Source organism: Nostoc sp., assembly GCF_036917535.1.
In the GTDB taxonomy this organism is placed as follows: Bacteria; Cyanobacteriota; Cyanobacteriia; order Cyanobacteriales; family Nostocaceae; genus Nostoc.
Window position 1 is genome coordinate 1 of sequence record NZ_JBALDA010000052.1, and the last position, 115,343, is coordinate 115,343.

The following is a 115,343-nucleotide window of genomic DNA, read 5'->3' on the forward strand; positions in this document are numbered from 1 at the left end:
CCAAAAGCGTATGCTTTTGCATCAGCATCTGCAAAAGCTAATCCACCTTGAACATTCTCATTTTCAAGAACGGTTTCTACATGAGATAGATCGTTAATAATCATGATTTTTCTTTCCTAAGAATTAGCCGGCAGCAGAACTAGATGAACCGTAGCTAGCAGATAAGCTGTATTTCTTGGAGACAGCAATGGTGCTAACGACAATGCTGGTGGCAGTGATGTTTTTACCAAAAGCGTATGCTTTTGCATCAGCATCTGCAAAAGCTAATCCACCTTGAACATTCTCATTTTCAAGAACGGTTTCTACATGAGATAGATCGTTGATAATCATGATTTTTCTTTCCTAAGAATTAGTAAGGTCAACTTGTTTGTTGTTGTGCCACTACAACTTGTTTTTTAGTGACATACAAACAATAGCACTATTAAAATTCTATGAATAGTAGTTTTACGTAAATTTTTTGTAAATAAAGAAAAAACATTATGTTATCAAGTTACTTACATTATTTAGTATTTACAGATTATTTAAAAATCACATTGCTATGTATTATCAAGTTACTTCCAAAAATCTAGTATTTAGAGGTTGTTTTAAAAGTATTTCAATATGAGTTTAGGCATTTTTAATCTCCCTAACCTCCAAGGCTGTTTCACTCAATTTATTAAGGATATTGTCAACAACATAGGCGGAAGTTAGTAATCAAAAAATTACTATCTCCAAGAGTCAATTTCAGTGCGTCGGTGAAACCTTGCTGGAGGTATCACCATTTTCTTGTGCAATCAGATTTTTTATTCACCTAATTTTTTTGCTTGAAACGCTTGTAAATCAGAACCTTTTAGGCAATGAAACAGCCTTGCCCTAAACCGTCAGGGCTGTTTTATAGCCTTCATTGGTATCAGTCAACTTAAGCTAACTAAAACTCCTTTAAAATCTCATTGCCTGTGGGAAATTGGAAATGCTGCCTCCCATTAGGCATTCCCAGCCTCCGACAGAGAGCAAGATAATCAGCTAAAAGCTTTTTCTAGACTGGCTTTAACCTGAAGTTGACACCAATGCAAGTCCTTGCACCCCTACAAATCTAGAAATAATTTGGAATAATTTATTTTTCGCAAGTCCCTAAAAAAGAAAGATAGTAAGACTCAAAGCCTCTTTTCTTTTAAGAGAGATATTGTAAATATTTCTAAAGATAGATTGACAATATATTTGTTCGTTGAATGTATCCTGTCTTCATAGCAAACTGGTTATAATTATTTTCCATCTCCTTCGGAAATGAAATTCTCATTTACACATTATTTATATGGGACGTGTTCGTTCTAAAGCTGACCTACCTACAAAAATCTGTCCGGTATGTCAACGTCCTTTCACATGGCGTAAAAAGTGGCAAGATTGTTGGGACGATGTGAAATATTGCTCAGAACGTTGTCGTCGTCACCGTTCTCAAGCTCAAAATGAAACCAACCGCAATACAGACGCAAATAGCGCAAGAGATTAATGGAGTTACAGGTGCAACCAAAATTAATTATTCATGGAGGGGCTGGTAGTTCTCTCCACGGTAAAGGCGGATTAGAGGCGGTGCGCCGATCGCTCCATAAAGTAATAGAAGAAGTCTATTCTCTGCTATTGTCAGGAGCAACTGCCTCAGAGGCTGTGGTGCAGGGTTGCCTAATGCTCGAAGATAACCCCCGCTTTAATGCTGGTACTGGTTCAGTACTGCAATCTGATGGACAAATTCGTATGAGTGCTTCCTTGATGGATGGTGCATCAGGGCGGTTTAGTGGTGTGATTAATATCTCGCGGGTGAAAAATCCTATTGATTTAGCGCAATTTTTACAAAGCTCGCCAGACCGAGTGCTATCAGATTTTGGTTCAGCTGAGTTGGCGCGGGAAATGCAAATTCCCAGCTATAACGCTTTAACTGATTTGCGGTTACAAGAGTGGATACAAGAGCGCCAGGATAATTTTAAAAGCACAATGGCTGGCGTGGTAGCAGAACCCGAACTGTTAGAAACCAGCAATGCCGGACGTGGCACCATCGGTGTAGTAGCTTTAGATGTATCTGGTAAGTTAGCTGCTGGCACTTCTACTGGTGGGAAAGGCTTTGAGCGGATTGGCAGGGTAAGTGATTCGGCGATGCCAGCAGGTAATTATGCTACTAGTAATGCTGGTGTTAGCTGTACTGGCATTGGCGAAGATATCATCGATGAGTGTTTAGCAGCACGGATTGTAGTGCGTGTCACTGATGGGATGTCACTCAAGGAAGCCATGCAGCGATCTTTTGGAGAAGCCCACGAGAACAAACGCGATTTAGGAGCGATCGCCTTAGATGCTAGTGGAGCGATCGCCTGGGGAAAAACTAGCGAAATCTTACTCGCTGCCTACCACAACGGCGAAAAAAGTGGCGACACCTTGGAATGGACTGGCAATGAACTGATCGGCTATTGTTGAATCAGTTTCAGCGCTTCCGCTAAAGTTTGTTGCTGGTCAACTATTGTAGCTAATTCTTGGGCTTCATAACGCCCCTCAAAAGCTTCTAGCGCCGCTCGTTTCAGTGCCACTTGATATCCTTGTTCCAGAATATCCATTAATTCTGCCTGATTCAAGTAAAAACCACCGGATTTGCGGCGCTTATTTATTTTGTTGATTTCACGTACTGTATTTTCTATCGAAACATCCCAAGAGCGAGTAGAACGTTTTTCGACCTTTTGTTTAATTAACCGTCTGAAAATATCTTTAATTTTGAATTTTGAATTTTGAATTGTTAATGGCTCTTCTTGCGCCAAGCAGGTTTCACCACCTGACGACTACGGGCAATTACCAGAGAATCATCAGGTACATCTTCTGTCACAGTAGAACCAGCTGCGATATAGACATCATCTCCCAAAGTGAGTGGAGCCACTAAAACGCTATTGGCTCCAGTTTTTGTCCGATCGCCTATTTTGGTACGATGTTTCTTCACGCCGTCATAATTGGCAGTAATTGTACCAGCACCAATATTCACTTGATTGCCGACAACAGTATCGCCTATATATGACAAATGTGCTGCATTGGTGCGATCGCCTAATTGGGTATTCTTCAATTCCACAAAATTCCCCACACGGCAACCAGCACCCACCTGTACCTGACCGCGCAAATGAGTATAAGGGCCAATTCGGCTTCCGGCCTCCACGGTGCTATTTATGACTACTGAATATTGCACTGTCACATTTTCACTTAACTGACTATTTTCAATTAAACTCCCTGGTCCGATGTGACTTCCGGTTTGAATTACCGTATTTCCCCGCAGGTGAGTTTGTGGTTCAATAATTACATCCGGCTGTAATTCCACTGTTTCATCAATGGTGATGCTTGTGGGGTCGATCAGGGTGACACCCGCCAGCATCCATTTTTCCTTGACTCGTTTTTGCAAAATTTCGGATGCTGTTGCTAGTTGCAGGCGATCGTTGATGCCGAGAATTTCTTGGTAATCTTCTACATCCACTGCCATTACTTGGCCCACCTGAGTCACAGCATCAGTAAGATAGTATTCTTTTTGGACGTTGTTTGCCTGGAGGTGGGGAAGCACCTTTGCCAAATCTAGCCAGCGAAAGCAATAAACTCCAGCATTAATCCGCTGATTTTGTCTTTGAGCAGCTGTACAATCCTTGTGTTCGACCATTTGCTGCACAATATTTTCGTCGTTACAAAAAACGCGCCCGTAGCCTGTGGGGTCGGGTAGATGCGAGGTGAGAATAGTGGCAGAGTTTTGATTTTTGATGTGAGTTTGTAACATCTGCTTAAGAGTTTCGCTGCGTATTAACGGTAAATCGCCGTTAAGTACCAGCAAATCTCCAGTGTAATTTTCCAAGTGCGGAAGTAATTGCTGGATAGCATGACCTGTCCCCAATTGCACAGTCTGTTCGACAAACTCCAAACTGCAAATTGAATGCATGGCGGTTTGCACTTCCTCGGATTGATATCCCACAATCACGATTCGTCGTGAGGGCGAAAGTGGTTCTACACTTTCGAGAACTCTCTCTATTAGCGATCGCCCACCCAAAGAATGTAAAACTTTGGGTAAGCGTGATTTCATCCGTGTGCCGCGTCCTGCCGCTAGAATTGCTACAACTACCATAATTAGCTATCAGCTATTAGTAAAATTGTGATTAATGCTGTTGGTACTTTAAAATCTCGGCTCAAATCATACCAGCTAATCATAGAAGACTGAAAATATTAAAGGAGTCAGAATTCAGGAGTTGGTATAACTTCACTCATAAAAAGTAGAGATTATAATAATGCAAATTAGCGTTCATTATTACAGCAGCTACAAATTATTACTTCTTACTGCCCACTCCTCCCATTTTTCTGACAAGAGTAAATAAACTCTGCAAATTGCTGCATTAGTTTCGGATTACGCCAACCGCAATCAGTTTCTTCTTGCATCACTAAAAGGGCTTCTGCTGAAGTAAAAGCTCTTTTGTAAGGTCGTTCACTAGTTAGGGCATCGTAAATATCAATTAGCTGAAACACTTGCGCCAGGTAGGGAATATCATCCCCCTTGAGTTGATCTGGGTAGCCTGAGCCATCCCAACGTTCGTGGTGATGACGAATAATCGGAATTACACCGCGCATACTCCGTAGTGGTTGGCAGATTTTTTCTCCAATCAAAACGTGCTGCTGCATAATTTGCCAATCTTCGGGGGTGAGTTTGCCTTTTTTTAGCAGCACAGCATCGGGAATACCCACCTTACCAATATCGTGGAGATAACCACCCCACATCAAATCTCGAATTTGATAGCGTGAGAGGTTAAGGTATTCACCAAAAACTTGTCCTAGTTTTACTAGACGTTCGCAATGGTTGCCTGTATTGGGATCGCGGCTTTCAATGGACATGGCAATAGAAAACAGTACTTGTTCGGCATGGTCTAAATCTTCGTTCAGACGCTTCTGCCGCACCAAGGACTTTACACGCGCCGCTAGTTCCACCCGATCAAAGGGTTTGGTGAGAAAATCATCTGCCCCAACTTCAATTCCCCGAATGCGTGATCGCCTGTCATTTAACGCTGTAATAAAAATTACTGGGATTAACCTAGTCTGCTCATCCTGTTTGAGCAATTGGCATACTTCAAATCCATCCATTCCTGGCATCATTACATCCAGCAAAATCAAATCTGGTTGTTTTTGAGTTACCAATCCGACAACAATAGAACCACTATCCGCCTCAATTACTTCGTATCCTTCCATCCCCAAGAGGGCAACAGCAGTCATCCGACTGGCGGCATGATCGTCAACTACTAAAACCTTCGGCGGATCTAAATCAAACCCATTCACTTTAAAACCTTTGGCTTGTAGTGTTTTAGAGACCAATGAATCATCACCACAATTAACATCAGATTTTATCCAAGAAGACATTGCTTGCCTATCTTCAAGCATAAGGTCTCCTTGAGATAAGCCTAAAGAATAACCTTCCGCATTTTGCGATTCCACGGCATGATTTGAACCAATACTCTTCACTGTGCTAATGGGGTTTGACCCATTAACAATTTTTTCTGTAAAGCTTGTATGGTTGGATTTCCATTGAATCACAAAGGCACTCCAAGTTTTTGCACAAGTTAGTTAACAGTGTCAGATTTTAAAAACAAATTTAAGATTCGACAGTATCTGAGTCAGAGTTTCGATATGGATTATGCATGATGTCAAGCTGCCGATCTGAATTTTTCACAGCATGTATTTTTTTATGTTACGAAGGTGGATTTTGTTGTCAAATTTTTTGCTTCTAATTCCAGTATGATAAATTATCACAAATGTTAAATCAGGTTTTTTACGGAGATTTTTTAGCCTTTTGGCGTCAGAAAGCGTTATAATTGACTCCTTTATATTGAGATATCGGATTTTGAGTTTCAAGTCTTTATAGTAATCATTAGATATATATGTTTTTACTCAGTTATAGCAATACTTCAGTACTGTTCAACAGTATGTAATATTGAATACTAACATATAGATAAGCTATTCGGCTCGTAAAAACTCGTTGAATTAGGCTTGCAGTCCATAGGCGTAGCATATTGTATGATATTGCAATCAAACTACAAACTAGTTCCTATAAAATCCCTACCTTGCGTTCCTAATAGCCACCTTTTTCGCCAATGGGAGGCAGGTTCCAGGCAAGAGGTTTGTTGCTCTTGTTGTCGCCGCCTGACTATGACTTCGGTTGGATCGCTCAATTGAGGATCGCGATAGGGAATAGCAGCACGAGTTAGCAAGTGTTCTTTTTCAACTTCTGAGAGGGTGGTGAGTGGGGAGCGTTCTTTAGACTCGGCATTTTTAGAATGTGTTGCCACGGTACCAGGCGATCGCCTTCCTACGGGTGGGGTAGAAGATATCACCAAGCCAGCAGACAAAAGTGCTGTGCGTACAGCAGCAGCACAAGAATAGGTGGTTAATAAACCATCTGGATGTAAGCACAATGATAGCTGTTTAAGAAATTCAACAGTCCATAATTGAGGACACTGTGGTGGTGAAAAGGGATCGAGGAAAATTGCATCTGCCGAGAAACCCAACTGACGTACTAGCATTATCGTAGTTCTAGCATCGCCAATTAGTAGCTTCGCTTTCAAGCAAGGTGTTTGTACTTGATGCTCAAAAGCTAGCTTTTTCAAAATTTCAATATAGTTACAGTTCCAATTGTCGAACAAATTATGAGCGATCGCCGCTTGTGGCACCGCTGGATTCAGTTCTAAACCGATTACTTCAACACAACAACTAGGATTCACTCCCCAAACTGTTTGCAAAGCAGCAGCCGTGTTATATCCTAGACCATAACAAACATCTAATAGTCGCAAGATCGGTTTTTGCGCTGCTGTAGCCAGTTGAGTAGGTTCCACAAACTTGCAAAAACTCTCCTGCTGCGCTCCATAATGGCTGTGAAACGATTCACCAAACTCTTGAGAGACAAAGGTGAAAGAACCATCAGCTGTTAACTTAAGTGTAAAATTTTCTAAGTCTGACATCTTCCAAAAAACTAAATAATGACCAATGCCCTTCAGTAGTGCTGAGTAGCAAATATAACTTATTTACTCAGCAGTTGGAACAGAAGACTGTTTTACCCTATGCCCTATGCCCAATCCCCAATTTATTGTTTCACCAGCTTGGCTGTTTGAACATCTGAAAGATCCGCAAGTCGTTATTGTGGATTGTCGCTTTTCTTTAGCCGATCCACAACTAGGACAACAACATTACCAGACAAGTCATATAGAAGGATCGTATTACCTAGATTTGAATCGGGATCTTTCCAGTCCAGTGGGAAAGCATGGCGGGAGACATCCTTTACCTAACCCTAATGATATAGCTAACAAATTGGCGACGATTGGGGTAAATTACCAAAAAAGTTTAGTTGTCGCTTATGATGATTCGCGCTTTGCTTTTGCGGCTCGTCTATGGTGGCTGTTACGCTATCTAGGACATGAGCAAGTAGTAGTATTAGATGGCGGGTTTGCTGGATGGCAAAAAGCTGGGTATTCTGTTACAGATGTTATTCCTCCTCCCCGAATGGGCACATTTGTCGCTCAAGTACAAACAGAAAAGGTAGTAGATATTACAGCGGTAAAAAGCCGGAAAGATAACCAGAAGATAACATTGGTAGATTCAAGAGACAGTGATCGCTACCGAGGCGAAGGAGAGTCTATCGATCGAATTGCCGGACATATTCCCGGTGCAGTCAACTATCCCTGGCAAGAAGTTACAGACTCTTCTGGCTACCTGCTTCCTCAAGAAGAACAACGCCGTCGGTGGGAAAAGCTAGAAACAGCCGAAGAAATATTGGTATATTGCGGTTCTGGCGTTACTGCTTGTGTGAATTTACTTTCTTTAGAATTAGCTGGTTTTAGCAAGGGTAAACTTTATGCTGGTAGCTGGAGTGATTGGATTTCTTATTTATAGTCATTGGGCATTGGTTTTTGACAAAGCGCAAAGTCTGAGCGCCGGCTTCCGGCGATCAGAACTTTGTAAGACAGGACAAATTTCAAAACCTACCTAATTGGAAACTGTAATTAATAGTGAAGAACCAGCCATCAAAATCAATGTTTTCGGCGGTTGAACTACCTAAACTTACTCCAGCCTCCATATTCATATTAATGGTGTCAGATATTTGGTAATTTAAGTGTCCGAATAGCCGATAAAATTCGTCTTCTCGATCGCGCTGTGTAAAGTCTGATAAACTCATTTGGTAGTCAATACCAACCTGGAGAGGCTTTTGCAAGTAGTAGTTCAGAGACACCCAAAAGGAATTGATTATCCGATTACGACTTTGGGGGTCAGCAAAATTTACACTCAATTGGTAGAAGCTATCTAGGGTTAATCTTGAAGTTAAGGGATCTCGGCGTCCTAAAGACAGTTGTAGGGAATTTTCATTTAAAAAGCGATCGCCTGCTTTGAAGCTATCGAAGCGATCGCTGCTGTTGGCATAAAATAACTGTTGATTGCTCCAACTGATTTCTCCATACATTCGTTGGGATAGCTGCTGGTAAATATTGAGATTGAATCTCACCTGGTTGTAATGGTATTGTGACTGATTTATATAACGAATCAGATTGCCATCAATTGAGCCATTTACAAAAGTCTTAGATCCCAAAGGAAAATATGTAGAGGCTAGTGTCAGTCCAGAAATAATTAAACCATCTTCTATGGGATTATCATTTGAGGAAAAAATGTTACTCGTTTGGAAGTAGCCGACACGTCCTTGCAGATAGCCGATAGGTTTAAATTTAGGTACGGGTTGTTCTGTTGGTGGTAGTGGCTGCTGTTCTAAGGGTCGTAACCGCACCCGTAACCCCAATTCGCGATCGCTATCAGATTCAAACGGTTGTTTTGGCGATCGTAGCAGTTCTATCAACCTCTCTCGCCTTTGGGAATACTCTAGCTCAGGTAAATTTAATAGTTGCTCTTTTGAGTCTGAAGGAGATATGGGCACATTATTTGGCTGCGATTCTAGCTGTGGCGGGTCATTTTGCTTTTGAGTATCTGTAGGTTCTTCGGTTTTATCTGGGATTTGAGTAGTTTCTGGTGTTTGCTGTGCCAGATTTAACGGCATCCGAGAATCTAAAGGATGTGACTTACTTGACAGCTTGCATAAAGAGTTAATTGCCTTTTGCTCCAACTCATGACATAACTGCTCATGAGTTACCTGTGTAGTTACTAAATTATTAGGATGCCAAACATCTGTAATTGCAGATTCTGCCGCATTTACTCTAATGCAACACCAGGTTCCACCACTGGAGGTTAACAAAATACAAAAAAACAAATTCTTCCAGTTCTTGAGTCGCATCTGGTTAGATCGCATTGATTGCGTTTGGCAAATGTAGACCCACAAGCTGTATCGGAAGTTCCGACTACAAAGATACAGTTGATTGCATCTATTTTAGCTTTGTAGGTATATACTGAAACTACAAACTAAAATTGCTGCTTTTCGGATTTTTCCCAGATTTTTTAGTAAAACTCAGAAGCTCCGATAAAATTGCTGCTTAAATTTTAGTGAAATACAGCCAGTGGGTAATTTCACAACAAATCCTTAACAAGTTATTGTCCCCCATAATTAATGATCCTCTGACTGAACTGATTATAAAAGATTATATGTAAGTACTTCTAATTTAATTGTTTATATCAAATACTAAGTTTTAAATCTACTACAGACTTGATTGCATACAATTTAAGTTTCATAAGGAAAACTTCAATCAACTAAATACATGTAGATAGTAATCCAATTTGATTCATGAACTTGCTTACGCAGATAAGGAACAGGTAGACATGAAAAAATTTAATAAATGTATCCTAAGTTTTTTCAAAATCAAATATGATTCATTCGTTTCACTTGTTATCGATTTTTATTAAATCTAAATTAAAATTTAAACTAATTTCTTGAAAACAACTCTTAAATTAATTAGTATTAGCTTAAACTTTAATTTTTATGATATTAGTTGAAGGTCACAATTTTTCAAACTATGTTTTATAAATCGTTTCCATTATTGGTGATTGGTTTATGGGGAGTTATAGTACTGCCTCTACCAAATCGGGTAAGTGCTACAACTCCTCTAACGCGAGCAGAGATTCAGAACCTCCGCAACATCGTACAACTGATACCCAAAGATAAATTAAAAAAACGTCCTGCACGCAAATTAGATGCAATGACCCCTGGGGACGGGTTGTCAACTGGTCGAGCTTCCCTAGCAGATTTGCGTTTTAATGATGGCTCTTTAGCACGAGTTGGAGAACAGGCGTTATTTCAATTTTTGCCGAAGACTCGTGACTTTCAACTGACAAACGGGACTGTGTTGTTGCTCATCCCACCAGGACAAGGGCGAACACGTATACAAACACCAAATGCAGCAGCAGCAATTCGTGGTTCAGCATTATTTGTACGCTACGACCAACAAACAGACACCACAATTGTGGGTGCGCTGACAAATAGTGGCATTGAAGTTTCAAACAAGAAAGCTTCTGAAACTCAGGTGTTGAAAGCAGGGCAAATGGTGATTATAGTTAAAGGCGAATTTCAGAGGTTATATGATTTTGATCTAAGAAATTTTTATGAAACGAGCCAAATGGTTCGGGAACTTGATTTGAACAGGCAGAGTCCTGTGCCTACACATGATCCTGCAATCACCAGTGTTCAAGCCGAAACTGCTGCGGCTTTGGAAGCACAGCCACCAATAAAAGGCGAGGAAATGCAGCTAACTCGTCCTAATAGCCCAACTGAGACAACATCGAACACCTCATCTGAGACAACATCGAACACCTCATCTGGGACAACATCGAACACCTCATCTGGGACAACATCGAACACCTCATCTGGGACAACATCCGTAACCCAAACTGATCCAACACCCGTAACACCAACAAATCCAACACCTGTAACCCAAACTGATCCAACACCCGTAACCCAAATTGATCCAACACCCGTAACACCAACAAATCCAACACCTGTAACACCAACAAATCCAACACCTGTAACACCAACAAATCCAACACCTGTAACACCAACAAATCCAACACCTATAACACCAACAAATCCAACACCTGTAACTCCGGTAACCCCAACTGATCCAACACCTGTAACTCCCGTAACTCCCGTAACACCTGTAACCCAAACTGATCCAACACCCGTAACTTCAACTGATCCAACACCCGTAACCCCAACTGATCCAACACCTGTAACACCAACACCCGTAACTTCAACTGATCCAACACCCGTAACCCCAACTGATCCAACACCCGTAACACCAACACCTGTAACTCCCGTAACACCAACACCTGTAACTCCCGTAACACCAACACCTGTAACTCCCGTAACACCAACACCTGTAACTCCCGTAACACCAACACCCGTAACTCCCGTAACACCAACACCCGTAACTCCCGTAACACCAACACCCGTAACTCCCGTAACACCAACACCTGTAACTCCCGTAACACCAACACCTGTAACTCCCGTAACACCAACACCTGTAACTCCCGTAACACCAACGGAATCTCCAAGTACATAAAGATTGCTAATGGCGTAAACAAATGCTCTGCGATCGCCGAAGGCAGTACGTTTTGTCATAATTTTGCGTAAGTCCTGTAGAACTTAGCTGCTCCAATGCAGTAGCAGTAGTACAGACTTATGCTCGACCAAGGGTAGAACTATAACAACTGTTAACTACTGCCTGTAAAGCCGCTAAAGCAAAAAGTGATTTTCCCTACGACCAGATAGCATCTGCTAACGCTAGATTAAATCAAGGACAGGACTTACACAGCGTTCACCGGATATCCTTATATAGTTCAATCACGTTTTGTGAAGTTCCCAGGAACTAACTTGTTGCGAAAGAGAACATAAACTTATGACTTTTGATTACGACCTGTTTGTAATTGGTGCGGGTTCTGGAGGTTTGGCGGCTTCCAAACGAGCGGCTAGCTACGGCGCAAAAGTGGCGATCGCTGAATATGATTTAGTTGGTGGCACTTGTGTGATTCGCGGTTGCGTTCCCAAAAAACTCATGGTCTATGGCTCTCACTTTCCCGAACTGTTCAGTGACGCTTCAGGCTATGGCTGGAAAGTGGATAATGTTGAGTTTGACTGGGAATATTTCATTACATCTATAGATAAGGAAGTTCGACGACTATCACAACTACACATCAGTTTCTTAGAAAAAGCCGGAGTAGAACTATTTTCCGGTCGCGCCACATTGGTAGACCCCCACACTGTAGAAGTTGATGGACGTAAAGTTACAGCAGACAAAATTTTAATTGCAGTTGGTGGGCGTCCCGTCAAGCCAGATTTACCAGGGATGGAACATGGCATTACCTCCGACGAAATCTTTCATTTAAAAGAACAACCAAAACATATCGTCATTATTGGTGCTGGTTATATCGGCACGGAATTTGCTTGTATTATGCGCGGTTTGGGTTCTGAGGTGACACAAATTACCAGAGGTGAAAAGATTTTGAATGGGTTTGATGAAGATGTTCGCATAGAAATTGAAGAGGGTATGATGAACCACGGAATTCGCTTGATTAAGAATAATGTGGTGAAAACAATTGAACGCGTCTCAGAAGGGTTGAAGCTAACTTTATCAGGAGACGACCAAGAACCACTAATTGCTGATGTGTTTTTAGTAGCGACCGGTCGAACCCCTAATGTAGATGGATTAGGTTTAAAAAACGCTGGGATTGATGTTGTTGCTAGTTCTATCGAAGGGCCTGGATACCCTACCACAAGTGCGATCGCAGTCAATGAATATAGTCAAACTAGTCAACCAAATATTTTTGCTGTTGGTGATGTCACAGACCGAATCAATTTAACTCCTGTAGCTATTGGCGAAGGTCGCGCTTTTGCCGATAGTGAATTTGGGGATAATCGCCGCGAATTCAGTCATGAAACTGTGCCCACAGCCATATTTTCTAACCCCGAAGCCGCGACAGTCGGCTGGACAGAAGCCGAAGCACGGGAAAAACTCGGTGATGCCGTCAAAATTTTTCGCACTCGCTTCCGCCCCATGTATCACAGTTTGACTGGTAAGCAAGAGAAGACAATGATGAAGTTGGTGGTTGATAGCAACACCGACAAAGTTCTAGGTGCTCACATGGTAGGTGAAGGTGCAGCTGAAATTATCCAAGGTGTGGCGATCGCACTCAAGATGGGCGCAACTAAAAAAGACTTTGATGCTACTGTGGGCATTCATCCCTCATCGGCAGAGGAATTTGTCACAATGCGCTAATAAAACTTAGGAGTGAGGAGTTGTGAGTTATGAATTATAAGTGAGTCACAAAAAATGATAAATAAAAATTTATCAGCACTCAATAATTTTTAACTCCAAACTATTTACAACTTTGGACTACATATATCTTCACGGTTTTGCTTCCAGCCCTAAATCTGCTAAAGCGCGGGATATAGGCGATCGCTTTATCCAAATTCAGACAAAGCTGAAAATTCCTGATCTCAATGCTGGCGATTTTTCCCAATTGACAATTACTCGTCAGCTTGCTCAAGTTAGCGCAGAATTCAGCAATGATTCTACACCAGTAACGCTCATTGGCTCAAGTTTGGGTGGTTTGACCGCTGCCCACTTGGGACAACAAAATTTACAAGTGCAACGCTTAGTTTTGTTAGCACCAGCTTTTGGGTTTTTATCCCATTGGTTGCCCAAATTAGGGGATGAAGAAGTACAGCATTGGCAGCAAGAAAAATATATTATGGTCTACCACTATGGAGAGCAGCGATCGCTTTCCTTAAGTTACAATTTCGTTACAGATGCTGCCCAATATCAAGAAAAGCTTTTGCAACGCTCTATCTCCACATTGATTTTGCATGGCAAAAAGGATGAAGTCATTCCGATCAAAGCTAGTCGTGACTTTGCGCGATCACGTCCTTGGGTGGAATTAATCGAACTCGACAGTGACCACGCCTTGGGTAATGTTATGGAAGAAATTTGGCAAGCAATTCGCCTCTTTTGCCAATTACCTTGAAGTTGTAAAATATTAGACTTACACATAACTAATGTCCTTAGTCATTTGTCCTTTGTTAGTTACTAATGACCAATGACTAATGACCAATGACTAATGACTAAAACTATGCTTCCCTTCATTCGGTCAGATTTAGCCCAATTCACCGCCTATAAACCTCATCCTAGCAGCGATACAGCCGATTCGGTCGCCACACAGTTCGATCGATTAGATACTAATGAAAGCCCCTACGATTTACCACCTGAGTTAAAAGAGAAGCTGGCATGGACGTATCAGCAAGTAATTGAAACAAATCGTTATCCCGATGGCGGACATGAAACACTTAAGGATGCGATCGCTGAGTACGTTAATCAGTCAGCCGCCCTCTCATCATCCTTATTTACTGCTGCTAATATTTCTGTTGGTAATGGTTCAGATGAAATTATCCGCTCTTTATTAATCGCCACCTGTCTAGGAGGAGAAGGGTCAATTTTAGTTGCCAATCCCACTTTCTCTATGTACGGAATTTTGGCGCAAACTTTAGGGATTCCTGTAGTGGCAGTGGGGAGAAATGAAACAAATTTTGAAATTGACATAAGCGCCGCACAGTCTGCGCTCGAACAAACTCAAAATCCTCCGATTCGTGTAGTTTTCGTAGTACATCCCAATTCGCCGACTGCCAACAGTTTAACTAAGGCAGAGTTGGCATGGTTAAGAAGTTTGCCAGAGCATATTTTGGTAGTAATTGATGAAGCTTACTTTGAATTCAGTCAAACTACTTTAGTAGGTGAATTAGCACAGCGTCCTAATTGGGTAATATTACGTACTTTTTCTAAAGCTTTCCGATTGGCATCTCTCCGTATTGGTTATTGCGTCGCTCATCCTAAAGCGATCGCTATCTTAGAAAAAGTTCGTTTACCTTACAATCTCCCTAGTTTTTCCATAGCAGCAGCATTAGTTGGTTTACAAAATCGTACATTGTTGCTGGAATCAATTCCCCAAACCCTGAGTGAACGAGCTAAACTTATCGAAATTTTATCTCAGCAACCAGAACTACAAATTACCCCAAGTACTGCCAACTTTATTTACCTACGTCTCAAACCAAATGGTTTTAATTCACAAGAAGTTGTTTTAAAAACTTTCCACCAGAAACTTAGAACACTGGGCACTCTTGTGCGGCACATTAGCGGGGGATTGCGAATTACTGTCGGAACAATAGAGGAAAACGCCCGCACCGTTAATCGAGTAAAAGCTGCTTTGGCAAATTTGTCATCTTAGCAATTTACTCAGTAATTAAACCTGCTATTCACCTCACTGCCCAAACGCCGTACTACTCCCACTGTTTGTGGCAGCACACCCACTAAAAGAGCAAAAGCAACATCCGGCAAAAGAGCCACTATTTCTGGTGGAAAGTATTGTTCAAATTGATCGAGAATTTTCTGGACTCGCTGCCCAGGAAGTGGGTTTTCTGTAATTTGTTTGATTAATCGAATCCACTGTCGCCTAATCAAGTAAGCCTTCTGGCGTTCTTCATTAGATTCAGGAGTTAATAAAGAAAGATTACCTATAGGCAGTGCCCTTTGGCAATCACAATCGTAATCCCCACCCACAGCAGCCCCAGGCCCAGCAAACTCTGCATGGTAGCGTTTAAAGAGTATTAATCCATTTCGCCTACGACTATTGACGATGAAAACTTCTCCACTGTGCAAACGTGTAAGGATATCCGAGCTTTGCGATTGCTCAGTTCCGTCTGACATGACAACAGAGTCAAGGAAAGTTGTTTCAGGGTAATAAGTTGATACCATAGAGGTCTGATAGCGTCGATGCTGTTCGCTATCCATGTTTTTTAAACTTTTAATGAATGTTGTTGTAGTATGCACTTTAAAACCGAATTAGCTGTTATACCAAATCAACTTTTTGAATTCTTTTATTATCAAGATTTTCCGGTCAATTCAACTAAAAATAGCAATAGAAAGGCGTTGTTTCAGTAATTGAGTGATTATATTTTAAGAGATATAACTAGATTTGTCTGTAAACTATACTAATGTTTTCTTAAAGTTTTTATAAAGATGAGTATATAAATTACAAAGTTATTATGAGGAAATAATGATTTCTTTCAATGCGATTTTGCGTATGTTCCCATTATAGTCGATTTTCATCTATATCGAATCCTGTAAAAAAATTATTAACTATAAATCCTAAAAAATAAATTTAACATTTTTTAATATTAAAAATATTTACTAAAATGATAGTTTGTTTATACGGACGAGGGAATTTTTCGTGAAAATTTTAAACCAAATATTCTTTTGAGAAAAAATTATCAAAAGATATTTACTTGTTTCGGAGATTAACAAACATGTTCTAGTCTTGATCTATAAAACTCTTATTTAATTGTGTAAAAAAACTCAGTATAACTAAAAGAGCCTTCTTTATCGTTAGCTCTTGCCTGCTAAACCAAGTAATTCCTTCAAATTAAAGCGGATTTATCTGGAGATTTAGCTAAGATTGGCTAGATTTATAATTAAACCTTGTCTATTTGAAAACCTGAAGTTCTTAAGAAAAGTATATTATTTAGTCCTGGCTTGAGTTTTGAGCTTTCTCTAAGTCAAAAGAACTATAATTCTCAAGGTAGAGATGGTTTAACTTAAGTTTGTGTTTAATACCGCTATAAGTTATAGATTTTACCGAATTAATTGGAATGGAACACAAAACTTGACAATTGCCAAAACAAAATTCAGATAATGGAATCAGCACTCAGGTGCTTGTGCAATAACATCTGGCTTGACCGTCTTAGAAGAAATGTATTCCAATTAGATTCGACTTTATGCACTCGATATCCCAGCTTGAAATAAAGCTGTCGTGCTTGATGGTTATTTTCTAAAACATGGAGATATAAGTCTTGAAATCCCCACTCGCGAGAGACTTTTTCACAACTGGTAAGCAATCCTGAAGCCACACCATGTCTACGGTATTTTGGGTGAACTGCTAAATTAGATAAGTAAGGAAAACCTACACTAACTTGGCTCCATGAATCACTACTATAACGTACACCTAGTTCCACACTTCCCACTAAGTTATTAGCCTCATCAGTAGTAGATTCAAGGGCAACTAAGCAAATATGACGGAGCGTAGGTGATGCCAGCCGATGCCTTAAGTCTTCGTAAATACCCAGACGTAGCAACGGGAAAGCCCATCCCCATATACCGTTGTGGGAGTGAAAGCTTTCAGTAATAATTTGGGCAACACCAATCAAATCAGCCGATGTAGCTGTACGAATTTGGAATTGGTAGGAAGCTGGATCAATTGGCTGTTGGTGGTATGGATAAAAAAACCGATATTTCAAGGCTAGTTTAGTATTGATTTTATTCAACAAAAATTTTCTCAAATATCCTAAAACAAAATTTAAACTCAATCAGAACTTTAGAGTTGCCCAGGAGATTTAACTGAACCAGTATTGTTAATTCACTTTTGCTTGTAGATGAAACAAACTTTTACACTTTAGTTTGAAGTTTTATAAGCTGCATTTTTGAAAAAGTATTAGAAGTTACAACTTCATAAATCTATAACTTTAAATTCAGTAGATTCATTGCATCCCTTGTGTTAGGTAGGCAGAATATCAAACTGATTGCCATAAAAACGTCTGTAAAGTGATAAAACTTTGAGCGACTGGGCAGAGAAATAGCATAACTTGTCCGTAAGCAGCATCTCCAAAATTGTTAAGTAAGTACACTATTGGCAAACTCTGGTTTCAAACCACCCTTGCTTGCAGTACTGAACTTGTTTTTGCAGTTGCCACTACACTGACACTACTTTGCTACCAAGTCATCCAAATAGGCTATACAGGTACTGGGACAAGAATCTGCAAGGTTCTCTAATCCCTAATCTCTAACTCCTCAACGACTACCACTTGTCTTAATGATAGTTCTGATTGCTAAATTAGAAAGAGGTATTTGTCTAATAGTATACTTTGACTTTAAATCTTAATTGTTCTAATTTGGCTGACTCTACCATGACTACCATAAATAAAATTTACCTGCAAGTGTTATTACAACAGCTGCAAAGGGAAAACTTAATATGCAGCTTTATTTGGATTTTTCAACTGGCTATGAGCGCTGTATGTATTATCAGACATTGTTCACAGGAGGTGAAAAAAGATTTGGCAAGCAAGCGTCGACTCTGTAAAACTAAAACTGACAATGAAAGCAATTACACTGCACCAACGCAAACGGTAATCGGTACAAGCAATTGAGACAAATTACTGTGAGTAAACGCTCCTACACTCAGCAGTCATGTAGCCAAACAGCCTTATTGGTCGAAATGCTCTGCTCTTACCTGACTCAGAAAAATCCTTACCTGATCAGATTATTCTTTATCCGACTGCCGTTGCAGCAGGAAAGCGGTGCATGAAATCCCAAGCAAACAGTAAGCCTAAAATTTTGGTTGTCGATGATGAACCAGACAACCTTGACTTGCTTTACCGCACTTTCTATCGTGATTATAAGGTGCTAAGGGCAACCTCTGGTCCTGCGGCCCTCGATCTGCTGGCTCAAGAGGGAGAGATCGCGGTGATCATCTCCGATCAGCGGATGCCGATGATGAGCGGTACAGAATTTTTGAGCCTGACAGCAACTCAATATCCAGATATTATCCGAATTATTTTAACTGGCTACACTGATGTCGAAGACCTGGTGGAAGCAATCAACGCTGGTAAGGTCTTTAAATATGTCACTAAACCGTGGGAAGCAGAAGAACTAAAAGCAGTCGTACGCCAAGCTTTGGATACCCACAATGTCCTCAAAGCTAGAACCCGCGAACTTACCCGCACACTGCGTCAAGAATCGCTGCTGAATACTGTTACCAATACGATTCGCAGTGCTTTAGACTACAGACAAATTTTGCAAGCAATTGTAGATACAGTGGGTCACATGTTGGAGGTGGATGTTTGTCTGCTACGTCCCTTCCAAGATGAGCAGTTGGCGGATAAAGGGTTTATTTATCAGAAGCCTCTTTCTGAAGAAGCAGAGATGCAGAAGAACGAAGGAGAACTAGCAGTAGGTCTTTCATCTGTACCCGCCTCCTCTGCTCCCCCTCTGTCTCTTTTGGCTCAGACGGTGTGGGAAACCCGCGAAGTTCAGGTGATTCACGATGCGATTGATGATGAGCGCATTCACGGTAACACTCCCGAACTGCGCGAGCGTGGGCAAGCTTTTGCTGCCGCTAACATTTGTTCTAGTTTAGTTGTGCCATTGATCTGCCAACAAGAACTGATGGCAGTGCTAGCATTGCACCAGTGTTCTCTGCCTCGCTTTTGGGGAGATGATGAGGTGCAGTTAGTGTTGATGGTAGCGGATCAGGCAGCCTTAGCTTTATCTCAAGCTTATGTTTACGAACAAGTACGTGCCCTTGCCAAGCGAGAGAGCTTGATTAATACGATTACAAGCGCAATTCGCTCTAGCTTAGATCCTCAAGATATTTTTGCGGCAATTACCCAGCAATTAGGACAAGCTTTACAAGTCGATGGCTGCGTCTTATCTTTATGGACAGAGGAAGATGAGTTTGTTGAGTGTGTGGGCTTGTATGACAGTTTTCAACATCTAGAAAATTTTAGCTCGCCAGCCCTAGAAAATAGATTAAGTAGCAATAATCACCTACCAACCCAGAGATTACCTTATTCTCAAGCTTCTATTCAGGAGAATCCCATCCTCCAACAAATGTTACAGACACATGAACCTGTGGTAATTGGTAATGTGAGCCATTCTCTTTCAGATGTGCAGGGTTTTGATTTGCCTTTAAAAATGCCAGCGCGATCGCTAATGTTTGTGCCATTATTGGCTGATGGTAAATGTATCGGTAGTATTACTTTACATGAAGGTAAAAAAGTTCGCCAATGGTTGCCATCTGATATTGAGTTAGCGAAAGCAGTCGCAGCACAAGCAGCGATCGCTGTGCAGCAGTCACATTTGTATCAAAAAACTCGCCAACAAGCTGAACGCCTACTGGAATTAGACAAACAAAAAACCGAATTTTTTCAAAATATTTCCCATGAGTTTCGCACACCGATTACCTTGATTCAAGGGCCCTTAGAATCGGCGGTGGCGGCTGGTGAGGGATTATCTTACTCCCAATGTGCGATCGCCCTACGTAACTCCCGCCGCCTGCTGCGACTGGTAAATCAACTTCTGGATTTACAACGCCTGAATGCCGGAAGAATGCAGCCTAGTTTCCATCCCTGCGATTTAGTCGAATTTGTCAGCCAAATAGTGGAATCTTTTCGTCCCTACTGCGAGAAAAAGAAACTGCATCTCATTACCCAGCTAGATGAATGTTCGACGGTGTACTTGGACATGGAAAAATTTGACAAGGTGGTTTATAATCTCTTGTCAAATGCCATGAAGTTTACTCCTGAAGGTGGCACGATCAGTATCAGACTAAAATCTGAGCGCGATCGTTGCATCTTGCAAGTACAAGATACTGGAATTGGCATTGTTAAAGAACAAATTCCTCATCTATTTGAGCGCTTTCGCCAAGCTGAAGGTTCAGCAAATCGCTCCTATGAAGGCAGTGGTCTGGGTTTAGCTTTAGTTAAAGAATTAGTAGAATTACATGGTGGTCAAGTCACTGTAGAATCAGTTTATGGTGAAGGTACTACCTTTAGTTTATCGCTGGTGACTGGAAATGCTCATTTACCTGCACAGCAAATACTAGAGACGCCTACCGAACTAAATACGAGCCGCGCTAGCGTAGAATTGGCTGATTTAGAACTAGTAGAGTCAACAACAAAAAATATTGAAGATATTACAATAAACCTCTCCGCCGATGTTGATATTAAAGACTCAGCACTCAAAACTCAGCACTCAATTTTAGTTGTAGATGACAACCCCGATTTGCGAACCTATGTATCTGAGATTTTCCGTCGTAATGGCTATCATGTAAAGACGGCTCGTAACGGTCATGAGGGGCACAGTAAAGCTAAGGAAATTATACCTAGCTTGATTGTGACTGACTTAATGATGCCCTTAGTGAGCGGACTTGAGATGATTCAGATGATCCGTAATGAGGAGACGTTGAAAGGAACACCAATCATTCTGCTGACAGCGAAAGTAGATGAAGAAACCCGCATCGAAGGTACAGAACATGGTGCGGACGCTTATTTAGCAAAACCATTTAACGATCGGGAACTTTTGGCGGAAGTTCGGAATCTTTTAGCGTTGAAAGAAAATGAACGGCGAATTGTGGAGTTAAATACTTATCTAACAGAATCGGTGCTAAAGCGCTTTTTGCCTGCTGTATTGGTGCAAAAAGCCGCAACCGGAGATTTAACGTTAGATTTGCGCCCAGAACCACGCTTAATTACAGTTTTGTTTAGCGATATTGTGGGTTTTACACAGCTAGCAAATACTCTCAGATCCCGACGAGTTGCAGAGTTGTTAAATGAGTATTTAGAAGCCATGACTAAAGTAGTCTTTAGCAATGGCGGTACTGTAGATAAATTTATGGGAGATGCTATCTTAGCTTTATATGGAGCGCCGGAAGAACTAACCCCTAACGAACAAGTGCGTCGTGCGATTAATACAGCAAGAGCAATGCACCGCTCACTGGCTGACTTAAATCAGCGCTGGCGAGAGCAAGGTGTATTCGATAGCGACAAACTTACTAGCGTACAGTTTCGGTGCGGTATTCACCAAGGTACTGCTGTTGTGGGGATGTTTGGTAGCGCTGAACGTGCCGATTATACCGCTATTGGCCCAAGTGTGAATATTGCTGCAAGGTTGCAAGCTGCCGCTGTTCCCGGTACAATCCTGGTTTCTGCTGCCGTAGCAGATTATTTACAGGAAGGAGAAATTACTAAAGGTAGGCCGCTAGAACTTAAAGGAGTAGATGAAACAGTTTTGACTTTCGCTGTTACACCAGAGGTAATGGTTAATCGCTAAAATTTAGACTGGTATTTTAAAGCATTACCAATGAGTAAAAGTGCATAATCATATCCAGTTTATATAATATGACACCATCGGTTGCAGACAAAACTCCAATTCCAGCCAAGGTCTGGAGACGACACACCGATTCACCAGGTTTGTGGATTTTTTTTGTTGTCAGTTCGGTCTCTCTGCACTTGCTGGTGTTCTGGCTGATGCGCTCATCTAATGCATTTAGTCTGTGGTTTCCCCAGCAAAATCAATCTGCTGTTCCCATTGAATTGATAGACATTGCTCCTAAAACAAAATCAATAATCAAATCAAAATCAACAGCCAAAATAGTTTCGTCAAAGCCACTATCCTCAACTCAAAAGTCTGTACCAACACGTTCATCACAAACAGCACGAACTACGCCTAAAAATGAAGATTTTGGCGCAATAAATTCCTCTGATAATCTCCAGAAAAAGAGCCGAATTTACGCTTCTCAACCTAATAGCAAACCCTCTAGACAACAGATAGTTTCCACACCAACATCGAAACCTACACCTAAAGCCACACCGAAACCTATAGCTAAAGCCACACCGAAACCTACACCTAAAGTTACATCGACACCTACAGTTCCAATCGGTAATTTACCTTGGAAGCGTCGTCAAGAAATTAAACTGGGAAAAGGAACGCAACTACCAACAGGTATTCCATCAAATCAACCAGTTTCAGAACCCGAAAATAGAGAAACTCCAGCAACTTCGACTAGGGAAACTCCAGCAACTCCGACTAAGGAAACTCCAGCAACTTCGACTAGGGAAACTCCAGCAACTTCGACTAAGGAAACTCCAACAACTTCGACTAGGGAAACTCCAGCAACTTCGACTAGGGAAACTCCAGCAACTTCAACTGGGGGAGCATCGGTAGCAATAGTAGCTCCCTTATCTAAAAATGAAGTGATTAGCTTGATACAATCAAGAGGATTCCGACAAGGTGTTTTACCCGACGTTATCGCTTTATACAGAGGAAGCAACACAAAACAATTAGACACAAGTTTTCTTGTCCACAATTCTGGACTTGAGCCTGCGCAACTCTTGGCTAGCTTAATAATCGATAACAATGGTAATTTTAAACAAGCTGTAGTTCTAGAAATAGAACCAGCAGCACTGCAAAGTGAAAAAAGCACATACGAGCAAGTCCTCAATGAAGTTTTCAAAACAGAAAACTTTATTGCTGCCTACAATAACGATGGCACAAAACCAGAATTGAGCAATCTATATGTCAGGATCAAAATCCAACCTACCAATTCCAACTAAATACTTGAATTTTGGCAAAAACTATGTTAAATTTATATGGTTGGAAATTTGCGGGCGTAGTTTAGTGGTAAAACTATAGCCTTCCAAGCTATTAATGCGGGTTCGATTCCCGCCGCCCGCTTAGAAAAAACTCTTAAATATACGAGTGCAAAAACTAAGTTTGAATCTTGGTAAAATAATTAGTTAAAAAGCAATTCCCAATTTTGCAGTATACAGAAATAGCTTGAAACTAAGAGTAGCCAAATTCAAGACAGCATGAGAAATCAGCAACACTTTCTTCAAGAACATCTGCACTCTGGCTACCTGTTTGTTGTTTGGTAGCTGACAGTACTCTAAAAACCGCCCAATATGTTTTGATTTTTTGGATTTTTGAATTGCTGCTAATTGAGATTTTCTAGGCGAATGCGTGGATCAGCTGCTTTGAGCATCAAATCGGCGATTAAATTGCCAACAATCAGCAGTACTGCGCCCATTACCAAGCTTGCCATTAATAAATATAAATCTTGAGCTTGTAAAGCCTGTAGAGTCAATCTCCCTAAACCTGGCCAGTTGAAGAAAAATTCGGCAATGAAGGCACCATTTAATAAGCCAGCTAATTCAAAACCTAATAAGGTGATTAAAGGATTTATGGCGTTGCGAAGTGCATGAACGTAGATGACGCGGTTTTCTGGCAAACCTTTGGCACGAGCCGTTTGGATGTAGTCTTGACGCAAAACATCCAATAATTCACCGCGAGTGATGCGTTGCAAACCAGCAAAACTAGTAATTGACAGTGCGATTGTGGGTAAAATCATGTGCCAGCCGATATCTAAGATTCTGCCAAACCACGACAGTTCTGAGTGATTGATGCTAGTCATGCTACCTACTGGGAACAACGGCGAGGTGATTTGGGCTAAAACCAGCAGCGCTAAGGCAGTGATGAAACTGGGAAAGCCTTGTCCGGCGTAACTAATCACCTGTAAAATCCGGTCTGCTGGCTTATTTTGTTTAACAGCGGCAAAGATCCCTAGAGGGATGGCGATCGCCCATGTGACAATTAAAGATGCGATCGCTAATAGCAAAGTCGCTGGTACTCGTTCCCATAACAGCGATGCCACTGAACGCTGATAAATAAAACTCGTGCCAAAATCCCCTTTGGTCAAGATTCGCCATAGCCACAGCCAAAATTGCTCTGGCCAAGACTTATCTAGACCAAACTGCCGTTTGATTTCCTCAATTCTTTCTGGGGATATCTTCGGATTTTGCCGCAGCGTATCTACATAATCACCGGGAGCAAGTTGAATGATGAAAAACGACAACGCTGACGCCAAGAACAAAGTTAGCAGTGCCTGCAATAGCCGCTTTGCCACATAAACAAAAGTTTCGCTTGTGACTAGCCCGATTAGCCAATCCCGACCTATCTCCAAGGAAATTTTCGTAGATGTCATTTATATTTCGTCCTTTGTCATTTGTTCTTTGTCCTTCGTCCTTTGTCCTTCGTCATTTGCCAGTTGTTTTGCTATTGACTAATGACCAATGACTAATGACTAATATTCAATTAAAGAGATGATCGGCACGTCTGGCAAATATGTACGCCCTTGTAAATCCCGTAGCTCGATAATAAACCCAAATCCTACTAGTTCGCAGCCAATTTTCTGCACCAACTTTGCTGTGGAACTTGCAGTTCCACCTGTGGCAATCAAATCGTCCACAATCAAAACTCGGCTACCTTGGTGTAAAGCGTCTTGATGCACTTCTAGGCAATCTGTACCATACTCTAGTTCATATTCAATTGAGTAAACGGCTGCTGGTAACTTCCCTTTTTTGCGGATGGGAATAAAACCAGCTCCTAATTTATAAGCCAGAGGTGAACCAAAAATGAATCCCCTCGACTCAATACCAATGACATAATCAGCTGTTATTCCAGCTTCATTGCATTTTTGTGTTAAAAAGTCAATAGTATAGCGCAGCCCCTCTGGGTCGCGCAGTAACGTAGTAATATCCCGAAATAAAATTCCGGGTTTCGGGAAATCTGGGATGTCACGAATGAGAGACTTTAAATCCATAAAATGGGGAATGGGGAGTAAGAAATGGGGAATGGGTTATGGGGAATGAAGTAAATAAATTAATAAGCAATGCTCAATGCCCAATGCCCAATGCCCAATGCCCAATTTCAGATACCTGAAAAATCGTACACTATAATGTCATACGCTGGGGGTCAAGGCTGAAGCTTCGCCCTTCATTGACGATAATTAGAATCTAAACCAAGCTAGAAAAGGTATTGCACTAATAAATAAGGTGAATTTAGTTATGTTTTAAAATTTTGATTTCAATATAGGGAAAACTTTGAGTAGAAAGAGTTAAGTAATGTATATCTCAAGTAGTCATGCTACTGCTACAAGTCTAACGCTCTTGTCTAGCTACAGATCTTAAATTTGTTTTATCTAGTCTGTTGGAACCGCACAAGGTATTTATAGAATGAATGTCTCAGCAAGTTTAACGCCGTTCAACAGTCCAACCCAAGACTCACTGCCGATGATTCTGGACACTTTACCAGATCCTGCGATCGCCTCCAAAACGTGTCCTCGGAGAACGAGGCTGCAAATTGACCTGATTTTACTGGCAATTGAAGCTTTAGAACTTGGTGGTTCGGAAGCAATCCTGGCTTTTGCTCAAGAGTTGGATCTTAAAGGAATTGTTAAAGACAGAGTGAATTTATGGCGGATGCGTAGCTCTAACCCGCTACGAAGAGCGCATATACGCCGTCCCTTAACTATTATGGAAGCAAAAGCTTTGGTGGTCATTGCTTGCTACATAGCACGGCGTTTAACTGTTGTCATCCGCCAGTTATTAATGATATGTCAACAAATGGAAGAAAAACAGATTCCATTAGAACAGAATTTGCGGCTATCTAATTACTTAGAGCGGTTTAGAGCACATTTTAAAAGCCGAATGAATGCTCGACGTTCTGGTGTACTGGCATTAACTTCTGATGCAAAATTAGATGCGCTAGCAATAAATTTGTTAGGACAATTACTATTTTGTACTGGTACTGCTGGAATGCAGCGGTTCTGGATTAGTCTTTTTGACGGTGAAGTGGAATGAATATTCAACGTAAGTACAGTCTACCTAATTGTACTCTTCTTTTAGAAGGGTTAAGTGATGTCACTAGGGCTGCACAGTTCCAGGAAATGCGCCCAGAATTATCAATATTGGTAAATGCAGAATGCTATTTGTCTGGTTACAATCAACCCCTAACGGGAGGGCGGGAATTTTTTGAAAGTTTGGTGAGGGCTGTTAGTGGTTACGCCCAAGAATTTTTGAGTACTGTACCCAATCCGCAAGCACACAACCAAGAATCGGAGCTAGTAGAGTTTCAAAAAATTGACGGCAACCTCCACAGGTTAATCATACATTCAGAAAGTGCTCCAGAGGGGTTCGAGTCTCACTCTAATAACTCTAAACGTCCGCCGATTGAAATAGATTTGAATACGGTGCAGTTGTTTGATTTGGTAGAAGCAGTGGATCAGTTTTTTGCTGATAGCCAGACTTTACCAGAATTATCCCTAGAACTACAACCAGTTACTAGACGCTACGGCGGTGCTAGTCAGGCTGTAATCAAGCAGGCTGTTCCTGCTGCTGTGGGAGTATCGAGTTTAGCAGTAGCAGCGATCGCATTTAACTTGATTCCACCTCCCCAAATGCGTATACCGCAGCCTAAGCCGGATGAGCAAACTAGCTCTACAACAAAGAGCCTTAATCCTCCAGCATCAGCGGCTGCAACACCAATCGCGGCGGTAACACCAACACCATCCACAGTCAATGAAAAGCCAGCAGTTAAAGATTTAGAAGCACTTTTAAATACAGTTCCAGAAATTACCGATCCATCCCAGCTGCGTGCATTGAATCGTCAAGTGTATAATCAAATCCATCCAGCTTGGACTAAACGCTCAGGATTGCAACAGGATTTGATCTATCGTTTGGGTGTAGCAGCGGATGGCGCGATCGTTGGTTATAAAGCGGTGAATAAAGAGGCTAATCAAGGAGTCGGGCAAACTCCTCTGCCTAACCTACTTTACAATCCTGCTAACCGCGCTCCCATTTCCAATGAACCAATTGCCCAATTCCGAATAGTGTTTACTACAAATGGTGTGCTGCAAGTTAGCCCTTGGCGAGGATATGCTAAGACACCAGAGGTAGTCGGTGCAAAAATTACTGACTCTAATATCACTAAAGGTTTAAATCAAAAGCTTTATAATACAGTTCGCCAAACCTGGAGTGGCACTCCCACCTTTACACGAGATTTGAAATATCGGGTAGCAGTCAACAGAGATGGTGTAATTGCTGACTATGAACCACTCAATCAAGTCGCCTTTGATTATTTCCGAGAAACACCTCTTCCTAAGATGTTTAACGCTATCTATGGTTCTAATGTAGCTCCTCCCAATGACAAAGAACCTCTAGCCCACTTCCAAGTAATATTCAAGCCTAACGGCAAGCTCGAAGTCACTCCTTGGAAGGGATATCAGTAATTGGGTATGGGGCATAGGGCATTGGGCATGGGGCATGGGGCAAGAGAATTAAGTTGCTATTCCCTATTTCCTATGGATTTTAGATAAGCATTGAGCTTGGGTAATAGTTCATCAAGAATTGGTTTAAATCTACTTACCTGTTCATTTGTCAATAACTGTCTGGCGTAGGCTAACCTTAACCAGCTGATAGTTTCATACAAAGACCCTCTCGCAATCTTGACAAAACGTCGATTGTCTTGGTCGTTATACCTACCTCTACCTTCTGCGATGTTTGCACAAATACTATCAGCAGAGCGAACAATTTGTTTGCCCAGTGTATCTTTAGTAAAATTGTCCCATCCTTTAGCAATACGCCAAATTTCATTAGCTAGCTTTTCAGAAAGTTGATAAACTTCTAAGTCCTCAAAATCAGGTCTTCTCACAAAAGTCCATTGATCATCATATTGATCAATAGTTCCTAATTCTCCATGCCCAATGCCCCATGCCCCATGCCCTATGCTCTATGCTCAATTACCGTGTAATTCTCCGCATATAATTTCCCCATAATTGAGCTGCTTGAGCACTGCTGCCAGATGTGGGGGAATTATTGTCGTTTCCCAGCCAAACGCCAGTTACAAGTCGCTGACTGGGGATAAAACCAATAAACCACAAGTCAACATTTTTATCAGTCGTACCAGTTTTTCCAGCTTCCCCTAGTCCAATGGCAGCACTACGACCAGTACCTCTTGCAATTACACCGCGCATCAAACCAGTCATTTCATCAGCGACATCATTTGTCAACACTCGTTTGTTTGCACCTGGATCTTGGTCGAAGGAGTAGATTACACGACAAGTTTTGATATCATTGCGATCGCGACAATCACCACTGTCTAAAATTCGGTTAATGGCATGAGGAGGATTCAATACACCGCGATTGCCAATAGCGCCAAAAGCACCAGTCATTTCCAAAACATTGACTACGCTTTGACCCAGTACTAAGCCAGGAACCGGATCGAGGTTTGATTTTATCCCCAAACGCTGCGCCATTGCTACTACTTTATCCAGCCCGACTTCTTTAGCAACTCGCAAGGCGATAGGATTTTCTGAAAGTGCCAGCCCGGTGGCAATATCGAAGCTCGTGTCAGCACCAGCACGACAGGGTTTATAAGTAAAGCCTTGCCAAGTTAAAGGGGCGCAGGAATAACTTTTTGATGGGGAAATTCCCTGTTGAATGGCGGCAGTGTAAGTAAAGATTTTGAAGGTGGAACCTGGTTGTCTATTGGCTTGAACAGCACGATTGAACTGACTTTTTTTATAATCAGTCCCACCTACCATTGCGAGGATACTGCCTGTACTAGAATCAAGAGTGACTAATGCCCCTTGAGAAAAATTAAAAGTTCTACCAGAGTTGTTGACCGAATTACTTAACGCTGCTTCTGCTTGTCTCTGTATGCCTAGATCGAGCTTGGTTTCAATGATATAGTTTCCCTCTCTTGCAGCTCCCTCCCCCAAAATTGATTCGAGTTCAGAGAAGACGTAACTGTAAAAATAAGGTGCGATCGTTTTAGCTTGCTGTTCGCAGACTTTAGGACTGATTTGGACAGTGGAGCGTCTAGCTCGGTTTGCATCCTCTGGTTTAATTTTGCCCATCTCCAGCAACCGCTTAATTACGCGATTTCGGTATTCAGCCGCTTCTAGCTTATTTGGCCCATCCCCACAAAAATCGAAAGCGTTGGGAGCTGGCAAAATTCCTACCAATGTTGCTGCTTCTGCCAAAGTTAATTCTTTAGCCGGCTTCTCAAAGTAATATCGGGCTGCATCCTCAAAGCCAGAGGTATCCCCTCCCAAAAAAACCCGATTTAAGTACATCAGCAAAATATCATCTTTGCTGTAAAATGTTTCGAGCTTTAGGGCGACAACTGCCTCCCGCAATTTGCGGCCAAGGGTATCTTGTCTACCTACATACTCGCGGAACAAACTGCGGGCAACTTGCTGGGTTACAGTGCTGGCTCCTTGTTGCACATCTCCGGTGCGGCTATTAATCAACACAGCTCGTAAAATCCCTAGAGGATCAACCCCAAAGTGCCAGTAATAACGACTATCTTCTGAAGCCACTACCGCAGCAGGCAAATAAGGGCCAAATTCCTCTAATCGCTTCATGTCAACATGAGAGATTGTCCGAGGTTCTCTCAAGGGAGTGGCTCCATCACGGGCGTAAACAACTACTGGGGCGCGTGTCGCTGTCGGTAGAGGTCTGACTGAAAATTTCAGCCATTCGACGCCAATCACTAATGTTAACAGGGCACTGACACCACCAACTCCATAAGCTGTCCAACTTGCAGCTTTGACATACCATGCTGGTGGATCGACATATTGCAACCGCACAGAAGCGGCGAGTTCTGGAGGACCCAGAGTCAGAATATCGCCGTGACGCAGTTCTAGGGAGCTAACACGACGCTTGCCCCGATAAATACCATTGGTGGAGTTTTCGTCTTTGATCGTGAAAACTGGTGTGCGCTGAGTAGAATTCCGCGATAGTGACAGGTGAATTTGGCTGACAACAGGGTTACGGATGACGATATCGCTGGATTTGGAGCTACGACCGAGAATATAGCGATCGCCCAACAGTGGATATACCTCTGCTTTATCCGCCCCCGCATCCTGCACCCAAAGTTCTGGTACTTTGGCATTAGGCTTGAGCGCCAATTTAGAAAAATCGACCCTAGCTTGAATCGTATGTACTGCTTGAGTCAGTTGACCTAGTAACGTTTGTGGCTTGTGAGGGGGTTGGGGAGAACTCATCGGCTATTCACATCACAGTTTTTAATGAAGAATCGGGCGAATCACAATTAATTTTAGATGTTAGTCTTTCATCATTTTACTCATAAGCCAAAGCAGAAATTAGCTCTGCGTGACTTTTTGATTTAATTTATACTTAAATTTATATTATAACTAGAATAAATTTGTGATTTTAATCACTTATTTCTATAAGGAAAGATTTTTTCTGTATTTTCAAAGGCTTACCTAAGCTGTACTAATCGTTCAATAACTACAAGTGTAATTTTCCCGCTTGTCTTTTTAAACACTAGTTGTCAGTAAATAACTGATTTAAATTTTACCAATTTTACATATTCATATATTTTGAAACGAACCTAAATATCTTCATTTAGGAAGATTTTCTAAATCTTAATTATCTGCTTTAATAGGGCGAGTGTTCCGTTGAGGTTAATTACAGTAATGATGGGAAAATCTCTGACCCTAATTGGTACAGCTTTATCTTTGGCATTTACCACTAATATTGCTGTAGCCCAATCCAGTAAATCCCCCATAGCCCAGTCTAGTAGCGACTCCACAAGCACACCAACGGAAATCAAGATGTCGCCAGAAGGTATGAAAATTCTGTGCGAGCATTTTCCGCTCAACTCCCGCTGTTCCGGCGGTACAGCAGCCACCCCTAGCGCTCCTGCACCTAGCGCTCCTGGTAGCACTACAGCACCAGCAGAAACAACAACGCCAGATAGCACCACCACTCCTGATAGTACAACTACACCAGGAACCACTACACCAGGAACCACGCCTCCAGAATCTGGCACTCCTGAAACCACTCCAGCGCCAGGAAGCACAACTCCAGCGGCACCTGATACACCTAGCAAGTTAACTCCACCATCAGGAAGCTCAACCACTCCTGAAGGCGCACCTAGCAACTTAACTCCACCAGGAAGCTCAACCACTCCTGAAGGCGCACCTAGCAACTTAACTCCACCATCAGGAAGCTCAACCACACCCGAACAACCTAACACTCCTGGCAGCACTACCGACCCAGGAAGCGCAACCCCACCAGACCAACCTGGCACTCCTGGCACTCCTGGCAGCAGTATCGAACCCGGTAGCTCTCCCAGTACTCCTGGCTCTAGTTCGCCAAAAACTCCTACCACAGGTAATTAAATTAAAAGCTGGGGCATAATCTAAATAATGGTTTGCCATCAGCGATCGTTAGTGCATCTTTCTTAAACTCTTGCACCAGTTATGTAAACTGGTGTCAGATCACAAATAAAAATTGATAAAACCTTATATGTAAAGTCTTCGCATATAAGACTAAGCAGGGGTTTCACTAATTCAATAGCCTGGGATTAATCATCCCAGGCTTAATAGTTCAATGGAATCTGCCAGTTGAAGTCGGTGTTTTTTGCAAGGAAGCAATTAACAGGCAAACAATACCGATACTAATAAATGAGTCTGCCACATTAAATACAGCAAAGTTTATCAGGCGAAAATCAAGAAAATCAACGACGTAGCCTAAAACAAAACGATCAATACCGTTGCCCATAGCTCCACCTAAAATTAAGCCATAGCCTAACTGATCCCACAAATTTAATGTTGGGCCGATTAACGCCAACGCTATCAAGACTAAACTCACTCCTAAAGATAGCCAGCGCAACCACTCTACTTTCCCACTTAACAGACTAAAAGCCGCCCCAGTGTTAGTAACATAGGTGAAGTGAAATATCCCAGGTAAGAGTGGTAGTGTCTGCCCCAAGCTAAAGCTTTGTACTACCCAATACTTTGTTATTTGGTCTAAGAAAAAAGCGATGAAGGCAGCGAGCCAGAAAAGACGATTTTTTAAACGCATGGCAAATTAGTCATTGGTCATTGGTCATTGGTCATTGGTCATTGGTCATTGGTCATTGGTCATTGGTCATTGGTCATTGGTCATGAGCTTTTGACAAAGCGCAAAGTTCAGCCATTGCGTTCCTGTCGCCCTGCGTCGGAAAGCAAGTGGCGTTGAGCGCCGGCTTTTGGCGTTGGCGCAGCCTGCCGTAGGCATCAGACGGCAGTTCTTTTAAGCGGGGGAACCCCGCCAACAGACTGCCTCAACTTTGTAAGAGAGGACAAAGAACAAATAACAATGAACTAATAAAACATTAAGTGACGCAATATATATGCTATTACAGTAACTGCACAGACCACAGTTAGTTGACCTGGTAGTGCAAACCAAGAGTATCTAAGGATTGCCTGCATCAAGGATAGATTTTCTGTGCCTTTCCACTGAAAAAGGTAGCTAATAATCAAATAAGTGATACCGCAGATGTGGAGAGTTAACAAGCCACAGACGCAACTAAAGGCAAGAGTTTCTAGTCGAGGTCTGGCTTTAAAGGCAACTAAGCCACAAATCCAAGCTCCAGGAATAAAGCCTAGTAAATAGCCAAACCAAGATAGCTTGACATAACCAATACCGCCGCCATCGGCAAATACTGGTAATAAGGTTAATCCCACAACTAAATAGGCAATTTGCGAAAGCGCACCCGCATTTTTGCCCCCTAAACAACCCACCAACAATACTGCGCCAATTTGAAAAGTGACACCTAAAGGAAAAGTCTGAATTCCGTGTTGACTCCAAGTCCAAGGTAAGGTGATGCCATAAACTTCTAAGAAGGTACCACCCATTGTCAGGAGTAAGCCAATCATAGACCATAGTAATTGATTGGAAGCAGCAAACATTTATTAGGCAACCAAGGAAAAGCAAAAGGGAAAACCAACAGCAACTAGTATATTCATTAATATTGAAATGAAATTTGTGCTTATATCTTAAGAACTAGCATATTTTCTTTTGCCTTTTTGCTATGTAATTGTTCAGTTCTATGAATTGCAACTAAGGCGTCTATTATCTGATTTTCTTAGCTGAGGTTTGCTGTGAATTCTGGTGTTTAACCTAAAACATGATAAAATTGACATTCATTATTTATATTAGTATTTATACTAATTTTGCAAAGCAGTGCCTAAATTTGGCTACAAAGTATTTAATGCTTAATCTTAATTAATATTAATCTATTTTTTTTATAACTTGACCAACGAAATTACACTAAAAATAAAGTTTTGTAAATGAGTACAACAAACTTAATGTAATCATATTTCTATCTTAGACCTAAAGTAAGAGTATAAAATTTATCAATCAAATCTAGAAACAAGGGTTTGCTCTTCATCAAAAAAACAAGCATCTTTATTGCTTTGTTAACCTTTCGTTAATCTCTATTATTGTTCTTTGGGAGTATCTTAGAAACGCTCACCTGAAAAGTTACTAAAAAATTGATAGCGATGCTCTCACGTCTTAGTGCAATAAAAACTCATCGCCTCACAGGTTCAATTTCAGTGTTAGCACTGACAATCAGCCTAGCAGCTTGTGGCGGACAGCAAACACCAGATAGTACAGCCACCAAAGATACGCCTTCTGGTACTGCTACAGATACTACTGCCTCTAGCCCAGCTAAATTAGACCTTGGCGGAACCGTAAAGTTAAGCGGGGCTGGTGCGTCTTTTCCGGCACCACTGTACGATACCTGGTTCACAGATTTAAACAAAAAATATCCTAATCTGCAAGTTGACTATGCATCAGTTGGTAGCGGTTCTGGAGTTGAACAATTTATCAAAGGCACTGTAGACTTTGGTGCCAGCGATGTCGCAATGAAGGATGAAGAAATCCAGAAAGTACCAGCAGATAGAGGTGTTATTTTACTGCCTGTGACTGCTGGTAGCATCGTGTTGGCTTACAACTTGCCTGATGTTCCAGAACTCAAGCTCCCACGAGCCATTTACGCCGATATTCTACTAGGCAAAATCACGTCTTGGGATGATGCCCAAATTGCCAAGGCTAACCCAAGTGCAAAGCTTCCAAAAGAATCAATCACAGTTGTTTATCGTTCCGATGGTAGCGGAACTACGGGCGTATTCACAAAACACCTCAGCGCTATCAGCCCTGAGTGGAAGAGTAAAGTTGGTGAAGGTAAAACTGTCAACTGGCCTAAGGGAGTAGGTGCTAAAGGTAACGAGGGTGTTACTGCCCAAATCCAACAAACTCAAGGTTCTATTGGTTATGTCGAGTATGGCTATGCCAAACAAAATAGTCTCAAGTTTGCTGCTTTGGAAAATAAAGGCGGTAAGTTTGTTGTAGCTAGTGAGGAGTCAGCTTCTAAAACTCTTGAATCAGTACCTCTTCCCGCAAATCTCCGCTCCTTCATTTCCGATCCCGACGGGGCTGATTCCTATCCCATCGTCACTTACACCTGGATTTTGGCTTACAAGAAATATCCTAATGCGGCAAAAGCCAAGGCGATTGAAGCTGCGATCGAATACGCTTTAACTGATGGACAGAAGCAGGCTAGTGCATTAGGATATGTTCCTTTACCGCCAAATGTGATCACAAAGGTGGCTGCTGCTGCTGACCAAATCAGCCCAGAATATAAAATTTCTGTCGCCAGTGGTAGTAGCGCTAGCAAGTAAGCAATCAAACACGCTTATTAAGTAGTAACTTTGAACATTGAGTTACCATTATATCAATTGAAACAGATGATGAGGCGGCAATTTTACTAATCTGGTTGCCTCCCATATTCTTCTCTGATTTAATCCTGAAAGTCGGTATTCATGACTACAAATTCTCAAAATCTGTCATCAGCGATGAAAAATCGCTCTGACGCCGAAAAATCCTTAGATTTGGGTTTTATTTGGCTGACTAAAATTTTCGCTTTTGGGGTTGCTGGAACTTTATTATGGATTGGGTCGCAGGTTGCAATTAACTCTTGGCCTGCCATCCAAAAGTTTGGTGCTGGCTTTTTAGTCAATACCACTTGGAACCCAGTTAATGATAGCTACGGAGTTTTACCTCAAATCTACGGAACTCTCTTAAGTTCTTTTATTGGTCTGCTGATAGCAGTACCAATTGGGATTGGTACTGCTATTGTACTAAGCGAGGATTTTTTGCCCGCTAAAGTGAAACTAGTACTGGTTTTCGCAGTAGAACTGCTCGCAGCTATTCCCAGCGTTGTCTACGGAGTTTGGGGTATTTTCGTTTTAGTGCCAATCTTAACCAGCTTAGGAAAATGGCTCAATGGTTATTTTGGCTGGCTGCCATTTTTTAGCACTTCTCCTACAGGGCCTGGAATGTTGCCGGCAGGAGTCATCTTAGCAATTATGACTTTGCCCATCATCACAGCCTTATCCCGCGATGCCTTGATTTCTGTACCCCCAAGTTTGCGCCAAGCTTCTATAGGGTTGGGAGCAACCCGCTGGGAAACGATTTTACAAGTTCTTATCCCAGCAGCCTTTTCAGGCATAGTGAGTGCTGTGATGCTCGCACTTGGGCGGGCAATGGGAGAAACAATGGCTGTAACAATGTTAATAGGAAACTCCAACAACATTAGTCTTTCTCTATTAGCACCAGCCAATACAATTTCTTCTCTACTGGCAAATCAATTTTCAGAAGCGAGTGGTTTGCAAGTTGCGGCTTTAATGTACGCGGCTTTAATTCTATTTTTTTTGACACTGGTAGTCAATATTCTGGCAGAGTTGATCGTTCTGAGAGTCAAGCGAATATAGCTTAGTTTTGGGTTAAATTATGACTTCTAATTTTCCAGAGCGCAGTTTAACTCGCTCCCCCACGTCTCAAAGGACACTGTTTAATACAGTAATGACTGTAGTCGCATTTATCTGCGGAGTATTAGCACTTTTACCTTTGCTAGCAGTGCTTTCTTACGTGATTATTAAAGGCTTTAGCAGTCTGAATCTGGCCGTGTTTGTGGAATTGCCACCCAAAGCTCTGCAAAAGGGAGGAGGCTTTGGTAATGCCATTTTAGGCACGCTGCTGATGGTAGGAATTGCTGCCTTGATTAGTATCCCCTTTGGAGTTTTAGGGGCGATTTACATTACAGAATTTAGTTCGGCGAAAGTAGCTAGATGGGTACGTTTTGCAGCTAACGTCCTTAGTGGAGTCCCCTCTATTATTGCTGGGGTATTTGCTTATGGGATTGTAGTTTTAACAATGGTAAAGTTGAACTTAGGATCGTATTCAGCTCTAGCTGGAGGGTTTGCGTTAGCAATTTTAATGTTGCCAATTATTCTGCGAACTACTGATGAAGCCTTGCAGTTAGTATCGCAAGATTTGCGACAAGCATCTGTAGGGTTGGGAGCGACTAACTTTCAAACGGTGAGTCAAGTAGTCTTACCAGCAGCTTTACCAGCTATTGTAACTGGGGCAACGCTAGCGATCGCCAGAGCATCTGGAGAAACCGCACCTTTGCTATTTACTGCTCTATTTTCTAACTTTTGGCCAGATGGTTTATTCCAACCAACAGCTTCCTTGGCTGTTTTAGTTTACAAATATGCCATTTCTCCGTTTAAAAATTGGCAATCTCTAGCTTGGGCAGCATCTTTAATTTTGGTATTGATGGTTTTAATCACAAGTATCATCGCTCGCTGGGCAACTCGCAAAAAAGCTTAGTAAACAACCATACACAGTGCAAATCCCCATCGCTTAAACTAACACTAGATTTAATTTATGGCTACCAATACCAGGACAGCGAATGACACTGAAACCGTTTTACGCACTGAAAATCTCAACATTTACTATGGCAAGTTTTTAGCCTTACAAAATATTTGGCTAGATATACCGAAAAATCAGGTGACTGCTTTTATCGGCCCTTCTGGTTGTGGTAAAAGTACGTTGTTGCGATGCTATAACCGTCTCAATGACCTGATTGAGTCATTTCGGGCAGAAGGTAAAATACTTTTTTACGATAAAAATTTATATGCAGCCGACATCGACCCTGTAGAAGTGCGTCGGAGGATTGGGATGGTATTTCAAAGACCTAACCCATTTCCTAAATCAATTTATGACAATATTACTTTTGGAGCCAAAATCAACGGCTATAAAGGTAATTTGGATGAATTGGTAGAAAACAGTCTCAGAAAAGCGGCTTTGTGGGATGAAGTCAAGGATAAACTACAGCAAAGTGGTTTGTCTTTATCTGGTGGACAACAACAACGGTTATGTATTGCTCGCGCGATCGCAGTACAACCTGAAATTATACTGATGGATGAACCTTGCTCCGCTCTTGACCCCATTTCTACCTTGCGTGTTGAAGAACTGATCCACGAACTTAAAGAGCAATATACTATTGTCATTGTCACCCATAACATGCAGCAAGCAGCACGTGTTTCTGATAAGACAGCCTTTTTTAATGTTCGGACTTCCGAAACAGGAACTCGTAATGGCTATATGGTAGAGTATGATGCAACAGAAGTAATTTTCAACAATCCTCAACAGAAAGATACTAGAGATTACGTTAGTGGCAAATTTGGATAAATAAACATTTTACATTGTTATCGATATTAAAGCAATGAGGGATATTCGGAAATTAAAGCTGTACGATATTCCTCTATGTTTTTTATTTTAAGGGCTTTTTCCTCCCCAACAAATCTCATCTCCATGCTGTCTGAAGTCTATTATTTGGTGCGTTCAAAAACTGACGGGAATTATCTTATAGCTCGTCCTGATGCTGAAACATCGGGTTATTTATTACTGTTTCAGGAAAACTTTGACGCTCTTAGTTATCTCAATGCCCATGCAGCAGAAGTGGCAAATCGCTTTGCTGTGGAATCTATTGCGCGTACACAGTTGGGAAATTTGCTCAAACGCTGGGGTTTTAGCGGTGTTGGTATTGTGACTGACCCGTTATTGCCCAAAGTGGAATTTTTACAGCACAATTAACTAATTCGTAATTCGTAATTTTTATTAATTAAATAGTTGTGCGATTGCACAAGTAAAATTAGGTAATATTGGTGAACTCAATTCATCAGCATTGAATAACGTAGCAACTAACTTTAAACTTGCTTGTTCGCGTCTATATATTTCCACTTGTTGCTTGCGCCAATCTACAATCCAATATTCTCTGACACCTCGTGATGAGTAGAGCTTAAGTTTTAGTTCTCTGTCTCGCTTTTCATTTTCACTACCAGCAGATAGTACTCGCGGAACCAGTGATGAAATTGATGAAATTGAATTGTTAGATTTAGCTGAGATATTGCTGAATAAGTTGGTAGATATTCGTAACTTATATTACTTATAATCAACTTGTTTATAGATATCAATAAAGACACATCTAACGAATCTAACAAATTAGCTAAATACTAAATTAACGTGAGTTCGACGGATTTTAGGGGCTACAAGCCTTGTAAATAAAAGATTATTTCAGCTAAGGCTGAAAGAAACTCTTATCCATTAGTTGAGAATAAAGTCAATAATTGACAGATTCCAGAGTTACTGATTTTATTCTCAATAAGCCCAAGCATTTTTAGTCACAGCTATTTTCCAGATAATAGGCTGGCTAACGGTTTCAGAGTTTAAAGTTCATCGAACTCACGTTAAATTAATAATCCAAAATCTAAAAAGAAATATTAGGTTTAACGATGCCTACGGTAGCAAGCTACGCCAAACCCAACCTCAAATAATCTAAAATCTCAGAACTAATTCGCTACCTCAGCCACCTCAATGACTCGCCCTTCATAGTCCTTAACTAAAAAGTTCAAGGGTTTGTGGTTACGAATTTTCAATTTCAAACCGCGCATTTCGACTCGCATTAAAATCATTTCCAAACAGTCATGGTCAAAACAAACGTGCCGTTGCTGATTTTTGCTACCTAAGCTCGCACCAGTAATGACGTGTAGCTGGGTGTTTTTCTTCAATTGATACCACAACCCATCGTTAGCATTATTCATCACTTTACTAGACAAGCTCGGCCCGGTAGACATATATAACGGATCGATGCCAGTTGCGCCTATCGTTTGTTCGTAGTTGTAGTAGTAGTGCAATGGCACCTCAGCTGCTGGCAAATCTAGCAGCCCTTCATACAATTGTCGGGCAATCTCCAAATCTGACACCATTACAGTGTGTACTTTTGGAGCACTGGTGAGAAACATCCACATAGCACCAGCGTAAGCTGCTAGCAGCATCACCATAATGCCTTGGGTGGAGAACAGGCTATCTAAGGGCAGGGAAGGCAGAAAGGAGCCTAAAGTAAGGGGGCTGAGCAGAAACGATACCACACTAATTTCTATAACCATGAACAAATAAGGATTCTTTAAGAGAGTTGATTTTATGATTGTCAATTAAGACTAAAATTAAGTCCTTGTTTTTAGTTTATCAATACTCAAGTAGTCTGAGTTTCATCTACAAACTGAGCAACACCAAGATATTATGCGATTAACTAGGGGAATGCAATTCCCAAAACTATTTTAACAACTATCAACTCCAAGACTTGTGCAAATTCCTCATTTTCCCGAAGCTAATCACCCGCTGGTGAAGTCGCTGTTCCATCACAGTGACCATGAATTACTGACTCTGTTTCAGCGCTATCCAGATGCTGGAAAGTACTTTACGGTGATTTTTTGTCGCTATAGCCCCATAGTCTACACCTTAATTCGGCATTCGGCGCGATCGCCTGTCCAGGCAGATTATCTGTTTGCCCTTACCTGGCGACATATTTATTACGAACTCGGTGGACTAAAGTTAACTGACTCTGAATCAGGTGAGGAAGCCTTGACCATGCAAAATTGGTTAATTAATATGACAGCTTTTTGTATAAATGAGATTAAACTACCACCCACAGAAGCAATTCATTATTCTCTGCAAGCGACTTCACCGCCGCTATGGTGCTATGTAGAACAAGCGTTAGACCAACTACCACCAGTTTTACGATTAATTGTGTTGATGGCTCAAACTTTCCACTGGAGCGAAACTAGAATCGCTGCTTATCTACAAGCTGAAGGAGAAGCGATCGCTCCTAACGAAGTAGCCAATTTTCTCCAAGAAGGCTATCGTATGCTAGAGGACAAATTGCCCACAGATATCCGCAACATATACTTTGGAGAAGATTTAGCTCAATCAAAAATTTAAGTACAAATGCGTATATTGATTGTCTTCAAATTAAAAACTAAAACTTCTTCTTAGACCTTCTACTTAAACCCGCAACTTTACGGGTAATTTTTATGAAACTACGGCTTGTATCTCCTTGGCAAAAGGTAGGCTTAATTTGTGTAGGTGCGATTTCTTGTCCCCAGGTACTTTTACACAGCTTTTTACTGTTAGCTTTTTTGCTGAGTCCGGTAGCGGGTGCGGTTGATATTACCGAACAACTCCACCGCCCTTTAAATAATTCCGTTGGGCGACAATCAAGAGATGAAGCAGACGGTTTGCTGCGTATTGCTGAACAAGATATACGCTTCAAGACATGCTGACAAAACAATCGCGTCTTGTTTGCGGGCATTAGAACTATATCATTCCATTGGCGAGCTGAAAGCACAAGGTCTGACGTACAATTTGCTTGCTAAGGCTTATGTGCAGCTTGGTAGTTCAAAAGAGGCGGAAGATGCTTTCAGAAGAGGATTAGCCATCGCTCGTGATACTAAAGACTTCCAATCCCAGATTTTTGTGCTGAATAATATCGGTACATATCTGCTGCAACAAGGCGAATCTGCTGCTGCTGCTAAAACAATTGAAGATGCACTCGCAATTGCTCACGGTGTCAAAAATATTGAAGGTGAAGGACTGTCTTTGAATAATTTGGGTTTGGTAAGTGCCACGTCGGGAGATTATAACAAGGCGATTAAACTGTACGAAAATGCTTTAATTTTCCGCCGTCAGACTGGCGATGCCATCGGTGAAGCAAATACCTTGAATAATTTAGGAGATGCTTATTTAGCATCTGGAGATTATCGAGATACCATTGCTACTTATGGTGAAGCAATGCAGACAGCTAAAACCAACCGCGATCGCACTAATCAATTACGGGCAATTGACGGTTTAGTTACGGCTCACACTGCTGTCGGACGTTACGAACGCGCCTTTGACTTACTAGAGCAGCGTTTAGCACTCGCTAAAGAATTACAAAATTTACGCGAAGAGTTAAAATCTTTTGAATCTTATGCTCAGTTATATAAGCAACAAGGTAATTATTTAACTGCCCGCAATTTTTACGAAAGGGCAATTATACTGGCGCGGACATTGCAAGACAGCAAGCAAGAAGTGCAATTGCTGAATCAGTTAACTAAAATGCTTCAGCGAAAGTAGTTAAAAGGGCGGTTGGAAACCACATCTACACAGGCAAAATCGACCTACGTGGGTTATAAAAACTTGATTTTCTCTAGTCTAGGTCGGTGTAGCTCTTATTTATGTAGCCGTGAATGACCTTCGCCCTAATTCTAAATTAATTAATTCAAGAACACCGAACCATTTCGTTCAATTCTCATTGTACTTCTACCCTGTGTTGCATTGGTGGCTTCCTTAAATGTAACTTCCAAATTTCCTGGCTCTGAAGCAGCTTGTTGTGGAGTCACTATCAACTGTCCGCCATCTTCTCGTTCAAATGTTACTGTTACTGGTACTTTTAAAGCTTGCAGTGTTACATCTGACTTACCTTGTAGCGATCGCGGTGCCGTATCGCCAATCACTTGGAAAGTTATATTAGCCGCAGTATTATTAACTAACTTGACATTAACCGTACCATTAGTAATTGCGATCGTTGCATTGGGGGTTTGCCGTGGTTCTACCAGTGGTTGTTGGTCAGTAGAAACCGCAGGTGGTGAAGGCTGTTGAGTTCGATCACCAGGAACTGGGGGTACTGGTCTAGCACCTGGTTGCGGTGGTACGGGAGACACTTGCCCTTCAGCCGGAGGAACTGGTTGTGGTGGTACGGGAGACACTTGCCCTTCAGCCGGAGGAACTGGTTGTGATGGTGTGACACCTGATTCTGGTGATACGGGAGCTTGAGAGCGGTTGTAGGGTGGTTCGCTAAAAATACTGGGACGTGGGTTTAGTGTTGAAGAAGTAGCTCCTGGCTCTTTAACATTGGGAGTAGATTCTTGTGCGAAAGCTTGAGGAATTGCTGGCAGACTAATCAGCAATCCTCCACAAAGAGCGCCAAATAACTTGCTAGACTTGCGGAAATTTTGAAACTTCATATTTGTTCTTAACTCCTAACAAAACTTTAACTTTTTTTTATTACAAAAATTTCTCCAACCGGAAATTAAATTAGGTTTTATCGGTCGTTGAGTATATCTAAATATCTAACAAATGACTCAATTTATCGCATCTAGCTAAGGATACGGAAATCATCTAAAAAAATGAAAATATTTCATTCTCAAGATTTAAAGTCTTAATCATTATCACTAAGCACATTTGTGTAGTAGTCAAATTCAATATACTGCTAAAAAATTAATTTTCTCGCTAAGAATTAAAGTCTGCTAGAATGGACTAAAATCTGACATCTATCACAAGAAATAAAAGTTTATTAGCGAATTAAGACTCAAGAATTATTGGTAAAGTGATAGTAAAAATAGTCCCAACGCCTTGGCTACTTTCAACTTGAATATGACCGTGATGATGTTCGACAATAGCTTGAGCGATCGCTAATCCCAATCCTGAACCAGTAGCGCTGGCTGTCGCCGTATTCCCCGTCCTATGAGTACGCGCTGGATCTACTCGATAAAAGCGGTCAAATAAGCGTGGTAGCGCTTCGGCTGGAATTCCAATTCCGGTATCACTCACCTTAACTTGCAACTGGGCACTGGTGTTACGTAGTCCAGAAACACGATTTATTCCTTCTATCCGCGCCAATTCCACTTTCACTCGTCCATGTGCTGGAGTGTAATGCAAAGCGTTAGCAATTAAATTTGTGAACAACCGCACCAATTGATCCCAATTACCTACAAGAGTAAACCAATTTTCCAGTAATTCAGGGCTAGTTTCAGAAATAGGAGGGTCAACTAAGTCTAGAGAAAGGGTGATTTCTTTCTCAGGGACTAACAATTGTTGTTCTTCAACCACCTCTATTAGCAAAGCATCCAACGGACAAGGTGAAAAAGTATCTTTGCTAATACCACTATCCTGTCGTGCTAAAAAGAGTAAGTCATCGACTAACTTACCCAAGCGCTGGGTTAACCGTTCCACCACCTTTAACTGTTGTCGATATTGCAAAGAAGTAGTCGTTTCTGTCTCTGCTAAATCCAAGTCAGCAAGCGTAACTTGCACATTAGTTTGAATCAAAGTGATCGGACTTCTAAGTTCGTGGGAAGCATCAGCAGTAAATTGTTTAAGACGTTGATAAGATTCACCCACTGGTTCCATCGCTTTACCCGAAAGAAACCAACCACTTGCGCCTACGGAAAGCACCATTAACCCAATACCTAATGCCAAATCAAAAATTAACTGGCGACTAGGTTTAGTAACTTCAAACCAGGGATGACTAACACGCAGATATCCTAATACTTGTCGTCTCACTTCTACGCGTTGGGTGACTTGTCGTAATAAGAGTGGGGAATTAGGAATTTTTAATTTTGAATTTTCACTCTCTCCCTTGACTACGCGCACAGTTTCACCAGTGCGATTGACACGAATAGGAATATTTAGGGGTTCAGATAGCGTTGACCAAAGTAATTTACCAGTTGGACTAAACCATTCTAAGTCAATGTGGTCATCTTCTACAGTGTCGGTATTGTCACCAAAACTGGCTTCTACATTAATGCGAAATTTATCTGCATCAGTATTAATTGGCTCAAATATGAGTGTAGATGCACAACCACTGGTTGTGAGGCAACGCTCCACTATTTCCACTACATGGTTAAGGGTGTCATCAATCCGCTCAATCAGTGTAGTACGAACGTATAAATAAACGCCACTGGCAAACAGTAGCAACAATATAGCAGTGACGGCAGTGTACCAAATTGCAAGACGGCGGCGAGTAGCCTGAAACATATTTTCACCTACCTTTTTTTGATTGAATATCATCAGATTACATGTCAAGAATAATTTGAAATTGCTTTTTATTATCAATAATTTTTTTCAAAATAATACTGGTTAATTTTTTTTGCGATCGCATCAAATTTTAACAAGCAAAAAATATTACTTTGTCTGCAAAAATAATATAAATATAACTTTGATTCAATTTGCTGAAAGGTTAAATAAAAAATTTAATCTTTGTATGCAGTGAGTTTATACAAGTCATATGCAACAAAAGATAAGGGCTTTTAAAACCTATTTTTTAGCCAAAAATTATACCAATTTTAAAAAAGAATACGACAAATAGACCATTTGTAGAGACGCGATTTATCACGTCTTTACCCAAGGATATGTTGCAATCATTAATCGAATTGGTATAACAGTTGAGTATTTTTTATCTGCAAGTCACTTGACTACAAGATGCTGTACGAACAAATAGTACAGCGTTAGCTAGGAACGAGCATCTAAAGAAGCGTTATTACGAATTACATGATATTAAACCCCTACCAAAACAGTCTCCCGCAGCTTGCCAATCACATCACTCAGATTACCCGTATTCAGGCGGTAACTCAGAGGATGGGCAATCAACCGCGCCGTGCTTTGATACAGACTAGCAATTTCAATCAAACCATTTTCGTGCAAAGTTCGCCCTGTAGAAACCAAATCTACGATCGCTTCTGACATTCCAGTAATTGGGCCTAATTCCACTGAACCATACAACGGCACTATTTCCACAGGTAAATCCAGACTATGGAAATATTCACGAGCACAATTCACATATTTTGAAGCAACTCTACCATGCGGTGGTAAATCTAAAGGCGATTGGTAAGAACTAGATGCTTTTACCGCTACTGACATTCGACAATGACCAAACTGCAAATCTACCAAGTGGGCAACTTGCGGCTGCTTCTCCCGTAACACATCGTAACCAACAACCCCCAGTTGTGCTTGACCATATTCCACATAAACAGGAACATCTTGCGCCCGTACCAGTAAAGCTTTCGCAACTCCCTTAGTATCAAGAATTTGAAGTTGGCGAGTTCCTGAATCTAAAAAAGCACTAAAATCTAATCCGACAGCTTGTAGCAAGCGGATGCTATTTTTAAGTAGTTCCCCTTTTGGCAATGCAACAGTCAGCATTTTTTTTATTGGTATCCTTAGCGTCTTGGCAGTTGAATAATATTGAGAATATCTCTATATGCTTACCACAAGCAGCATGAGAATTTTATTAGTTGATGATGAAGTTGAACTAACTCAACCCTTGAGCCGCTTACTAACTCGTGAGGGTTACGCTGTAGATGCCGTTTATGATGGGACATCTGGCAACGAACTTGCACAAGCAGGCAGTTATGACTTACTTATTTTAGATTGGATGCTGCCAGGAAAAACGGGGTTAGAGATTTGTCAGGAATTGCGACGCCAAAGCAAAACCACTCCCGTATTGTTTCTTACAGCTAAAGATACTCTTGATGACCGCGTACAAGGTTTAGATGCTGGTGCTGATGACTATTTAGTTAAACCTTTTGAATTGCGGGAATTATTAGCAAGAGTCCGGGCTTTATTGCGTCGTTCCGGTTCCCAAACCTATGAAACCACTACTGGACGTTTAACCGTTGCTGATTTAGAACTTGATAGTGAAAATCAAGTAGCCTATCGCCAAGGACAAATAATTGAGTTATCGCAAAAAGAAAGCCAGTTGTTGCAATACTTTATGGAACACACTGGACAACTTCTAACTCATGCCCAGATTATGCAAAATTTGTGGCAAGAGTCAGAACAACCCAGTAGTAATGTAATTGCGGCATTAATTCGTTTGCTGCGGCGTAAGATTGAGGTGGGTAAAGAAACTACGCTGATTCACACAGTCTACGGCAAAGGTTATCGTTTCGGTGCTTCTTCAGTAGAGTCAGTTTAGCGGCTGTTTCGACTCACAAAGATTTAGTTAATTGTTTAGGAGAATTATTGATATTTCTCAGTCTTTGCGACTTTAATTCCTGTCGAAGTTTGTTGTAGAGGGATAAATCCACAGGCATCATAATTTGTGAAATCCCCTTCCAGACACGAAGTTGATTATTCGCACCCATATCTTCCATCAGTTGCTCGGTATAGCGCAAGGAAAACGCGGCAATGCATGTCGCCTTTGCTACAACGCTATTGTATTGAGTTTTTATCCAATCGATATCTGCTGCTATTTCTTGATACATTGCTGAGGTTGAAGGCAATAACAAGTTGCCTTTGACATACTCTGCTAACCACCAAGCACCAACTTCTGATGTTAACTGACTGTACAAACTAGTGTTATAGCCAACAAAACCCATTTGTGGAATATTAGGGTGAATCAGATAACGGTAAAGTTTAAAATTGCCATCTTCATCGACCAATTGTCGGCGATATTCTGCTTCTAGAAAGGGAAGCTGTTGGCGAAATCCTGTACCAAAAATTACTATATCTGCCTGTAACTGCTGACCATTGATTAATTCCACGCCATTAGGGATAAACTTGGCAATGCTGGTTTTAATTGCCTGTATTTTACCAGAGTGTACGTACTTGAAGAAATCTGGGGGAGCTATAGAAATTTGACAGTTAGCCTGATTCATCGGTTGTTCGGGCAACATACCGCAACTATCAAGCCCAAATTGGAGGCGCAGCACTATCTCGTTAGTGCGCCAGAAAGCCCACACTAGTGGCTTACCCAGAGTGTGCAGCACTCTTTCAATCCGTCCCATCTGACGATAGGGAAACCAAGCTTCTGAAAATCGCGTTAATAAAACATACTTCAGATTTACTAAACCCAAGAAAAATCTCGGAATCTTCCATAGAGGTTGACGGAAGACAAGGGTGGATGCTTTGGCTATGTTCGCCGCCAAAGTCGCAATGTCGCAGGCAGACTTGCCAAAACCTACTACTATTACCCGCTTACCCTCAATGATTGAAGCATCGTTAAACTCAGTAGAATGGAGTACTCGTCCTCCAGATGCTGCGAACTCCTCCCTACCAGGCAAAGAAGGTAAATTAGGGAAACTAAATACTCCATTGCACACTAGCACAAAGTCAAATTCGTGTTTTTCCTCTTTTGTCCCATCCCCATTACCTTCCTTCACTCTGATGGTAACTACCCATCCTGGTCGTTCTCCAGTTTTTCGGTAAACCTTAGTAACTTCCGTTTGAAAGCGAATCCTTTCAAGAACCCCAAAATTCTGGGCGTATGAATTTAGATAATTCTGCATATCCTCTGCTGTTGGCCAGTCTGGGTATGATGCAGGCATGGGACAGTCAGAAAAACTATATGTGTCACCTGTATTCTGGGTTGTTAATCCTGGGTAAGTTCGAGATTTTTCCCAAACACCACCAAGTCCTTTTTGTTTCTCGAATACAGTAACGTCGTAGCCTTCTTCGAGAAAAGTTTTAGCTGTTACAAGACCACTAATTCCAGCCCCAATCACACAAATTTGTTTGATTTCCATTCTTTTTTAAAAAATTCTCAAATAATTTCTGCAAAGATTAATTTACAGTAAGTTTTATTTATTTGAACCACATCTGTCGTAGAGCCTAAATAAGGATAAGAAAAATCTAAAGTACGGTGTTCTGCTGCTTAAAGTTCTAGCACTGCTTGATCATAATCTAATCGTTGCGCTTCATTTACTTCTACAGCACTGTTGAGAGATGGTGCTTGATGCTTCTAGCGAAGCTTTTCTATTAACTTGCCACCTAGCGCCCATACAGCATCACCAATCTTTTCGCCGATTTTCTCTAGTAGCTTAGTCGACAGTATAGTAGCGATCGCACTCACAACAACCATCAGCGTCCCAGGTTCCATAAATGCACTACAAACTTACAATAGCTTTTATTTAATTGAACCACATCGTGAATTTGTTATAATCAACCAATTTCAGCTTGTACTATTAAGATTTACCCAAAAATTGATTAGTTTGAAGTTGCAGTTTTTCTCGTAATTGTTGCGCCTGTTGATAGGCGGCTGCACGCCCTTTCTTTAAGTGGTTATCTAATCCTGCTGGTTGCAAAGGGCTAATAAAGTAACGCAAACGAGTTCTCATTGCCCAAACTCCCATTGAGGGAAACAGAAGTAAGGCAAATATTAAAGGTGACAAAGGTAGGAATGGTAGTTTGACTAGTCGTTGCAATTTAGTAAAATTAACAGCCCAAGGATGCAAAAATTCACTCCCGATGCAAACTACTGGCAGAATGGGAATATGATAGCGATCGCTCAACTGAACAAAACTCACATCAAACTTTTCTAGTTGATAGCGTCTTCTCCAACCTTTCAAAGGCCCGCGAATACCTTCGGGTGCATATAAAAGAATTTTACCTTGAGCAAGCGCCCCTTCAAAATCATCTAATTTGGCTTGCACACCACCTAAAACCTGCGACCATTGAGATGGTAGCCACCAAATCACCCAAGGATGCTCAAATAATACTGGATTTGCTATGGGTTGTACAACCCATCCTTTGGCTTCACTTAATAAATAACCCAAGGTTAAAAAGTCCCAAGGAAAACACATCCCGGTATGATTCATTGCCACAATCAATGGCCCTGTTGGTGGCAAGTTTTCAACTTGTTGCAACTCTCCCTGAAAATAGTATTTCACTATAGGGCCCAGAAGTTCTTTGCGAAAAGCTTGTTGATATTTGGAATCGAATTCACCAACTTTTTTTTGAGGTGAACGAAGACCCAGACGCAACCAGCGACTCAGCAACGCTAGATAAAATCCACCAGGAATTAAAAATAATCCATATTCTAGCCAATTCCAACCATCTGGATCTATGTGATAGTGCTGCCAATGGCGATTGAATAAAATTAGCCACCCTGGAGGATACCAAAGACAAAACCAATCAAACCAGTTAAATATATAGCCTTCACCTGGTGCATTTTCCTGTTGACTGTTTAATAAGTTTTCGGAGTGTTGATTAATCAAAACGGTTAAAGATTAGGATTAGGCAAAAGTTTTATTAATAGCGGATCTTCAAAAGACAGGAGGAACCAATGTTTTTAAACATGGTACTGTAGCAAAGACGCTTTGTATCTCGCGGCACTATTCGCAACAAAAACAATCAGTACATCTATAAATTAGAGCTATGTCACCAGAACTTAGAGGAAACATTCCTGCGATCGCCCTTACAGCTTATGCTGGTGAGGTTGATTATCAATAGGCAATTGCCGCCGGATTTGGGCAGCATATCACCAAACCAGTAGAGCCAGCTAAGTTACTGCGAGCGATCGCTGACCTGATTTATAGTTGTAGCAATTGTTAATTGAGAGACTAATTAACTTTACAACTCGTTCCTTAACTTCATCTCGAACATGGCGAAAAGTTTCAATTGATTTCTCTGCGGGGCATCAAGTTGCCAATCTTCAAACACATCTCTTAATACCCACTCTTGGGGTAAATTAACACCACAACCACATAATGAAATTATATCATGTCCGGTTAAAGACTTATCATTAAGGCAGCAGAGGGGCAAGGGGGCAGAGGGGAAGGGTTTTTGGGTTTCTGCATAGATTCAAGAATCATAACTAATTGGCTGGACTTGATATTACAGCATTATAATCATCAGCATTGAAATCACTTAAAGGCTTAGAAGTTTGATTGCTAATATCAATCGCAATTTCTGCCATAACCTTAACAGTGACTGGATCTACCTCACTTACTGCCAAACCTGAACTAGCAACAGCAACTTTACCTTCTCCTAAAAAGATGACTTGAAAGATACTATCAGTGAAACGTTATCAGGGGTGTATTTTCTGGCTTACGCATCTACGTTATGCTGGAATTTTCTGCATCTGCTGAGAAGTTTTCTGCAACATCGGGATAATTAGATCGGCGGGCACAGGACAACTGAAGTAGTAACCCTGACCTTCATCACATCCCAGCATTTTTAGGTAGTCAAGCTGTTCTTGGGTTTCCACACCCTCTGCCGTGATGTTCAACCGCAAGCTTTTTGCCAAGGCAATAATCGCATTCGTGACGGCGGCACTATCAGAATTAGATATAATATCCTGTACAAATGACCGATCAATCTTGAGCATGTTTACGGGAAACCGCTTCAAGTAGTTGAGGGAAGAATAACCAGTACCGAAGTCATCTAGAGCCAAACATATACCCAGTTCTCGTAATTGTTTTAAGGTTTTAACCGATCGCTCCATATCAGCCATCAAAAAGCTTTCTGTCACTTCCAATTCTAGGTAAGATACTTGGAGTCCAGTCTCTTCAAGAATTTTACTAACGACCTCAACCAGATTCGGCAGTTCAAACTGTCGAGCTGACAGATTTACAGATATCCGAATTGGGTTAAATCCAGCAAGCTGCCAAGCACGGTTTTGGGCACAAGCAGTTCGCAAGACCCATTCACCAATTGGTAGGATCAAACCATTGGCTTCAGCAATGGGAATAAACTTTGTTGGAGAAACCAAACCTAATGTAGGATGCTGCCAGCGAACCAATGCTTCCACAGCAATAATTTGTCCACTGTGTAAATCAACCAGAGGTTGATAATAAACCAGCAGTTGATTGCGCTCAAGCGCTCCACGTAATTCATTTTCTAAAGTTATTCGCTCCTGCAACTGAGCATTAATTTCCGGTGAATAAAATTGATATTTGCTACGCCCTTGCCGCTTCGCTTGGTATAGTGCTATGTGAGCCTGTTGCAAAAGTTGATCTATGCTATTACGCTCATTTATTCCATTAATTGTGATGCCGATGCTGGCGGTGATATGAATTAAGTTCCCTTCTATAGAAAAGGGTTTGCTCAGGGTGCTTAACAGTATCTGAGAAAGCTTAATCACACTTTCAAAAGAAACAATGTCTATGCGGGCAATGGCAAATTCATCTTCACTCAAATGGGCAATAACATCTGTTTGTGTCATGCACAGTGATAACCTCTGAGCAACTGCTCTTAACAACAAATTTGTTGTTTCATGCTCCAAACCATGACTCATAGCAGTGAAATCATCAATACCTAGTAAAAAGACGGCTACAAAGCGCTGGTTGTTTTCAGGTTGGGATAGAGTCTGATGGAGGCGATGGCAGAATAAATCACGATTGGGCAATCCAGTTAGATCGTCATAATTACTGATGTAATGAATTAACTCATCTAATTTGTAAAGAGTTTGTGAAGTATCCGTCATCAATGTACCGGCTTCATCAGCAAATTCTGTAGGCAATTTAGGTAAGGTTTTGGTGTTTAGATAATTTTGCAATGCCGCAGATGTCAAAATAACCGGTTTGAGAAGGTGGTGTAGTGCGTAGAGGGTGGCGACTGTACCCGCTAAGGTAGCCAACAGAGCAACAAGCATAACTTGAATCGCCATCTCCAAGGAATAGGAGTTTGAGATAACAAAACTCAAGAGTAAGGTTAGAAGTGGTATATGAGTACCCAAAAATGCCACAAACAAAATTTTAGCGGTGTAACTTTTTTTGAGTAATGGAAAACGAGCCAAAAACGAGTATAGATACAGCTTGTCATTGAGCTTCATAAATTCTGTTCGATAGTTGGTAAATTAGTTCCGAGCTATTCTGGCAAAAAGGTATTTTTGATTTACAATTCAGTGCAATTAGCTCTCATGGAACCCAACCCTGATAAGGTTATATGTTATGCTTCCCAATATGGGATTCTATTTGATATGTATAACGATGAAGTTTCTGTAAAACTTATCCCCAAGCAATTTCACAATAAATACCTAAATTATGTTGATTGTTATTAGTTTGTCTTCAAGTGACATAAAAGCAAAAAATATGTAATGTTCTCATTTGATTGGTGAAAAATTATTTTTCTAACTAAAGGTAGAGACACAAAAAGAATAAAGATAATCAAGAAAGATTTTCACAACTAATTTAGTATTGCTATATCTCTCTTTAGTTACTCTGTAAAAATAAAAATAAGAGCCAAATTTTTAACTGTGGATGGGGCGAACATTTGAGCGTTTATTTTCTAATAGAATGGTTCAAATCAAGTTTTTTGGCAAAAGTCTTATGGTGTAAGCATTCTAGATTATTCTCTTCCAAAAGTCATAAAAAAGAGATATGTTGTAAGGGCACAGTATTGCTGTGTCCCTACTGCGTGGTTATTTATAGCCGTAGCCACATAGGTTATACCAATTCAAAATTCAAAATTCAAAATTAAGAATCTAGACAGGACAAGGTTTTGGAGATGTGTATCTGTCGCATTCTTTTTTCAAATTGGTATTAGGACAATGTTGATTGCTAAAAGCCTTGATTTCACCGGGTTTATACTCAGACCGGAGCTTCGGAGTCTCCGGCTTTGCTCAGCACGGGCTAAACGCCCCGCTGACGCTAACAGCACTTTGCTATACCTAAAAATTGCTGTACGTAACAGATTATTTATTGCTAGAGCCTGAAAAAAGCAGATTTGTAACTTGCTCTAACACCTTTAATGCTGTTAAAGAACCTCGAATCAACCGAGTAGCGGCAAGGGGTTGTCGAAGCATGACGATCGCTAAAATAAAAGGGTTTAGGCAACCATCAGAGTTAATTGCTGGTGTCAGATCGGGGATATTATGCTGACAATCATCGCTGACTACTCGCAGCATTGCCACGGAAACCCTAGCTGCATTGAAAAATTCTAAAGCGGTAAATCCTTCCATATCAACAACATCAGCGGCCAAAGTTTCACCCAAACGGCGTTTTTCTGGCGCAGACCAAATCACGCGATCGCTTGTCAGTGACTTGACCAAAGAGACTTTTTCTGATAATGAAGAGTGCAATTGTGCTGTAAAAGTGTGATCGCATTCTTGCTGTTTCCCCTGATAAACACAATTTTGATACAGCACAATATCACCAACTGTATAGCGATCGCTCAAGCTGCCACAGATACCCATAATCAGCACTCTGGATTTTGGAGTCAGAAATTGTCCTTGTTGCAGGTATTTGAGTAAAGGCTTCATCCCAACAGGTATGGCTACTATTGTTGGGATGGAGGCAGTAATGCCGCTTAATCCGCGACACACAGCTTTATATTCTGCTCCTTGAGGCACCAAAATTGTGTTAATGGGCAAAAAATTAGGCATTAGCTCTCTCAATCTTTTCAAGTTTTAAGGGACTTCCAAAAAAGAAATTATCCTAAATTATTTGTAAGTTTATAGGGACGCATAGCTTTGTGTCCTTACAATAGGATGTTTTTTTCACTGGAAGTCCTTAACGGTCAATTAATGTTTAGAGTAGATAGGTGTGTCTTCTTTACATTGGAGAGCGATGTCTATGACGGGCTACGCCTACGCAGTTTGTAAAATAGGATCGCTCACCGTCGCTGGGTAACTACTAACTATAGCTTGCATTAAAGATTGGGTCATATCTAAGTGATAATAAGTAATATTGCCGTTTAGTAGTAACCAAAATTCGCAAACCGAAGATGATTGCTGTAGCATGACTAAATAATTGTGTCATCCACACGATAATTTTCCAAGATGGTAAAGTTTCATAACTCCAAATCCGCACGAGAACTCTTCAATATTTCCAAATTAGCGATTCAATTTTCGTGGCTGACGGTGAGTTTTTGGATTACTGTAACGGTAGCTGGTGTTCTGGCTTTCAGTTCCCTTAAATATGCCTTGTTTCCAGATATTACCTTTCCAGTGGTGGTTGTGAATGCTACCGCTCCCCTGACAACTACCCTGGATACAGAAGCGAAGCTCACCAAACCCTTAGAAGAACGCCTCCGCTCCCTTAAAGGACTGGAGGATATCCGCTCATCCACCTATCCTAGTCAAACTGCTGTTAGCCTCTCTTTTGCCGTTGGGACGAATTTAGAAACATCGACCAAAAAGGTTGAAGCTGCCCTGAAGCAGTTGAATCTACCTCAAGGAGGAACTTCTAAAATTATTCCTCTGAATCTAAACGAGTCAGCCGCCATTAGTTATGCCATAGAGAGTCCCACACGGAATCTTAAAGATTTGACGAAGTTAGCGCAAGATGAGATTGTTAGTGCGATCGCTAAATTACCAGGAGTACTAAAAGTCTCACTACTAGGCGCTGCTACGGCGACTCCTCCGGTAAATCCAGCGAATGCGAGTGCAACGGCTCTCCCCCAAGGGGGGGCGACATTAGTCAGATTTAACGGTGAAGATGCACTCGCATTTCAGGTAATCAAACGCGGTAGTGCTAATACTTTGGAAGTCGTGAGTCGGGTTGAGAAAGAAGTTCAAAGGCTACGCTTTACCCTAAAAGATGTCAAACTCACCTTAGCTGCCACTCAAGCAGAATATATCCGCCAAGCCACCCAGTCAACAATCGATGCTTTGCTGGAAGCAGTCTTGTTGTCAATAGTAGTAATTTTTCCTTTTTTATGGAATTGGCGAGCAACTCTCATTTCTGCCTTGGCGATTCCCACGTCTTTGTTGGCGACATTTATCGTCATGGCGATTTTCGGCTTCAACCTGGAAACGATCACCCTGCTGGCTTTAGCTTTGGTGATTGGTAGCATTGTTGATGATGCGATCGTCGATGTGGAAAACATCATGCGACACGTTGAAGATGGGGAAACTCCCCGCCAAGCAGCGCTTTTAGCTACAAATGAAATTGGGTTGACAGTCACCGCCGCCACTTTGACAGCAGTAGCGGTTTTTCTACCTATAGGTTTGATGGGTGGGGTAATCGGTCAGTTCTTCAAGCCTTTTGGCATAACTGTTTCAGCCGCGATGCTTGCTTCTCTGCTAGTTGCTCGGACTTTATCTCCAGTTCTGGCTATCTACTGGCTGAAACCTAAATCATCGCTCTCCCCGCGTCGGGAAGCAAAAATCTGGGTAGCGTTTACCCAATCTTACAGAAACTTGCTGAGTTGGTCTTTAAATCACCGGAAGATAGTTATCGGGTTAGCTGCACTCAGTTTCATTGCAGGAATAGCACTGATTCCACTAATTCCTAAAGGGTTTATTCCCAAACTTGATCGCGGCGAATTTAATATTGCTTATACGGCTCCTTTGCCGAGTATTCCTAGTGGAGCAGAAGGGCAGGGGAGCAGAGGGGCAGGGGAGCAGGGGAGAAATCTCAGTCTCCAGTCTCCAATCCCTAATCCCTTGAACGATTCTCTTGAGGTTGCGAAGAAATTAGAAAATGTAGTCAGAAAATCACCGCCAGTTGAAACGGTATTTACCACTGTTGGCTCTCGTGAAGGTGAACCAAATAAAGGGACACTATATATAAAGTTAAAGAAAAACCGCACAATCACAACTGCGGAATTACAAGACCAATTGCGCTCCTCATTACCTACTCTTTCTGGGGTAACTACTAGTGTTGAAGATATTCAATTTGTCGATTCCGGCGGTCAAAAACCCCTGCAAATAGCATTGCAAGGTGATAATCTCCAAGCTTTGAGCAAAGCAGTCAAAGCAATTAAAGAAAGGATTCAAAGGCTACCGGGATTCGCTGATGTTACAGTTACAGGTGAAACGAATCCACAGGGCACGATTTTTCAGATCGAGCGTCTGAATAATCAGCGTGTAGCCTACATCAGTGCTAATCTTGGCAAAGATCTGTCTTTAGGTGATGCCACCGACAAAGTGATAGCTGAAGCAAACGCCGTGTTACCGTCTAATGTTTCTTTAAATTTAGGGGGAGACTCTGCTAACCAAAATAAGGTTTTTAGCAGTTTCGGCAGTACTTTAGCTCTATCTGCCCTATGTATTATTGTAGTACTAATTTTACTATTCAAAAGCTGGGTAGACCCTCTAGTTATTGGTGTCTCTTTGCCTTTAGCACTGGTGGGGGCGATGTTGGCGCTACTAATTACTAAGAGCGACTTTGGCATGATCTCATTGATCGGTTTTGTCTTTTTGCTGGGGCTGGCAAATAAAAATGCAATTTTGCTTGTAGATTACATCAATCAGTTACGCAACGGTGGCTTAGAGCGCACCGAGGCGATCCTTAAGACCGGACTAGTGCGCCTCAGACCAATTATGATGACCACAGCTGCCACTATTTTAGGGATGCTACCGATCGCTCTAGGTTTGGGTGCTGGTTTTGAATTGCGATCGCCTATGGCTGTAGCGATCGCAGGTGGACTAGTAACTTCAACTATCCTCAGTTTGATTGTTGTGCCAGTAGTCTACACCATTTTGGATGATTGGTTTCCCCGATTTGAGAAGAGGGGGGGAAGTTGATGCAGGTTTTTGTCACAGGAGGTACGGGTTTTATTGGTGCCCATTTGGTACGGTTGTTGCTGCAACAGGGATATGCAGTCAAAGTGCTGGTACGCCATAGCAGCAATTTAGAGAATTTACGCGGTTTAGAGGTAGAAATTGTCAAAGGCAATTTGAACAATCCAAATCTTTGGCAACAGATGGGAGGTTGTCAATACCTATTTCATGTGGCAGCTCATTATTCCCTCTGGCAGACAGACCGAGAATTACTTCATCGTTACAATGTCCTGGGTACACGTAATGTGTTGGCAGCAGCTCGCAAAGCTAACGTTGAGCGCACCGTCTACACGAGTTCAGTGGCAGCGATTGGGGTAGGATCGTTAGGGGAAGTTGTAGATGAAACACATCAGAGTCCCTTAGAAAAGTTGGTGGGTAACTACAAAAAGTCTAAGTTTCTGGCTGAACAAGAAGCTATACAAGCTGCTGCTAAAGGTCAGGAGGTAGTTATAGTCAATCCCACTAGCCCCATTGGCTCGTTGGATATCAAACCTACCCCGACGGGTGATATAATACTGCGGTTTTTACGACGGCAAATGCCTTTTTACTTGGATACTGGTTTAAATTTTATCGATGTGCGAGATGTAGCGTGGGGGCATTTACTGGCTTTGCAGCGGGGTAAATCAGGCGATCGCTATATCTTAGGTCATCAAAACCTTAGTTTCAAAGAACTACTCGACCAACTCGCTGATATCACAGGTCTGAGCGCACCTCAACAAAAAGTACCCGCTTGGTTGCCCCTGAGCGTTGCCTGGGTTGATGAAAAAATTCTCGCACCATTAGGAAAATCGCCCTCAGTACCATTGGATGGCGTTCGGATGGCGAAACAACCGATGTATTACAATGCTGCCAAGGCTGTACGAGAATTGGGTCTACCCCAATCTTCGCTAAACGCCGCACTCAAAGATGCTGTGGATTGGTTTGTTGCTCGGGATATGTCAACCCCTTTGGGGAAGTCAAAAGTCAAAAGTCAAAATTGAAGACCCCATAGATAAATCTTGGGGTTGAGAAAGTGGTGTATTTATCTTTAAAAGAGGAGCGATCGCAACAATGGCAGTTAATCTACAACAAGCTATAGATATTGGGAAGTATCTTGTTACTCAGCGTTTGAAAGGACGTAAACGCTTTCCTTTAGTATTAATGTTGGAACCTCTTTTTCGATGTAATCTCGCTTGTAGTGGTTGTGGTAAAATTCAACATCCAAAGGAAATATTAAAGCAAAATCTCACCCCAGAACAGTGTTTTGCCGCAGTGGAAGAGTGCGGCGCACCAGTTGTCTCCATTCCTGGAGGAGAACCTCTGCTGCATCCGCAGATTGATAAGATTGTCCAGGGATTAATTGAGCGCAAGAAATATATTTACTTGTGTACCAATGGTTTGTTATTAGAAAAGAGCCTGGATAAGTTTCAACCTTCCCCTTACCTGACTTTCAGCGTGCATTTAGATGGAATGCGGGAATTACATGATCGCTGCGTTGATCGCCAAGGTGTTTTTGATATTGCTGTCAAAGCTATTCGTGCCGCTAAAGCTAAAGGCTTTCGTGTTACCACTAACACCACTATCTTTGAAGGTACTGAACCTAAAGATATGCAAGAGTTCTTCAACTTTCTGGAAACACTAAATACTGACGGGATGATGATTTCTCCTGGCTACAGTTATGAGTGGGCACCAGATCAAGATCATTTTCTCCACCGCGAACAAACTCGCGCCCTCTTCCGAGAAATTCTGGCTCCATACAAAAGTGGTGCAAAAAACTGGAACTTCAATCACAATCCGTTGTTCCTAGATTTTCTCATTGGTGAGAAGGACTACGAATGCACACCTTGGGGTAGCCCTAGTTATAGTGTTCTCGGTTGGCAAAAACCTTGCTATCTGCTCAACGAAGGTTATTACTCTACCTTCAAAGAATTACTCGCACAAACTGACTGGAGTCAATACGGCCAGAAGAGTGGTAATCCCAAGTGTGCTGATTGTATGGTTCACTGCGGCTACGAACCCACCGCTGCAATGGATGCAATGCAACCACAAAATATGGCGCGTGCCCTTAGCAGTGTGTTTGGTAGGAACTAGGAAGTAGTAAATGCTACATATTAAAGGGTGCGATGCCTGCGGCGGACTACGCCTACGTACCCTTTAAAGATTCTGATTGCACTGGAATGTGCCCAACAATATGCGATAAGGGTTAAAGGAGGATGCTTATTTAGAAATATTGCGATACTTCCCTCAGCCAAATTCGCCGAAAATAATAAGTGAAAATATTTATGCCATTTGTATCTGCTCGTAACCTGTAAATGTATTATGAGATTCGTGGCACTGGTCAACGCCTGCTCATTATTAATGTTACTGGAGGAGACTTGCAGCGATCGCCGACTATTTTTGACTCACCGCTAGCCCTACACTTTGAAATCCTGGCCTATGATCAGCGCGGTCTGGGTCAAACTTCAAAACCTGATATTCCCAACACCATAGCAGATTACGCCGCCGATGCAGACTCTTTGTTAAATCTAGTCGGATGGGAGAGCGCTCATGTTATCGGAATTTCGGCGTTGCATAATGTCGGGAGGTAGTTTTTGGTATGGTGCGATTAGCTTTGCTGTTTCTTGGGTATGTGCCTCAGCCCAGCGCTGGATTTTATCAATCTCCTCAATCACTATCCGCAACACTCCCGGATTGTCAACCGCAAATTGCCTCCTACCAATATAGTATGCACGAGGGGTGTCAAGTCCTTGGGCAGTCTTGATCACTCGGATTTTACCCACTCGACCTTCACTCCCAGAGGTTCCAGACGCTTTTCTAATACTTTAGTTGTTCTGATCAAATCGCCTGCTGATTGATATCCCATGCGAAGTACTTTGGTCTTGATTCCAGATGAATTGGTTTCAGATACATTTGTAGCAGAAACGGGGTTTGAGCTTTTTGCCCTTTGGCTGTGCAACTAACTAATATTAACGAAGTTGCCAAGGTTAACAACCCAGGTGCTAAAAGCAGCGTGAAACGGCGAAAGATGTTTATATACTGAGGTTTAAATGTAGCGGTCATAAGGTTTTTGTCACAAAAGTTTTAGAGGCATTATTTACCTGGCTTTACTTGGAACACCAGTAAACGCGAACAACTGTTGCTCTTTGGGTGCAGCCAAACTTTCATCCAAGTAACGATGAATACCTACTCCCATGTCTCCTGTCGCAGTGAGTTTGAAGTTCACTTCTTCAAATCCATATTCACGGAAAAATTTACGAACAGTCTCAGAGTGGGCAATACCCTTAGAGTGTCCACGAGTCCAAATCACAAAAGCACCTTGTTTGCTCAGAAAACTCAGGTTTGCCAGTAAGCGATTGAGTTCAGCTTCGTCTGCGAGATTGCCGAATACACCGCATACAATCACAATGTCTGCTGGTACTGCTCCTACATAGTTAGAGGAAATAGTTGCATCACCATTGATAAACTCAATTTGTTTTGTCAAACCCAACGATTCTATTGTTTCTTGTCCACGTTCAACTAGTTGGGGATTTATCTCCACCAGTCGGGCATAAACATCTTTTGCCCGTGGGTGATTTGATAGCGTTCCTAGCAAATCTCGTCCATCGCCCGCGCAAACACTAACTACACGGATTAACCCTGGTTGGGACAAGTTCAAGCTATGGGAAATGTATTCCTGCACAATTTGCAGGCGTTGTTGCAATTTCGGTTCGTTTTTGTAGAGGTCGTGCCATTCAAACCAGTCTTTTACCATAAGAGGTGATTTCCATTAACTATGAGGAAAGCAAAGTGACAAACACACTGTGCAATTTTAAAGTACGGTAAAATTATCGTTTAACCGTATATTTTGGTTAAACGCAGACTATCATGGAAATTCATCCAAAATCAAGTCTTTTTTCTTTGGTTTGTGAATCCTGCAATTTAACAATTGAAAGCTTTTTTAACAGCTTTATATTCCAATCTCGGAAAACTCCCAGAAATACTGGACTGGAATCGATGCGACAAAATCAACATTGAACTAAGTAAGTCGGCGAGAAAAATTCAATGTATATGGAGAAATGTCAATACAGTTCGGTTAGCTTGTAGAGCACTAGAAGATATCCGTATCAACATAGATATTGAGTGCCATAAAGCATAAGTATATTGCCCATCTCATCAGCTTTTTAGCACTTTTTAACTGGATAGTTATTTCCGTCCTGATCTGCTAACCTCTCATAACTAAAGACGTAAATAATATTAAGTTATGTAAACAAATTTCACAAACATAATAATAATTTGTAATAAATAATGATACGGCAGCATTGTATAAAGAGAACTTGGAAGTAAAAAACAACATCTTAATCAGGTTTTCCAGTCGTTCATGGAAGTTTGAAGTTTTTTAACAAAAGTTTTAATCTGAAAGCCTGGAGATCGTAAACTTATTTCTTGGGTGTCTGTTTTAAACCTTTCGTAACTCGTTAGGCAGTGCTGACATCAAAAATCAACTGAACCATTCAGTTTTGAGTCCAATTATTCTTAACCAAGCAAATTAGGAGATTTAACGCAATGGTTTTAGATGCATTTGCCAAAGTAGTTTCCCAAGCTGATACACGCGGCGAATATCTCTCCGATGCACAATTGGATGCATTGAGCGAACTAGTCAAAGATGGTAACAAGCGTACAGATGCCGTTAACCGCATTACCAGCAATGCATCTGCTCTTGTTGCTGCTGCTGCTCGTGATTTGTGGGCAGAACAACCCCAATTGATCACTCCTGGTGGTAATGCTTACACCAGCCGTCGTGCAGCTGCTTGCATTAGAGACTTGGACATCATTCTTCGCTATATCACCTACGCTATTTTTGCTGGCGATTCCAGCGTACTAGATGACCGTGCCCTCAATGGTTTGCGGGAAACCTATTTAGCATTAGGAACTCCAGGAGCATCAGTTGCTGTTGGTATTCAAAAGCTGAAACAAGCTTCGCTGGCCATTGTCAACGATCCAAATAACATCACCAGAGGAGATTGCAGCGCTCTGTCATCTGAAATAGCTAGCTATTTTGATCGTGCTGCTGCTGCTGTGGCTTAAGCCAAGCATTGCTGATGTTGACTAAATAATTGTCCATAGGACAAAACAAAATTTCAACCATAAAGTTTGTGAAAGGGAAATAGCAAAATGTCAAAAACACCTCTAACTGAAGCAATTGCATCGGCTGATTCTCAAGGTCGCTATCTCAGCAGCACTGAAATTCAAGTTGCTTTTGGTCGCTTCCGCCAAGCGCCAGCTAGCTTACAAGCAGCAAAAGCATTGAGCGCCAATGCTCAACGCTTGACCGAAGGTGCAGCTCAAGCGGTGTATAACAAGTACCCTTACACTACTCAACAACAAGGCCCCAACTTCGCGGCTGATTCACGCGGCAAAGGCAAGTGTGTACGTGATGTAGGCTACTACTTGCGGATTATCACATACGCTTTAGTTGTTGGTGGTACAGGCCCCTTGGATGATTACTTGATTTCTGGCTTGGCTGAAATCAACCGGACTTTTGAACTGTCTCCTAGCTGGTACATTGAAGCTCTCAAGTACATCAAAGCTAACCACGGTCTAAGCGGCGATCCAGGTGTTGAAGCAAATTCCTACATCGACTATGTAATCAATACTCTAAGCTAGAGTGTTTCTTTAGCCCGGAGAGGAAATCAGCTCTTATGACAAGTAAGTTCTATGAGTTGTTTACCTCTCCGGGCAGTTTTTTAAGAAAAGCTAGCTGAAAACCCTGGAGAAAGAGGAACGTGGTTCTGTATTTTTTGCTTTAGAACAGGGATGAAAGCTACCGACGTAGTACGGTACTTGCTACAACTTTAAGAAAGTTCGCAATTCAGTGCCTCTTTTAAGCTACCGTCAATTGGCACAATATTTTTATCAGTACAAGATTTAAAAACCTACCCTCGGACTGGGGGAAAGTATACGCCCGAAATAACATAAGGAGATATCACTACCCTCTTGTGGCAAATGTGGTAGAGGCAGCGAGCGCAATCTTCTTCCTTGACGCTAGCGTAACGTAAAGCCTTCTCTTCTCTTTCAGAGACGCTAACAACATAGCTTCTCTACGAGACGTTACGCGAACGCTTAGAGCGAGTCCGCGTCCAGTACAGGGAAGCAAGCTACCCGCAGTGTCTGGTAGAAAAAGTCTGGAGGTTTCTTTCTCACCCATGAGGAACTGCCAAACCCGTAGGGTGAGCCTGGGAACCTGTGGAAACAGGATATTAAGGCAATGATGTCTTAAAAATCGCCTTACTTTAAGTAAGGTGAGTGTCAATTTCAAAAAGACTATTAAAAGACTAGAAAAAATTTTCTAAAAAGTTTTTAGTTTTGCAGTTAAAACTGAGGAGGTTAAAGATGGCAGCTTTGGGACAAGCAGCGAGATTAGGGATTAGAGCGTTTGAAAATTCAGCGCCAGTAGAACTACGTCCAGATAGAACAGAGGCGGATGTGGCGGTGGTAATCCGGGCGGCTTACCGTCAGGTTTTGGGTAATGCATATCTACTAGAAGGAGAGCGTCTAGAGAGTGCAGAATCACTGTTGCAGCAAGGTGAAATCACTGTTAGGGGATTTGTGCTAGCTATTGCTCAATCGGAACTCTATCGGGATAAGTTTTTCCACTCCAACTCCCAAAATCGGTTTATCGAGTTGAATTATAAGCATTTATTGGGGCGTGCCCCAGAAGATGAGTCAGAGATTTCATACCATGTTGAGCTTTACAACTCCCAAGGTTACGAAGCTGAGATTAATTCCTACATTGACTCATTAGAATATCAAGATAGTTTTGGTGAAAATATTGTGCCCTACTATCGAGGCTTTAAAAGTCAAGTAGGACAGAAAAACGTTGGCTATAGCCGACTGTTCCAACTGTATCGGGGTTATGCCAATAGCGATCGCGCTCAAGGACAAAAACAAGGACGGCTAACCTGGGAAGTGGCTAAAAATCTAGCTTCACCCATTTACCCAGTCTCTGCCGGAGCCTTATCAGGTCTTTCTAGAGGCGATCGCGGCGAAACATACCGAATCAGAGTGTTACAAGCAGCTTCCCCAAACTCAGCTGTCGTACGGCGTGGTACTGCGGAATTGCTCGTACCCTACGAGCAACTTTCTAGTAAATTGCAGCAGTTGAATCGCAAGGGCAGTAAGGTTATTAGCATTACAGCTGTATAAATAGGGAATCAGGGCGGGGAGTAGGGAGTAGGGAGTAAGGAATTTCACCACTCCCTACTCCCCTTACCAATTATTAATTACAAAGGAAAAATTACCAATGGCTATTACAACAGCAGCTTCCCGTCTGGGAACAGAACCTTTTACCGATCAGTCTCCTGTGGAATTGCGTCCAAATGCAACCAAAGAAGACATTGAGAGAGTAATTGCTGCCGTCTATCGTCAAGTCTTGGGCAACAACTACATACTGGCATCTGACCGCCTGACAAGTGCTGAATCTATCCTGCGCGATGGAAAAAGTACAGTGCAAGAGTTTGTGCGTCAAATAGCTAAATCAGAACTGTACAAATCGAAGTTTTTCTACGACAACTTCCAAACTCGTGTCATCGAACTCAACTACAAACATTTGTTGGGTCGTGCCCCTTATGATGAGTCTGATGTTGTCTATCACTTAGACTTGTATCAAGCTAAGGGATATGAAGCCGACATTGATTCTTATATCGATTCTCCAGAGTATCAATCTAACTTTGGTGAAAATATAGTGCCTTACTATCGCGGCTTTCAAACCCAAACAGGACAAAAAACTGTCGGATTTAGCCGGATATTCCAACTTTATCGCGGCTATGCCAGTAGCGATACCTCTCAACTCAAAGGCAAATCCTCCCGCCTTGCTAGCGAACTAGGTCGCAATAGTGCATCCGTCGTTGTTCCTCCCTCTGGTGCTTCCTCAGGCTTTTCATACGTTGCTTCTGAAAAAGGCGTTACCCCCAACAGTACTTTTGGTGGTGCGGGAACCTTTGGTAAAGAAGGCAGGCTTTACCGCATTGAAGTGGCAGGTGTTTTTGGAGCTGGGTATCCCAGCACACGCCGCGTCAATCAAGCGGTGGTTATACCTTATGAAGAACTATCTAGTTACTTCCAGAGAGTGTTAAAACAAGGTGGTAAAATAGCTAGTGTGAAACCTCTTTAGTGTCAATAGTCATTAGTCAATAGTCATTATTAAGGGCAAACGACTAATGACGATCTAGAATTAGGAATTAATTTTATGATTGGAGCAATTAGTAGTACACCAACGAGTAGTCGCTACTTTCGGTATGAAGTAGTGGGTCTGCGCCAAGTTGAAGAAAATGAAAAAACCAACTATCCGATTCGTTCTAGTGCCACTGTGTTTTTCACAGTACCTGAGAAGCGGATGAATCAAGAGATGCAGCGAATTGCTCGTTTGGGTGGCAAAATAGTCAGCATTCAGCCATTGAACGCTGTATCGAACGCTGTACCTCAAACAAATAGCGAACAAAGCGCTCCTCCTCCTTCTTCATAAATGAATTTTAGTCCGCAGAAATTTGAAGATTTATCACCAACAGGTAACTCTGGCGATGGTGAATCTTTAACAGTAGAGCAAGCGATCGCTAATCTTGAGAGTGCAGATTTAGGTCTGCGCTTTTATGCTGCCTGGTGGTTGGGTAGGTTTCGGATATGTGAAGCAGCTGCGGTTACAGGATTGATTAAAGCGTTAGAGGATGAAGCCGACAAAACACCAGAAGGCGGATATCCTCTGCGACGGAACGCAGCTAGGGCTTTAGGGAAACTAGGCGATCGCCAGGCAGTCTCACCTTTAATTGTGTGTTTAGACTGCTCAGATTTTTATGTCCGGGAAGCAGTGGTACAATCCTTAGAAATGCTGGGCGATCCGATTTGTATTCCTGCCCTGAGCGAGTTATTAGAAGTAGGTTTACAAGGAGAGCAGCTGATATCAAAACAGCCTGATTTATCTCAACCTTACGAGGCCATTTTAGAAGCCTTGGGAGCCTTGATGGCGACTGAGTGCATCCCTTTGGTAAAACCATTTTTAGAGCATCCAATCGAATTGGTGCAATATGCTGCCGCACGAGCCATGTATCAATTAACCCAAGAACCAGTTTATGGAGAACGGTTAGTAAAAGCTCTGGCAGGAGATAAATTGCAATTGCGTCGAGCAGTGTTAGCAGACTTGGGAGCGATTGGCTACCTAGCCGCAGCAGATGCGATCGCCGAAACTCTTGCTGAAAATAGTCTAAAGCTAATTTCTCTTAAAGGATTACTAGAATATCAAGTTAAGCACACAGCAACAAACACTTTGTCAGCAGGTGCGATTAAAGTGATAAATTTGATGGACTCGCTGTTGTAGTCATAATTTTCCAGGAATTAGTTGTTATTAATACGTTTAAAGCAAATGTTTACCACAGATAAACCCCCAACCCAACTGCAAAATCAGGGTTAGGGGGTTTATGTATGATGTCAACTACGGATAACTTAAGCTACAATTGGCTGACCCCTAATGAGTCATGAAAAATTATTATGAATAACAGTGACCTTGCCCAAATATTGATCCGTGCTGTGGAAGAAGCAGACTCCTCGGATCGCTTATTAGACGCAGTTCAGGAGTTAGCGGCAGCTGGTATCGAGGAATCTGTTCCCACTCTGATTGCAGCTTTAGGCTACAACAATCCAGGGGCGGCAGTGGCGGCAGTAGATGGACTAATTGCGATCGGGGAAACCGCAGTACCGTCACTATTGGAACTAATTGATGACTACAACTACAGTGCTAGAGCCTGGGCGATTCGTGCCTTAGCGGGAATTGGCGATGTTCGGGCGCTGGATACCTTGTTAGAGGCAGCAAAAAACGATTTTTCCTTAAGTGTGCGGCGAGCAGCTGCCAGGGGATTAGGCACTTTGCGCTGGCATCAACTACCTGCTGAGAAAGTGGAATCTGTTCAGACTCAGGTATTAGAGGCGCTATTGCTAATTTCTCAAGATCCAGAATGGGTAGTGCGCTATGCAGCAGTGACGAGTTTAGAAACACTAGCCATTGCCATAGCAGTCACTTTACCTGATCAAGCGTCGCGCATTACAAATCAACTTCAGCAAATGCTTGATACCGATGCCGATGTGGGAGTTCGCACCCGTGTAAAGTTTGCACAGCAAAAAATTCAGCCGCAACAACATCAAGAAGTGTTTGCACCAAAAAGAAAGCTAGAAGATATTGAAGTGTCTGAAATACCTCATCGTGGTGCTGGTAGACGCTGAACAATTCAAAATTCAAAACTAACCAGTTAACAATTCAAAATTCAAAATTCAAAATTCAAGACATTTTGAGTTGAGGATTTAAACTCCGACTCAAAATATGGTACGTGTAGACGTAGGGGTCTTAAACCCTTGAATGTACGATAATAGGGATTGAATTTTGCCTAGTTTTTGCCTCGTTTTCAGTCATAAACTGAAAACGAGATAGATATTATCATGGTTTTGGCTAAAGTTGACACACATGCTCATAGTACAAACGTTCATCTTGAAAGGGTTAGTCCTATCTTCTTTCTTTTGCCTTTTAACTTTTTACTTTTCTCTTATTTGGTCAATATCATTAACCTAAAGACTGAATTTCTCTCTGCATATTATTGCGCGCAGATGGTTCGGCGAACTCTGACATTAAAGGCGTAAAATAAATACGCGATCGCTGTAAAAATCGTTCTAAAACCTGCTGACGACCTGTGATATAGTCTGCCTTTGCCACCCAGGCATATTCCTGACGAATGGCATGGGCGTATTCTTGATAATCAACTGGGTTAGTAGCCAAAATCGCTAAATCTGCGTCAACTAAGACTTGGCTATCATAGTCATTTCCCGCAGCTTGATGATCTTTAGTGTTCAGAATCAGACGGGTGACAGTAATTATAGTACTTTCTGGAATACCCAAATTACTCAGCAACTCAAAAGCATAGTCTGCACTTCGTTCTTCATTATCTTTAGCTTCAGTGTCGTACACTACATCGTGAAACCAGGCAGCTATTTGAACAGCAGCTAGGTTATTCGTGTAGCCTTGCAAAATCTGAATTGTGCTGAGGACGCGATCAATATGTTTCAATGTATGGTAATAACGATCAGGGGTAGAATAAGCTTCAACCAAGAGATTGAAGACTTTCTCAGCCGCTACCTGGTCAACGCCAAAGGGTTGGAGTGTGTGTTGCCAGTTATAAAATAAAATATCCATAAAGTTTTCTGTAGGCATAGAGGCAGTATACCCATTCTGAGTATCGGAAAAAATAAGTACATGCTGTTAAAACAGCAGTAGAAGACTTCAAGTAAAATCTCAGCGCTATGGGAATTACGAATTCCGGATAATGGTGACAGCTAAATGAAAGCGTCAAAATAGAAGACACAGGCTTTGTACAAAAAGCCTTGCCTTGATTAACGGAGTTTATTATCAGTGGTATTACAAGTACAGACAAGCACCTACGAAGCTAAAACCCAAGAAATTGCTAAACAACTTCTAGCAGCAACGCAGGAAAATCGTTCGTTTTTTTCTTCCCTGCGGGATCAAATGCGTTGGGATGATAAATTACTCGCTTGGGCGATGAGTAATCCTGGCTTGCGGGTGCAACTATTTCGCTTTATAGATACGCTACCTGCTTTGCACAGTAAATCAGAAATTGCCTCACATTTACAAGAATATTTAGGCGATGAATCTGTAGAATTACCGGCAGCTTTGAAGGGAATGCTAAACTTTGCCAACCCCGACTCAATGCCAGGACAAGTTGCTGCGACAACCGTTGGTACAGCGGTTGAGACTCTTGCCCATAAATATATTTCTGGGGAAAATATTAAACAAGTCATCAAAACAGTTGAACGACTGCGAAAAGAAAAAATGGCTTTCACCATCGACTTACTTGGTGAAGCCGTAATTACCGAAGCGGAAGCGCAGTCTTATCTAGAACGCTATCTAGAATTAATCCAACAATTGGTAGAAGCATCAAAGAATTGGGCAGCTATCCCGGCGATTGATGAAGCTGATGGCGAAGCAATCCCAAAAGTTCAGGTTTCTGTGAAATTAACGGCGTTTTATTCCCAATTTGACCCTTTAGATGCTAAAGGTAGTGAGGATAAAGTTAGCGATCGCATTCGTATTCTCTTACGTCGTGCTAAAGAATTAGGTGCAACTGTGCATTTTGATATGGAACAGTATGCCTATAAAGACATAACTCTCAGCATCTTGAAAAAACTATTACTAGAAGAAGAGTTTCAGCAACGCACAGATATTGGTATGACAATCCAAGCATATCTGCGTGATAGCGAACAAGATACCGAAGACCTAATTTCTTGGTTGAAACAGCGCGGTTATCCCTTAACAATTCGCTTGGTGAAAGGCGCATATTGGGATCAAGAAACTATTAAAGCAGCCCAGAAGCACTGGAAACAGCCAGTTTACAACGACAAAGCCGCAACTGATGCTAACTTTGAAACCATCACTCAGTTGTTGTTAGAAAATCATCAATATGTCTATTCTGCCATTGGTAGCCATAATGTGCGATCGCACGCTCGTGCCATTGCCATAGCTGAAAGTTTAAATGTCCCTCGCCGTCGCTTTGAATTACAAGTCCTGTACGGTATGGGTGATAAAGTTGCTAAGGCGTTGGTTGACAAAGGTTATCGGGTAAGAGTTTACTGTCCCTACGGTGAATTATTACCTGGGATGGCGTATTTAATTCGGCGATTGTTGGAAAATACAGCTAATAGTTCTTTTTTACGGCAAAATCTCGAAAATCGTCCGATTGAGGAATTATTAGCGCCGCCAGTTGTAAAAGACACAGAAAATGACAATTTTCCCCTGTCCCCCCGTCTTTCCGTCCCCATGTCCTCTTCCTTCCTTGGTGCTGCTGATACCGATTACGCTGAGGAAGAGGTGAGAATGAAAGCAACGCAAGCTTTCCAAAGCGTTCGCCAACAACTTGGTAAAACTTATTTACCGCTAATTAATGGCGAGTATGTTAATCCACCAGAATTTGTTGATTCTCTCAATCCTTCTAAGTTCAGTGAGATAATTGGTAAAGTTGGGTTGATTAGCGTTGAACAAGCAGAACAGGCGATGCAAGCTGCGAAAGCGGCATTTCCTGGGTGGAAGAAAACACCAGCTAAACAACGCGCTGATATTTTGCGGAAAGCGGGTGATTTGATGGAAGAACGCCGCGCTGAACTTTCAGTTTGGATAGTTTTGGAAGTTGGGAAACCAGTTAAGGAAGCTGATGGAGAGGTTTCGGAAGCGATAGATTTCTGTCGTTACTACGCTGATGAAATAGAACGGTTAGACAAAGGTGTGAATTACGACATACCTGGTGAAACTAATCATTATATTTACCAGCCACGGGGAATTGCTGTAGTAATTTCTCCCTGGAATTTTCCGCTAGCGATCGCTTGTGGAATGACTGTTGCAGCTTTGGTTTCCGGCAATTGTACTCTCCTAAAACCTGCGGAAACATCTTCTGTAATTGCCGCGAAACTCACAGAAATCTTGGTAGATGCTGGTTTTCCCAAAGGTGTATTTCAATACGTACCCGGCAAGGGTTCGCAAGTCGGCGCTCATTTGGTAAATCATCCAGATACCCATGTAATTGCTTTTACGGGTTCCCAGGAAGTAGGTTGTAAAATTTACGCAGAGGCGGCAATTTTGAAACCCGGACAAAAGCACATGAAACGCGTGATTGCGGAAATGGGTGGTAAGAATGCCATTATTGTCGATGAAAGTGCTGATTTAGACCAAGCTGTTGTGGGAGTAGTACAGTCGGCATTTGGTTACACTGGCCAAAAATGTTCTGCTGCTTCCAGAGTAATTGTGCTGCAACCGATTTATGATGCCTTTGTGCAACGGTTGGTAGAAGCGACAAAATCCTTGAACATTGGGGAAGCAGAGTTACCGAGTACACAAGTTGGGCCGGTAATCGATGCTAATGCTCGCGATCGCATCCGCGAGTATATTGAAAAGGGTAAGGCAGAAGCAGAAGTGGCGTTGGAATTAGCAGCACCTGAACAAGGATATTTTATCGGGCCAGTTATTTTTAGTGAAGTCTCACCAAATGCGGTAATTTCACAGGAAGAAATTTTTGGCCCTGTACTGGCGATAATTCGGGTGAAGGATTTCCAGGAAGCGTTAGCAGTCGCCAACGGTACAAACTACGCCTTGACTGGCGGACTTTATTCTAGAACGCCTTCGCATATTCAGCAGGCGCAGACAGAATTTGAAGTCGGGAATTTGTATATTAATCGCAATATTACCGGAGCGATCGTTGGACGGCAACCCTTTGGTGGATTCAAACTTTCGGGAGTAGGTTCTAAAGCAGGCGGCCCTGATTACTTACTGCAATTTTTAGAGCCACGCGCGGTGACAGAAAATATTCAGCGTCAAGGTTTTGCACCAATTGAAGGAGCAGATTAAACCAACGTGAATTTTACGGCTGATATAGTATCCGTCTAATTAGCCAAATCAAAACACCTCTCCCTGATTTTACTACGTAAAACCCTCCTTCTCCGGCTCACAGAGGGACAGATTTGCACTTTCGTCAAAGTAGGGAGAGGTGTATCAAACTCATACCAATTCAAAATTCAAAATGACGTTCTCTACAAGACGCTAAAAGCGTAGTTTGCAACTCTTACAGAGTACGCGGACTCGCTCTAAGCAAAGCCATGCCGTTGGCGAAGCCTCTCGAAGAGAAGGCTTTACGCTGCGCTAACAAAATTCATGCATTAAGAAAGCCAGACAGAACAAAGGTATGTCCGTATGTATTTGTCGCATTCTTTTTTCAAATTGATATCACATTAAACTACAATAGTTAGTAATCTCAAAGAGAGTTTAATGAGTAATTTAGTTATAAAAGTTGCTGAATTACCTGAAGATTTTCCGATAATTCAAGCAATTAGGAAATCAGTTTTTCAAGAAGAACAAGGGGTAGATCCTGCTTTAGAATTTGATGGCAAAGATGAAATATCCGATCATCTAATTGCTTATTCAAATCTGGAAGCTGTGGGTACAGCCAGAATCAGATATTTAGATGATAAAACTGCCAAAATAGAAAGGTTAGCTGTTTTATCGACAGTTAGAGGGCAGGGTATTGGTAAGAAAATTATGGAAAATGCCCTACAGGTGATAGCTAACAAAAATATTCCAGAAGTCGTGATTCATGCTCAAGAATATGTGAAAGATTTATACAAAAAACTTGATTTTGTAGAAGAAGGAGAAATATTTGAAGAGGCTAGTATTCTCCATGTGAAAATGAGAAAAATCTTTTCACAGTTAAAGTAAAATTATCTAAGATGATTTTTCACTAATTGTTCATACAAACATGTATTTTTATGAGCAATTAACTAAAATATTTCATTAGTATTGACTCTAGTTGGACTATCTGAATTGGCTTAACGAGGTAGTCATTAAGACTACCTGGTAGCGTGGCAATTTCCTCCTCTAAAGATTCGCTAAAGGTCATCATTACAATCGGTAAATGTTTCCGATAAGGCTCTTTTATAAGAATATTCAGTAAATTCCAGATATGAATATCCTTTACTAACTGAAAATCAAAAAAAACTAAATCTGGTTGGAAGCTTTGTACCTGTTGCAAAAAGTCGTTACCATTATCTATCCACTTGACTTGGTAGCCAATTGTGTGGAGATAATCTTGTAACACTATTGCTGTGTTTTCATCTTCTTCTACAAGTAAAATAGTTTTATTTGTAGAGATGACTGGAGAAGATGAGAATAAGGAAGACGAGGTTAAATTTGCTTCCTCTTCTGTCTCATCTATCTCATTTGTCTCATTTCCAGGATGCTCTGGATTTGGTAGAAATAGAGTGAACTGACTGCCCTTTCCTAAGGTTGATTTAAAGGTCACATCTCCACCATGTAAACGCGCTAATTTACGCGTCAAAGCTAAACCTAAACCAGTGCCTTCATACTGCCGATTTAACCGACTGTCAAGCTGTTTAAATGGTTCAAATAAAAATTGAAACTGACTTGAGTCTATACCAATGCCAGTATCTGAAACTGTAAACGTTATCCCTTGTGGCACTTTTTTGACTACCAGCGATACTTCACCTGCTGGAGTGAATTTAATGGCATTGGTAAGCAAGTTGAGTAGCATTTGCTTGATGCGCCGCTCATCAGCAATACAAATATCCGCTTCTCGGTCAATTTTATGTGTGAGTTGCAATCCCTTTTCTGAGGCGCGATCGCGCACTGTCCAGATGGCATAATTACATATATCTGCTACCGACAAAGATGATAGTAACAGTTCCTCTTTGCCTGCTTCTACCTTTGATAAGTCAAGGATATCGTTAATCACTGCCAGCAGGTGTTCGCCACTACTATATATACAACTTACATATTCGTTCTGCTTTTCATTTAGAGAACCAACTATTTCTTGTTGCAGTAACTGTGACAAACCCATAATCGCATTCAGAGGCGTCCGCAACTCATGGCTCATGGTTGCTAAAAATTCACTTTTTGCTCGACTGGCAGCTTCTGCTGCTTCTTGAGAAGCACGTAGTTTCAACTCTGTTTGCTTACGTTCAGTAATATCCTCAATCATCGCTAGAAAAAATTCAGGTTCACCATTGCTGCCTGGTATAACAGAAACAGAGATATGAGTCCAAACTAAGGTACCATTTTTATGCAGGCAGCGTCTTTCTATCTCAATCCGATGTCTTTCAACAAGTTGTTCCTGATGTTTGAAAGGTTGTAAACCGTCCCTGGAAGTTCTTTTTAAGTCCGTGCGAATTCCTGACATCAGTTGTTTGTAAAGTTTTAAATCTTCTTTTTCTATAGAAATATAATCTGTAAAGCACTTACCGGATAACTCTTCTCGGCTGTATCCTAAAATCTCGCACAGTGCCAGATTAGTATCGACTATCTGCCCTTTTATATCTATAAGTCCAATGCCGATAGAGGAACGCTCAAAAATCGCCCGAAATTGTGCCTCACTCTGTCGCAGTGCTTCCTGTACGACGTTTCGCTCGCTCGCTTCTATAGCCAGCGTTACAAAATCTGCAATTGAGCCAGCAAAACTCTCTTCTTCTAAAGTCCATTGGCGACCTTCGCCTATGTGTTCGTGACACACTACGCCTACCAAATGACCCTCTAGCCAAATTGGAGCATCTAGTATAGATGTGATGCCCAAAACTGAAAGATAAGACTCGGATAATTCTTGGGTTCTGGTATCGTTTATAGCATCATCTGCGGCAATGGTACGTTCCTCTTCTAAAGCCTGGAAATAAGCAGGAAAATTTGTTTTTAAAAGCGAGTTACCAAAGGTATGCTCCTTAGTCCTCACATCATACAAATTAATGCATTCAATTTTTGAACGTTCTTCATTATATAACCATACTCCTACTCGCTCTACTAACAACGTCTGAGCAGCAGTTTCTGTGATTTCCCTCAATACCGCATTGAGATTACCTTGCTGAAATGTCTGACTTCTTGCCAGTTGCACCAGCGTCTGGCTTTGTTTTCGCCGACTATTTTCTCTGGTTCGTAAAGCCTCTTGGGCCTGGTTGTGCTCTGTAATATCTCTAGCTGACACCACCTGCATTAGTTGCCCTCAAGAAGAAGTAATTTGGACTTGCAGTTCTACGGAAAAGTAGAACTATCTTTGTATAACTACAATTACTTGATATGGTTTTACATAACCGGAAAGTATAATTTTTCTCATCAAGTTTTATAATTCTGGCTAAATAGTTATAAGCTAGATTTTGCTCATTACTTCTAATACTTCATAACAGTGATTTTTGCCAGGGGATAATTAGCATTTCAAGTAATTTCACTATCAAGTAATTCTACTATCAAGTAGTATAAGTAGTATAGTATTTTTAGCTTAGGAGTGGGGAGTGGTAAAGACTCTTTCCAATATCCAATCTCCAGTTGAATTTCTTGCTTAGTACTGACTAGCAAAATACCCTTGATTCTCCTAGAGAAAGATATCTAATGACTCAAATTCTGCCAAACTTAAGGTAACGGCAGCTTATGCGGAGGTGGAGTGATGACAGATAGTGATATAAGAATTGTTTCCCTGATTCCCGGTGGAACAGAAATTTTAGCGACACTAGGGCTGGTTAATGCTATTGTAGGGCGATCGCACGAATGTGATTATCCTCCAGAAATTCTCAATCGCCCTATTTGTACCCAAGCACGTTTAAACAGTGATGCCTCCAGCAGCCAAATTCACGACGAAGTGAACAGTTTATTGCAATCTGCTCTTAGCATTTATGAAATTAAAACAGATGTTTTAGAGCAATTGCAGCCTACCCACATTCTCACTCAAGACCAGTGCGATGTTTGTGCTGTCAGCTTACATGATGTTGAAAAAGCAGTTGCTACACTCATTGACAGTAAACCTGAGATTATTTCTTTACAACCCAATATTCTCCAGGATGTTTGGGCTGACATTGAGCGAGTCGGCAACACCTTTGGCGTAGACTCGGTAAAAGTCTTAGAAAATTTAGAAGCTCGCGTCAAAATTTGTCAACAAAAAATTCAAGGACTTTCTTTACATGAACTGCCTACTGTCGCCTGTATCGAGTGGACTGATCCTTTGATGATGGCTGCGAATTGGATTCCTGAATTAGTGAACTTAGCCGGAGGACAGTCTTTGTTTTGCGCTACAGGTCAGCCTTCTCCAACCGTGCCGTGGGAAACACTATTAACAACGAATCCAGATGTAATTGTTTTTATGCCTTGTGGCTTTGATTTAAATCGCACTCGCCAAGAAGCTAAGTTATTAACTCAACGTCCAGAGTGGGAAAAACTACACGCTACCGAAACTGGTAGAGTCTACATTACTGATGGCAATTCTTACTTCAATCGTCCAGGGCCGCGACTGGTAGATTCGCTAGAAATTTTGGCAGAAATTTTGCATCCAGAAATTTTTCAATACGGCTACAAAGGAACTGCTTGGGAACGTTTGTAAAGAAGAATTCAGAACTCAGGAGTCAGAACTCAGTATGAATTTAAGTCCGGTTAAGTGAGATTGGTTTAAAACCTTAGCGCGTTCCAATCGCCCACAAAGACTAATTCTGATTTCTGGATTCTGAATTCTTCTTTAAGGTGTTTGTTCAGAATCTGCTGATGGTTCATTGTTAAATAACAGCAGGCGTGCGGCAAGGATGGCAAATCCTACAGCTGCGATCGCTTTTAAAACACGTGTAGGTAATAATTCGGCTACTGCGCCCCCTGCTAAAGATCCTAACAGGCTTGTCAACAGCAATGCGCCTGCTGCACCAAAAAATACTGCACGTGGAGAACTAGAACGTCCTGAAAGTGCGATCGCTGCTAGCTGACTTTTGTCACCCAATTCTGATAAAAAAACCGTAATAAAGCTCAGTCCTAAGAGATGCCAATCCATATAATTAAGGGGAAGTGAGGAATTTTACTAATGACCTTGTACAGACGCGATTAATCGCGTCTCTACTGATCAATAACCAATGACTAATGAATAGTAAATACATCCCAAAAGAGCATTAGAGAAATTACTAATAACATCACGCCAGCTGATTTTTCTACGGTTTTTGGGCTGAGTCGGTTGGCTATCCAACTACCTAAAAGTACGCCTAATAAGCTGGTAGTTATTAGCGCCGCCGCAGATCCGATAAATACCACCCACGGCGAATGAGATTGTGCGCTCATTAATAGAGTGGATAGCTGAGTCTTATCTCCAATTTCTGCTAGAAAAATGGTTACAAAAGTCGTACCAAAAACTACTAGCACTGATTGCTGCTTTTGAGGACTATCGGCAATTACAGACTGAACTGATGGAGCGATCGCAGGAGTGAAGTTAAAATCATTGCTGTCTTCTAGTTCTAGCTCGATCTCAGTGTGAGATATGCCAGAAATACCCAAAGGTGCGGAGTCAAGTTTCACAAGCAGTAGTTTTGGTTGCTAGAGTATTTTCATATTTCTATCATTTTCTCAGATTTTTGTCATAAATTGCAACCCTACACAAAAAAAGGAGGGTTGGGTGTCAAAGGCCAACAGCTTTGTCAAAGCGTATTATTTCTAAACTGCGATCGCCATAAACTCCTTCTATTTGCTGGCGACAGCAGTCAATAGCAAAATCGTTGACTTCTTCGGGTTCAACCCCATACATGTCTTGAAACACTTCTGATTCCACACGGCAGAAGCGCGGACGATTGGAGTAGATGCTACATTCTCGCGTGGTATGGTCGAAATTAACGCACCATCCCCCTTCGCCTACCATGCTGAGGTAGAGTTCTAGTTCTGGTGGAGAAAGATACTCTTCCAAGTCTGGACGCTCTGCGGGATCGAGATTACAGCAGGCTCCACATTGCTTTACACATTGCCAAGTTGACATTTTGGATTAAGGATTAGGGAGTGGGGAATGGGAGCAGAAGAGCAGGGGAGCATACTTTGACTACGCTCAGTGGGGGAGCAGGGAACAAGGGGGACAAGGGGGAAAAGGGTGAATTATTGAACAAGTCTCACCCTTATTCCCCCCTCTTCCTTGTTTACCTTGTCTCTTCCCAATGTCCCATGCCCAATACCCTTATTTTACATTTTTATATCTTTTCTTATAATTTTGTTAAGTAAATTAAATCTAACAGGCCATAGCCAGATATGATCGATTGCGGGTTTTGTAATTAAGTTATTGAATTTTTTAAGACAATTGGGAGGAGAAAGGGAAAAATGTTTGACGCTGTATCTGACTTGTTTAACGCTTTTCTCAGTATCAATTGGGAAGTTATTTTCCAATTGTTGTCCGTGGCGCTAATTGTGATTGCTGGTCCAGCAGTAATCTTTGTGTTGGCATTTCGCAATGGCAATTTATAAGAGTACTGAGTGCTGATTAAGAGTTAGGAGTGAGGAGTTAGGGGTGAGGAATTAAATTTTGTTCTCAACTCATAACTTATAGCTCATAAATCAGCACTCGCAGTGTCAGAGTCACAAGTAAGAAGTTAATTAAGAACTTCTAACTCCTAATTCCTAACTCCTAACTGATAACTGATAACGCCTGAAGGGCAGCTTGGATAATATTGTCATACTGTGGTTGAGAGATATCAACTTTTTTAGCATTTTGACGATTAGTGCCCAGCAAACCAATTATATGTCCAGGCTGCATGGCTAAGACTTTGCCTTCAGAATTTTTAATTCTTAATTCTACTTCAATACCGTTTTTATAGAAACCACAAGTATATTGTCGCTGGTTGTACTCAAATGTGGTGCTTGATTGGATAGGTGGCGAAGCAAAAAATTGTTGAAGCCGAATTGGCAATCTGACACCAATTAACTCTAGCTCGATGCTGGTGTTGCCGTTAAAGTAATTTTCTCGCAGTTTGTAAGCGATATCCACTCGCGATGGTAGGTGGAAATAGTCGCCCCAACGCCAGGCGATCGCTTTGATTTTATACTGCTGATTATCTATAGTTTGGGCAATTGTCATTTTAATGTGACCCTTACCAACAATTTTTTGCTCAACCACTTGGACATTATGTGTCCAGAAAACTGGATCTGGGTTGTCCATACCGCAGGGGTGCAGAGCATTAAGCTGTTGATAAAGCCGTTGATTGAGATGATTGAGGTTGACTTCGGCATCAATTTTGAGCAGAGGTTTAAGATGTTGGGGTTCAAGACACTGGTTAGCAAACTCAATCAAACGCGATCGCAACACTTGTAAATTCTCTGCTGGTAGAGAGAATCCTCCGGCTGCTTTGTGTCCGCCAAATTTCCCAAGTAAATCTTGACAATATTCCAAAGCTTCAAATACATGAAATTCTGGAATTGAGCGTGCTGAACCGCGTATGTATTCTTCATCCTCATAAGTACCGATAAACACGGGAACACCATACCGTTCCACCAAGCGAGAGGCGACAATGCCAATAACGCCGTGATGCCAATTGGGTTGAACAACAATTAATACACGGTCATCTTGTAGAGAAGCAGCAAATTCTGTCTCTACATAAGCGATCGCTTCTTGTTCGATTTGCTCACACATTAGCTGGCGAGAGGCGTTGATTTGTTCGCACTGCATTGCTCTTTCCAGCGCCACCCCCATATCATCTGTAGTCAACAATTCAATCACAGTTTGGGGATTACCAATCCTACCAATAGCATTAATTCGCGGCCCCAGCCGAAACCCAATATCTTCAGGCTTGAGCGATTTTGAATTTGAGGAATTAGGAATATTGAATTTTTTCTCCCCTGCTCCCTCATTTCCTCTCGCCTGCACCCCAGCTACCTGAATCAACGCCTGCACGCCAGGTAAGTTGGATTTGGGTAAATGTTGTAAACCGCGTTTCACCCAACGGCGATTTACACCAGTTAAGGGGGCTAAATCTGCGATCGTTCCCAGTGTAAATAGTGCTAGCATCGGCTTAATTAAGCCCTTAGTCTCTCCTAGCTGTTGTGCTAAAGAGACTGCCAAAATGTAGGCAACACCAACACCAGCAACACCCCGATAAGGTGAGGATTCGGCAATTAGTTTGGGGTTGAGGATAGCGTTAGCTGGCGGTAATTTTTGTGGTAGATCGTGATGATCGGTGATAATTACTGCAAGACCAAGTTCTCTAGCTCTAGCAACTGGTTCAAACGCAGAGATACCATTATCTACAGTCAAAATTAGCCCCACACCTTCGCTGTGGAATTCTTCAACTATGCGTTTATTAATACCGTAGCCTTCGTGCATCCGGCTGGGGATAGCATAATCTACTTGTGCGCCTAAAGTGCGGAGACTACGTAAAAGTAGAGCAGTGCTGGTCATCCCATCAGCATCGTAATCACCACAGATAGCAATTTTTGTTTGAGAAGCGATCGCATTTTGCAACAACTCCAAACTAATTGCCAAATCTGGGAAATCTTCTAACGGCGAAGGCAAAATTAAAGACTCTGGAGCTAAAAATACTTGTATCTGTTCTGGTGTTTCTATACCCCGATTAATCAACAACTGGCTGACAATTGGGGAAATATTTGTCAAAACCGCCAGATTTTGGGCAAATTCTGGTTTCTGCGGATAAATTTGCCAGCGCTGATTAGGTAAGCGCCTGCTAGGTTTTGAGAGTTCAGATACGGGTCGGTCTAGCACAATAAAAGTTAGGAGTTTTCAGTTATGAGTATTGAATTGAAAGTTGTTTCTTAACTCATAACTAATAACATTATTTGCTATTTAAAACACGTTTATTCTGCCATCATCCATAATATACAACGAGCGATCGCCTGGAGAGCGTAAAGTCGGACGCAGTTCCAGCCGCAATGTGCCAAAGTTAGGTTTTGAGACAATTGCTTGTAGTGATAGACCTTTTTCGCTCCAAAATATCAAAGATGTATTTGGCTCTGTACCTTCTATTTGTTCTAAATTTAATTTCTGCCCTGGACTCAAGGAGATTGCATCAGTCCCGGAGGGTTTTTGAATTTTAATCAGGTTAGGTGTGCTATTTATAACTTCAACTCTGATGTGTTGCCCAGGTGTAAACTGAATTGGGTGCGACCCACACTTAGAGGCACAAGTTCGAGCTAAAGTGGCACTAGGATTATTGATTGATGCAACTAGAACGGTAGCTGTAACTAAAGCAAATGACAAAGGCTTAAGCATAATACACAGTATAAATACTTAATTTAAATACTACTTTATTTAGAAATTTCAAGCCTCAGTGTATTTTCTCGAATTACTTTGCTAATTCCCAGTTATTAAATTACTAATTATTTTTTATAAACATCTCCTCTGGCACCAATGGCGTAAATTTCGATGTCTTTGGAATCAATATCGACTGTAAAAATAATTCTGTTTTTACCTATACGTAGTCTGTAAAATTCTTCCCAATCACCTTTGATCTTTCTTATATCTAGTTCTGTAAATGGAATAATACCTTGGTCTTCGACAGCAATAACAATTTGTTTAATTTGCTCCCGAATATTTTCAACATCTTCAGGATTGACTTTTTCTAGAAATTTAATCGCTTTTTTGCGAAATTTTATTGCGATATTTTACCCAATCGGTCATATCAATTACTTCATCCTCAGCATCATCTGAAGGTACACTAAATTCGGCTTCAAGTTCACGTTGCTCATCATCATTTATATAAAGAATAAGAATTTGGCAAAGGCGAAGTCTTTCTTCTTGCAGAACTTCAAGCATAGTTTCTTTAATCAATGCTTTTAATTCTTGAATTTCTACTGTATACCTTTTATTCATGGTTAGATGTATATATTATCTAGTCTCAGTTTGTACTGCGGGGAAAGGTTAAAGAGCAAATGAATAATAGCTGCTCACAACTGAACTTGGCTTTTACCTTTCCCCTTCTGCTGTGATGCCTCTTTAACCGAAGCGTCCACTGATATAATCTTCAGCTTCTTTGGTTTGAGGGGAACTGAACATTTGGACTGTAGGATTGAACTCAACTAATTTGCCGCGACGTTTGCCATGCTCGTCAATTTCTGTATTGAAGAAAGCGGTGAAGTCTGCAACTCTGGAAGCTTGCTGCATATTGTGTGTCACCATAATGATAGTGTATTGCTCCTTGAGTTCTAAGCAGAGTTCTTCTACTTGGCGGCTAGAAATTGGGTCAAGAGCAGAACATGGTTCATCCATCAATAATACATCTGGCTTCATCGCGATCGCTCTTGCTATGCAAAGTCGTTGTTGTTGTCCGCCAGATAATGCAGTTCCCTTCTCTTTGAGTTTGTCTTTAACTTCATTCCAGATAGCAGCGCGTCTAAGAGAATCTTCCACCAATTCATCAATGTTACCTTTATAACCGTTAGCACGCGGGCCAAAGGAAATATTTTCGTATATTGACTTGGGGAAAGGATTTGGTCTTTGAAAAACCATGCCGACTTGGCGGCGTAATTTTACAGAATTTACCTTTGGATCGTAAATGTTGCGATCGCGATAATTCAGTCTCCCCTCAACCTTAGCACCAGGAATTAAATCATTCATCCGATTGAAGCAACGCAGTAAAGTACTTTTACCGCATCCTGAAGGGCCAATAAAAGCAATAATTTGTTTATCAGGAATCTTTAAATAGACATCTAAAAGTGCCAGGAATCCTCCATAAAACACCTTCACCCCTTCAACATTGAAGACGCTATTACCTTGGTCAATTGTGGCACTATCTGATTGACTTCTACTATTGCTATAAGTCATAAAAGCGTATCTCCTAATTTCTGTGAATATATTCAATTAGATATATTAATTACCTAATTTATTGAGAAGCGTTGTCGAATATAAATTGCTACACCATTTAAAACTAAAATCAAGATTAACAACGCAATAATTGTGGCTGCTGCTGCATTAGCAAAACCCGGTTCAGGACGAGTTATGTAACTGTAAATTTGAATAGGTAATGCCATAAATCTCTGAAACAAACCAGGGTTAAAGGTGAGAAAACCCACAGCACCTACAACAATCAGAGATGCTGCATCACCAATAGCGCGGGATATAGAGATAATCACCCCCGTCAGAATACCGGGAATAGCATAGGGTATGACATGATTGCTGATAGTTCGCCATTTTGTGACACCTAATCCATAAGAAGCATTTCTTAGGGAATCTGGGACAGCGCGAATTGCTTCTCTAGCTGTCACAATAATTACTGGTAAAGATAGCAAAGATAAAGTCAATGCACCAGAAATCAAAGCGGGGCCAAATCCAAGCAAATAATTGAAAACCCCTAAACCCAGCAATCCATAGACAATAGAAGGTACACCCGCCAGATTACTGATATTAATCTCAATAATCACTGTCCACCAAGCTTTAGGTGCATACTCTTCTAGATATAAAGCTGCTCCAACACCAATTGGGACAGTTACTAAAATCACAACAGCTCCTAAAAGCATACTGCTGATAATCGCAGGACGAATACCACCTTGGTCAGCAAAACGAGAAGGAGTTTCCGTAAGAAAGCCGGGTGATAAAAATCTGCCTAATCCGTCTCGCAAAATATCAAATAGTAGCAATGCTAAGACAAATAAACCAATCAGTAATCCTAACAAAAAAAGTACTTCAAATACTTTTCCTAATGTATCCCTACTTTCAACATTATCGGTAAATTCTGCCGGAGAATTTCGAGAATTATCTTGTTGATAACTTGTAGCCATATCTATTTAGTCGTATTTTTCTTTAAAGCGATTAGCAACCCAATAACTAACAATATTCAAAGCTAGCGTGAGTATAAATAAAACAGCGCCTACAGCATATAATGTCTTGAAATTGAGACTACCACGCGGACTATCTCCACCAGAAATTTGTGCCATGTAAGCTGTCATAGTTTCTACTGATTCCATGAAGTTAACAGTTAATCTTGGTTGTTGTCCGGCGGCGATAAGGACAGTCATTGTTTCACCCACAGCACGAGAAATACCCAAAATAATCGAGGCGATGATTCCAGAAAGTGCAGCTGGTAGAACTACTTGAAAAATTGTTTCCAGTTTAGTGATACCTAAAGCATAAGCTCCTTCTCGCAAAGAACGGGGAACTGCTCGGATAGCATCTAAGCTGATAGAACCAACAGTAGGAGTAATCATTACCCCCATCATTAACCCTGCACTCAAAGCGTTGAATATTTCCAGAGGGACAAAATTCCGCAGCAATGGTGTAACGAACAACAGTGCAAAGTAACCATATACTACCGTTGGGATTCCTGCCAAAAGTTCCACTGCTGGACGTAAAATTGCTGCTACTTTGGGTTCAGCATATTCACTCAAATAAATGGCAGAAGATAAACCCAAAGGAATAGCAACTGCCATCGCAATAGCTGTCGTTAAGAAAGTACCATTAATTAAAGGCCAAACGCCAAAATGTTTATTAGCAAATAAAGGTGTCCATTTAGTATCAAAAAAGAATTGGGCAAAGGAGACTTCTTGGAAAAAACTGAATGTCTCCTGAAAGATAATTATGACAATACCAAAGGTAGTCAAAACCGAAACTAAAGCACAAGCAAATAAAATTGCCGTAACAATCTTTTCCGATATATCTTCAGATGCATTTTTCTCCAGTGAATGTCTAGATTGTAGATCAGGAGCGTCTTGATAGTTTGTATTTTGCATAAACAGTTAACTTCTTATTAAAATTAAACTACAATGACTGAGACTTTATTTAAATGAAGTTTGTGATTGGTTCACCTGGTTTTGCTTTTTTAAACTTTGTCCCAGTTTCACCAGTAGCAAACTTTTGTTTGACTTTGATGTAAGCTTCATCGGGTAATGCTACATAACCAACGCTATCTACCCACTTCCAAGAGTTTTCTAGATAAAAATCCACAAATTCTTTGACTGCTGGCTTAGTATCTAAGGATTTCTTACTGACATAGATGAACAGAGGACGAGACAAAGGTGTATAGATATTTTTAATTACATTATCTACCGGAACTGGTTTTTCGCACTTTCCTGTAGGACTTTCCACAGCAACTAGATTTAGTTTTTCTTGATTTTGAATATAGTAAGATATGCCTACATAACCCAAAGCTGTTGCATCACCTGACACTCCTTGTACGAGAAGGTTTTGATTTTGAGTGGCAGTGTAGTCTGTACGGCCATTTTTGGCTTTGCCAGTCACAGCTTGAGTCATATAATCAAATGTTCCCGTATCAGAAGATGGAGCATACAGCTTCAGCTTTTCGTTAGGAAACTTGGAATTAACTTGATTCCATCTCAATATTTTGCCATCTGATTTGCCGCCCCAAATCTTACCTAGTTCTTTAATAGTTAGACATTTGGCAAAGTTATTTTGGCGATTGGCAATCACGGCGATACCATCTAAAGCTACAGGCAACTCGACAAATTTAATATTCTTACTTTGACATTTTTTAATTTCTTCATCTCTAATGGTGCGAGAAGCGCCAGCAATATCAATATCGCCATTACAAAATTTACTGAAGCCACCACCAGTACCACTTGAGGCAACGCTTACTTTAGCTTCAGGTTTGAATTTACCGTATTCTTCTGCAACTGCTAAAGAAATAGGAAAACCTACAGCCGCACCATCAAGACTTACCTGACTTTTCTTTTCCTCACTGCTGCTACAAGCATTGATAGTGGTGGCAATAATCATTAAAAATGTGAGTATAAAGCTATTTTTAAATCTGCTATGAAAGCTCATAAATTATCAATTGAGGTAAAGTGATTGAAAACTATTTATTCTTTGCTTGGCTATCTGCTAGAAAAATATAGATGTCATGCTTTGCTAACAGCATAAATTTTGTCAAAAATTGCCCCATTCCCAAAAAACTTGCTCTGAATAATATCCCAACCACCTAAATCTTGAGATGTGAATAAAGTTTTAATTGGCAGATATTTTGATGCTACTTCTTGGTTAACAGAGGGGTTAACAGGACGATATTGTAATTTGGCAAATTCCCATTGAGCTTCTGTGGAGTAAAGAAAATCTACAAATGCTTGTGCAACTTCTCTGGTACTGTGTTTATCAACGTTTTTATCAACTACCGCTACAGGATTGTCAATAGAAATATTGACTTGAGGTACAACATAAGGCAACTGCTTCCCATTTTTACCCGCCAAAATCACCTCATTTTCGTAGTTGATTAAGACATCTCCCTCACCTTTTTGGAAAAATAAATCGCTAGCCTCACGGGCATTTTTTGTGAGAGTAGGGGTGTTTTTATAAACTTTGGTGACATAATCTAGCGCTTTTGCCTCATCACCACCTGTTAGAGTTACCGAACCCCAGAAGGCTAAGAATTCCCAGATAGCAATACCAGAAGTTTTTGGGTTAGCCGCAATCACTTTTACGCCATCTTTTGCCAAGTCTGCCCAAGTCTGAATGCCTTTCGGATTGCCTTCGCGAGTGACGATCGCAGCAACCGATCTACTAACAATACCATTTCTCGGTGCTTTGGTTTCCCAACCTGATTTAATCAAACCCGCTTGCTGAATTTTACTGACATCAAGGGCAAGCGCCAAGTGTACTATATCTGCTTCTTGGGAACCGTTAATGACAGCAGCCGCTTGAGCGCCAGAACCACCATAACTTTGCTCAAATGTGACATTTTGGTTGTGTTCTTGCTTCCATTTTTCGACAAATTTAGGAATTATCTGATCGTGAGCGGCTTTGGTGACAGAGAATGAAACGAGTTTTAACTTAACATCATTTTTGCTAGCTGAACTGCTTCCTGAACACGAGGTAACTGCTATACTCAAAAAAATACTTATAAGAAATAGACTTAGAAAGCTTTGTACCCTGTGTCTATTCAACCAACTTTCAATTGCGTGTTGATATGATTGTAGGTTTTGCAAAGCTTTCATGACATAAGTCTGCATCCCCTCACTTAGGAATTTACTTAATTGTGTCGGTTGTTGCGACTTGCTCATTAGAATCACCCCTAAATCTACGGTATTTGTAGATGGATACCGTAATTATGAAAATTATAGGGTATATACAATGATATTTATCATTTGGATTAAATTTTTTTACTAAGTAGCAGTTTTCGCTCAAAAGTAGCAAATAAATTTGATTACCAACTCATTTCAAAAAATGGGTTTTCTGCGGAAAGCAAAACAACCGATTGCATACATAAGATTTGCCAAAAAACATGTGATGATTAATACAAAACAGTAGGATAAACTCGGCTTTCTTTAGCTTTTAAAGCTGTTTGTAAAACAAAGTAGCCGTATTAAAGCATCTTGAATATCATAATTTAGCGATCGCACTCACTACTGAATCAAGGTATGCTGAGATTTGGTAATGCGATCACTCCTATTGGTAGAAAATATAATCAGGCGATCGTGCTCCTACAGCTTTTTTACTACTCTAACCAGTTCTCTAATTGCAAATTAGGTATATTTTCAAAATCTTTGATATTGTTCGTGACTAAAATATCATTACGAGAACGGACAACAGCAGCAATTAGTGCATCTACTTCTCCTGTTGGTCTACCAATTTGCCTCAATTCACTTTGTATTTTACCAAATTCTCTGGCAGCATCTATATCAAATGATTCAATGGGTAATAGTTCAGTTAGTTGTGTTAGTGTTTCTAAATTTTTCTTAACTTGTTTAGAACAGTAAACACCTTTGTAAAGTTCTGAAACTACTATTGTAGATAGATAGCATTGGCTGAAATAGCGATTAAATATAGGTACTGCTTTAGGACTACCGTTAAGCAATGCAATACAAATGTTAGTATCTAGAAGATACATTAATCTTTATTCTATTTATTTATTGAGTCTATTCCCCTTCCTTGATAAGTATGACGTTGCTGGTCAATTTCAGCAAAGATATCTATCAACTCTGGTTGATCTTGCCAAACTCCAAATAATTTATTCAATTTGGCTAGCCTTTCTTCATCTGTTAAGTCTAATTTTTCTACAACAGATTGAGTAGAAGTGAGTTCTAGATTAACGATTATTTCTACTCCATCAGGAATATCGTGAATTTGTTCTAATAATTCAATAGTTTGACCGCGTTTGATTCCTCTAATTTTCATTGTCTGTTTACTCCTGTAATCCCTACTATTCAAATATCAGACATTTATCAGACATTTTTTCATTACTTAATGCTAACTGATGTAGCGTGGATGCCTATTGGCTGGTGTCAGACATCACCTATTCTATGAGAATATATAATCAAGCAATAAGATTTAAGTACTCATTAACTGAGTCAGCCGTTTCAGTATACGTAGCACGTCGTATAACTCATTTCCAGGGTTTCGCATCAAAAAACCCTTTGATAAAGCATAACGCGGTGGATTTCCTTTCACTAATTTGATAAAAATAAACTCGCTTCCTGTGACAATCATACCAAAACTAGGTTTATCAGTATATGAATTCCCTAACATATAAGCAAGAATTTGTGCGAGTCCTTGTTCCACTGAAAACGAAGCTCTTTTAGACTCAATAATCATCACCCAAAATTGCTCTTTTAAAATTAAGGTATCTATTCTACCTTTGATAATTACATCTTCATCTGGCACAGCAATATCTATAGATTCTTCTGATTTTACATAAAATGGAGCTAGATAAAAATCACCAATAAAAAGTAATGGATCTACAACTGCCATTCTGACTACATCTTCTAGTAAAGGTGGGTAATTAAGAAGATTAAAATAACCCATTTTTACCTTGTCTAAAAGTTTTTTATCTAAATCATTTATTTCTGGTAAATCTTCTTGCCATTCACAGAAGAATGAGCCATCTAAAACTAACTCAATACCAAAGTTATCGATTAAATAGCGTAAGTCGATGACCTTTGCTTGGATTGTTTGTGCCATAACTTTTGGGAACTGAAATATAGTAAATTAATTGGCTTTATCTTACTCATTAGTTGCTGCTTCCAACCAAACTTCCACTTCATCTGCTAGCAACTTCTGGGCTGCATCCATCATTGAGGTTGCGATGTCTTTCAGGTCTTCGCGATTGTTCAAGTAAGTTTTCAACGCTTCCATTGGGTCGATGCTGCTACTCGCACTTAATTCAGGAATTCGGGGTCTGGCTAATTGACTGACTAATTCTGCTTGAATGGTGTAGGTGTGAGCGGGACTTAAAGCAGTATGTAGAGAAGAACTATCAATTAAATCCATCTGTTCGGAGCGGAGTTTGTAAATTAGCCGCACTACAGCATCTTGAATATCATACTTGGCGATCGCTTTCATTAAAACTGCTTGCGGCTCATCTATTTTTGAGATATCCACTTCAATGGTGCGGAAAGTCCGAACTGTCAAAGGACAAAATTCCCACTCCGCCCTCCCCCGCTCTAGTTCCAGCATTACATAACCTTTGTCTTCTTTTTCTTCGCTGAAATCTACCCGCTCAATACTCCCTGGATAAATCACCGGCGGGTTATTGGATTTATTCAGATTTTGGTGGCGGTGGACGTGTCCCAGTGCTACATAATCAAAACAAGGTCGCGTCAGCAAAGATAGGGGTAGGGTAAAGCCTTTACCTACTGCCAAAAAACGTTCTGCGCCCAAGCTAGCATTGTCAGCCATCAAGTGAGCCAAAAGAATAGTAGGCACATCGGGGTCAAGACGGCGAACTTCCCCTTCTAAAACAACTCGCAGACGTTCCGTTAATAGTTGGTTGACTTCCGCCAAAGACAAACCTTCAGTTTCTTGGCGAGTCATCAAAGTTGAACGAGTCAGCCAAGGCAGGGTGATTACTTGCACTTTGCCATTGCGGGTTTGAATACAGTGCGTAGTTAATGCATCACCAACAACAAACCCTGGCACTCCCAAAGTGCGGTAAATATTTAAACTCGCTCCTCCCTGTCCTTGGGAATGTTGGTCGTGATTGCCTACCAACAGCACTGTCGGAATATTAGCATCCATGAGACGGCGAAACTGGCTGGCAAAAGCTTGTTGTACATAAGGCGGTGGTGTAGCATCTGGGAAAGCATCGCCACCAAATATCACCATATCAACGGTATCTGTCAACGCTCGGTCAATACATATAGAAAGAGTATTGACAAAATCCTCCAACCGTGTATTTAATCCAGTCGCGGGATTAATTCGTCCGTGGGAGAAGCCACTTCCCATGTGGATGTCGGAGAGATGAAGGATTTTAATCATATTTGTCCTTTGTCTTTAGTCATTTGTCTAAATACTAATGACTAATGATTAATGGAGCAACGCGATTTTGTGAGATCGGGCAAAAAACGTGCGTTCACGCAGTGTACCGCAGGTATCGCTAAAAATTATATTTAAGTACAAGGTAAATTTATTTACAGAAAATATACTGGTTTACAGGATTCCCCCAATCTATGAATCGCGATCGCAAAAAATAAGTAGATAGACAAAAGTATTTACAGTGATTGTGAGCGAAGAGAAGTAATCCAAGCCCTTGTGATTGCTTCATTTCGCTTCTTTATGAGACGCTCCGCGAATGCTCCATTTGCAATGATATTGTAATAATTCTGTCTGACTACTTACTTTTCTAGGCGATTCTAAGGGCAGTAAAAATATTTTAGTAGATTACGGTCAATTCCAGTTTGGGGCGTTACGCGATGAAATTGACAGAAGTACACGTACAATTAGCGGGTGATAGAGAGTTGGTGTGCTAGGAGAGGCTACTGGGAAATAGATTTTTAAGCACCTGGTCAGGTGATGGCGAGATTTGGCGGATATTAATTAAAAAAGAATATCCAGGGGGAATGTGTAAAAGTCTGGATATTCGTAAGTAAACTAGACTAGTTCGCGGTGCGAAACTAAATTTCCAAAAAATAAGGATACGGATTTAAGATACTTCCAGGAACTAAAACCAAGGTTTTTAGGCTTTATAGAATGAGCCTTCTGAGTTTCGCACCGAAAACTAGTCTAAACTCCAGTTTCATCCCTTTACTGGAACAACAGTGCGTGAATTTTCCAACTGTTGAACTCTCGCTTGACTCCAAAAGTCCAGCATCCAACCAGGGTACTCAACCGGAATTTGGCTCACTTGATCCAGCGTTCGCAACTCCTCCTCAGACAGAAGAATATCGATCGCGCCCAAATTGTCCGTTAACTGCTCGATTCGCTTTGTTCCTAGTATGACGCTCGTGACGCGAGGTTGATGCAATAGCCACGCGATTGCAAGTTGTGCCACAGAAACCTGTTTCTGTTGAGCCATTTCCTTTAGGACATCAATAATGTTGTAGGCACGCTCCATCTCGACTGGCGGGAACTTGAACGCAGTGCGACGGCTTCCTTCATGCTCCTGCTGCTCTCGATTATATCTGCCGCTTAACAGTCCTCCGGCTAAAGGACTCCAGACTAATAGACCGAGATCTTCACTACTGAGCATCGGCACAATTTCCCGTTCTAAGTCCCGACCTGCAATAGAGTAGTAAGCTTGAAGCGAAGTAAACTTCGCTATGTTATGAAGATTAGAGATGCCGAGTGCCTTGGCAATCTGCCAAGCTGCCCAGTTTGAAACCCCGATGTACCGAACCAGTCCCTGCCTGATGAGATCGTTCAAAGCTCCGAGGGTTTCGTTGATCGACGTTGCCGGATCAAACCCGTGAAGCTGATACAGATCGATGTACTCCAATTGCAACCGTTCAAGGCTTGCCTTTGCGCCATCGAGAATGTGACTACGTGACGATCCTTGCTGATTCGGCTTTGAACCCATATTGCCAAACACTTTGGTCGCAATGATCACCTCATCGCGCTTTGTACCTAAATTCTTTAATGCCTGTCCGGTAATCCGCTCTGAATCGCCTTCTGAATAAATGTCGGCGGTGTCGATGAGGTTGATTCCCGCCTCAAGTGCATGAGCTAGTAAAGTATCGGCTTCCGCTTGCTGTACCTTACCGATGATGCCAGTGGCTCCTCTACCTCCGAAGGTCATAGTGCCGAAGCACAGTTCTGAAACGAAAAGTCCTGTAAACCCCAGCTTGTTATAGCGCATAGTCCTGGTAGCTCCGAATAAATGAGTGTTGCGGCGTTGGATGCCGACTGAACTTCAACGATATCTCGAATACAATTGCTTGACTAGATGGCATAATCAGCATAAATTAATGAAAAATATGCAGTAATGAAGCGAGATGAACTAAACGACCTAGCCGCCTTCGTCGTAGTTGCTGACGAGATGAGCTTTACACGCGCCGCAGTGAAACTAGGCATGTCTGCCTCTGCCTTGAGCCATGCCATGAGAGCGCTCGAAGACCGTCTTGGGATACGACTGCTGGCGCGAACGACCCGAAAAGTCTCGACGACTGAAGCGGGTGAGCGACTGTTAAGAACACTGCGACCTGCCTTTGAGGACATCAGCGCCGAACTGACTGCCTTGAGTGAACTGCGGGACAAGCCTGCTGGGACAGTACGCATTACTACGTTTAAGCACGCCGCGACTTCGATCCTGTGTCCCATGCTGCCCGGTTTTCTCGAAACCTATCCCGATATCCGCATCGAGATCACGACCGATGAAGGACTGACCGACATTATTTCGAGTCGCTACGATGCTGGCATCCGGTTTGGTGAGAAGGTTGCTAAAGATATGATTGCGGTGCGAATCAGCTCAGAGGTCCGCTGGGCAACGGTTGGATCGCCCGCCTATTTTGCCCACCACCCGATTCCCAAGACCCCACAAGATCTTGCTGAACATTGCTGCATCAATTACCGATTCATAACTTCTGGAAGTCTCTACCCTTGGGAGTTTGAGCGAGATGGGCGATCGTTTCAGGTGAGAGTTGATGGATCGCTCATCTTCAATGACAGTGATTTGATTCTAGCGGCAGCATTGGCAGGACAAGGAATTGGGTATCTCTTGGAGGATCATCAAATTGTCGAGCTTGTGGCTGAGGGTCAGTTAATTCAAGTCTTGGCAGAGTGGTGTCCGATAGTGCCTGGTTACTATCTCTACCATCCAAATCGCCGCCAAATTCCACCCGCATTAGCTGCACTGATTGATGTGCTGCGAATTCAATCAGATAACGAGCAACATTAAGGATATTAGACAGGGTGTAACTACTTTATTTGGTTTTTTGGTGTGATTAATATTGTAGTTCTAGGAATCATATCTAGTAAAGCTTACCTGATTGAACTGGTTTTGGTTGTTGTGTTAGTTTGGCTGGATTTAATAGCAGTGGAACAAATGACCAATGACTATAGACATCTCCAGAAATTAATATAACCATTATTCGTTGCCTTAAACCCTTGTAGAGACGTAGTACTGCTACGTCTCTACACTCATTTTCAAAGATGACTAATAACTAAATATGAATTCCACATTCTGTTTTATCACTTCCCCGCCAGCGTCCGGCGCGTTCGTCTTCGCCTTCAGCTACTTTGGTGGTAATGGGTTGGTCGCCTATGCTGGGATAACCTTTGTCATGAAGGGGGTTGTAGATGACTCCATGTTCAGCCACATAAAGCCAGCTGTCTTGACGTGTCCAAGTAGCTATGGGATTTACTTTCAGCCGACCTTTACCGTCTAATTCAAATATAGGCATATTCGCCCGGGTTACTGCTTGGTCACGGCGACGTCCGGTAATCCAAGCAACGCTGTTGAGTTCGTCTAAACCCCGTAATAATGGTTCAATTTTTGTAATATTGTGGAATTGGGCAATATCCTTGTCCCAAAGTTTGTCGCCGTATTTGGTTTCAAAGGCTTCGCGAGTGTCTACATCTGGAGTTTTGTAAGTTTGCAAATCCAGATTATAAATTTGTTTGGCTTTGGCTACTAATTCTAGGCTTTCAGGGAAGTGGTGCAAGGTATCGAGAAAGATCACAGGAACGGGATGCTTCAGTTCACTGTAAAGAATATGGGTAATTATCATGTCATCCACGTTAAAAGCGCTTGTTTGCACCAGTCCCGTTGGGATATTCTCTATAGACCATGCCAGTATTTCTTTGGGAGTGGCAGTTTCAAATTGCTCATTTAATTTTTCTAAGTCAAAAGCGATCGCTTGGTTTCTAGATGCTGTGGAGACTGTCATGATAATTTTCTGTTCAAATATTTCTACCTTGATTAAGATCGATCTTACTCCATTAAGACGCCTATTCCGCTCGGATATAAGGTAATTATTATGTGCGGAAATTACTACATTTTGAGCATGGGGAATAAGACAAGGCGACAATAACAATAACTATATTCACTATTGTTATAAATTATACATAAATATTTATAGCAGTATTTATGAAGAAACTTTACAGTAATTTAAGTTTTGCATGATTTTTATAGATATTTATACTGATTTTGATATGGTTAAGGAACTATTAATAAAAGGGATTTTACTTAAATGAACAATGCAAAATTCAACAATCCATTGGGGCAATCTATAATTATGGGCGCTTTAATGATGTTAACTAGCGTTGGAATTATTACAATCATGAACTTTTTCTAAGATTAAGATTTCTCATTTTAGCAATAAGACTTCACATCCTCCTGCTCAAAACTGAGTGGGACTTTTATTTTTTTCATCCAGCTCAATCAGTATGTATTAATTTTCTGTTGTGACTTTCGGCAGAGAATAATTATGAAGGCGTGTTATTACGTAGTTTTGCAGTCAAAAAATTTAGAATAAGGATGCGATCGCTATTTCTTTTACCTTAGTACAACACGGCGGAAATAAATATACCCCTGACGCTCGAGGACTCGCTAACGCTGCGCTAACGGCAGTTCCTCATGGGGAGCCAGTGCGTTGGGCGGCTCTGCCGACTTGAAGCAACTGGCGTGGGAACCCCCTCTGAGCGACTGCCTCACCATTTCAAATGGCGCAAGAGCTTAAAATACAATTCTTTTGACTTTTGACTTCCGCCTTCCGCCTTGCGGTACTAGTGCCCGACTGGCGCTTTTGCTCCTGCACCGCCTTTACCCAGAAATAGCAACAGAGGTAATGAGCAAAGAAACCCTACCCCTACCACTCGAAAGCAATCTGCGTAAGACAAAACCGCAGCTTGAATATCTACTGTTTGACTTAATAAAGCTAGTGCTTGTTGTTGTGCTGTTGTCGCATCCATGCCTTGACTTTGAAGTGCCCCATTGAGTAAGTCGAGGCGCTGAGTGGTTTCTGGGTCATAAGGACTAAGTTTTGTTAAGAGGATGGCTCGATGAAAAGCTTCTCGTCGGTCAAGCAAAGTGGTGAGTAGAGCAATGCCTATGCTACCACCCAGTTGTCGGGTGAGGTTGTAGAAACCAGAGCCGGCAGAAATATCCTGTTTGGGTAGCGGGCCTAAAACCGCCAAACTCAAAGGAAGAAACATCAACACAGTAAAAGCCCCACGCCAAACCAATGGCCAAAATAAATCATCTATGCCAGTTTGTGGGGTAATTGCTGCTAGTTGAAACATGACTCCAGACGAGCCGACAGCGCCCATTGCAATTAAAAATCGGGCATCAATTTTACTAGACAGTTTGCCTAATAAAACCATAACGATCGCAGACGCTAAAGCACCGGGTGCTAACAATAGTCCTGTCTGCGTTGCCGTAAATTGCAGCACACTCTGAGCAAATATCGGCACAGCAAAGAGTGTGCCATAAAGCCCCATACCCACCACTGCTGAGAGAACGCTTCCCGCAGCTAAAGAACGGTGGCGCAAAACTTTCAAATCCACAGCAGGGTGATCTGTTTTCACTTCCCGCCAAATAAACAACCCCAAGCTGATAATACTAGTGATCGCTAACGTCGTAATAAAATCGGAGGAAAACCAGTCGTCTTGCTCTCCTTCCTCTAACAAAGTTTGCATACAGCCAATGGCAACGACTAAAAACCCGATCCCTAACCAATCGACGGTTTGGCTTTTTATCTTGCTTTTATCTTTGTCTTTGGGCAAAAACATGAAAGACATTGTTACTGCAACGATCCCGAAGGGAATATTAACAAAGAAAATCCACCGCCAGCCTAAACCATCTACCAAAAATCCTCCCAAAGTTGGGCCGATGGCTGGACCAGAAATTACACCTACCCCAAAAACTGCCTGTGCTAAACCTTGCTCAGCAGGTGGAAAAGTCTCAAATAAAATCGTTTGGGCTTTAGCTAGCAACCCACCACCACATAAACCTTGAAGAATTCGAGAAATAACTAGCATTGGCAGATTAAATGCCAAACCACATAAAACCGAGGCCAAAGTAAAGCCAATCAACGAGAAGATAAAGTAGGTTTTGCGTCCAAAGTAATCTCCCAGCCATGCAGATAAGGGAATTAAAACAACATTTGCGATCGCATATCCAGTTACCACCCAACCTACTTCACTGACAGTTGCACCCAAACTAGCCTGTATATCTGTCAGGGCAACGTTAACAATACTAGTATCAATTACTTCTAATATCGCACCAATAGAAGCCGTAAAAGCGATCGCCCATTTCAATGGACCGTGGACATAACCAAATTCGTCAAAACTAGAACCTTTAATGTTAGTAGCCATTATTTAGCACAAATAATATTTAGCAGATGTCAAACAATGTCAAAGCTTTGCGACGCTTACGCCAAAGCTAAAATTAAGTATTGTATATATACGCTACGGTAGCGTATCATATAAAAATGGTCAAGAGAGTTTTTCCTCAAATGTGGCAGAAATACTTATGCTAAAGATGGATGGTCATTGTTGCTGTTTTAGTGCATGAGAATTGGGTTATAAGGCTTATTTGTTTCTCAAATGGAGCAAATGGACAAGAAGATATTGCTTAGGGATGATATTTTTATGAGTAAGCAAATCAACATCACTTCTGGACGCCCACGCAGCATCCACGCCGACCAAGCGATTTTGCAAGCGACCTTAGACTTGCTTGCAGAGGTAGGATATGAAAGCATGAGTATAGAAGCGATCGCTGCTCGTGCTGGAGTTGGTAAAACAACCATCTATCGGCGTTACACTTCCAAAGAAGAACTCGTAGCAGACGCGATAGAAAGTCTCAGAGATGATTTAGCGATCCCCGATACTGGCAGCTTTTGGGGAGACATGAATATCCTGATTAAGAATGCTGCCAAAAAAATAGATAGTCCCCTTGGTCGTCAGACACTAGCCTTGATCGTTAGTACAGCGTCTAGCAATCCTCAGTTTGCCGAGGTCTATTGGACAAAATATACGAAACTCCGACGTGAAGCCTTTTCAAAAATACTTGAGCGTGCCAAATCTAGAGGTGAAATTCACAAGGATGCAGACGTAGACTTAATTATCGACCTTGTAAGCGGTTCACTATATTATGCATTGATTTTCAAACCCACAACCGAGCCAGTAGAAGCATACATGCGCCGCACCATGAATCTTCTCCTTAAAGGTATTGGGAATGGGGAATAGGGCATGGGGCATGGGAAAGAGGCAGGGGAGCAGAGGAGACAAGGAGGACAAGGGGGAATTATTGAACAAGTCTCTCTCCGAAGTTTTGATCGCCGGAAGCCGGCGCTCAGACTTCTCTCCTTGTCTTCCCCCTCTTCCTTGTCTACTTGTCTCTTCTCCATGCCCTGTTTGCCCAATGCCCATTTCCAACTTGTTGCCAAAATAACTTTTCACGAACGGTCATAAATGAGATGATGGAGAAATTAGAGAAAAAGGTGAACAATTGTTATTTTTCTCCCTCCGCTTCTGGTTGCAGAATGGCATCACAGTATTGAATGAGAGTTGTCAAGCGATCGCTAATCGTTTGAAGTCTCGTTTGTGCAGTAGATGCCTGCCGCGCTCCTTGGAAAAACATCACATCTATTGCCAAAAGGTGCAATTGCTTGCTCATCTCCGTTTGATAAGACTGCACTCGCCAGTTTTCATCAGCCAAAGGCACAATCTGCTGCCCGAAAAATTGCTGCAACGTGGCTGCACGCTGCCGCAGTTCTGGCGCAACGATTTGGGTAGTTGTGGCATCGGAGCGTAATTGCTCTAACAAAGTTACGAATGCCAGATATTTCTCACGATTTAAAGACATCCAGTGCTAGTTAAGATAGTATTAATGTCAAGTAATTTTTCTTTTACAATAAACTTTCTTAAAGACTTATCAGCACTAAAAGCCTCAAATCGTGATTTGGGGCTTTGTTTGCCATCAATGAATTTTCTTTCTTTAACGATTTTTGAAACTCAAACTGGATGACTACCAGACGCTCCTGTGTCGCTAACGCAATTGCAGAATCATCCTTACACTGCTTTTTCCACGCGTCTTTGGGCAACAGCATCTTTTCAGGGTGATGCTGCTAGTTTTATTTATCATTCACTTATCTACCGATTCTCTCTAAACCCAAATTGTATGAGCAGTATAGCGATAAATTCATCAGTTGACCTTGCCATTCCCGAATGGTTAAAAAAATGTTTGAAGGAGTCATCGACAAGTAGCGGCGCAGCGGAAGATGACCGAAGGCATAATGATGCAGTCTTAATTGGTCGAGCATTTGAATTTGCTTACCAATTGCATGAAGGTCAATATCGCAAATCGGGAGAACCATACATTGCTCATCCCATTGCTGTGGCTGAATTGCTGCGTGACTTGGGAGGCAGTGCTACTATGATAGCAGCTGGATTTCTCCATGATGTCGTTGAAGATACAGAAGTTACAAGTCAAGAAATAGAAGAACGCTTTGGCCAAGAAGTGCGGCAATTGGTCGAAGGTGTTACCAAGCTTTCTAAAATCAATTTCACCAGCAAAACCGAAAGTCAAGCCGAAAACTTCCGGCGGATGTTTTTGGCAATGGCGCAAGATATTCGGGTAATTGTCGTAAAATTAGCAGATCGTTTGCATAATATGCGAACTTTACAATATATGTCAGAGGCCAGCCGCCGCCGCAGTGCCCAAGAAACGCGAGATATATTCGCACCCTTAGCCAATCGCTTGGGAATTTGGCGGATTAAATGGGAACTGGAAGATTTGGCTTTTAAGTATTTGGAACCGGAAGCTTTTCGCGAAATGCAGCAGCATGTTTCCGAAAAACGGACGGCGCGAGAAGAGAAGTTGGCCAAATCTACAGAGATTTTGCGGGAACGTTTGCAGCAAGCTGGAATTCCCTGCCAGGAGATTAGCGGTCGTCCCAAGCACCTTTATAGCATCTACCAAAAAATGCAACGGCAGCAAAAGGAATTTCATGAAATTTATGATTTAGCAGCGCTGCGGATTATTGTTCAAACCAATGAAGAATGCTATCGGGCGTTGGCGATTGTTCATGATGCTTTTCGCCCAATTCCTGGGAGATTTAAGGACTACATTGGATTACCAAAACCTAACCGTTACCAGTCGTTGCATACTGGGGTGATTGGATTAACAGGTCGTCCTTTGGAGGTGCAAATTCGGACAATCGAAATGCATCATATTGCTGAGTATGGGATTGCCGCCCATTGGAAGTATAAAGAGACAGGAGGTTCTAGTATTAGTCATTTGACAGACACAGATGACAAGTTTACTTGGCTGCGGCAACTACTGGAATGGCAAACCGATCTCAAGGATGCACAAGAATACCTTGATAGCGTCAAAGATAATCTATTTGAAGATGATGTTTATGTTTTCACCCCTAAGGGGGATGTTGTTCCTTTAAGTCCTGGTGCTACTACTATAGATTTTGCTTATCGTATTCATACAGAAGTGGGAAACCACTGTTCAGGGGCGCGGGTGAACGGGCGAATGGTACCGCTGTCAACGCGGCTGCAAAATGGCGATATTGTAGAAGTTCTGACTCAAAAGAATTGCCATCCGAGTTTGGATTGGTTGAACTTTGTCAGAACTTCAGCGGCGAAATATCGAATAAAACAATGGTACAAGCGATCGCGCCGCGAAGAAAATGTCGCGCGTGGACGAGAGTTGTTAGAAAAGGAACTTGGCAAAACTGGTTTTGATAGTCTGCTGAAGTCAGATGCGATGCAGATTGTCACCGAAAAGTGTAACTACCATAGCGTGGAAGATTTACTTGCCGGTTTGGGTTACGGAGAAATTACGTTAAACCTAGTGCTAAATCGTTGGCGGGAAGTAGCAAAAGGACAACAACCAGTTTCCAATGTGTCGCTATTTATCCCCAAAGAACCAGCGACATCAAAAGCTTTGCGAGATGCACCTCCAACTACCTCACGTTCTACTGATTCGCCAATTTTTGGGGTGGAAGGTTTGGTGTATTATTTAGCTGGGTGTTGTACCCCGATTCCTGGCGAACCAATTATTGGTGTGGTGACGCGAGGTAGGGGGATTTCAATTCATCGCCAAGGCTGCCATAATCTGGAAACTGTGGAGTTTGAACGCTTAGTACCGGTTAGGTGGAACCCAAGCGCTGAAAATAGTGGTCGTCCGCATACGTACCCAATAGAAGTTCAAATTGAAGCTCTGGATCGCGTAGGAGTGCTAAAGGATATTTTGTCACGGTTAAGTGACCAAGGTATCAATGTCCGTCATGCTCAGGTGAAAACCTCTACTGGTCAACCAGCATTGATCGACTTAGGAATAGATATACGCGATCGCTCTCAACTAGAGCAAGTATTCATCCAAATTAAGAAAATGAGCGACATTTTGAATATCCGCCGCGTTGGTCAAATTGACGAGTAGATATGCCAATTTTAGGTGCGTTACACTGCGTTAACGCACCAGTTTAAGTTGCAATTTTACTCTCAAGTTTTGAATTTTAGGAAAGCGACAGTCATACCTGAACGATTGCTTCTAATGGCAAAATTACTGTAAATGTAGACCCTTTTCCTATCTGTGAATCTACTTTAATTTCACCATCCATTAATTGAACGAATCGAGAAACTATTGCTAAACCTAATCCTGTACCATCAGAACTTTGCACTTGGGGAGAAGTTACTTCTCGAAAATAAGGATTGAAAATTTTTGCTTGAGCATCTGGTGAAATACCAATACCACTATCAGTAACGGAGATAGCCCACTGCTGTTGAGATAACGTCCAGCACTGCAAATGAATTGAACCAGATTCTGTGTAGCGAATTGCGTTACTCAACAGATTTATTAGAATTTGCTGAAGCCGAAGAGGATCTGTGTTAACTTGACTTGGGGCGCGATCGCATTCAACAATCAAGGATAATTCTTTCGCACGCGCTAATGGCTCAATCATCTCTAAAATAGAGTTGATTAAACTACGCACATCGGTTAAAGTCGGCTGCAATTTCATCTGTCCGGCATTATAACGCGAAATTTCCAGAGTATCGTTAATTAACCGCACAAGAAGTCTACCACTCTTGAGAACTCGCTCGATACTTTCAAGATTTGTATAGGTGTCTTTGAGTTCTGATTGCTGACGCTGCTGGCGCAGAAATAAGTCTGCGTAACCGATGATTGAAGTCAAGGGCGTTTTCAGTTCATGAGCCAAATGAGAGAGGCTATCTTTATTAGCACTAACCAAACGAGTTAGCTCTTGGTTAGTTAACCGCAACTGACTTTGGAGTTGTTTAAGCTCTTGTAATCGTCCTTGAGTATAACTATTAAAGCATCGGGCGATCGCTTCATCAATTACTGTATCAATCAAGCGAACAGCCCTTAGCACTTCTTGTGCAGATCCTTGTAATAAATCTTCTTCTAAAAATGAAAAAATCACAAACCGCAGTAAACGATACTCTCGCGCAATTTCCTCTGGTTCAAATCCCTGTTCAGCACGAAGTGTACCGTGTTCTAAACTTGCATCTACTACTGTCTGCAAATCGCTCGTTTCAGATTCAGAAAGTACTGTTGCTAATGCTTTCAAAACGCGGGGTAAGCTATCCTTTACAGCATTGAAAGTCAGTTCATTAGTAGCTTCAATTTGTTCATCTTGGTAAACCGCTTCTACCCATTGATCGAGAATGGCATCACTTTTTGCAATTAGAGTTTGACTAAAATCCATTTTTTGCCCAACCAAACACAGTTAGCGCGAAGCCCCTTGCGCTAGAGCTAGCTTAGTGTATTTGATGTCTAGTTCGCAACTGATCGAAGATGGAGGTTAGTAGAAAAGACAGCTAATTGCTGAACTAATCACTTTATTGCAATTTGAATACCGATTCGCTTATTTCATCATAGAGGTAAGAGCGATCACTTAACCAAGTAGATTTTAGATCCAGCTACGGGAACGGGCACTTTTATTACTGAATTAATTGATTATTTGCCTAAAAATAGTCTGGAATATAAATATAAACATGAGATTCATTGTCATGAAGTGGCAATTTTGTCTTATTACATTGCTAACTTAAATATTGAATACACCTATAAACAAAAAATGGTTGTATATGAAGAATTTAAAAATCTTTGTTTTGTCGATACTCTTGAGCATACTTCTTTTGAAGGCAAGCAATTAGATTTGTTTGCTATGAGTGTTGAAAATACCGAAAGAATCAAGCAGCAAAATGAAACTGATGTCTCTGTGATTATGGGTAATAGACCCTACAATTGCTGAAAAATTCAATACATACCGCTTTGCAGATTACAAAGAACAAGTAATAGATTTACTACAAATAATCTGCACCGTTAACGTGGAAACAATGCAGATTATTCAACAGATTGAGGTGTAATCGATTCGTTATTTTTCGGGAACAGACTAATCAATGTGCGTAAAGCCTGATTGACAGCTTCTCCATTAGGAAAATACTTCTGTACATCAGGATCAAGCATCACTGCCCCATCTTCAAGGGTAAAGTGCTGTACAACAGTTGTCTCATCAGCTTGATGAATGGTAACAGTATGTCCACGCCGATAAGCTTGGTAATGCTTTCCACTAACACCATCAGTGAAATCGTACTCTGGAAGCATATCGTTATCTGTGATATCAGGCTGCTCAGAATTAACATTGTTCATAAACTTTCCGTTCTGCTTTTGTGTCTTGGCGGCAACTGATAATGCGAATATTGGATTGACGTTCTGTATAAACTACAACGAGTAACTCTCCTCGTAAAGAAAGACCAATATCAATGTATCGTTTTTCCTCAATTGAGTGGTCAGGATCAGTGATAGTAATCGAAAACGGATCATTGAATACAGTTTTTGCTTCCTCAAAGTTAATTCCATGCTTCTTGAGGTTTTCTTTGGCTTTTTTTTCATGCCATTCAAACCTCAATTCCACAGAACTACCCTCACTCTGACGAATTAAGCAAGCCTACCAATAATATTGTACGTTGTTTTTTAAAAAGTATATTTTAGTCCATACATTTTAATACTAAAAGTTCCTACCACCGATGTAGGATATACCTTAGTAATCATGGATGATTAATATTGATTAGTGTACTTATAAATTCCAATCCCCATGCAACAGTTATTTCCTGGAGAGGTATTTGCCAACACTGCTGATTTTGACAGTGGTATTCGCCAACTGTTACCGCGATACGATGAGATGTTGGAGGTAATTACCCGTTGTTTATCTTCCACAAGTCGGCGTATTTTAGAATTAGGCTGTGGTACAGGCGAACTTAGTCTCAAGATACTCAACCACTTTCCAAACGCCCAAGTAATTGCCTTAGATTACTCACCTAGAATGTTGCAATTTGCCCAAAATAAAATCACAGCAGTTGGATATCAACAACGCTGGACTGGTATACAAGCAGATTTTGGCGACTGGGTAAACAATCCAGAGAAATTGGATATTGGTAGCGAATTTGATGCTTGTGTCTCATCTTTGGCAATTCACCATCTCCAAGATGAGATGAAATTGAAGTTATTTGAGCGAATTGCTGCTAGCCTTACTCAAGACGGCTGTTTTTGGAATGCAGACCCTACTTTACCAGAATCACCAGCCTTAGCAGAAGTTTACAAGGTGGCACGAGAGGAATGGGCAGTTGAACAGGGAATTAATTTGATAGAGATCCGCGCTAAATTTGCTACCAGCACTACTCAAGGTTACTCTAGTCAAAACCAGCTAGCTAGCTTAGATACTCATTTACAAATGTTGAGCAAAGCTGGATTTAAGACAGTTGCAGTACCTTGGAAATATTACGGTCTAGCAGTGTTTGGTGGCTGTTTGTGAAAATTCTCGGTTTTAGATGCCTAGATTTGAGATTAGCCTGTCTCCAATAGGCATTTATCGCATTAACAGCTTGATAGTAACAAAACAGTAATAAATAATATTATTTCTCTCGATCGGAACTAATATATAAACGCATTAGGTCTGTAAAGGAGGTCTTGCTAACTCACACAAGAGTTTTGGCTGAAACTTGCAGTAATTAAGCTGGCTTTGTGTTTTTATACAATATTTCCACATCATAAGTACTCATGAGGGTACGATCAATCCTCTACAGACCTATCCAAAAATACAGAAACGTAGAAAATTTTCTTCAGAAAAGAAACCAGGAACACGCGATCTGGATTCGTTTTTCTGCTTTTTTCTCCAGTGGAGTTAAAGCCACTGTTTGCCATCACTTAGTTTCAAAAGGAGAATATCTTGGATGGCTCGAAATAAAAAGAAATCAGTCGGTTTCAAGCATGAGCAATCACCATACTCTAGATGCCCTATTTGTTGTATTATTCCACCCCATATACTAAAAAATGTCGTGGTGAATGGCAATCCCCAGCAACGTACTTGGGCATTTCATACATTAAATATTTCGGCACAATTTTTAGGACGAAGAAACGTCGTAGGTAACATCTCGTTTGCGCCTTCTCCCGGTGAGAAACGCCGCACCATCTACGATGCCAAAAATAGGCAGCAACTTCCTGGTACACTGGTGCGTGCTGAGGGCGATCCTCCCAGCAGCGATCCAACAGTGAATGAAGCATACGATGCTGCTGGTGCTACTTATGACTTGTTTAATGAGATGTTTGATCGCAATTCCATTGATGATAAAGGACTACGTTTAGACTCCACCGTGCATTATGGTGTCAAATATGACAATGCCTTTTGGAACGGCGACCAAATGGTTTATGGTGATGGCGACGGAGAACTATTTCAACGCTTCACCAAATCAATTGATGTGATTGGGCATGAGTTAACTCACGGTATAACCCAGTACGAAGCAGGTTTACAGTATTATGGCGAACCTGGGGCATTGAATGAGTCTTTTTCTGATGTCTTTGGTTCCTTGGTGAAACAAAAGACTAAAAATCAGACTGCACAAGAGGCAGATTGGCTGATTGGTGAAGGTCTTTTAGCATCAACTGTCAAAGGTGTTGCCCTCCGCTCCATGAAAACACCTGGAACAGCATACGATGACCCTGTAATGGGTAAAGATCCGCAACCAGCCCATATGAAAGATAAATACACAGGTACTGAAGATAATGCTGGAGTGCATATCAACTCAGGAATTCCTAACTATGCCTTTTATCTAGCGGCTGTTGACATTGGTGGGTATGCGTGGGAAAAAGCTGGCAAAATATGGTACATAGCTTTACGTGATCGCCTACGTGCGAAAGCAGATTTTAAAAAAGCTGCCAGTGTCACCATTCAAGTTGCTGGCGAACTCTATGGTAATGACAGTAATGAGCAAAAAGCTGTGCGAAATGCTTGGCAAAAGGTAGGAGTTATTTAGAGTTAGGAGTTAGGAGTGAGGAGTTTTTGACTCTCAACTTCTAACTTTTTTAGATGTGTTATTTGTTATTGCTAAACTGGGAGGTAAAAACTATCATCTCCCAGTCTTTGTATTTTCTCCTAACTCAGTAGCACAACGGAGAGCAAAAAAATGCGGATATCGTTTGAACGCACGGGCGGCTTTGCTGGGATTACCAAGAAAACCACTGTTGATACAGACACTCTCCCGCCAAATGAAGCTAGCACACTTCCACGACTGGTGGAAGCAGCTGATTTATTTAGGCTACCGGAACTAATTACTTCGCCAACTCCCCAGAGCGATCGCTTTCAGTATAAGTTAACAGTAGAAGATAACGGCAAGCAGCATACAGTGACAGTCAGTGAGTCAGCATTGCCAGGAACCTTAAGACCCCTAATTGAATGGCTACAGACCATAGCACAGAAATGACACAAGATTCAGAAAATACTTTACAAGTTGCTCAACAGGCATTTGATAATCTGACGCATGGTATGGCAACAGGAGAGTGGGAACCGTTGTTAGATATGCTCGCAGAAGATTTTACCCTTTGGTTTCTTATGGCAAAATTCCACGGGTTGAATGTAGGGAAAGAACGAGCTAGAGAATTTTTTGAGTACGTTTCTGAATCATTCAGTCCTGGATTGAAACTGGCTGGTCTAGACCGTGTTACGAGCAATGAAACGACAGCTGTTTTTGAGTTTCGGGATGAGGGGCTTTTGTTCGGACAGCCTTACAAAAATCGGGTAGCAGTTTCTTTTGATGTGCGTGGAGACAAAATTTGCGGCTATAGGTCATACTTTGGTAGCGATGGGAAATCCTATTAAATAATTCGTAATTCGTAATTCGCAATTATGAATTATTTAATTTAGTTTTATTAGTTACTTTCAGGGTTGAGTTCGTTGATTTCTCTGCACTTAGCCTCTGCGGCTTGATATGCTGCCAGATAGTCTTGACCACCCAACATTACATCACCGTAATATTCATAAGGTGGATCGCCATAAATTGGCAATGGATCATCTTCTGGATAATCTTCTTTTGATTCTTCAATGATGGCTTTCAGTTTTTTAACAGTCAGACTATGTGCTGCAAAATACCAGATTTCTTGGGGATTTTTGTTCAGGTAAGGTAATGTGGGGTCGATAATGCGGACATCGGAGGCGTCGTCTAGCTCAATCCAACTGTGTTCAATAGGTCTATATGGCTTCCCAGGAAAAGCTAAAAATCCCTGAATATACCTTGCTCCCTCTACAGATAATGCTGCTTTATAAGCATTATCAAATGGAGTACTAGCTTTGCTGTTTATCTGTTCAGCAATTTTGATTGACAGCGTTTCATCCAATAGTTTGTTCATCAATAGCAAGGATTAGAGCAGCCATGAAAACATATTACCACTGCTACTTACCATTTTGCTTGGGCATTGGGCATTGATTGTTCACTAATGACAAATAACTAATGACCAATGACCAATGACCAATGACAAATTCTATTTTGTGCTAATCACCATCTGGAAATTTATTAACATTTTGTTTTAACCAAGTTTGAGTAACCTCTCGAATTGAATCTTCATCATCAACAACGAGAATTAATTCTCCATGTCCTGCTGGTAATTCCTGATATCTAGCTAATTTACTAAGCTGTTACGCAAAGAAAATTGCACATTAACTAGTGAGGGTTGTCCTTGTTTCATTTTTTTTCTAGAATTGGTATTAGTTCCTCAAAGACTATTGCACTTTTATTCTGTTCCCAAAAACAAATAAATATGTAGAAAAGTTAAGGGCGACAACTTGCTGCCCGCCCTTACTATGTTTATCTATAGAATCACGGGGTTGTGGAGGGATCGAGTTTTAGCCGAGCCGTTTTGGCACGACAAGGACTTCCCCAACAAACCTGCCCAGAAGGCATATTAGTAAAAACACTACTGCGAGCACCAATCACAGCATTAGCCCCGATTTGCACTCCCGGCCCAACAAAACAATCTGCCGCTACCCATGCACCATTCTCGATGGTGATACTCGCTGTTTTCAACCCAAAGGCAGGATCTTGGAGATCGTGAGTACCAGTACACAGATAACTTTTTTGGGAAACTACGCAATGTTCACCGATATGAATCTGATCGAGGCTATATAAAACTACGTTATCTCCAATCCAACTGTAGTTGCCAATAGTGACTTTCCAGGGGTAGGTAAAGCGGGCTGTTGGTCGAATTAATACACCTTTGCCAATACGAGCACCAAATAATCGTAGCAAAGCACAACGCAGAATATTTAACGGTTGAGGAGTTAGAGGAAAGGCGATCGCTTGTACAAACCACCATAACAAAACATACCAACTTGGACGCCCCCGATCAAACCAAGATTGGTCATATTTGCGTAAATCTACAAAAGGTTGGTCATTTGTCATTAGTTATTATCAGGAATCAATAGTCAATAGCTTTCCCTCTGCTTCTCTGTTCCCCTGCTCCTCTGCTCCCTCCTTCGCCGTAGTTGCAGTATTTAAATGACCACCACAGCTGCGTAATTCGTAAAGTTTAACGCCAATTTGATATTCATATTGACTCAGCAAACGTGCATAGATATATCCGGCTTTGCCATCTAAAAAACCACGTTGAATTATATAAAACAAAACAAATCGCAGAATGGGTTTAAATGGTAGACGTACCCACACTTTTTTCAAAAATCGTTTGCGTTGTACGGCATCACCAAATAGATTAGCGCCGATAGTACCGCTATCATCTTTACCTGTAAGAATATTAAAATAAACCCTGGCTTCCCAGTTAGAATAGCGGTTGTGCCGTTCTAACCAGTGGTAAAGGTCGCGGAAGTCTTCGTGGAGCATATCATTTTTGAGATACCCAACTTTCCCTTGCAAAATCACGTGTTCGTGAACTTCGTTATCACCAGTATTAGGAATATCTTCTGTATTTAAATTTTCGTAGCGACCTTTTTTATGTTGAAATAAACGTAGATTCCAATCAGGATATTTACCGCCATAACGAATCCATTTTCCTAAGAAAAATACGCGGCGATTGAGATAATAACCTGTATATTCAGGATTTTGAATTACTTGGTCAATTTCTTCCCAAAGTTTGGGGGTGATGCGCTCATCACAATCTACAATTAGCACCCATTCATTACGAAAAGGTAAATTATCTAAAGACCAATTTTTCTTTTTGGGCCAGCGTCCATTGAAGTTGAATTGTACAACATTTACACCGTAACTTTTAGCAATCTCAATGCTGTTGTCGGTACTTTGAGAATCTACTACAAATATTTCATCTGCTCTGCTGAGGCTAGTAAGGCAAGCAGGCAAGTTGGCTTGTTCGTTTTTTGCCGGAATTAGTACTGAAACTGGTATTTTAGATGACATATTAAGTAGAAATTATGTTACTAATTATTTCTTATTTGATGTAAATAAAAGACCCTGAATAGCAGCATTTAAGTAACCAATCTGACCGTAAGCATACACCAGTTTGTCAAACCGTTCTGCTGGATCGGAGAAATATTGTAATGCTTTATACAAGCCTCGCACAAACCGTTCGCTACCTCGCTGCAATTGATCGATCCCAGCTTTACCAGCAAGTTGTTCTCGATAGCATTCACTGATACCCTGCCACCAGCCCCGGTTTAAAAACCAAGAGCGTTGGAGGCGTTCTGGGGGTACATTGTGAGCGGCGAGTGCTTCGGGAAGATAAGCGACTTGCCAACCACGCTGTAGAGCAAATTCAGTCATTTGCAGTTCTTCATTAGATAATAAATTTTTCCCCACTCGACCAAGATGAGGATCGAAACCGCCAATTTCTTCTAGGAAACTGCGGCGGATGGAGTAATTTAAGCCTCTGGGTGTTAAGCCAGGTTGCTCAATGTAAATGTTACTGTCACCTAAGTCGTATGCACCCAGATTTGCAGCTAGCCCCGGAGATAGCCACCGTGGTTGTTGAATTCCTGGAGGCCACAAAAGAGTGACTTTGCCACCTGCGATCGCTAGCTTAGAATCATTGTAATAGGCAAAATATAAAACTTGTAGCCAGCCCTTACTGGCAACGGCATCATCATCTAGATAAGCAAGAATATCACCACTGGCTACCTTTGCACCCGTGTTACGGGCGACAGATAAACCAATGGTGGGTTCAAAAACATACTTGAGGCGCGGATTGTGGGTTCTCTGTTCTACAACCTCACGAGTGCGATCGCTAGAGCCATTATCAACTATCACAATTTCAAAGTCAGCAGCAAAATCCTGTGCTAAAAGACTATCAATTGCAGCCCCTAAATAGGTCTCTCGATTGTGAGTACAGATGATGGCAGAGATTTGGATGTCTGGCATAGATTGAATTTTGGATTTGAGATTTGGGACTTTCCTTCTCTTCTCTTTGGGAGACGCTAACGCGAACGAGAGGCTGCGCCAACGGAACGCTACACTTAGCTTGCTTCCCCGTTCGCGGAGCGTTCCGTTGGAAAGGGGTACGGCTACGCTCAGTCGAACGATTTTAGATTAAAATCTAAATCCAACGCATAACTGCTGAGAGTTAATCTAAACCAAAAGTTACCGACCTACCAACCGAGTTTCTTCGGAAATAATCTTTAAAACTTTACGTTTGTTGAATATGACTGTGTAAAACTATAAGAGTTTGGGCCAGTTGACTAAGGCGGGTTTCTAAAGATTGCTTGCGCCCTAAAAGTTGACGTAACTTTTGGTAGCGAGCGATCGCCATACTAACATTGGGAACCTGATCCGGTGGACATGGGCGCGACCAAACTTTACCAGTATCGTCTACACCACAGAGGCGATAGCCAGTAATAGATGATTGATAAGATACTTTTCCACCAGTAGCGCAAATTTCTTCTACGTAGTTCATTAAGCGGTCAACTTCTGCATGGCGTAGTGTCGCGGTTCCTCCCGATTCTGATTCAGTAGGATTGGATTCTAACCAGCCATTGACAATTGGCCCTTCTAAGTAAATATCCTGAATTTGCTTCAAAATATTTTGCAATTCTGTTTGCCAATCGGCGACAGTTTCCTGAATTTCTTGCAATAGATTCATCGCCAATGCTGGATTTGCTCCGTTGCGATGGCTACTAAAACTCGGAGTTTTCAACTTGGGTAGGCTGGGTGTTTTACTACCATTCTCTTCTGCTTGAAAGGTCTGCACAGAGTCATGGTGAGGAAAGAAATTTTGTTCACAAGAATAATCACTCTCAGTCTCTTTGCCCAATTCAACGAGTTTCTCATCTTGAGAGGATGGAATTTGTGTACTTTCTGTGGGTTCGTTGGCTCCGACGCTGATTCTAAAAGAGAAAGGCCGTTTTGTCGTCGAATCACCTGTTTCGGCAGTAGAGGCAGTGCCGCGATTCCCTAAATCGTGTAGAGTTGCTTCAATGCGTTTTAAGCCTGGGTTCATAAAGATATCCTAAAGTTTGCTTTCCCCAGTGGTATTGAATAATTGAGAATGGGGTTGTTGGGATTTTTGGCTTTTGCCAGTTGTAGCATCAATGATGCTGGTGCTAATTTTATCCCTTAAAAGTTATTTGAAACCAAAAATCTCACCGATGAAGTAAAAAATTGTGGTGATAAATTGTAACCGTGGGTATGTGGAGGAGGCAGGAGGTTAGAATTTATCTGTTGCTCTCAACCCCATCTAATTCCAAGCCACGAAATCGTAGATTTTACTGGAGGATTTAAACCACAGGCTCACTTGCAATAATAACCGCAAGAGACAACGGCAATATTTCTTCTGCTTCCTGTCTCTTTTGTTAAAATACTCAGTAAAAAACTTTGGGTAAAATCATCTTAGTAACAGGGCCAGCACGATCTGGTAAAAGTGAATGGGCAGAAACTTTAGCTATGCAGTCAGGAAAAGCAGTTGTCTATGTAGCAACAGCTACCGATAACCTAGACGATCAAGAGTGGCATCAACGCATTTTAGAACACCAAGAACGTCGTCCCCAAGACTGGGTAACTCTATCTGTACCCGTGGAACTTTCTGCTACCCTTGCTGATGCCAAACCCTATACTTGCTTCTTAGTTGATTCTTTAGGGACTTGGGTTGCTAATCTCCTAGAACAGGATGAATTTAGCTGGGAAAATACCCTTGCAGAGTTATTAGAGACGGTGGAACTGGTTGCTGCTGATATGCTGTTTGTAGCAGAAGAGGTCGGTTGGGGTGTGATACCAGCTTATCCCCTGGGAAGGATGTTCCGCGATCGCCTTGGTTCTTTAGTACGCCAGCTAGCAACACTTAGCGAAACTGTTTATTTAGTGACTGGCGGCTATGTTCTCAATCTCAGTATCCTTGGTTCGCCATTGCCAAATAGAGGTGATGCTGGAACATACAGGAGTCAAGATTCTTAACTATTAATTCAAATTAATCCCAAATCTAAAATCTCAAATCTAGAATTGTAATATGGCAACCAAACAAGAAGTTAAAGGATACCTTGCCTACTGGTTTCAGTTGGGTAAGAGAGTGATTACGGGCAACGGTGAGGCAAGCTTTTTGCCCCAATCGGTGCTAAATGGCGATCGCTATAGTGAAGAATTTGAAGAGTGCTGGCAAAAAATTATTTCACCAGAATCGGCTGATTGTTACCTTGAGGGTACATACGAAACCATTTCTGAATTGTTAACACCAGCATGGAATATGCTCCCTTGCAGCCGATGCAGTATGCCAATAGCAGTGCGAAATGTTGGCATGCCGGCGTTGTTATGTCCCTGCAATGATTTACCTAACTGGCCGAATACTGAATTGCCAGCACCACGAGAGCCAATTAAAACTCAAGACCAACTCCAAACAATTCGTGATCGGCTTGTAAAGAATATTACATAAACAAATAACCAATTTGGAAATCTGACAACTTTTTTCTAATTTTCTAATTATTTGATTATTTTGATTTCTCTTGTAGTGCCCCTGAGTCTCACTACAGAATTTTTGTATGCCTGTACTAGCTAGGGGAAAAATAATATCAATTCAAAATTCAAAATTCAAAATTAAGAAAGTCAGATATAACATAGGTTTGGGAGTATGTATCTGTCGCATTCTTTTTTCAAATTGGTATAACTATTGGTTATTTAACGTGAGTTCGGGTTAAGATTAGGCGGCAGAAAGCAAATTGTGATCGATGGCGATCGCAGGCTTCTTAGGTTGGTGGCAGTAGGCGATCAAACCGCAGACGATATTGATTAAGCAGTTGACAGGCGATCGGTGGCGAGAATGCGATTGGCGGGGAGATATTCTTGAACTGGTCAATGATGGTCTCAATGATCGAGCGTTTCCTAAGCAACAGGCGATCGCCTTAAATAACCTTTCGCTGGCATAGTCGAAAATCCACGGTTTTATCTCATTACTATTTTATGCACATTAGAAGTGGAACAGCTTAGGCTTTGAAATTCCGGTAACAAGACTGATGAAAGCCGATCAGAATTGTCATGATCTCGCTCAAACACAGACTGCGATGCCTACAGCGGTAAACTACGCGCTTTCTTTTTTGCAGCCCATTACCCAACAGTTGCCGCTCCCACTTTGGTTCAAAGGTTTGGCAGAAGTCATCGACAGAACAGAATAGTTCTTCTAGAGTGAACATAGGGCAAGCAGATGGATGAGAATTTAGCACTTTCAGCCTACCTGTTTTGCCCCTTTTCTTATCCCGAACTCACGTTATTTAGATAAAGTTCATTGCAAAGCAGCGATATCTATGGTGAGCTACGCCAAAGCACTACACCTGATTTGAGTAAAAGGAGCGATCACTTGTATAAAGTTCATTGCAAAAAAGCGATGTCTACGACGGTCTACGCTAATGCACCAACAAAAGTTACGAGAATCGATCAAATTTTAATTAGCAGCACAAGATGTAACGACGAGCGAGGAGTTATGAGGCGATGCAGTGGGTACTTGAGCAACCAGAACCACGTTCCCATTGGCATCTAGAATCCACCCTTGGGCTTCTACAATTTGAGTAGGTTCATTGACAGAATTAACCTTCTGTGATTTTTCTTCTGTGTATCCCTGCGCTTGAATAACTACTCTTTTCTCAATACCCTCAACACGATTCTGACTCTCTGGCGGGAGCGAGATCCAATCTGCTAGCACCGCATCATCAGCTATCAATGGCTCTGTGGGATCGGCTTGTATTCCTCCACGCCCAGTAGTAACAAATGAACTTCTTCCTATTTTTCCACCAGAACTACAACTAGCAGTAACTTGCTGCGAAGCATCAACCAGATTTACGGGTAGTTCCACTAATCCTTTACTGGGGTCAGCATCTGGTGAGTTGATTTGTACAGTGCCACTTAATGAAGGGTTTTGCTGAGAAAATGCAGTGATGTCACTTGTTGGTATGTTATTCGGGTTTATATCTTTTGGATCGAGCCTCTCCACCTCTGCACGAGTGCGTGACACAAACCCAAAGGTATTCTTTGCGGTGATTGCGATTTTACCACCAGAACCAAAGTTGGCATTGGCGGTAATATCGCTATTTTCAAAAGGAGTAGCAACAAGAAAACCATTAGGTGCATTGATGGTGATATTACCGCCAGTTTTATCTCCTCCGGCATTAGTAGAGATTTGACTGTTGCGACGCATCAGTAATAAGTCCCGCACCTGTACCACAATGTCACCGCCCCTACCTGACTCACTATCAGATGTGAGTTTTCCTTTATCCAGCAGGATAGAACGAGCGCTGACATTGAGTTCGCCTGCTAGACCTAAATTAGGTATACCCCCTTGATAGTTAACATTTTTTCGAGCTTCACTGCTCACATTTATTGCCGCCCCATCTTTGATAATTAATCGCCCTGTAGTTAGGGTCAAGTTGCCACCATTTCCAGGCCCTTGAGTGCCAGCAAACAAGCTACTGAGCCTAGAACCATTTGCTGAGGTTCCGATTAATTCTACGAACTCAGAGGCGTTCACTGTCAAATCTCCTCCATTTCCTGTAGCTGGTATAAATTGGTTAGATGAAAGCCTAAGTATACCCTCAGAACTTGTTGATACTGCTGCCCCTCCCTCGATACGTAACTTTCCAGTATTAATTATTATGCTGCCAGCATTTTGAGCGCGATAAGTTGCACTAAATAATCCACTGGATATTAAATCAGTACCATCTGGCAAAGGAGAAATGGGGATACCTGCAATTAGTTCTACAGAATCTGAGGCGTTGATAGTCAATTGCCCCGGCAATCCCGAACCAACATTGAATATTAAGACTTGCGCTCCATCTTTGACAATCAACTTTCTGGTAGTGATATTTATATCTCCAGAGTTTCCAGTGTCGAAAGTTCCAGTAGACAAGAACGCATTTAGTCCAAGTTCTACAGACTCGGAAGCGTTCACTGTCAAATTTCCTCCTGGTTGCGCTCCCAGAGTATCAGCCGAAATTTGTGAACCGTCAGTTACCAGTACACGCTGTCCTTGCAGGTGGATATTACCACCACCTTTGCCACTGGTATCTACATTAGATAGAATCTCACTTTGCTGGGTTAGTTCGATGTTCTGAAAATTTTGAACACCTTCATATCCGAATGCCCAACCTTGATTCGTCGAACTTAGACCAACCAAACTATTGCCAGCAACACTTCCTAACTCAATTCTTCCTTCACTTGCTGTTAAATTTCCGCCCTCTAGCGTTATATTACCGCCTATAAGTGCTAAGGTTTTGCCTTGCTGCACTTGTAGACCAACATCTTGTCCGAAGGTATTAATTGCATTATTTGGACTTGCTTGGGATTGATTGCGAATAGGTCGAGCAGTTGTTCCGAATTGTAAGCCAATAGGAACACTTTCTTTGAGTAGAGGTGCAGTTTGACCAGATGTAGCACTAAATTTTGTACCATCAGCAAAGTTCAAACTACTTGCCGTGCTAGCCACAAACGAACCGCCGATATTTAAAGAAGCATTGGGCCCAAAAACAATGCCGTTAGGATTAATCAGAAATATATTGGCTGTGGAGTTAGCTTTGAGAATGCCATCTATATTAGAAACAGAATTGCCTGTCACCCGACTGATAATGTTCTGAATATCGATTGCATTGTTAAAATAGGCTGTCCTTCCCGCAGAGACAGAAAACTGTTCAAAGCTGTGGAACAAGTTTGGACCACGAACTGCTCCACCATCAATCTGGTCTGTAGGCTGACCATCGATTAGCTTTGGTGTAATTATTGAGCTTTCAGATCCGAGCGTGGTATCTGTTTTAATTTGAGCTAAGGCAAAACTCTCAGCAAAAGTGAGTACTCCAGCAATTACTAAAGTACTCACCATTCCTAACTTCCAGTGGCAACTGCTTCGATTTTGAGACATGAAAAACTGGCGCTCAAAAAATCAGAGTTTATTAAAATACTGCTTTTTGCTAATTAGTGATGTTAGTACGCTGATGTAATCTTTGTAACCTAATTACTACATAAAAGCAAAGTTTAGTATTTTTACATTCACTAGAATAAACTTTTTGCAGTCCGAAGATAAAATTATTTAGCAGTAACAGCCCTTTGGGTTGCCAGTTGATGGGCAAGGAATACACAATGCTTTTTTGACTAACACAATTTCTGGTATTAAAGCTGTTGAAGTTTCTGCCAATAATGCATTGGGTTGCTTTTCATCTACTGCATCATCAGATTTGAGTTGATTGGGGTCGAGATTACACTGCCAATGAATTCTCAATACTCTATATTCTAATAAGCCGTACTTTTCAAGCACTGAATGTAAGTCAGCGTTTTCTAGGCTTTCATTCATTTTCTGCTGAATCTCTTCTTGTAACTGCTGTAATATTTCAGGGTCTATAACTTGTTGAGAACTCATGAGTATTTTCGTTCCTGACGAAATGTGTATAATTATTGCTTCAGTTTAGTTAGCAATGATTACGCTCGGTGTCATAAAAGTTCATGTTTCCCTGCGGGATTTCCTTTGCAGCTTATTTTGAGATAATACTAATTCAAATTATTTATTCTAGAGTGGGCATCTCGTCTAATAACTAAAATCAGGCTTCCATTTCCCGCCTGTTTCCCCACTAATTCTTAATCCCTGACGCAGCGATACCCTGAAGAAATTGACGCTGACCAATAATAAATAATACCATCACTGGTACTGTCGCTATTGTCACTGCTGCCATCATCAAAGGCCAATTATTCGTAAATTGCTCCTGAAACTCAGCCAACGCTAGTTGTACTGTCCTTAATTCTGGTCTTGTCGTAAATACTAGAGGCTTAAACAAATCAT

At 41.5% G+C, this 115,343-nt stretch carries 104 protein-coding genes, 1 tRNA gene and 5 pseudogenes (1 of these 110 running past the window's edge); 47 read left to right on the top strand and 63 right to left on the bottom strand.

Annotated elements, in window-relative coordinates:
- Nucleotides 1-123: 123 nt before the first annotated feature.
- Nucleotides 124-330 carry a hypothetical protein gene (locus tag V7K56_RS16910; RefSeq protein ID WP_334912030.1) on the bottom strand — a complete coding sequence of 69 codons (207 nt, stop codon included), beginning with the start codon at nt 328-330 and terminating at the stop codon, nt 124-126.
- A 961-nt stretch (nt 331-1,291) separates the two neighbouring features.
- On the opposite strand from V7K56_RS16910, the gene V7K56_RS16915 reads away from it, so the two are divergent.
- Nucleotides 1,292-1,486 carry a DUF2256 domain-containing protein gene (locus tag V7K56_RS16915; RefSeq protein WP_334912031.1) on the top strand — a complete coding sequence of 65 codons (195 nt, stop codon included), beginning with the start codon at nt 1,292-1,294 and terminating at the stop codon, nt 1,484-1,486.
- The gene (locus V7K56_RS16920; RefSeq protein ID WP_334912032.1) at nt 1,486-2,439 is read left to right on the top strand and encodes an isoaspartyl peptidase/L-asparaginase; all 954 of its coding nucleotides are present in this window, start codon (nt 1,486-1,488) and stop codon (nt 2,437-2,439) included. The genes V7K56_RS16915 and V7K56_RS16920 overlap by 1 nt, the downstream gene beginning before the upstream one ends.
- Here the strand turns inward: V7K56_RS16920 and V7K56_RS16925 are convergent.
- From V7K56_RS16925 to V7K56_RS16940, 4 genes are all read right to left on the bottom strand, one after another.
- A complete protein-coding gene (locus V7K56_RS16925) occupies nt 2,430-2,774 on the bottom strand; it encodes a hypothetical protein (protein WP_334912033.1) in 345 nt (114 codons plus the stop codon). The two genes, V7K56_RS16920 and V7K56_RS16925, sit on opposite strands and share 10 nt — an antisense overlap.
- The gene (glmU, locus tag V7K56_RS16930; RefSeq protein WP_334912034.1) at nt 2,753-4,105 is read right to left on the bottom strand and encodes a bifunctional UDP-N-acetylglucosamine diphosphorylase/glucosamine-1-phosphate N-acetyltransferase GlmU; all 1,353 of its coding nucleotides are present in this window, start codon (nt 4,103-4,105) and stop codon (nt 2,753-2,755) included. Before glmU ends, V7K56_RS16925 begins: the two co-directional genes overlap by 22 nt.
- A 206-nt stretch (nt 4,106-4,311) precedes the next feature.
- On the bottom strand, nt 4,312-5,556 hold the full coding sequence (locus V7K56_RS16935; RefSeq protein ID WP_334912035.1) for a two-component system response regulator: 1,245 nt from the start codon (nt 5,554-5,556) through the stop codon (nt 4,312-4,314).
- A gap of 497 nt (nt 5,557-6,053) precedes the next feature.
- Entirely contained in the window at nt 6,054-6,977 is a 924-nt protein-coding gene (locus V7K56_RS16940; protein ID WP_334912036.1) for a tRNA (5-methylaminomethyl-2-thiouridine)(34)-methyltransferase MnmD, read from the bottom strand.
- Between the two features lie 106 nt (nt 6,978-7,083).
- Here V7K56_RS16940 and V7K56_RS16945 point away from each other — a divergent pair, with 106 nt between their 5' ends.
- Nucleotides 7,084-7,905 carry a sulfurtransferase gene (locus V7K56_RS16945; protein WP_334912037.1) on the top strand — a complete coding sequence of 274 codons (822 nt, stop codon included), beginning with the start codon at nt 7,084-7,086 and terminating at the stop codon, nt 7,903-7,905.
- Between the two features lie 82 nt (nt 7,906-7,987).
- On the opposite strand, the gene V7K56_RS16950 is transcribed toward V7K56_RS16945, so the two are convergent.
- Nucleotides 7,988-9,289: a hypothetical protein gene (locus V7K56_RS16950; protein WP_334912038.1), complete on the bottom strand. Its 1,302-nt coding sequence runs from the start codon at nt 9,287-9,289 to the stop codon at nt 7,988-7,990.
- A 673-nt stretch (nt 9,290-9,962) separates the two neighbouring features.
- On the opposite strand from V7K56_RS16950, the gene V7K56_RS16955 reads away from it, so the two are divergent.
- The 4 genes from V7K56_RS16955 to V7K56_RS16970 all read left to right on the top strand — a co-directional run bounded on the left by V7K56_RS16955 (nt 9,963) and on the right by V7K56_RS16970 (nt 15,219).
- Nucleotides 9,963-11,504, top strand: coding sequence for a FecR family protein (locus V7K56_RS16955; RefSeq protein ID WP_334912039.1), 1,542 nt, complete (start codon nt 9,963-9,965; stop codon nt 11,502-11,504).
- Nucleotides 11,505-11,840: 336 nt separating this feature from the next.
- A complete protein-coding gene (gor, locus tag V7K56_RS16960; protein ID WP_334912040.1) occupies nt 11,841-13,217 on the top strand; it encodes a glutathione-disulfide reductase in 1,377 nt (458 codons plus the stop codon).
- A gap of 112 nt (nt 13,218-13,329) precedes the next feature.
- A complete protein-coding gene (locus tag V7K56_RS16965; protein WP_334912041.1) occupies nt 13,330-13,965 on the top strand; it encodes a YqiA/YcfP family alpha/beta fold hydrolase in 636 nt (211 codons plus the stop codon).
- Between the two features lie 105 nt (nt 13,966-14,070).
- Nucleotides 14,071-15,219 carry a histidinol-phosphate transaminase gene (locus V7K56_RS16970; protein WP_334912144.1) on the top strand — a complete coding sequence of 383 codons (1,149 nt, stop codon included), beginning with the start codon at nt 14,071-14,073 and terminating at the stop codon, nt 15,217-15,219.
- A gap of 8 nt (nt 15,220-15,227) precedes the next feature.
- Here the strand turns inward: V7K56_RS16970 and V7K56_RS16975 are convergent, their stop codons facing one another.
- The gene (locus tag V7K56_RS16975) at nt 15,228-15,782 is read right to left on the bottom strand and encodes a hypothetical protein (RefSeq protein WP_289798997.1); all 555 of its coding nucleotides are present in this window, start codon (nt 15,780-15,782) and stop codon (nt 15,228-15,230) included.
- Between the two features lie 893 nt (nt 15,783-16,675).
- Nucleotides 16,676-17,311, bottom strand: coding sequence for a GNAT family N-acetyltransferase (locus V7K56_RS16980; RefSeq protein WP_334912042.1), 636 nt, complete (start codon nt 17,309-17,311; stop codon nt 16,676-16,678).
- 1,033 nt (nt 17,312-18,344) lie between these two features.
- Between V7K56_RS16980 and V7K56_RS16985 the strand changes: the two genes are divergently transcribed.
- The 3 genes from V7K56_RS16985 (at nt 18,345) to V7K56_RS16995 (ending at nt 23,276) form a co-directional block, all read left to right on the top strand.
- Entirely contained in the window at nt 18,345-21,872 is a 3,528-nt protein-coding gene (locus V7K56_RS16985; protein WP_334912043.1) for a response regulator, read from the top strand.
- Nucleotides 21,873-21,940: 68 nt separating this feature from the next.
- Nucleotides 21,941-23,155, top strand: coding sequence for a hypothetical protein (locus tag V7K56_RS16990; protein WP_334912044.1), 1,215 nt, complete (start codon nt 21,941-21,943; stop codon nt 23,153-23,155).
- A gap of 50 nt (nt 23,156-23,205) precedes the next feature.
- Nucleotides 23,206-23,276, top strand: a tRNA-Gly gene (locus tag V7K56_RS16995).
- A 259-nt stretch (nt 23,277-23,535) separates the two neighbouring features.
- Here V7K56_RS16995 and V7K56_RS17000 read toward each other — a convergent pair.
- Nucleotides 23,536-24,582 carry an ABC transporter permease gene (locus V7K56_RS17000; protein ID WP_334912045.1) on the bottom strand — a complete coding sequence of 349 codons (1,047 nt, stop codon included), beginning with the start codon at nt 24,580-24,582 and terminating at the stop codon, nt 23,536-23,538.
- Nucleotides 24,583-24,681: 99 nt separating this feature from the next.
- The gene (locus V7K56_RS17005) at nt 24,682-25,200 is read right to left on the bottom strand and encodes an adenine phosphoribosyltransferase (protein WP_334912046.1); all 519 of its coding nucleotides are present in this window, start codon (nt 25,198-25,200) and stop codon (nt 24,682-24,684) included.
- A gap of 412 nt (nt 25,201-25,612) precedes the next feature.
- On the opposite strand from V7K56_RS17005, the gene V7K56_RS17010 reads away from it, so the two are divergent.
- Together V7K56_RS17010 and V7K56_RS17015 are read left to right on the top strand one after the other, a co-directional pair.
- Complete coding sequence (locus V7K56_RS17010) at nt 25,613-26,239, top strand: DUF3038 domain-containing protein (RefSeq protein ID WP_334912047.1); 627 nt, start codon at nt 25,613-25,615, stop codon at nt 26,237-26,239.
- Nucleotides 26,236-27,666, top strand: coding sequence for a DUF4335 domain-containing protein (locus V7K56_RS17015; RefSeq protein ID WP_334912048.1), 1,431 nt, complete (start codon nt 26,236-26,238; stop codon nt 27,664-27,666). The genes V7K56_RS17010 and V7K56_RS17015 overlap by 4 nt, the downstream gene beginning before the upstream one ends.
- Before the next feature lie 56 nt (nt 27,667-27,722).
- Here the strand turns inward: V7K56_RS17015 and V7K56_RS17020 are convergent, their stop codons facing one another.
- From V7K56_RS17020 to V7K56_RS17040, 5 genes are all read right to left on the bottom strand, one after another.
- Nucleotides 27,723-28,088, bottom strand: coding sequence for a four helix bundle protein (locus tag V7K56_RS17020; protein WP_334912049.1), 366 nt, complete (start codon nt 28,086-28,088; stop codon nt 27,723-27,725).
- Between the two features lie 88 nt (nt 28,089-28,176).
- A complete protein-coding gene (locus V7K56_RS17025; RefSeq protein WP_334912050.1) occupies nt 28,177-30,447 on the bottom strand; it encodes a transglycosylase domain-containing protein in 2,271 nt (756 codons plus the stop codon).
- Nucleotides 30,448-30,824: 377 nt separating this feature from the next.
- Nucleotides 30,825-31,580 (bottom strand): hypothetical protein, encoded by a 756-nt coding sequence (locus V7K56_RS17030; protein WP_334912051.1) that lies wholly within the window; start codon nt 31,578-31,580, stop codon nt 30,825-30,827.
- Between the two features lie 218 nt (nt 31,581-31,798).
- Nucleotides 31,799-32,275, bottom strand: a complete 477-nt coding sequence (gene lspA, locus V7K56_RS17035) for a signal peptidase II (protein WP_334912052.1) — start codon at nt 32,273-32,275, stop codon at nt 31,799-31,801.
- A gap of 281 nt (nt 32,276-32,556) precedes the next feature.
- Nucleotides 32,557-33,144: a biotin transporter BioY gene (locus V7K56_RS17040; RefSeq protein WP_334912053.1), complete on the bottom strand. Its 588-nt coding sequence runs from the start codon at nt 33,142-33,144 to the stop codon at nt 32,557-32,559.
- 594 nt (nt 33,145-33,738) lie between these two features.
- On the opposite strand from V7K56_RS17040, the gene pstS reads away from it, so the two are divergent.
- The 5 genes from pstS to V7K56_RS17065 all read left to right on the top strand — a co-directional run bounded on the left by pstS (nt 33,739) and on the right by V7K56_RS17065 (nt 38,182).
- The gene (gene pstS, locus V7K56_RS17045) at nt 33,739-34,920 is read left to right on the top strand and encodes a phosphate ABC transporter substrate-binding protein PstS (protein WP_334912054.1); all 1,182 of its coding nucleotides are present in this window, start codon (nt 33,739-33,741) and stop codon (nt 34,918-34,920) included.
- Between the two features lie 141 nt (nt 34,921-35,061).
- Nucleotides 35,062-36,012, top strand: coding sequence for a phosphate ABC transporter permease subunit PstC (gene pstC / locus V7K56_RS17050; protein WP_334912055.1), 951 nt, complete (start codon nt 35,062-35,064; stop codon nt 36,010-36,012).
- A 19-nt stretch (nt 36,013-36,031) separates the two neighbouring features.
- Nucleotides 36,032-36,913: a phosphate ABC transporter permease PstA gene (pstA, locus tag V7K56_RS17055; RefSeq protein ID WP_104909557.1), complete on the top strand. Its 882-nt coding sequence runs from the start codon at nt 36,032-36,034 to the stop codon at nt 36,911-36,913.
- A 57-nt stretch (nt 36,914-36,970) separates the two neighbouring features.
- Entirely contained in the window at nt 36,971-37,777 is an 807-nt protein-coding gene (gene pstB / locus V7K56_RS17060; protein ID WP_334912056.1) for a phosphate ABC transporter ATP-binding protein PstB, read from the top strand.
- Between the two features lie 123 nt (nt 37,778-37,900).
- A complete protein-coding gene (locus tag V7K56_RS17065; RefSeq protein ID WP_334912057.1) occupies nt 37,901-38,182 on the top strand; it encodes a hypothetical protein in 282 nt (93 codons plus the stop codon).
- Nucleotides 38,183-38,206: 24 nt separating this feature from the next.
- On the opposite strand, the pseudogene V7K56_RS17070 reads toward V7K56_RS17065, so the two are convergent.
- Nucleotides 38,207-38,452, bottom strand: a pseudogene (locus V7K56_RS17070) (Uma2 family endonuclease); the annotation flags it as partial.
- Nucleotides 38,453-38,937: 485 nt separating this feature from the next.
- Nucleotides 38,938-39,534 carry a glyoxalase-like domain protein gene (locus V7K56_RS17075; protein ID WP_334912058.1) on the bottom strand — a complete coding sequence of 199 codons (597 nt, stop codon included), beginning with the start codon at nt 39,532-39,534 and terminating at the stop codon, nt 38,938-38,940.
- Between the two features lie 196 nt (nt 39,535-39,730).
- On the opposite strand from V7K56_RS17075, the gene V7K56_RS17080 reads away from it, so the two are divergent.
- Together V7K56_RS17080 and V7K56_RS17085 are read left to right on the top strand one after the other, a co-directional pair.
- Nucleotides 39,731-40,366, top strand: coding sequence for a sigma-70 family RNA polymerase sigma factor (locus V7K56_RS17080; protein WP_334912059.1), 636 nt, complete (start codon nt 39,731-39,733; stop codon nt 40,364-40,366).
- A gap of 92 nt (nt 40,367-40,458) precedes the next feature.
- Nucleotides 40,459-41,539 (top strand): annotated as a pseudogene (locus V7K56_RS17085) (tetratricopeptide repeat protein).
- Between the two features lie 140 nt (nt 41,540-41,679).
- Here the strand turns inward: V7K56_RS17085 and V7K56_RS17090 are convergent.
- From V7K56_RS17090 to hisG, 3 genes are all read right to left on the bottom strand, one after another.
- Complete coding sequence (locus V7K56_RS17090; RefSeq protein WP_334912060.1) at nt 41,680-42,429, bottom strand: hypothetical protein; 750 nt, start codon at nt 42,427-42,429, stop codon at nt 41,680-41,682.
- A 337-nt stretch (nt 42,430-42,766) separates the two neighbouring features.
- Nucleotides 42,767-44,221 (bottom strand): sensor histidine kinase, encoded by a 1,455-nt coding sequence (locus tag V7K56_RS17095; protein ID WP_334912061.1) that lies wholly within the window; start codon nt 44,219-44,221, stop codon nt 42,767-42,769.
- A 519-nt stretch (nt 44,222-44,740) separates the two neighbouring features.
- Nucleotides 44,741-45,385 carry an ATP phosphoribosyltransferase gene (hisG, locus tag V7K56_RS17100; protein WP_334912062.1) on the bottom strand — a complete coding sequence of 215 codons (645 nt, stop codon included), beginning with the start codon at nt 45,383-45,385 and terminating at the stop codon, nt 44,741-44,743.
- A 76-nt stretch (nt 45,386-45,461) separates the two neighbouring features.
- On the opposite strand from hisG, the gene rppA reads away from it, so the two are divergent.
- The gene (gene rppA / locus V7K56_RS17105) at nt 45,462-46,160 is read left to right on the top strand and encodes a two-component system response regulator RppA (RefSeq protein WP_334912145.1); all 699 of its coding nucleotides are present in this window, start codon (nt 45,462-45,464) and stop codon (nt 46,158-46,160) included.
- Between the two features lie 13 nt (nt 46,161-46,173).
- Here rppA and V7K56_RS17110 read toward each other — a convergent pair whose 3' ends face one another.
- The 3 genes from V7K56_RS17110 to V7K56_RS17120 form a co-directional block, all read right to left on the bottom strand.
- On the bottom strand, nt 46,174-47,709 hold the full coding sequence (locus V7K56_RS17110; RefSeq protein ID WP_334912063.1) for a flavin-containing monooxygenase: 1,536 nt from the start codon (nt 47,707-47,709) through the stop codon (nt 46,174-46,176).
- A gap of 215 nt (nt 47,710-47,924) precedes the next feature.
- Nucleotides 47,925-48,062 carry a hypothetical protein gene (locus V7K56_RS17115; protein WP_334912064.1) on the bottom strand — a complete coding sequence of 46 codons (138 nt, stop codon included), beginning with the start codon at nt 48,060-48,062 and terminating at the stop codon, nt 47,925-47,927.
- Between the two features lie 85 nt (nt 48,063-48,147).
- Entirely contained in the window at nt 48,148-49,179 is a 1,032-nt protein-coding gene (locus V7K56_RS17120) for a 1-acyl-sn-glycerol-3-phosphate acyltransferase (RefSeq protein ID WP_334912065.1), read from the bottom strand.
- Nucleotides 49,180-49,330: 151 nt separating this feature from the next.
- On the opposite strand from V7K56_RS17120, the pseudogene V7K56_RS37110 reads away from it, so the two are divergent.
- A pseudogene (locus tag V7K56_RS37110) lies at nt 49,331-49,516 on the top strand (hypothetical protein); the annotation flags it as partial.
- Here V7K56_RS37110 and V7K56_RS17125 read toward each other — a convergent pair.
- The 4 genes and pseudogenes from V7K56_RS17125 to V7K56_RS17140 form a co-directional block, all read right to left on the bottom strand.
- A pseudogene (locus V7K56_RS17125) lies at nt 49,464-49,678 on the bottom strand (hypothetical protein); the annotation flags it as partial. The pseudogenes V7K56_RS37110 and V7K56_RS17125 overlap by 53 nt on opposite strands.
- Before the next feature lie 100 nt (nt 49,679-49,778).
- Nucleotides 49,779-49,919: a hypothetical protein gene (locus V7K56_RS17130; protein ID WP_442940075.1), complete on the bottom strand. Its 141-nt coding sequence runs from the start codon at nt 49,917-49,919 to the stop codon at nt 49,779-49,781.
- A 105-nt stretch (nt 49,920-50,024) separates the two neighbouring features.
- Entirely contained in the window at nt 50,025-51,737 is a 1,713-nt protein-coding gene (locus V7K56_RS17135) for a putative bifunctional diguanylate cyclase/phosphodiesterase (protein ID WP_334912066.1), read from the bottom strand.
- Nucleotides 51,738-52,598: 861 nt separating this feature from the next.
- Nucleotides 52,599-53,288 (bottom strand): 5'-methylthioadenosine/S-adenosylhomocysteine nucleosidase family protein, encoded by a 690-nt coding sequence (locus V7K56_RS17140; protein WP_334912067.1) that lies wholly within the window; start codon nt 53,286-53,288, stop codon nt 52,599-52,601.
- A gap of 396 nt (nt 53,289-53,684) precedes the next feature.
- Here V7K56_RS17140 and V7K56_RS17145 point away from each other — a divergent pair, with 396 nt between their 5' ends.
- From V7K56_RS17145 to V7K56_RS17160, 4 genes are all read left to right on the top strand, one after another.
- Nucleotides 53,685-56,375, top strand: coding sequence for an efflux RND transporter permease subunit (locus V7K56_RS17145; RefSeq protein WP_334912068.1), 2,691 nt, complete (start codon nt 53,685-53,687; stop codon nt 56,373-56,375).
- Nucleotides 56,375-57,391, top strand: coding sequence for a hopanoid-associated sugar epimerase (hpnA, locus tag V7K56_RS17150; protein WP_334912069.1), 1,017 nt, complete (start codon nt 56,375-56,377; stop codon nt 57,389-57,391). Before V7K56_RS17145 ends, hpnA begins: the two co-directional genes overlap by 1 nt.
- Nucleotides 57,392-57,461: 70 nt before the next feature.
- On the top strand, nt 57,462-58,481 hold the full coding sequence (gene hpnH, locus V7K56_RS17155; RefSeq protein WP_334912070.1) for an adenosyl-hopene transferase HpnH: 1,020 nt from the start codon (nt 57,462-57,464) through the stop codon (nt 58,479-58,481).
- A 221-nt stretch (nt 58,482-58,702) separates the two neighbouring features.
- Complete coding sequence (locus V7K56_RS17160) at nt 58,703-58,978, top strand: alpha/beta fold hydrolase (protein WP_334912071.1); 276 nt, start codon at nt 58,703-58,705, stop codon at nt 58,976-58,978.
- A gap of 247 nt (nt 58,979-59,225) precedes the next feature.
- Here the strand turns inward: V7K56_RS17160 and V7K56_RS17165 are convergent, their stop codons facing one another.
- The gene (locus tag V7K56_RS17165; RefSeq protein WP_334912072.1) at nt 59,226-59,450 is read right to left on the bottom strand and encodes a hypothetical protein; all 225 of its coding nucleotides are present in this window, start codon (nt 59,448-59,450) and stop codon (nt 59,226-59,228) included.
- Nucleotides 59,451-59,484: 34 nt separating this feature from the next.
- Nucleotides 59,485-60,141, bottom strand: a complete 657-nt coding sequence (locus tag V7K56_RS17170) for a class I SAM-dependent methyltransferase family protein (protein WP_334912073.1) — start codon at nt 60,139-60,141, stop codon at nt 59,485-59,487.
- A gap of 791 nt (nt 60,142-60,932) precedes the next feature.
- Here V7K56_RS17170 and V7K56_RS17175 point away from each other — a divergent pair.
- From V7K56_RS17175 to V7K56_RS17205, 7 genes are all read left to right on the top strand, one after another.
- The gene (locus V7K56_RS17175; RefSeq protein ID WP_229495790.1) at nt 60,933-61,454 is read left to right on the top strand and encodes a phycocyanin subunit beta; all 522 of its coding nucleotides are present in this window, start codon (nt 60,933-60,935) and stop codon (nt 61,452-61,454) included.
- Between the two features lie 87 nt (nt 61,455-61,541).
- Nucleotides 61,542-62,033 (top strand): phycocyanin subunit alpha, encoded by a 492-nt coding sequence (cpcA, locus tag V7K56_RS17180; protein ID WP_334912074.1) that lies wholly within the window; start codon nt 61,542-61,544, stop codon nt 62,031-62,033.
- Between the two features lie 726 nt (nt 62,034-62,759).
- A complete protein-coding gene (locus V7K56_RS17185; protein WP_334912075.1) occupies nt 62,760-63,572 on the top strand; it encodes a phycobilisome linker polypeptide in 813 nt (270 codons plus the stop codon).
- Nucleotides 63,573-63,669: 97 nt separating this feature from the next.
- On the top strand, nt 63,670-64,539 hold the full coding sequence (locus tag V7K56_RS17190) for a phycobilisome linker polypeptide (RefSeq protein ID WP_334912076.1): 870 nt from the start codon (nt 63,670-63,672) through the stop codon (nt 64,537-64,539).
- Nucleotides 64,540-64,614: 75 nt separating this feature from the next.
- Nucleotides 64,615-64,890 carry a phycobilisome linker polypeptide gene (locus V7K56_RS17195; RefSeq protein WP_334912077.1) on the top strand — a complete coding sequence of 92 codons (276 nt, stop codon included), beginning with the start codon at nt 64,615-64,617 and terminating at the stop codon, nt 64,888-64,890.
- Nucleotides 64,891-65,736, top strand: a complete 846-nt coding sequence (locus tag V7K56_RS17200; protein WP_334912078.1) for a HEAT repeat domain-containing protein — start codon at nt 64,891-64,893, stop codon at nt 65,734-65,736.
- 170 nt (nt 65,737-65,906) lie between these two features.
- Nucleotides 65,907-66,635, top strand: coding sequence for a HEAT repeat domain-containing protein (locus tag V7K56_RS17205; protein WP_334912079.1), 729 nt, complete (start codon nt 65,907-65,909; stop codon nt 66,633-66,635).
- Nucleotides 66,636-66,969: 334 nt separating this feature from the next.
- On the opposite strand, the gene V7K56_RS17210 is transcribed toward V7K56_RS17205, so the two are convergent.
- Nucleotides 66,970-67,614: an HD domain-containing protein gene (locus tag V7K56_RS17210; RefSeq protein WP_334912080.1), complete on the bottom strand. Its 645-nt coding sequence runs from the start codon at nt 67,612-67,614 to the stop codon at nt 66,970-66,972.
- Between the two features lie 198 nt (nt 67,615-67,812).
- Here V7K56_RS17210 and pruA point away from each other — a divergent pair, with 198 nt between their 5' ends.
- The gene (pruA, locus tag V7K56_RS17215; RefSeq protein WP_334912081.1) at nt 67,813-70,812 is read left to right on the top strand and encodes an L-glutamate gamma-semialdehyde dehydrogenase; all 3,000 of its coding nucleotides are present in this window, start codon (nt 67,813-67,815) and stop codon (nt 70,810-70,812) included.
- 417 nt (nt 70,813-71,229) lie between these two features.
- Entirely contained in the window at nt 71,230-71,676 is a 447-nt protein-coding gene (locus V7K56_RS17220; protein ID WP_334912082.1) for a GNAT family N-acetyltransferase, read from the top strand.
- A 58-nt stretch (nt 71,677-71,734) separates the two neighbouring features.
- Here the strand turns inward: V7K56_RS17220 and V7K56_RS17225 are convergent, their stop codons facing one another.
- Complete coding sequence (locus tag V7K56_RS17225) at nt 71,735-73,954, bottom strand: hybrid sensor histidine kinase/response regulator (protein WP_334912083.1); 2,220 nt, start codon at nt 73,952-73,954, stop codon at nt 71,735-71,737.
- A gap of 447 nt (nt 73,955-74,401) precedes the next feature.
- Here V7K56_RS17225 and V7K56_RS17230 point away from each other — a divergent pair, with 447 nt between their 5' ends.
- Nucleotides 74,402-75,328 carry a cobalamin-binding protein gene (locus tag V7K56_RS17230; RefSeq protein WP_334912084.1) on the top strand — a complete coding sequence of 309 codons (927 nt, stop codon included), beginning with the start codon at nt 74,402-74,404 and terminating at the stop codon, nt 75,326-75,328.
- A 132-nt stretch (nt 75,329-75,460) separates the two neighbouring features.
- Here the strand turns inward: V7K56_RS17230 and V7K56_RS17235 are convergent, their stop codons facing one another.
- From V7K56_RS17235 to V7K56_RS17245, 3 genes are all read right to left on the bottom strand, one after another.
- Nucleotides 75,461-75,763, bottom strand: coding sequence for a TMEM165/GDT1 family protein (locus V7K56_RS17235; protein WP_334912085.1), 303 nt, complete (start codon nt 75,761-75,763; stop codon nt 75,461-75,463).
- 83 nt (nt 75,764-75,846) lie between these two features.
- The gene (locus tag V7K56_RS17240) at nt 75,847-76,278 is read right to left on the bottom strand and encodes a TMEM165/GDT1 family protein (protein WP_334912086.1); all 432 of its coding nucleotides are present in this window, start codon (nt 76,276-76,278) and stop codon (nt 75,847-75,849) included.
- A gap of 100 nt (nt 76,279-76,378) precedes the next feature.
- A complete protein-coding gene (locus V7K56_RS17245; RefSeq protein ID WP_334912087.1) occupies nt 76,379-76,729 on the bottom strand; it encodes a YkgJ family cysteine cluster protein in 351 nt (116 codons plus the stop codon).
- A 332-nt stretch (nt 76,730-77,061) separates the two neighbouring features.
- On the opposite strand from V7K56_RS17245, the gene psb30 reads away from it, so the two are divergent.
- On the top strand, nt 77,062-77,205 hold the full coding sequence (psb30, locus tag V7K56_RS17250) for a photosystem II reaction center protein Ycf12/Psb30 (protein WP_435023345.1): 144 nt from the start codon (nt 77,062-77,064) through the stop codon (nt 77,203-77,205).
- Nucleotides 77,206-77,365: 160 nt separating this feature from the next.
- Here psb30 and recJ read toward each other — a convergent pair whose 3' ends face one another.
- The 14 genes from recJ to V7K56_RS17320 form a co-directional block, all read right to left on the bottom strand.
- Nucleotides 77,366-79,453: a single-stranded-DNA-specific exonuclease RecJ gene (gene recJ / locus V7K56_RS17255; RefSeq protein ID WP_334912088.1), complete on the bottom strand. Its 2,088-nt coding sequence runs from the start codon at nt 79,451-79,453 to the stop codon at nt 77,366-77,368.
- An 81-nt stretch (nt 79,454-79,534) separates the two neighbouring features.
- Nucleotides 79,535-79,960: a hypothetical protein gene (locus V7K56_RS17260; RefSeq protein WP_334912089.1), complete on the bottom strand. Its 426-nt coding sequence runs from the start codon at nt 79,958-79,960 to the stop codon at nt 79,535-79,537.
- 107 nt (nt 79,961-80,067) lie between these two features.
- Nucleotides 80,068-80,349, bottom strand: a complete 282-nt coding sequence (locus tag V7K56_RS17265; protein WP_334912147.1) for a type II toxin-antitoxin system RelE family toxin — start codon at nt 80,347-80,349, stop codon at nt 80,068-80,070.
- A complete protein-coding gene (locus V7K56_RS17270; protein ID WP_334912090.1) occupies nt 80,318-80,560 on the bottom strand; it encodes a hypothetical protein in 243 nt (80 codons plus the stop codon). The genes V7K56_RS17265 and V7K56_RS17270 overlap by 32 nt, the downstream gene beginning before the upstream one ends.
- Nucleotides 80,561-80,683: 123 nt before the next feature.
- Nucleotides 80,684-81,511: a phosphate ABC transporter ATP-binding protein PstB gene (gene pstB, locus V7K56_RS17275; protein WP_334912091.1), complete on the bottom strand. Its 828-nt coding sequence runs from the start codon at nt 81,509-81,511 to the stop codon at nt 80,684-80,686.
- Between the two features lie 53 nt (nt 81,512-81,564).
- Complete coding sequence (pstA, locus tag V7K56_RS17280; protein ID WP_334912092.1) at nt 81,565-82,464, bottom strand: phosphate ABC transporter permease PstA; 900 nt, start codon at nt 82,462-82,464, stop codon at nt 81,565-81,567.
- Between the two features lie 6 nt (nt 82,465-82,470).
- Nucleotides 82,471-83,412 carry a phosphate ABC transporter permease subunit PstC gene (gene pstC, locus V7K56_RS17285; RefSeq protein ID WP_334912093.1) on the bottom strand — a complete coding sequence of 314 codons (942 nt, stop codon included), beginning with the start codon at nt 83,410-83,412 and terminating at the stop codon, nt 82,471-82,473.
- Between the two features lie 49 nt (nt 83,413-83,461).
- Complete coding sequence (locus tag V7K56_RS17290) at nt 83,462-84,463, bottom strand: PstS family phosphate ABC transporter substrate-binding protein (RefSeq protein ID WP_334912094.1); 1,002 nt, start codon at nt 84,461-84,463, stop codon at nt 83,462-83,464.
- Nucleotides 84,464-84,537: 74 nt separating this feature from the next.
- Nucleotides 84,538-85,692 carry a sulfate ABC transporter substrate-binding protein gene (locus tag V7K56_RS17295; protein WP_334912095.1) on the bottom strand — a complete coding sequence of 385 codons (1,155 nt, stop codon included), beginning with the start codon at nt 85,690-85,692 and terminating at the stop codon, nt 84,538-84,540.
- A 434-nt stretch (nt 85,693-86,126) separates the two neighbouring features.
- On the bottom strand, nt 86,127-86,519 hold the full coding sequence (locus V7K56_RS17300; protein ID WP_334912096.1) for a type II toxin-antitoxin system VapC family toxin: 393 nt from the start codon (nt 86,517-86,519) through the stop codon (nt 86,127-86,129).
- Between the two features lie 11 nt (nt 86,520-86,530).
- On the bottom strand, nt 86,531-86,806 hold the full coding sequence (locus V7K56_RS17305) for a hypothetical protein (RefSeq protein WP_334912097.1): 276 nt from the start codon (nt 86,804-86,806) through the stop codon (nt 86,531-86,533).
- A gap of 153 nt (nt 86,807-86,959) precedes the next feature.
- Nucleotides 86,960-87,589, bottom strand: a complete 630-nt coding sequence (locus V7K56_RS17310; RefSeq protein ID WP_334912098.1) for a restriction endonuclease subunit R — start codon at nt 87,587-87,589, stop codon at nt 86,960-86,962.
- Between the two features lie 42 nt (nt 87,590-87,631).
- On the bottom strand, nt 87,632-88,885 hold the full coding sequence (locus tag V7K56_RS17315) for an exonuclease SbcCD subunit D (protein ID WP_334912099.1): 1,254 nt from the start codon (nt 88,883-88,885) through the stop codon (nt 87,632-87,634).
- Between the two features lie 757 nt (nt 88,886-89,642).
- A complete protein-coding gene (locus tag V7K56_RS17320) occupies nt 89,643-90,701 on the bottom strand; it encodes an aldo/keto reductase (RefSeq protein ID WP_334912100.1) in 1,059 nt (352 codons plus the stop codon).
- A 180-nt stretch (nt 90,702-90,881) separates the two neighbouring features.
- Between V7K56_RS17320 and V7K56_RS17330 the strand changes: the two genes are divergently transcribed.
- Complete coding sequence (locus V7K56_RS17330) at nt 90,882-91,739, top strand: LysR family transcriptional regulator (protein WP_442940084.1); 858 nt, start codon at nt 90,882-90,884, stop codon at nt 91,737-91,739.
- Nucleotides 91,740-92,004: 265 nt separating this feature from the next.
- Here the strand turns inward: V7K56_RS17330 and cysH are convergent, their stop codons facing one another.
- A complete protein-coding gene (gene cysH, locus V7K56_RS17335; protein WP_334912101.1) occupies nt 92,005-92,730 on the bottom strand; it encodes a phosphoadenosine phosphosulfate reductase in 726 nt (241 codons plus the stop codon).
- 838 nt (nt 92,731-93,568) lie between these two features.
- On the bottom strand, nt 93,569-95,158 hold the full coding sequence (locus tag V7K56_RS17340) for a DHA2 family efflux MFS transporter permease subunit (RefSeq protein WP_334912102.1): 1,590 nt from the start codon (nt 95,156-95,158) through the stop codon (nt 93,569-93,571).
- A gap of 276 nt (nt 95,159-95,434) precedes the next feature.
- Here V7K56_RS17340 and V7K56_RS17345 point away from each other — a divergent pair, with 276 nt between their 5' ends.
- A complete protein-coding gene (locus tag V7K56_RS17345; protein ID WP_334912103.1) occupies nt 95,435-96,031 on the top strand; it encodes a TetR/AcrR family transcriptional regulator in 597 nt (198 codons plus the stop codon).
- A 265-nt stretch (nt 96,032-96,296) separates the two neighbouring features.
- On the opposite strand, the gene patD is transcribed toward V7K56_RS17345, so the two are convergent.
- A complete protein-coding gene (gene patD, locus V7K56_RS17350) occupies nt 96,297-96,650 on the bottom strand; it encodes a heterocyst frequency control protein PatD (RefSeq protein ID WP_334912104.1) in 354 nt (117 codons plus the stop codon).
- 315 nt (nt 96,651-96,965) lie between these two features.
- Between patD and V7K56_RS17355 the strand changes: the two genes are divergently transcribed.
- Entirely contained in the window at nt 96,966-99,236 is a 2,271-nt protein-coding gene (locus tag V7K56_RS17355; protein WP_334912149.1) for a RelA/SpoT family protein, read from the top strand.
- A 91-nt stretch (nt 99,237-99,327) separates the two neighbouring features.
- Here the strand turns inward: V7K56_RS17355 and V7K56_RS17360 are convergent, their stop codons facing one another.
- Complete coding sequence (locus V7K56_RS17360) at nt 99,328-100,524, bottom strand: HAMP domain-containing sensor histidine kinase (RefSeq protein WP_334912105.1); 1,197 nt, start codon at nt 100,522-100,524, stop codon at nt 99,328-99,330.
- A gap of 255 nt (nt 100,525-100,779) precedes the next feature.
- Here V7K56_RS17360 and V7K56_RS17365 point away from each other — a divergent pair, with 255 nt between their 5' ends.
- Nucleotides 100,780-101,070 (top strand): hypothetical protein, encoded by a 291-nt coding sequence (locus V7K56_RS17365; RefSeq protein ID WP_442940080.1) that lies wholly within the window; start codon nt 100,780-100,782, stop codon nt 101,068-101,070.
- A gap of 92 nt (nt 101,071-101,162) precedes the next feature.
- Here the strand turns inward: V7K56_RS17365 and V7K56_RS17370 are convergent, their stop codons facing one another.
- Both V7K56_RS17370 and V7K56_RS17375 read right to left on the bottom strand, forming a co-directional pair.
- A complete protein-coding gene (locus V7K56_RS17370) occupies nt 101,163-101,468 on the bottom strand; it encodes a hypothetical protein (protein WP_334912106.1) in 306 nt (101 codons plus the stop codon).
- The gene (locus tag V7K56_RS17375; RefSeq protein ID WP_334912107.1) at nt 101,455-101,733 is read right to left on the bottom strand and encodes a BrnT family toxin; all 279 of its coding nucleotides are present in this window, start codon (nt 101,731-101,733) and stop codon (nt 101,455-101,457) included. Before V7K56_RS17375 ends, V7K56_RS17370 begins: the two co-directional genes overlap by 14 nt.
- Before the next feature lie 180 nt (nt 101,734-101,913).
- Between V7K56_RS17375 and V7K56_RS17380 the strand changes: the two genes are divergently transcribed.
- From V7K56_RS17380 to V7K56_RS17395, 4 genes are all read left to right on the top strand, one after another.
- A complete protein-coding gene (locus V7K56_RS17380; protein WP_334912108.1) occupies nt 101,914-102,630 on the top strand; it encodes a class I SAM-dependent methyltransferase in 717 nt (238 codons plus the stop codon).
- A gap of 418 nt (nt 102,631-103,048) precedes the next feature.
- Nucleotides 103,049-104,128, top strand: a complete 1,080-nt coding sequence (locus V7K56_RS17385; protein WP_334912109.1) for a M4 family metallopeptidase — start codon at nt 103,049-103,051, stop codon at nt 104,126-104,128.
- Nucleotides 104,129-104,278: 150 nt separating this feature from the next.
- Complete coding sequence (locus tag V7K56_RS17390) at nt 104,279-104,575, top strand: protealysin inhibitor emfourin (protein ID WP_334912110.1); 297 nt, start codon at nt 104,279-104,281, stop codon at nt 104,573-104,575.
- A complete protein-coding gene (locus tag V7K56_RS17395) occupies nt 104,572-104,970 on the top strand; it encodes a nuclear transport factor 2 family protein (protein ID WP_334912111.1) in 399 nt (132 codons plus the stop codon). The genes V7K56_RS17390 and V7K56_RS17395 overlap by 4 nt, the downstream gene beginning before the upstream one ends.
- A 50-nt stretch (nt 104,971-105,020) precedes the next feature.
- Here the strand turns inward: V7K56_RS17395 and V7K56_RS17400 are convergent, their stop codons facing one another.
- From V7K56_RS17400 to V7K56_RS17420, 5 genes are all read right to left on the bottom strand, one after another.
- Nucleotides 105,021-105,497, bottom strand: coding sequence for a hypothetical protein (locus V7K56_RS17400; RefSeq protein WP_334912112.1), 477 nt, complete (start codon nt 105,495-105,497; stop codon nt 105,021-105,023).
- A 467-nt stretch (nt 105,498-105,964) separates the two neighbouring features.
- Nucleotides 105,965-106,546 (bottom strand): hormogonium polysaccharide biosynthesis acetyltransferase HpsU, encoded by a 582-nt coding sequence (gene hpsU, locus V7K56_RS17405; protein ID WP_334912113.1) that lies wholly within the window; start codon nt 106,544-106,546, stop codon nt 105,965-105,967.
- Nucleotides 106,547-106,555: 9 nt separating this feature from the next.
- Nucleotides 106,556-107,512, bottom strand: a complete 957-nt coding sequence (locus tag V7K56_RS17410) for a glycosyltransferase family 2 protein (RefSeq protein ID WP_334912114.1) — start codon at nt 107,510-107,512, stop codon at nt 106,556-106,558.
- A 24-nt stretch (nt 107,513-107,536) separates the two neighbouring features.
- Nucleotides 107,537-108,469 carry a glycosyltransferase gene (locus tag V7K56_RS17415; RefSeq protein ID WP_334912115.1) on the bottom strand — a complete coding sequence of 311 codons (933 nt, stop codon included), beginning with the start codon at nt 108,467-108,469 and terminating at the stop codon, nt 107,537-107,539.
- 265 nt (nt 108,470-108,734) lie between these two features.
- Complete coding sequence (locus tag V7K56_RS17420; RefSeq protein ID WP_334912116.1) at nt 108,735-109,544, bottom strand: hypothetical protein; 810 nt, start codon at nt 109,542-109,544, stop codon at nt 108,735-108,737.
- Nucleotides 109,545-109,918: 374 nt separating this feature from the next.
- Between V7K56_RS17420 and cobU the strand changes: the two genes are divergently transcribed.
- Complete coding sequence (gene cobU, locus V7K56_RS17425) at nt 109,919-110,494, top strand: bifunctional adenosylcobinamide kinase/adenosylcobinamide-phosphate guanylyltransferase (RefSeq protein WP_334912117.1); 576 nt, start codon at nt 109,919-109,921, stop codon at nt 110,492-110,494.
- 52 nt (nt 110,495-110,546) lie between these two features.
- Nucleotides 110,547-110,966 (top strand): hypothetical protein, encoded by a 420-nt coding sequence (locus V7K56_RS17430; protein WP_334912118.1) that lies wholly within the window; start codon nt 110,547-110,549, stop codon nt 110,964-110,966.
- A 264-nt stretch (nt 110,967-111,230) separates the two neighbouring features.
- Here V7K56_RS17430 and V7K56_RS37115 read toward each other — a convergent pair.
- Nucleotides 111,231-111,429: pseudogene (locus V7K56_RS37115) on the bottom strand (transposase); the annotation flags it as partial.
- A gap of 114 nt (nt 111,430-111,543) precedes the next feature.
- Between V7K56_RS37115 and V7K56_RS37120 the strand changes: the two are divergent.
- Entirely contained in the window at nt 111,544-111,702 is a 159-nt protein-coding gene (locus V7K56_RS37120; RefSeq protein ID WP_442940082.1) for a hypothetical protein, read from the top strand.
- A 266-nt stretch (nt 111,703-111,968) separates the two neighbouring features.
- Here the strand turns inward: V7K56_RS37120 and V7K56_RS17440 are convergent, their stop codons facing one another.
- From V7K56_RS17440 to V7K56_RS17450, 3 genes are all read right to left on the bottom strand, one after another.
- Nucleotides 111,969-114,431, bottom strand: coding sequence for a two-partner secretion domain-containing protein (locus V7K56_RS17440; RefSeq protein ID WP_334912119.1), 2,463 nt, complete (start codon nt 114,429-114,431; stop codon nt 111,969-111,971).
- 168 nt (nt 114,432-114,599) lie between these two features.
- A complete protein-coding gene (locus tag V7K56_RS17445; protein WP_334912120.1) occupies nt 114,600-114,926 on the bottom strand; it encodes a hypothetical protein in 327 nt (108 codons plus the stop codon).
- Between the two features lie 208 nt (nt 114,927-115,134).
- Nucleotides 115,135-115,343: the final stretch of a carbohydrate ABC transporter permease gene (locus tag V7K56_RS17450; protein ID WP_334912121.1), read on the bottom strand. The gene runs 619 nt beyond the window's last position; only the last 209 of its 828 coding nucleotides appear in the window; its start codon lies off the right edge, out of view — the gene reads right to left on this strand; it ends in the stop codon at nt 115,135-115,137.

What these genes read in the sequence shown, in the direction of transcription:
- V7K56_RS16910 (WP_334912030.1), bottom strand. Translation starts at nt 330, where the DNA reads ATGATTATCAACGATCTATCTCATGTAGAAACCGTTCTTGAAAATGAG.
- V7K56_RS16915 (WP_334912031.1), top strand. Translation starts at nt 1,292, where the DNA reads ATGGGACGTGTTCGTTCTAAAGCTGACCTACCTACAAAAATCTGTCCG.
- V7K56_RS16920 (WP_334912032.1), top strand. Translation starts at nt 1,486, where the DNA reads ATGGAGTTACAGGTGCAACCAAAATTAATTATTCATGGAGGGGCTGGT.
- glmU (WP_334912034.1), bottom strand. Translation starts at nt 4,105, where the DNA reads ATGGTAGTTGTAGCAATTCTAGCGGCAGGACGCGGCACACGGATGAAA.
- V7K56_RS16940 (WP_334912036.1), bottom strand. Translation starts at nt 6,977, where the DNA reads ATGTCAGACTTAGAAAATTTTACACTTAAGTTAACAGCTGATGGTTCT.
- V7K56_RS16945 (WP_334912037.1), top strand. Translation starts at nt 7,084, where the DNA reads ATGCCCAATCCCCAATTTATTGTTTCACCAGCTTGGCTGTTTGAACAT.
- V7K56_RS16950 (WP_334912038.1), bottom strand. Translation starts at nt 9,289, where the DNA reads ATGCGACTCAAGAACTGGAAGAATTTGTTTTTTTGTATTTTGTTAACC.
- V7K56_RS16955 (WP_334912039.1), top strand. Translation starts at nt 9,963, where the DNA reads ATGTTTTATAAATCGTTTCCATTATTGGTGATTGGTTTATGGGGAGTT.
- gor (WP_334912040.1), top strand. Translation starts at nt 11,841, where the DNA reads ATGACTTTTGATTACGACCTGTTTGTAATTGGTGCGGGTTCTGGAGGT.
- V7K56_RS16970 (WP_334912144.1), top strand. Translation starts at nt 14,071, where the DNA reads ATGCTTCCCTTCATTCGGTCAGATTTAGCCCAATTCACCGCCTATAAA.
- V7K56_RS16975 (WP_289798997.1), bottom strand. Translation starts at nt 15,782, where the DNA reads ATGGATAGCGAACAGCATCGACGCTATCAGACCTCTATGGTATCAACT.
- V7K56_RS16985 (WP_334912043.1), top strand. Translation starts at nt 18,345, where the DNA reads ATGAAATCCCAAGCAAACAGTAAGCCTAAAATTTTGGTTGTCGATGAT.
- V7K56_RS16990 (WP_334912044.1), top strand. Translation starts at nt 21,941, where the DNA reads ATGACACCATCGGTTGCAGACAAAACTCCAATTCCAGCCAAGGTCTGG.
- V7K56_RS17000 (WP_334912045.1), bottom strand. Translation starts at nt 24,582, where the DNA reads ATGACATCTACGAAAATTTCCTTGGAGATAGGTCGGGATTGGCTAATC.
- V7K56_RS17005 (WP_334912046.1), bottom strand. Translation starts at nt 25,200, where the DNA reads ATGGATTTAAAGTCTCTCATTCGTGACATCCCAGATTTCCCGAAACCC.
- V7K56_RS17010 (WP_334912047.1), top strand. Translation starts at nt 25,613, where the DNA reads ATGAATGTCTCAGCAAGTTTAACGCCGTTCAACAGTCCAACCCAAGAC.
- V7K56_RS17015 (WP_334912048.1), top strand. Translation starts at nt 26,236, where the DNA reads ATGAATATTCAACGTAAGTACAGTCTACCTAATTGTACTCTTCTTTTA.
- V7K56_RS17025 (WP_334912050.1), bottom strand. Translation starts at nt 30,447, where the DNA reads ATGAGTTCTCCCCAACCCCCTCACAAGCCACAAACGTTACTAGGTCAA.
- lspA (WP_334912052.1), bottom strand. Translation starts at nt 32,275, where the DNA reads ATGCGTTTAAAAAATCGTCTTTTCTGGCTCGCTGCCTTCATCGCTTTT.
- V7K56_RS17040 (WP_334912053.1), bottom strand. Translation starts at nt 33,144, where the DNA reads ATGTTTGCTGCTTCCAATCAATTACTATGGTCTATGATTGGCTTACTC.
- pstS (WP_334912054.1), top strand. Translation starts at nt 33,739, where the DNA reads ATGCTCTCACGTCTTAGTGCAATAAAAACTCATCGCCTCACAGGTTCA.
- pstC (WP_334912055.1), top strand. Translation starts at nt 35,062, where the DNA reads ATGACTACAAATTCTCAAAATCTGTCATCAGCGATGAAAAATCGCTCT.
- pstA (WP_104909557.1), top strand. Translation starts at nt 36,032, where the DNA reads ATGACTTCTAATTTTCCAGAGCGCAGTTTAACTCGCTCCCCCACGTCT.
- pstB (WP_334912056.1), top strand. Translation starts at nt 36,971, where the DNA reads ATGGCTACCAATACCAGGACAGCGAATGACACTGAAACCGTTTTACGC.
- V7K56_RS17065 (WP_334912057.1), top strand. Translation starts at nt 37,901, where the DNA reads ATGCTGTCTGAAGTCTATTATTTGGTGCGTTCAAAAACTGACGGGAAT.
- V7K56_RS17075 (WP_334912058.1), bottom strand. Translation starts at nt 39,534, where the DNA reads ATGGTTATAGAAATTAGTGTGGTATCGTTTCTGCTCAGCCCCCTTACT.
- V7K56_RS17090 (WP_334912060.1), bottom strand. Translation starts at nt 42,429, where the DNA reads ATGAAGTTTCAAAATTTCCGCAAGTCTAGCAAGTTATTTGGCGCTCTT.
- V7K56_RS17095 (WP_334912061.1), bottom strand. Translation starts at nt 44,221, where the DNA reads ATGTTTCAGGCTACTCGCCGCCGTCTTGCAATTTGGTACACTGCCGTC.
- hisG (WP_334912062.1), bottom strand. Translation starts at nt 45,385, where the DNA reads ATGCTGACTGTTGCATTGCCAAAAGGGGAACTACTTAAAAATAGCATC.
- rppA (WP_334912145.1), top strand. Translation starts at nt 45,462, where the DNA reads ATGAGAATTTTATTAGTTGATGATGAAGTTGAACTAACTCAACCCTTG.
- V7K56_RS17110 (WP_334912063.1), bottom strand. Translation starts at nt 47,709, where the DNA reads ATGGAAATCAAACAAATTTGTGTGATTGGGGCTGGAATTAGTGGTCTT.
- V7K56_RS17115 (WP_334912064.1), bottom strand. Translation starts at nt 48,062, where the DNA reads ATGGAACCTGGGACGCTGATGGTTGTTGTGAGTGCGATCGCTACTATA.
- V7K56_RS17135 (WP_334912066.1), bottom strand. Translation starts at nt 51,737, where the DNA reads ATGAAGCTCAATGACAAGCTGTATCTATACTCGTTTTTGGCTCGTTTT.
- V7K56_RS17140 (WP_334912067.1), bottom strand. Translation starts at nt 53,288, where the DNA reads ATGCCTAATTTTTTGCCCATTAACACAATTTTGGTGCCTCAAGGAGCA.
- V7K56_RS17145 (WP_334912068.1), top strand. Translation starts at nt 53,685, where the DNA reads ATGGTAAAGTTTCATAACTCCAAATCCGCACGAGAACTCTTCAATATT.
- hpnA (WP_334912069.1), top strand. Translation starts at nt 56,375, where the DNA reads ATGCAGGTTTTTGTCACAGGAGGTACGGGTTTTATTGGTGCCCATTTG.
- hpnH (WP_334912070.1), top strand. Translation starts at nt 57,462, where the DNA reads ATGGCAGTTAATCTACAACAAGCTATAGATATTGGGAAGTATCTTGTT.
- V7K56_RS17160 (WP_334912071.1), top strand. Translation starts at nt 58,703, where the DNA reads ATGTATTATGAGATTCGTGGCACTGGTCAACGCCTGCTCATTATTAAT.
- V7K56_RS17165 (WP_334912072.1), bottom strand. Translation starts at nt 59,450, where the DNA reads ATGACCGCTACATTTAAACCTCAGTATATAAACATCTTTCGCCGTTTC.
- V7K56_RS17170 (WP_334912073.1), bottom strand. Translation starts at nt 60,141, where the DNA reads ATGGTAAAAGACTGGTTTGAATGGCACGACCTCTACAAAAACGAACCG.
- V7K56_RS17175 (WP_229495790.1), top strand. Translation starts at nt 60,933, where the DNA reads ATGGTTTTAGATGCATTTGCCAAAGTAGTTTCCCAAGCTGATACACGC.
- cpcA (WP_334912074.1), top strand. Translation starts at nt 61,542, where the DNA reads ATGTCAAAAACACCTCTAACTGAAGCAATTGCATCGGCTGATTCTCAA.
- V7K56_RS17185 (WP_334912075.1), top strand. Translation starts at nt 62,760, where the DNA reads ATGGCAGCTTTGGGACAAGCAGCGAGATTAGGGATTAGAGCGTTTGAA.
- V7K56_RS17190 (WP_334912076.1), top strand. Translation starts at nt 63,670, where the DNA reads ATGGCTATTACAACAGCAGCTTCCCGTCTGGGAACAGAACCTTTTACC.
- V7K56_RS17195 (WP_334912077.1), top strand. Translation starts at nt 64,615, where the DNA reads ATGATTGGAGCAATTAGTAGTACACCAACGAGTAGTCGCTACTTTCGG.
- V7K56_RS17200 (WP_334912078.1), top strand. Translation starts at nt 64,891, where the DNA reads ATGAATTTTAGTCCGCAGAAATTTGAAGATTTATCACCAACAGGTAAC.
- V7K56_RS17205 (WP_334912079.1), top strand. Translation starts at nt 65,907, where the DNA reads ATGAATAACAGTGACCTTGCCCAAATATTGATCCGTGCTGTGGAAGAA.
- V7K56_RS17210 (WP_334912080.1), bottom strand. Translation starts at nt 67,614, where the DNA reads ATGCCTACAGAAAACTTTATGGATATTTTATTTTATAACTGGCAACAC.
- V7K56_RS17220 (WP_334912082.1), top strand. Translation starts at nt 71,230, where the DNA reads ATGAGTAATTTAGTTATAAAAGTTGCTGAATTACCTGAAGATTTTCCG.
- V7K56_RS17225 (WP_334912083.1), bottom strand. Translation starts at nt 73,954, where the DNA reads ATGCAGGTGGTGTCAGCTAGAGATATTACAGAGCACAACCAGGCCCAA.
- V7K56_RS17230 (WP_334912084.1), top strand. Translation starts at nt 74,402, where the DNA reads ATGACAGATAGTGATATAAGAATTGTTTCCCTGATTCCCGGTGGAACA.
- V7K56_RS17235 (WP_334912085.1), bottom strand. Translation starts at nt 75,763, where the DNA reads ATGGATTGGCATCTCTTAGGACTGAGCTTTATTACGGTTTTTTTATCA.
- V7K56_RS17245 (WP_334912087.1), bottom strand. Translation starts at nt 76,729, where the DNA reads ATGTCAACTTGGCAATGTGTAAAGCAATGTGGAGCCTGCTGTAATCTC.
- psb30 (WP_435023345.1), top strand. Translation starts at nt 77,062, where the DNA reads ATGTTTGACGCTGTATCTGACTTGTTTAACGCTTTTCTCAGTATCAAT.
- V7K56_RS17260 (WP_334912089.1), bottom strand. Translation starts at nt 79,960, where the DNA reads ATGCTTAAGCCTTTGTCATTTGCTTTAGTTACAGCTACCGTTCTAGTT.
- V7K56_RS17270 (WP_334912090.1), bottom strand. Translation starts at nt 80,560, where the DNA reads ATGAATAAAAGGTATACAGTAGAAATTCAAGAATTAAAAGCATTGATT.
- pstB (WP_334912091.1), bottom strand. Translation starts at nt 81,511, where the DNA reads ATGACTTATAGCAATAGTAGAAGTCAATCAGATAGTGCCACAATTGAC.
- pstA (WP_334912092.1), bottom strand. Translation starts at nt 82,464, where the DNA reads ATGGCTACAAGTTATCAACAAGATAATTCTCGAAATTCTCCGGCAGAA.
- pstC (WP_334912093.1), bottom strand. Translation starts at nt 83,412, where the DNA reads ATGCAAAATACAAACTATCAAGACGCTCCTGATCTACAATCTAGACAT.
- V7K56_RS17290 (WP_334912094.1), bottom strand. Translation starts at nt 84,463, where the DNA reads ATGAGCTTTCATAGCAGATTTAAAAATAGCTTTATACTCACATTTTTA.
- V7K56_RS17295 (WP_334912095.1), bottom strand. Translation starts at nt 85,692, where the DNA reads ATGAGCAAGTCGCAACAACCGACACAATTAAGTAAATTCCTAAGTGAG.
- V7K56_RS17300 (WP_334912096.1), bottom strand. Translation starts at nt 86,519, where the DNA reads ATGTATCTTCTAGATACTAACATTTGTATTGCATTGCTTAACGGTAGT.
- V7K56_RS17305 (WP_334912097.1), bottom strand. Translation starts at nt 86,806, where the DNA reads ATGAAAATTAGAGGAATCAAACGCGGTCAAACTATTGAATTATTAGAA.
- V7K56_RS17310 (WP_334912098.1), bottom strand. Translation starts at nt 87,589, where the DNA reads ATGGCACAAACAATCCAAGCAAAGGTCATCGACTTACGCTATTTAATC.
- V7K56_RS17315 (WP_334912099.1), bottom strand. Translation starts at nt 88,885, where the DNA reads ATGATTAAAATCCTTCATCTCTCCGACATCCACATGGGAAGTGGCTTC.
- V7K56_RS17320 (WP_334912100.1), bottom strand. Translation starts at nt 90,701, where the DNA reads ATGCGCTATAACAAGCTGGGGTTTACAGGACTTTTCGTTTCAGAACTG.
- V7K56_RS17330 (WP_442940084.1), top strand. Translation starts at nt 90,882, where the DNA reads ATGAGCTTTACACGCGCCGCAGTGAAACTAGGCATGTCTGCCTCTGCC.
- cysH (WP_334912101.1), bottom strand. Translation starts at nt 92,730, where the DNA reads ATGACAGTCTCCACAGCATCTAGAAACCAAGCGATCGCTTTTGACTTA.
- V7K56_RS17340 (WP_334912102.1), bottom strand. Translation starts at nt 95,158, where the DNA reads ATGGCTACTAACATTAAAGGTTCTAGTTTTGACGAATTTGGTTATGTC.
- V7K56_RS17345 (WP_334912103.1), top strand. Translation starts at nt 95,435, where the DNA reads ATGAGTAAGCAAATCAACATCACTTCTGGACGCCCACGCAGCATCCAC.
- patD (WP_334912104.1), bottom strand. Translation starts at nt 96,650, where the DNA reads ATGTCTTTAAATCGTGAGAAATATCTGGCATTCGTAACTTTGTTAGAG.
- V7K56_RS17355 (WP_334912149.1), top strand. Translation starts at nt 96,966, where the DNA reads ATGAGCAGTATAGCGATAAATTCATCAGTTGACCTTGCCATTCCCGAA.
- V7K56_RS17360 (WP_334912105.1), bottom strand. Translation starts at nt 100,524, where the DNA reads ATGGATTTTAGTCAAACTCTAATTGCAAAAAGTGATGCCATTCTCGAT.
- V7K56_RS17370 (WP_334912106.1), bottom strand. Translation starts at nt 101,468, where the DNA reads ATGAACAATGTTAATTCTGAGCAGCCTGATATCACAGATAACGATATG.
- V7K56_RS17380 (WP_334912108.1), top strand. Translation starts at nt 101,914, where the DNA reads ATGCAACAGTTATTTCCTGGAGAGGTATTTGCCAACACTGCTGATTTT.
- V7K56_RS17385 (WP_334912109.1), top strand. Translation starts at nt 103,049, where the DNA reads ATGGCTCGAAATAAAAAGAAATCAGTCGGTTTCAAGCATGAGCAATCA.
- V7K56_RS17390 (WP_334912110.1), top strand. Translation starts at nt 104,279, where the DNA reads ATGCGGATATCGTTTGAACGCACGGGCGGCTTTGCTGGGATTACCAAG.
- V7K56_RS17395 (WP_334912111.1), top strand. Translation starts at nt 104,572, where the DNA reads ATGACACAAGATTCAGAAAATACTTTACAAGTTGCTCAACAGGCATTT.
- V7K56_RS17400 (WP_334912112.1), bottom strand. Translation starts at nt 105,497, where the DNA reads ATGAACAAACTATTGGATGAAACGCTGTCAATCAAAATTGCTGAACAG.
- hpsU (WP_334912113.1), bottom strand. Translation starts at nt 106,546, where the DNA reads ATGACAAATGACCAACCTTTTGTAGATTTACGCAAATATGACCAATCT.
- V7K56_RS17410 (WP_334912114.1), bottom strand. Translation starts at nt 107,512, where the DNA reads ATGTCATCTAAAATACCAGTTTCAGTACTAATTCCGGCAAAAAACGAA.
- V7K56_RS17415 (WP_334912115.1), bottom strand. Translation starts at nt 108,469, where the DNA reads ATGCCAGACATCCAAATCTCTGCCATCATCTGTACTCACAATCGAGAG.
- V7K56_RS17420 (WP_334912116.1), bottom strand. Translation starts at nt 109,544, where the DNA reads ATGAACCCAGGCTTAAAACGCATTGAAGCAACTCTACACGATTTAGGG.
- V7K56_RS17430 (WP_334912118.1), top strand. Translation starts at nt 110,547, where the DNA reads ATGGCAACCAAACAAGAAGTTAAAGGATACCTTGCCTACTGGTTTCAG.
- V7K56_RS37120 (WP_442940082.1), top strand. Translation starts at nt 111,544, where the DNA reads ATGAAAGCCGATCAGAATTGTCATGATCTCGCTCAAACACAGACTGCG.
- V7K56_RS17440 (WP_334912119.1), bottom strand. Translation starts at nt 114,431, where the DNA reads ATGTCTCAAAATCGAAGCAGTTGCCACTGGAAGTTAGGAATGGTGAGT.
- V7K56_RS17445 (WP_334912120.1), bottom strand. Translation starts at nt 114,926, where the DNA reads ATGAGTTCTCAACAAGTTATAGACCCTGAAATATTACAGCAGTTACAA.